Source organism: Burkholderia sp. AU18528, from assembly GCF_002223215.2.
Taxonomy (GTDB): domain Bacteria; phylum Pseudomonadota; class Gammaproteobacteria; order Burkholderiales; family Burkholderiaceae; genus Burkholderia; species Burkholderia semiarida.
The window spans coordinates 112,278-209,884 of record NZ_NKFC02000003.1 but is presented as its reverse complement, the minus strand read 5'-3'; the positions used below and the strand labels follow the sequence as shown (position 1 = coordinate 209,884).

The following is a 97,607-nucleotide window of genomic DNA, read 5'->3' as shown; positions in this document are numbered from 1 at the left end:
GAGACCCCTCGGCAGCGCTGCGTTTTCAGCAGCAGAGAAGCGAGATTATGAACCGTGTTTCGCAGCTCGTCAACAACTTTCTGAACGACTTCGTTGCGACTGCGGGGCTCAACTTCCTGCGCCGCCGCGGCTCGTTACCACCGAACCCCAACAGCACCGCTTCCCTCCTCCCGCGCCGCGTTTCCGGTAGCGCGAAAGAGGCGTGATTCTAAGCACCCGCCCCCATCCACGCAAGCTCTTTGTGAAGAAACTTTGAAAAGGCCTCCGTGCGCTGTCGCGCACGGAGGCCTTTTTTGATGAACCGGACAAGGCGATCCCGCCCGCAACCGATACAGGCCAGCCATCGGACACCCGCCCCGACGCAGTCCGATCAGCGGTGCTTGAAAACAGGCTTCCGCTTCTCGACGAATGCCGCCATCCCTTCCTTCTGGTCTTCCGTTGCGAACAACGAGTGGAACAACCGGCGCTCGAAGTGGACGCCTTCAGCCAGCGTCGTCTCGTACGCGCGGTTCACCGACTCCTTGACCATCATGACCGCCGGCAGCGAGAACTCGGCGATCGTCGTCGCGGCGGCAATCGCCTCGTCGAGCAACTTGTCGGCCGGCAGCACGCGCGAGACGAGCCCGGCACGTTCGGCCTCGACGGCGTCCATGAACCGCGCGGTCAGGCACATGTCCATTGCCTTCGCCTTCGACACCGCGCGCGGCAGGCGCTGCGTGCCACCCGCCCCCGGCATGACGCCCAGCTTGATTTCCGGCTGGCCGAACTTGGCCGTGTCCGCCGCGAAGATGATGTCGCACATCATCGCGAGTTCGCAGCCGCCGCCCAGCGCAAAGCCCGAAACCGCAGCAATGATCGGTTTGCGGATCTCGCGGACCGCCTCCCAGTTGCGCGTGATGTAGTCACCCCGATAAACATCCATATAGGAGTAGGTTGCCATCATGCCGATGTCCGCGCCGGCCGCGAACGCCTTCTCGCTGCCCGTCACGACGATCGCGCCGATGTCGTCGTCCGCATCGAACGCCTTCAGCGCGGCACCCAACTCGTCCATCAATGCATCGTTCAGCGCATTCAGCGCCTTCGGGCGGTTGAGCGTCACCAGACCAACGCGCCCCCGGGTCTCCACCAGGATGTTTTCGTAAGCCATCTATTTCTCCTCGATCAATGAAATGAGAAACGCCTCGCACATGCGAATAGTTTGATGCTACCATTCTCCGACCAACCGGTCGGTTAATTAATCGATCCGATCCCTCTCAACGTTCATCAGGCCGCCGCCATGACCCATGCCCTGCTCACGAAGCACGAAGACACGCTGAAACACGCACTCGCCGCCATCGAGAGCCGCGGGTACTGGAGCCCGTTCGCCGAAATGCCGAGCCCCAAAGTGTACGGGGAAAGCGCAAGCGCAGACGGCGAGGCGGCGTTCAAGTCGCACCTCCACAAGACCTTCGTGCTTGACCAGCCCGCGTCCGGTGAAACGGTCGGCGCCGAGCGCTCGCCATACGGCATCGCGCTGGGCATCCGGTATCCGAAATCCACGCCGGACGCACTGATCGCTGCCGCAGCCGCCGCTCAACGTACGTGGCGCGAAGCCGGCCCGAGCGCGTGGATCGGCGTTAGCCTCGAAATCCTTGCGCGCCTGAACCGCGCCAGCTTCGAAATTGCCTACAGCGTGATGCACACCACCGGGCAGGCCTTCATGATGGCGTTTCAGGCCGGCGGCCCGCACGCACAGGACCGCGCGCTCGAAGCCGTCGCCTATGCATGGGACGAACTGCGCCGCATTCCGGCCGATGCACACTGGGAAAAGCCGCAAGGCAAGAACCCTCCCCTTGCGATGCACAAGCGCTATACGATCGTGCCGCGCGGCACCGGCCTCGTGCTCGGCTGCTGCACGTTCCCGACATGGAACGGCTACCCGGGCCTGTTCGCCGATCTGGCAACCGGTAATACCGTGATCGTCAAACCGCACCCTGGCGCGATCCTGCCGCTTGCCATCACGGTCCGAATCGCCCGCGACGTGCTGCGCGAAGCCGGATTCGATCCGAACGTCGTCACGCTCCTCGCGACCGAGCCCAACGACGGCGCCCTCGTCCAGGATCTCGCGCTGCGCCCCGAGATCAAGCTGATCGACTTCACCGGCAGCACGCAAAACGGCACGTGGCTCGAACACCATGCCCACCAAGCCCAGGTCTATACCGAGAAAGCGGGCGTCAACCAGATCGTGATCGACTCGACCGACGACCTCAAAGCCGCCGCGAAGAACATCGCGTTCTCGCTGGCGCTGTACTCGGGCCAGATGTGCACGGCGCCGCAGAATATCTACGTACCGCGCGACGGCATCCGGACCGCCGACGGCCATGCGAGCTTCGACGAAGTCGCGCAAGCAATCGCGGTTGCCGTGCAAAAACTCACTGGCGACCCGGCACGCTCGGTCGAACTGATCGGCGCAATCCAGAACGAAGGCGTGACCGCGCGCATCGACGACGCGCGCAAGCTCGGCCGCGTGCTTGCGGATAGCGTGGCTCTCCAGCATCCCGCCTTCCCCGATGCGCGTGTGCGCACGCCGCTCGTGCTGCAGCTCGACGTGGCCGACCGCGAAAAATTCACGCAGGAATGGTTCGGCCCGATCTCGTTCGTGATCGCGACCGACTCGACCGCGCAATCGCTCGATCTGGCCGGTGAAATCGCCGCCGAACACGGCGCGCTGACCCTTTCCGTCTACAGCACCGATGACGCAATCCTCGACGCCGCACACGACGCGGCGGTGCGTGGCGGCGTCGCGCTGTCGATCAACCTGACGGGCGGCGTATTCGTGAACCAGTCGGCCGCGTTCTCCGACTTCCACGGAACGGGCGCGAACCCGGCGGCCAACGCGGCGCTGGCCGACCCCGCGTTCGTCGCCAACCGGTTCCGCGTGGTGCAAAGCCGGGTCCATGTTGCCCCGAAGGCGGTACCTGCGGAAGCTGGCCAGACGGCATAGCCCTAATGGCCGACGTGCAAACGCCGCCATGTTCTCTACCATGAACGAATCCGCCACCCGGCGGGTTCGTCACTCATCGATACGCCCATGACAGACGCCTACATCTGCGACGCGATTCGCACCCCCATCGGCCGCTACGGCGGCGCACTGAAAGATGTTCGTGCCGACGACCTCGGCGCGGTGCCGCTCAAGGCGCTGATCGAGCGCAATCGCGACGTCGACTGGGCGGCGATCGACGATGTGATCTACGGTTGCGCGAATCAGGCCGGCGAGGACAACCGCAACGTCGCACGCATGTCGGCGCTGCTGGCGGGCCTGCCCACCGCCGTGCCCGGCGCGACGCTGAACCGGCTCTGCGGCTCCGGGATGGACGCGGTCGGCACGGCCGCGCGCGCGATCAAGGCGGGTGAAGCGCGCCTCATGATCGCAGGTGGCGTCGAGAGCATGACCCGCGCACCGTTCGTGATGGGCAAGGCCGCGAGCGCGTTCGCGCGCCAGGCCGACATCTTCGATACGACGATCGGCTGGCGCTTCGTCAATCCGCTGATGAAGCAGCTGTATGGCGTCGATTCGATGCCGGAGACGGCCGAGAACGTCGCGGTCGACTACCACATCAGCCGCGCCGATCAGGACCTCTTCGCGCTGCGCAGCCAGCAGAAGGCCGCACGGGCCCAGCAGGACGGCACGCTCGCTGAGGAAATCGTCGCGGTCACGATTCCACAGAAGAAAGGCGAGCCCGTCGTCGTGTCGCGCGACGAGCATCCGCGCGAAACGTCCCTCGAAGCGCTCGCGAAGCTGAAGGGCGTGGTACGCCCCGACGGCTCCGTGACGGCCGGCAACGCATCGGGCGTCAACGACGGCGCCTGCGCGCTGCTGCTCGCCAATGCGCAGGCAGCCGACCAGTATGGCCTGCGTCGCCGCGCGCGCGTCGTCGGCATGGCGACCGCCGGCGTCGAGCCGCGCGTGATGGGCATCGGTCCCGCGCCGGCCACGCAGAAACTGCTGCACCAGCTCGGCATGCGTATCGACCAGTTCGACGTGATCGAACTGAACGAGGCGTTCGCGTCGCAAGGTCTCGCCGTGCTGCGCATGCTCGGCGTCGCCGACGACGATCCACGCGTGAACCCGAACGGCGGTGCGATCGCGCTCGGCCACCCGCTCGGCGCATCGGGCGCCCGGCTCGTCACCACGGCGCTCCATCAACTCGAGCGCACCGGCGGCCGCTTCGCGCTCTGTACGATGTGCATCGGCGTCGGCCAGGGCATCGCGCTCGCGATCGAACGCGTGTAACCGACGCGCCGCGCGCCTATAACGAAGTCATGACGGAGATACTGCATGTCCTATCAGGCGATCCAGCTGGATATCGATCAGGCCGCGTGCGTGGCCACGATCACGCTCAACCGCCCCGACAAGCTGAACAGCTTCACGCGGGCGATGCATCGCGAACTGCAGTCGGCGCTCGATGAAGTCGACGCGGCCGGTGCACGCGCGCTGATTCTGACGGGTGCGGGGCGCGGCTTTTGCGCGGGCCAGGACCTGGCCGACCTCGACTTCACACCGGGCGCGTCCAGCGATCTGGGCACACTGATCGACGAGCATTTCAATCCGCTGATCCGCCGCCTGCAGCGTCTGCCGATTCCGGTGATCGCCGCCGTCAACGGTACGGCCGCCGGCGCCGGCGCGAATCTCGCACTTGCGTGCGATCTCGTGTTCGCCGCGCGCTCGAGCAGTTTCATTCAAGCCTTCGTCAAGATCGGGCTCGTACCCGATTCGGGCGGCACATGGTTCCTGCCGCAACGCATCGGCATGGCTCGCGCGCTCGGGCTCGCGCTGACCGGCGACAAGCTCGGCGCGGAACAGGCCGAACAATGGGGCCTGATCTGGCGCGCGGTCGACGACGATGCGCTCGTCGCGACGGCCCGCCAGCTCGCCACCCAGCTCGCGCAGCAGCCGACGCTCGCCATCGCATCGATCAAGCAGTCGATGCGAGACGGCATTACGAACACGCTCGATCAGCAGCTCGATCTGGAACGCGACCTGCAGCGCAAGCTCGGCCAGTCGCATGACTACGCGGAAGGTGTGAAGGCCTTCATCGAGAAGCGTGCACCGCGCTTCGAGGGGCGCTGACATGACGAACGCGACCGCCACCCTCGACCCCGACTCGCTCGCCCGCGCCACCGCGCGGGCCATGTACGACGCCGATGCGTGCAGTCGCGCGTTCGGCATGGAAATCGCCGAAGTACGCGCCGGCTACGCCCGTCTGCAGATGCGCGTGCGGCCCGAATTCCTGAACGGTCACCAGACCTGCCACGGCGGGATCATCTTCACGCTCGCCGATTCGACGTTCGCGTTTGCATGCAACTCGTACAACGTGAATGCGGTCGCGGCCGGCTGCTCGATCGAATTCCTGCGCCCCGTGCACGGCGGCGACGTGCTGACGGCTGAGGCGGTCGAACAGGCGCGCGCCGGCCGCCACGGCATCTACGACATCCGCGTCACGAACCAGACAGGCGACACGGTTGCGATGTTTCGCGGCAAATCTGCCCAGATCAAGGGTACGGTCATCCCGGAAGACCGCTGACGTCGACGGCTCGCCCATAACAAACACTGGAGACATGCATGACTACCCCGCTACCGCTCGAGCCGATCGAGACCGCCTCGCGCGACGAGCTGACCGCGCTGCAGCTGGAACGCCTCAAGTGGTCGCTCCGGCATGCGTATGACAACTCGCCCGTCTATCGCCGCAAGTTCGACGAAGCGGGCGTGCATCCGGACGACCTGAAGACGCTCGCCGACCTGTCGCGCTTTCCGTTTACGACCAAGGGCGACCTGCGCGACAGCTATCCGTTCGGGATGTTCGCGGTGCCGCAAGACCAGATCTCGCGCATCCACGCGTCGTCCGGCACGACCGGCAAGCCGACGGTCGTCGGCTATACGGCCGCCGATATCGACACGTGGGCAAACCTCGTCGCCCGGTCGATCCGTGCCGCCGGTGCGCGCCGCGGCGACAAGGTGCACGTCAGCTACGGCTATGGGCTCTTCACGGGCGGGCTCGGCGCGCACTACGGCGCCGAGCGCGCAGGCCTCACCGTGATCCCGTTCGGCGGCGGCCAGACCGAAAAGCAGGTACAGCTGATCCAGGATTTCCGGCCCGACATCATCATGGTCACGCCGAGCTACATGCTGTCGATCGCCGACGAGATCGAGCGCCAGGGCCTCGATCCCGTCAAGAGTTCGCTGCGCATCGGCATCTTCGGCGCGGAGCCGTGGACCAACGACATGCGCGTCGCAATCGAACAGCGGATGGGCATCGACGCGGTCGACATCTACGGGCTGTCCGAAGTGATGGGCCCCGGCGTGGCGTCCGAATGCGTCGAGACCAAGGATGGTCCGACCATCTGGGAAGACCACTTCTATCCGGAAGTCATCGACCCGGAAACCGGCGAAGTGCTGCCCGACGGGGAGCTCGGCGAGCTCGTGTTCACGTCGTTGACGAAGGAAGCGCTGCCGATCATCCGCTACCGCACGCGCGATCTCACGCGCCTGTTGCCGGGCACCGCCCGGACGATGCGCCGGATGGAGAAGATCACCGGCCGGTCGGACGACATGATGATCGTGCGCGGCGTCAACGTGTTCCCGACGCAAATCGAGGAACAGTTGCTCAAGCAGCGCGCGCTCGCGCCGCACTATCAGATCGTGCTGACGAAGGAAGGCCCGCTCGACGTGCTGACGCTCAACGTCGAGCCGTGCCCGGAAACCGCGCCCGATACCGCGGCGATCCAGGCGGCCAAACAGGCGCTCGCGTACGACATCAAGTCGCTGATCGGCGTGACGGCCGTGATCAACGTGGTGCCGGTGAACGGCATCGAGCGCTCGGTCGGCAAGGCGCGCCGCGTCGTCGACAAACGCAAGGGCTGAAGTCGCGCGACGCACGTGCGGCGCGCGGCGGCGAGCGCGCGCCTGCAAACGAAACAGCCCGGTCGGCCAACGCCGATCGGGCTGCTTTACTCCAAGCGTCGTTCGACGTGACACTCACCGGATCACGCGAACTGAAATCACGTGGGCACACCGGCGATCAGGCCGGCACGCGCCACGCGCAGGAGACGCACCGCGAATGCCGAGTCTCATGCGCGGGCCACCATCCGGGCAGCCCGCCCTGCCCCAAATCACGAATTCGGGAACAGCAGCCACATCCGGCCGACCTGCTTCATCCGGCCGGCCTGGTCGCCCGCGTCGTCGCCGAGCCCCCAGAAATAGTCTGCCCGCACGCCGCCCTTGATCGCCGAGCCCGTATCCTGCGCGAACACGAGCCGGTTCATCGGCGTATTCGTCAGCGGACGCGTGGTCTGCAGGAACACCGGCGTGCCGAGCGGAATCGACGACGGATCGACCGCGATCGAGCGCTCCGGCGTCAGCGGCACGCCGAGCGCGCCGATCGGGCCGTCCGCGCCGCCGTGCGGCGCATCCTCCTTGGTCGGCATGTCGCGGAAGAACACGAAGCGCGGATTCGTGTCGAGCAGCGCGTCGACGCGCGTGGGGTTCGCCTTCGCCCAGGCCTTGATGCCCTGCATCGTCGCCTGTGCGGGCGTCAGCTCGCCCCGATCGAGCAGCCACTTGCCGATCGAACGGTACGGCTGGTTGTTGGTACCGGCAAAGCCGACCCGCATCACCGAACCGTCGTCGAGCAGCACGCGCCCCGAGCCCTGCACCTGCAGGAAGAACGCCTCGATCGGATCGTCGACCCATACGAGTTCGTTGCCGTTCAGGATGCCGGCGCGCTCGAGCTGCGCGCGTGCGGGCAGCGCGGCGCCCGCGCGATAGCCGGCCGGCCAGCGATAGAGCGCGTACTGATACGGGCCGCGGCGCACGCGCGAACCGTGCAGCAGCGGCTCGTAATAGCCGGTCACGAGCCCGTCGAGCGTACCGTCGGTATTCGCGAACTGGAACGGCGTGAAATACGTTTCGAAGAAGGCGCGTGCGCTGCTGACGTCGAGTTCGTCGAGCCGGTCGGCGGCCGCGCAAGCGCGCGTCCAGGCCGGCTGGCGTGCGAGCCGCGCGCAGTTCTGCCGCAACGCGGCCGTCGCGCCGATCAGCGAATCGTCCTGCCAGCCCGGCACCTGCTGCCACGCGACCGGCGTGAGCCGCTTCGCGGCGACCTGCCCCGGCACGATCGCCCCGCCGGTCGGCGGCTTCAGCGCGGAGGTCCGCGTCGGCGCGCCGCCGCACGCGGCGAGCAGCGCCGCCGCCGCGGCTGCGGCCATCCACCCGGCCAGCCGGGGCCCAAACCACATACAATGTCCGTTCTTGATGGAAACCGCCATGTCAGATTTTCTCGACCAATATCCGATGCTCATCTTCGCGCTCGAAGCCTTCGTAGCGCTTGCCCTGCTGATCTTCATCGTCGTCTGGACGTCGTCGGGCAGAAAGAAGCCGGCCCGCCACAACGACCGCCAGCCGCGCTGACGCGCGCCGCACGCTCAATGCAGCGTGCGCGGCATGTGCAGGGCGAACTCGTCGACCGGCGCCTCGAAACGCTCGCCGTCCTCGGCCACGCAGAAGTACGCACCGCGCATCGTTCCGACCGGCGTCGCGATCACGGCCCAGCTCGTGTATTCGAAATGCTCGCCCGGCTGCAGCAGCGGCTGGTGCCCGACGACGCCGAGCCCCTTCACTTCCTGCACGTGGTTCTCGCTGTCCGTGATGATCCAGTGACGAGCGATCAGCTGCGCCGCGACCTGTCCGGTGTTGCGGATCGTCAGCGTGTACGCGAATGCGTATTGACGGTGATCGGGGTCGGATTGTTCCGGCAAGTAGCTGGTTTTCACCGAAACGGTGAACTGATACTGACTCATGGTGTGTCCGCTGTAGGTAACCGCGCGCGCCGATTCGAGCGGCCGGGCCGCAGGCGCGCCGCATTGGTTCGGCATTCTATGCGCAATCGGGCGGCAACCGCACGGCCTGCCGCCGCGCACCGGGTCGCCGGACGGTAGAATGACGGTTTTGCGCCGCAACGTCCCCGCTCCCCTGCCATGACTCAATTCCGCATCGCTCCCAGCATCCTGTCGGCCGACTTTGCCCGGCTCGGCGAAGAAGTCCGCAACGTGGTCGCCGCCGGCGCCGACTGGATTCACTTCGACGTGATGGACAACCATTATGTGCCGAACCTCACGATCGGCCCGCTCGTCTGCGAGGCGATCCGCCCGCACGTGCAGGTGCCGATCGACGTGCACCTGATGGTGCGCCCGGTCGACCGGATCGTGCCCGATTTCGCGAAGGCCGGCGCGAACCTGATCAGTTTCCACCCGGAAGGCTCCGACCACATCGACCGCACGCTGTCGCTGATCCGCGACCACGGCTGCAAGGCCGGCCTCGTGTTCAATCCGGCCACGCCGCTGAACTACCTCGACCACGTGATGGACCGCCTCGACTTCGTGCTGCTGATGTCGGTGAACCCCGGCTTCGGCGGTCAGTCGTTCATTCCGGAAACGCTGAACAAGCTGCGCGAAGCGCGCGCGCGCCTCGACGCGTACACGGAGCGCACCGGCCGCGAGATTCTGCTCGAGGTCGACGGTGGCGTGAAGGCCGACAACATCGCGGAAATCGCGGCGGCCGGCGCCGACACGTTCGTCGCCGGTTCGGCGATCTTCGGCAAGCCCGACTACCGCAAGGTGATCGACGAGATGCGCGCGGCGCTCGCCACCGTCGAGCGGAGCTGACACCGTGGCCGACTCGTCGTTCGCCGGCCACGCGCCGGCCGGGGCAGCCACGGGCGCGGCATCGATCCGGTTCGTCGCGCCGCGCATCGATGCCGCGCTGATCGACCTCGACGGCACGATGGTCGACACGGCCGACGATTTCACCGCCGGCCTGAACGGGATGCTCGCGCAGCTCGGCGCGCCGGCCACGTCGCGCGACGAAGTCATCGGCTACGTCGGCAAGGGCTCCGAACACCTGATCCAGAGCGTGCTGAAGCCGCGCTTGCCGGCCGACGAAGCGCACGCGCGCTTCGACGACGCACTGGCGATCTACCAGACCGAATACGCGAAGATCAACGGTCGCCACACGCGTCTCTATCCGGACGTGGCAGCCGGCCTCGACGCATTGCGCGCGGCCGGCATCCGGCTCGCGTGCGTGACGAACAAGCCGCACCGCTTCGCGGTCGAGCTGCTCGAACAATACGGGCTGGCCGGCTGCTTCGGCATCGTGCTGGGCGGCGACAGCGTCGCGCGCAAGAAGCCCGATCCGCTGCCGATGCTGACGGCCTGCGACGCGCTCGGCGTCGCGCCGGGCGCCGCGGTCGCGATCGGCGACTCGGAAAACGACGCGCTGGCAGGCCGCGCGGCCGGGATGGCGACGCTGACGGTGCCGTACGGCTACAACCACGGCAAAGCTATACAAACGATAAATTCGGATGGTATAGTCGATTCGTTGCTGGTCGCGGCTCGCGCAATTTCCGCGCACAATGCCGGCCGGCCAACCGTCTGATTATTTCTTCCATCCGCATGTTTCTGAATAAAAAACGGAGTCTGAGCAGCATCGACCGGGGAGCCTGGCCCTGGCGTCGCTGGTCGCGCTAACCTCTTCGATGAGGTACGCTGAAGCACGTCTTCAGCGCCGTTTTTTATCTCGCTGCGCATCCGCGCGCCGACCGTCGCACCACCTCGAGTTCCACCGCGCCCGAACGCTCGCGTTCAGGATCCGCCGCAGGCTCGCGACGTTCACGCCCGGAGTGCCGGCCGGCAACAGGCACTTCTCGATCGACCGCCCTTTCGCCGACGGCCACCCGCGCAGCGTCAAATGATCCCTGGCGCACGCGCCGCTCGTCCCGAACAGGACCGGAACATGACCGAACTCGAATTCCAATCGCTCGCGAACGAAGGCTACAACCGCATCCCGCTGATCGCGGAAGCCCTTGCCGATCTCGAAACGCCGCTGTCCCTCTACCTGAAGCTGGCCCAGCCCGAACGCGCGGGCGCCAACTCGTTCCTGCTCGAATCGGTGGTCGGCGGCGAACGCTTCGGCCGCTACTCGTTCATCGGCCTGCCCGCCCGCACGCTCGTACGCACCCGCAACGGCGTGTCGGAAGTCGTGCGCGACGGCCAGGTCGTCGAGACGCACGAAGGCGACCCGTTCCAGTTCATCGAATCGTTCCAGGCCCGCTTCAAGGTCGCGCAGCGCCCGGGCCTGCCGCGTTTCTGCGGCGGCCTCGCCGGCTACTTCGGCTACGACGCGGTGCGCTACATCGAGAAGAAGCTCGCGAACACCGCGCCGCGCGACGATCTCGGCCTGCCCGACATCCAGTTGCTGCTGACCGAGGAAGTCGCGGTGATCGACAACCTCGCCGGCAAGCTCTACCTGATCATCTACGCGGATCCGGGCCAGCCCGAAGCGTACGCGAAGGCGAAACAGCGCCTGCGCGAACTGAAGCAGCGCCTGCGCACGACCGTGCAGCCGCCCGTCACGTCGGCGAGCGTGCGCACCGAGACGTTCCGCGAATTCAAGAAGGAGGATTACCTGGCCGCCGTGCGCCAGGCGAAGGAATACATCGCGGCCGGCGAGCTGATGCAGATCCAGGTCGGCCAGCGGCTCACGAAGCCGTATCGCGACAATCCGCTGTCGCTGTACCGCGCGCTGCGCTCGCTGAACCCGTCGCCGTACATGTATTACTACAACTTCGGCGATTCCCACGTGGTCGGCGCGTCGCCGGAAATCCTGGTGCGCCAGGAAAAGCGCGGCGACGACCAGATCGTCACGATCCGGCCGCTGGCCGGCACGCGCCCGCGCGGCAACACGCCCGAGCGTGATGCGGAACTCGCGACCGAGCTGCTGAACGATCCGAAGGAGATCGCCGAGCACGTGATGCTGATCGACCTCGCGCGCAACGACGTGGGCCGCATCGCGGAAATCGGCTCGGTGCAGGTGACCGACAAGATGGTGATCGAGAAGTACTCGCACGTGCAGCACATCGTCAGCTCGGTCGAAGGCAAGCTGAAGCCCGGCATGACGAACTACGACGTGCTGCGCGCGACGTTCCCGGCCGGCACGCTGTCCGGCGCGCCGAAGGTGCGCGCGATGGAACTGATCGACGAGCTCGAGCCGGTCAAGCGCGGGCTGTACGGCGGTGCGGTCGGCTACCTGTCGTTCTCGGGCGAGATGGATCTCGCGATCGCGATCCGCACGGGCCTGATCCACAACGGCAACCTGTACGTGCAAGCGGCGGCCGGCGTCGTCGCCGATTCGGTGCCCGAATCCGAATGGCAAGAGACCGAGAACAAGGCGCGCGCGGTGCTGCGTGCGGCCGAACAGGTCCAGGACGGCCTCGATAGCGACTTCTGACCGGAGACTGACCATGCTGCTCATGATCGACAACTACGACTCGTTTACCTACAACCTGGTCCAGTACTTCGGCGAACTCGGCGAGGACGTGCGTACCTGCCGCAACGACGAAATCACGCTCGACGACATCGCGCGCCTGAACCCCGACACCATCTGCCTGTCGCCCGGCCCGAGCAATCCGCAGCACGCGGGCATCACGCTCGACGTGCTGCGCGAATTCGCGGGCAGGAAGCCGATCCTCGGCGTCTGCCTCGGCCACCAGGCGATCGGCGAAGCATTCGGCGGCCGCGTCGTGCGCGCGAAGACCATCATGCACGGCAAGGTGAGCCGGATCGAAACCGATTGCCGCGGCGTATTCGCCGATCTGCCGAAGCATTTCGACGTCACGCGCTATCACTCCCTCGCGATCGAGCGCGAATCGCTGCCCGACTGCCTCGAGGTGTCCGCGTGGACCGACGACGGCGAGATCATGGGCGTGCGCCACAAGACGCTGCCGGTCGAAGGCGTGCAGTTCCACCCGGAATCGATTCTCTCGGAGCATGGCCACGCGCTGCTCGAGAATTTCCTGAAGCAGCATCGCGCAGCGGCCCATGCCGCCGCACCGGCCGCGTGACGGGAGACGCACGATGACGATTACCCCGCAGGAAGCGCTGCAGCGCACGATCGAGCACCGCGAAATCTTCCACGACGAAATGCTCCACCTGATGCGGCTGATCATGCGCGGCGACATGTCGCCCGTGATGGCGGCCGCGATCATCACCGGGCTGCGCGTGAAGAAGGAGACGATCGGCGAGATCGCCGCCGCCGCGACCGTGATGCGCGAATTCGCGAACCACGTCGAGGTGCAGGACAACTCGAATTTCGTCGACATCGTCGGCACCGGCGGCGACGGCTCGCACACGTTCAACATCTCGACCGCGTCGATGTTCGTCACGGCGGCTGCGGGCGCGAAGGTCGCGAAGCACGGCAACCGCGGCGTGTCGAGCAAATCCGGCAGCGCCGACGTGCTCGAAGCGCTCGGCGTGAACATCGATCTGCAATCGGACCAGGTCGCCGCGTCGATCGCCGAAACCGGCATGGGCTTCATGTTCGCGCCGAACCATCATCCGGCGATGAAGAACATCGCGGCCGTGCGCCGCGAGCTCGGCGTGCGCACGATCTTCAACATCCTCGGCCCGCTGACCAATCCGGCCGGCGCGCCGAACCAGCTGATGGGCGTGTTTCACCCCGACCTCGTCGGCATCCAGGTGCGCGTGATGCAGCGCCTCGGCGCGCAGCACGTGCTCGTCGTGTACGGCAAGGACGGGATGGACGAGGTGTCGCTCGGCGCCGCGACGCTCGTCGGCGAGTTGCGCGACGGCAAGGTGCACGAGTACGAGATCCATCCGGAGGATTTCGGCCTGCAGATGGTGTCGAACCGCACGCTGAAGGTGGAAAATGCGGACGAATCGCGCACGATGCTGCTCGGCGCGCTGGACAACCAGCCTGGCGTCGCGCGCGAGATCGTCACGCTGAACGCGGGCACCGCGCTCTATGCGGCCAATATCGCCGAGTCGATCGCGGACGGCATCCAGCTCGCCCGCGAAGCGATCGCAAGCGGCAAGGCCCGCGCGAAAGTCGACGAACTCGTGCGCTTCACGCAGCAGTTCAAGCGCTGACCCTCTTACGAATCCAGCAGGAACCCACATGAGCGACATTCTCGACCGAATCATCGCCGTCAAGCGCGAAGAAATCGCGGCGGCCCTGCGCAGCACGCCGCTCGAGGCACTGAAACTCGAAGCATCCGCGCGCGACCTGCGCGACTTCGTCGGCGCGCTGCGCGCGAAGCACGCGGCCGGCAACGCCGCCGTGATCGCCGAAATCAAGAAGGCAAGCCCGTCGAAAGGCGTGCTGCGCGAGCATTTCGTGCCGGCCGACATCGCGCGCTCGTATGCGGCGCACGGCGCCGCGTGCCTGTCGGTGCTGACCGACGAGCAGTTCTTCCAGGGCGGCGTCCGCTACCTCGAGGAAGCGCGCGCGGCCTGCACGCTGCCGGTGCTGCGCAAGGACTTCATCGTCGACGCGTACCAGATCGTCGAAGCCCGCGCGATGGGCGCCGACGCGATCCTGCTGATCGCCGCCGCGCTCGACACGCCGCTGATGCAGGATCTCGAGGCCTATGCGCATTCGCTCGGCCTCGCGGTGCTCGTCGAAGTGCACGACCGCCACGAGATGGAACAGGCGCTGACGCTCAAGACGCCGCTGCTCGGCATCAACAACCGCAACCTGCGCACGTTCGAGACGTCGATCCAGACCACGCTCGACATGCTGGACATGATTCCGGCGGACCGCATCGTCGTGACCGAATCGGGCATCCTGTCGCGTACCGACGTCGACACGATGCGCGCGGCGAACGTGAACACGTTCCTCGTCGGCGAGGCGTTCATGCGCGCCGATCAGCCGGGCGAGGAACTCGCACGGATGTTCTTCTGATGGCGATCGAAAAGGAAATCAAGCTCGCGCTGCCGGCCGGCCAGGCCGATGCCGCGCGCCGCTTCTTCGAGACGCTGACCGGCGAACCCGGTCACGCGATCACGCTCGCGAACGTCTATTACGACACGCCCGACCTCGCGCTGGCGCGCTCGAAGAGCGCGGTGCGCGTGCGCCGCACGCCGGACGGCTGGCTGCAGACGTTCAAGACGGTCGGCAGCGCGGAAGGCGGCCTGCATAGCCGCCACGAATGGGAACTGCCGGTCGCGGGCGACGCGCTCGAAATCGATGCGCTCGTCGCGGCCTGCGACGTGCCGGAAGCCGCCGCCGCGCTGAATGACGCGGCCGGCGCGCTGCATGCGCTGTTCCGCACGGATTTTTCGCGTACGCTGTGGCGCATCGCCATCGGCGGCGCGACGGTCGAGGCCGCGGTGGACCTCGGCGAGATCGTCGTCCAGGCGGAACACGAAACGCGCCGCGAACCGATCAGCGAAATCGAACTCGAACTGATCGACGGCCCGGAAACGGCGCTCGCGACGCTCGCCGCCGAATTGCAGCAGGCGCTGCCGGGCCTCGCCCCCGAAAACATCAGCAAGGCGCAGCGCGGCTACCGGCTGCGCGCGCAATAAACCCGCATCACGCATGGCAACCCGCAAGACTTCCCGCGCGCCGCAACAGGCGTCGCTGTTCGACGATCCCGTGCCGGAAACGGCACCGGACGATATTCCGTCCCCGGCTTCCGAGCCGCCTGCCGCTCGGCGCAAAGCAGCGAAGAAAACCGCAGCACCCGCACCCGCGCCCATGCCCGAGCCGGCCTCGGCCGCCGCGGCGCCGCGACCCGCCGCCGCCGACGTACCGCATCTCGCCGCGCAATTCGACGCGCTGCCGGCTGTCTGGCGCGACGTGCTGAAACCGTTCACCGACAGCGACGCGTACGCGCCGCTGTGCCGCTTCGTCGATGAGGAGCGTGCGGCCGGCAAGACGGTCTACCCGACCGACGTGTTCCGCGCGCTGCGCCTGACGAGCCCGGACGACGTGAAGGTCGTGATCCTCGGCCAGGATCCGTACCACGGCGACGATCGCGGCACGCCGCAGGCGCACGGCCTCGCGTTCTCGGTGCCGCCGGCCGTCCGCACGCCGCCGTCGCTGCGCAACATCTTCAAGGAAATCGCCGCGAACTTCGGTCACGACACGCCGCGGCACGGCTGCCTCGACACGTGGGCACGCCAGGGCGTGCTGCTGCTCAACACCGTGCTGACAGTCGAGCGCGGCGCGGCCGCGAGCCATGCTAAGCGCGGCTGGGAGCAATGCACGGACACGCTGATCCGCGAGCTCGCCGGCCGTCATCGCGGGCTCGTGTTCATGCTGTGGGGCGCGCACGCGCAGGCCAAGCGCGCACTGTTCGACGCGAACGCGCATTGCGTGCTCGAGGCGCCGCATCCGTCGCCGCTGTCCGCGCATCGCGGCTTCCTCGGCTGCCGCCATTTCGCGCTCGCGAACGACTATCTGGTCGAAGCAGGCCGCGAGCCGATCGACTGGCGTCTGCCGGACGTGGCCGAAACGCTCGCGTAACGGCCCAGGCGGCGGGTTCGCCGGCCCGAATGCAACAACGCCGCGCCCCTTTCGGGGCGCGGCGTTTTTTATCGGGTGACGCAGCCGGTGCGTCGCACCCGCGTCGACCTCACGCGTTACGCGGCGGCGATCGCCTCGCGCGCGCTGGCGAGCGCGGCGCTTTGCGCATCCGGGCCGAGGTTCAGGCCTTCCGCGAAGATGAAGCTCACGTCGGTCAGGCCGATGAAGCCGAGGAACGTGCGCAGGTACGGCGTCTGGCTGTCGTTCGGCGTGCCGGCGTACTTGCCGCCGCGGGCCGTCACCACGTGAACCTTCTTGCCCTTGATCAGGCCTTCCGGACCGTTCTCGGTGTAGCGGAACGTGACGCCTGCGCGGGCGATCCAGTCGAAATACGTCTTCAGTTGCGACGAGATGCCGAAGTTGTACATCGGTGCGCCGATCACGATGATGTCGGCAGCCTGCAACTCGGCGATCAGCGCATCGCTCTTCGCGACGATCGCATTCTGTTCCGCGGTGCGCTTGTCGGCCGGCGTGAAGAATGCGCCGAGCACCGATTCGTCGAGGTGCGGCAGCGCATCGGCCAGCAGATCGCGAACCACGACGTTCGCGCCGGGGTTCGATTGTTGCAGCTTTGCCGTCAGTTCGTTGGCCAGCAGCGTGGATTGCGCACCTTGCGAACGCGCAGCGGAATTGATTTGCAGAATGGTCGTCATGTCAGGCTCCGGTGGGGTTGCGCTTCGGTAGCGCGAGTGACGCCATTGTGCGTGGCCGCATGACCGCGAAAAAGCGGGCCCAGGGCGACGGATTGTTGCAGCAGCAGAACAATCCTTGATCGCGCCCCGATACCCGCTTTCGGACGATTATCCCTTCAGCCAGGCTTCGCGGGCCTTCGTGGCCGCAGCCGGCTTCGCGGCCGCCGTCAGCCGGTAGCGCGTGACGTCCGGGCCGTCGAGCTTCAGTTTCGCGGTGCGCAGCTCGTCGCGGCGAAACGCGTGAACCTCGATCTTGTCGCCCGGCCGGTAGCGCGCGAGCAGCGCATCGAGGTTCGTGCCCGTCACGCGCAGCCCGTCGACCGCGATCAGCGTGTCGCCGGCCGACAACCCCGCGCGATGCGCGGCGCCGCCTTCGTAGACCGCCGCGAGCGTGCAGTCCGCGCCGCCGCGCAAACGCGCGCCGATCGTCGGCTTCGCGGCCGCGCCGGTCGCGACGTCGGGCGCCAGCGTCACGCCGAACGGCGCGAGCAGTTCGGCAAGCGGCAGATCGCGCGTGCCGTGCACGGCGTCGGCGAACAGGCGGCCGAGCGCGACGCCCGTCGCCTCCTCGATCAGCGTCTCGACTTCGTTTTCTTCCACGCCCGTCTGCTTGCCGCGATAGAAGTCGCGGCCGTAGCGTTGCCACAGCAGGCGCATCACGTCGTCGAGCGACCTCCGGTTGCGCGTCCGCGCACGGATCGCGAGATCGAATGCCAGCGCGACGAGCGAGCCCTTCGTGTAATAGCTGACGATCGCGTTGGTCGCGTTCTCGTCCTGGCGGTAGTACTTGATCCACGCGTCGAACGAGCTTTCCGCGACGCTCTGCTTGAGCCGGCCCGTGCCGCGCAGCACGCCGCCGATGGTGCGGCCCAGCGCCGCGAAATATTCGTCCTGCGACATCAGCCCGCTGCGGACCAGCATCAGGTCGTCGTAATACGACGTGAAGCCCTCGAACAGCCACAACAGCGACGTGTAGTTCTCGCGCGTGAGGTCGTACGGCACGAACGCCGCCGGCTTGATGCGCTTCACGTTCCACGTGTGGAAATACTCGTGGCTGCAAAGCCCGAGATACGTGCGATAGCCTTCCGTCGTTTCGGGGCGCCCTTTCACCGGCAGGTCGGTCCGGTTGCAGATCAGCGCGGTCGACGCGCGATGCTCGAGGCCGCCGTAGCCGTCGCTGACTGCAAGCGTCATGAACACGTAGCGGTCCATCGGCGCCTTCTTCGATTTCGGCTCGAACAGCGCGATCTGCGCTTCGCACACGCGCTTCAGATCGGTACGCAGCCGCTCCAGGTCGAGCTGGGTCACGCGTCCGGCGATCACGATGTCATGCGGCACGCCGTGCGCGTCGAACGTCGCGAGCGCGAATTCGCCGATCGTCACCGGATGGTCGGACAGTTCGTCGTAGTTCGCTGCACGATACGCGCCGAAACCGTAGCGCTTCGTGCCGCGCGCCTCGGGCAGCGCGGTGCCGACACGCCACGTGCGGAACGCCGCGCCGGCCGGTTTCGCGATGTCGACTTCGCAGGGCGCCTCCTCGCGGCCCGCGACGCTCAGGAACACGGCCGTCGCGTTGAAGAAGCCGCCCGATTCGTCGAGATAAGCGGAGCGCACCGACAGGTCCCACGCATACACGTCGTAGCGCAGCGTCAGCGCGCCGGTGACGGGCGCGGCCTGCCACGTATGCTTGTCGGTCTTCGCGATGCGCACCTTGCGGCCCGCGTCGTTGAACGCGCCGAGCGTCACGATGTTGCGCGCGAACTCGCGCACGAGATAGCTGCCCGGAATCCATACCGGCAGCGAGAAACGCTGGCCCTCGGGATCGGGATCGGCAACCGTCACCGTCACTTCGAACAGGTGCGCGGCAAGATCTTTCGGGACAATCGAATAGCGGATCGGCTGGGTCATCGTGGCAATCGGTCGGTCGAATACGGCGGCGAAAACGAAGAGAGGCGCCGGCAGATCGTGCGGGCGCCCCTCGCTGGCCGGGCCATGCGCCCGGCGTGCAGTCGGTTACTTGCTCGAGGCGAGCGCCTGGTTGAGCTGGTCGGCCGATACCGCGCCCGGCAGGCGGCGGCCGTCCGGCAGGAAGATCGTCGGCGTGCCCGTGACGTTCATCCCGCGGCCCAGCGCGAGGTTCTTGTCGAGCGCGCTGGTATCGCAGGTACCGGGGCCGGACGGCGCGCGGTGGTCGAGCATCCAGCTCGCCCACGTCTTCGCACGGTCGGTCGCGCACCAGATCGCCTTCGACTTCGCGGTCGAATCCGGCGACAGCACCGGGTACAGGAACGTGTAGACGGTCACGTTGTCGACCGACTGCAGCGTCGTCTCGAGCTTCTTGCAGTACGGGCAGTTCGGATCGGAGAACACCGCGATCTTGCGGGCGCCGTTGCCCTTGACGACCTTGATCGCATTCGCGAACGGCAGGCTCGCGAAATCGATCTTGTTGATTTCGGACAGGCGGGCGTCGGTCAGGTTCTTGTGCGTCTTGGCGTCGACGAGATCGCCGAGCAGCACGTAGTCACCCGCCGCGTCGCTATAGATGATCTGCGAGCCGAGGTTCACTTCGTAAAGCCCTGCAACCGGCGATTTCGACACACTCTTGATCGGCGCGTCGTTGCCGAGACGGGCTTGCAGCGTGGCCTTCAGCTTGTCGGTGGTCTGGTCGGCCTGCGCGGTGCAGCCCAGCGTCGCCATCGCGACGGCCAGCGCCAGCGATGCGATGCGGATCTTTTTGTTCATCGAAATCTTCCTTCAGCTCAATCGGAGTGCTCGGCACAGTGTACGCCGTTATGGAACCGTCTCCGACCCGTGCAGCGGCAGAAGGTTCGATCAGCCGAGCGCGGCCGACACGAGCCAGCGCTTCACGAGCGGCTGCGCGCCGACGAACGCCATGCCCGCATTGCGCACCGCCTTCGCGAGCGAGCCGGGCACCGCGAACAGCCGCTGCAGGCCGTCGGTGGCGACCATCAGCGCGCGGATGTCCTCGCGGCGCGAACGCTCGTAGCGGCGCAGCAGCACCGTATCGCCGAGATTCCGGAAGCTTTCCTTGCCCGCGATCGCGTCGGCGAGCGCGGCGACGTCGCGCAGGCCGAGGTTCATCCCCTGCCCCGCGAGCGGGTGGATCAGGTGCGCGGCATCGCCGACCAGCGCGACGCGCGGCGCGATCAGCTTGTCGACCGTCTGCAGCGCCAGCGGGAAGCCGGCGGCCGGCGTCACGCATTCGAGCGTGCCGAGCTGGCCGTGCGACACGCGCTCGACCTCGGCCGCGAGTTGCGCCGGATCGAGCGCCAGCAATTCATCCGCATGCGCGGTGTGCGCGGACCACACGAGCGACACGTGGCCGTCCGGCAGCGGCAGCAGCGCGACGATCTCACCTTCGTGGAACCACTGCCAGGCCGTCTCGCGGTGCGGCCGCGACGCCTTGAAGTTCGCGACGACGCCCGTCTGCCGGTAGTCGCGCCGCTCCACCCTGGCCCCCATTTGGGAGCGCACCCACGAATGCGCGCCGTCGGCGCCGACGACGAGATCGGCCTCGAGCACCTGCCCCGACGACAGCGTGAGCACGGCCGCGTCGTCGCGCACGTCGAAACCCTGCGCGCGCGCCTCGAACCACGTGAGGTTCGGCTGGAACCGCAGCGCGGCGTCGAGCGACGCCTCGACCAGCGACGACTCGGCGATCCATGCGAGCTGCGGCACGGACGCCTGGTAGGCGGAGAAATGCAGCTCGGCATGCGCGTCGCCATACACGCGCATGTCGTAGACCGGCGCGAGCCGGCCGGGGTCGAGCGCCTGCCACACCCGCAGCCGCTCGAGCAACGCCTGTGAACTGGACGACAGCGCGTAGACGCGCGTGTCGAACGCGAGATCGGCGGGGCGCGGCGTGGCCGGCTGGGCGAGCAAGGCTGTCTTGTAGCCGGACTGGGTCAGCGCGAGCGCGGCCGTCTTGCCGACGAGCCCGCCGCCGACCACGGCGACGTCGAAGGTGTGGTGGGCAGTCATGGCGGGCATTATAGCCGCGGGGCCAAACCCTTACGCGGCCGGACTTTGCGGGAAATCAGCAGAATCGCAGGCGCGGTGCGCGGGCGCGGCGGCGCGCCGCATCGGCCGTTCGGCGCCAGCCCGGAATCCGGGGCGCCGGCACGGTACAATAGCGTCTTTGACCGTCGGCCTGCCGCGCGCCACGCGCCGGCCGCCCTTTTTTCCCGCGCCGCCGTGCCCTGTCCGGCCGCGCCGCCTCACCCGTCCGAAGGATTCCATGAGTCTCAAATGCGGCATCGTCGGCTTGCCCAACGTCGGCAAGTCCACCCTGTTCAATGCGCTGACCAAGGCCGGCATCGCCGCCGAGAACTACCCGTTCTGCACGATCGAGCCGAACGTCGGCATCGTCGAAGTGCCGGATACGCGCCTGAAGGCGCTCTCCGAAATCGTCAAGCCGGAGCGTGTCGTACCGGCCGTCGTCGAGTTCGTCGACATCGCGGGCCTCGTCGCGGGCGCGAGCAAGGGTGAAGGCCTCGGCAACCAGTTCCTCGCGAACATCCGCGAAACCGACGCGATCACGCACGTCGTGCGCTGCTTCGAGGACGAGAACGTCATTCACGTCGCCGGCAAGGTCAGCCCGATCGACGACATCGAAGTGATCAACACCGAACTCGCGCTCGCCGACCTCGGCACCATCGAGAAGGCGCTCACGCGCTATTCGAAGGCGGCGAAGTCGGGCAACGACAAGGAAGCGGCGAAGCTCGTCGCGGTGCTCGAGAAGGTGCGTGCGCAACTCGACCAGGGCAAGGCCGTGCGCGGCCTCGCGCTGTCGGACGACGAACAGGCGCTGATCAAGCCGTTCTGCCTGATCACCGCGAAGCCGGCGATGTATGTCGCGAACGTGAAGGACGACGGCTTCGAGAACAATCCGCACCTCGAGGCGGTGCGCAAGTACGCGGAAAGCGAAAATGCGCCGGTGGTCGCCGTGTGCGCGGCGATCGAGGCGGAAATCGCCGATCTCGACGACGCGGACAAGGAGGCATTCCTCGCCGACATGGGCATGGAAGAGCCGGGCCTCGACCGTGTGATCCGCGCGGGCTTCAAGCTGCTGGGCCTGCAGACCTACTTCACGGCGGGCGTGAAGGAAGTGCGCGCGTGGACGATCCACATCGGCGACACCGCTCCGCAGGCGGCCGGCGTGATCCACACCGACTTCGAGCGCGGCTTCATCCGCGCGCAGACGATCGCGTTCGACGACTTCGTCACGTACAAGGGCGAGCAAGGCGCGAAGGAAGCCGGCAAGATGCGCGCGGAAGGGAAGGAATATGTCGTGCACGACGGGGATGTGATGAACTTCCTGTTCAACGTTTGAGCGAATCTCCCAGGCGTACGGCAATTCACGGAAAACCCCTTGCGGCCATGGTGCCGCAAGGGGTTTTCCGCTTTATGCTCCCAGCATCATTCCGCTAGCAGGCCACGATGACGAAGCACTGCCTATGGGTGCTCATGGTGGTTTCGGCTGCCGCACTCGCCGACCCGACACCGGCCGACGAGATATCCGCGCGCAGCGGTTTGCCGGCCAGTGAAGTCACCGCGCTGTTGAACCACTGCGCTTCGAGCCAAACCGGCATGAATTTCTGCGCCTGGCGCGATCAGATCGTTGCGGAACGCGAACTGCAACACGTTATCGACAAAAAGGTCCGCGCGCACCCGGAGCGCAAAACGTCGCTCGAGGCGCGGATCTCAAAATGGAAGAAGGCGCGAGACGCCTCATGCGAAAGGTCCGCACGCAAGGAATGGGGTGGAGGATCCATGCTTCCTGCGGCGGTAGCGATCTGTGCGACGGCATCGACGAAGAAGATTACGAAGACACTGTCCTCGACGCGAGATCCGGCCCCATCCTGATGCAAAGATGCGAACACACGCGAACGTGCTCGCTACTGCGCACCGGCACAGCAGCCGCGCTTCGATACCGGCCGACGCAGAGCATAGCCCGTCGGCCGCTTCGATTACCGCGACGGGCGCGACGAATCGGATTTGATCCGGCGCGCTTCAGTATCGCTGCCCGATCGTTGATCCCGCGACGACATCCTGCCAATCGCGGAATAAAAACGGCCCGACCGGCAAACACCGATCGGGCCATGTTTCACGGCGCGGGCTTTCCGCCCGCCATCACGTCACGCCATCACGTCGCCGACACGCGCCGCCCTTCACCCGCCCGCGCATCGCGCCCCCGCTTGTTCAACCACGACGCAAGCAGCACGAGCAACGCCAGCACGGCCGTCGCGCCCACTTCCATCCGATGATCCTCGCTGACGAACATCACGGTCAGCGTGCCGCAGATGAACAGGATCACGGCCCACGTGAGCCACGGGAACAGCCACATCCGCAGCGTCAGATCGGCGCCGCCCGATTCGAGCGTCTTGCGCATCCGCAGTTGCGAGACCGCGATCACGAGATACACGAGTAGCGCGATCGCGCCCGACGTCGCGAGCAGGAACCCGAACACCTGCTCCGGCATCAGGTAGTTCGCGATCACGGTCAGGAAACCGAACGCGGTCGACGCGAGCACGGCCGCACGCGGCGTGCCGGTCGAATCGGTGCGATGCAGGAACGCGGGCGCGTCCTTGCGCCGGGACAGCGAGAACAGCATCCGCGACGCCGTGTACAGCGCCGAATTCAGGCAGCTCGCGACCGATACGAGCACGATCACGTCGATGATCGCCTTCGCGTTCGGGACGCCGATCAGTTCCATCGCGCGCTGATACGAGCCGTGCTTCGGCAGCAGCGGGTCGTTCCACGGCACGATGGCCGCGACGACGAGGATCGAGCCGAGATAGAACAGCGTGATACGCCAGATGACCGAATTCGTCGCACGCACGATCTGGCGTTGCGGGTTGTCCGATTCGGCGGCCGCGATCGTCACGATCTCGGTGCCGAGGAACGAGAACATCGTCGTCAGCATCGCCGCCAGCACCGCGCTCGCGCCGTGCGGCATGAAGCCGTCATGCACGAACAGGTTCGACACGCCCGACACGGCCGGTGCCGGAATGATGCCGACGATCGCCGCGCCGCCGATGCACAGGAACACGATGATCGCGACGACCTTGATCAGCGCGAACCAGAATTCGAATTCGCCGTAGTTCTTGACGGAAAAGAGATTGGTGACGGTGAGCAGCAGCGTGATGCCGAGCGCGAAAATCCACGTCGCGATGTCCGGGAACCACGCATTGAGGATGGTCGCGGCGGCGGTCGCCTCGATCGGGATCACCAGCACCCAGAACCACCAGTACAGCCAGCCGATCGTGAAGCCGGCCCAGTGGCCGATCGCGCGATCGGCATAGGTCGAGAACGACCCGCTGTCCGGATGCGCGACGGCCATCTCGCCGAGCATGCGCATCACCAGCACGACCAGCACGCCCGCGATCGCATACGCGAGTATCGATGCCGGCCCGGCTTCCGCGATCGCGTGCCCGGAGCCGACGAACAAGCCCGCGCCGATCACGCCGGCAATCGACATCATCGTTACGTGACGCTGCTTCAGGCCCGTGCCGAGGCCCGTGTTGCTTCCACTCATCTGTCTCTCTCCAAAAAACGGTTCCGGTACGACCGGTGTCGCGTGAAGGCGGCGCGGGGAGTTGTCGTTCTTGGGTCCGGCCGCGGCCGCGCGTGCGTCGCACGCGGGCATGGGCCGGATGGGGCCGCTCCGGTGGGGTCGTCCGCGCAGTCTGCGAAGCTGCGGGTGCGATGCGGCGCGCCAAGCGCCGGCGCATCGCGTACGCCCGTTCCGTCGGCTGTCGTCAGCCGCCTTCGAAGCGAAGGAGTGTAAGCACCAAACGGTTCTTCACTAAGAACCAATTGAGGAATTTCGATGGAACCACTCATTGCATCGATACGCACCGATGCAAGGTTTGATTGGTTCCGGCGCCGGCTCGAGCGCGGGGCGCGCCATTCAGTTCGCGTCGCGGGCAGCTTCGTCCCGCCACTTCGCCGGCACGATCGCGAGCCATTCTCGCAGAAGCAGTTTTTTCACGGCGTCGGGGCGCGCGGCCGACAGGCGCACCAGCACGATCGGCCAGCCGACATAGTGATCGGTCACGTAGTACACGTCGGGCGCCGACTCGATCAGCCATGCACGCTCGTCGGGGCCCACGCCCTTCACGACGAGCGTGTCGCCGTCCTCGCGCAGCCGCGCGAGCAGCTTGCCCTTCACCTTGAGCGCGGGCGTGCCGTACGACGTGCCTTCCTCGACGCCGCGCCATGCCAGTGCGATCTGCCGGACTTCGTCGAATGTCACGATGCCTCCCCGACCGTACGCCGATGGTTGACGGTCCGGCTACCCTACCGGAAACCGCGCGACACGCCCAGCCGCGCGGCGCTATGCGCCGGTCGCACGCGCGGCGGCCGGCGCACGCCCGGTGGTCGCGACGATCGCGAACGCAATCGCATTCGCGGCGGCGCTCGCGAGGATCGGCACGAGATAGCCGCCGCCCGCGTCGTAGATGAAGCCGGCGGCGGCCGGCCCGATCAGCGTGCCGAACGCGACGCTCGTGTACAGAATGCCGATGATCGCGCTCACGTTGCGCCCGCCGAAATAGTCCATCACGACGGCCGGCAGCACGGCGACCCAGCCGCCGTAGAACACGCCGAACACGAGTGCGAACGCGGCCAGCGTCGCGACGGTGCCGGCGCCCGCCCATGCGACGAGCGCGACGGCCATGCCGGCGAACATCGCGAGCAGCGATGCGCGGCGGCCGAAGCGATCGGCGAGGCCGCCGAGGAAGAAGCGGCCGGCCGTGCTGCCCACGCCAATCGCGCCGAGCAGCAGCACGGCCGTCGACGGCGCGACGCCATGATCGAGCGCGTACGGCACGAGGTGAACGAACGGGACGAACACGCCGAACGAGCAGACGAGGCAGGCCGCATACAGGCTCGCGAACGGCCGCGACGTGACGGCTTCGCGGACCGTCGCGCCGGCATGCACGTTCGCACCGGTCGACGCAGCAGCGGCATCCCGACTGCCGCCGCCGGGTGCGTCGCCGTCCGGCAGCAATCCCCGCCTGCGCGGATCGTTCTCGATCAGCAGCGACATGCCGGCTCCCAGGACGATCACGAGCGCGGCCAGCGTGAAGTACGCGCCGCGCCAGCCGACCTGCGCGATCAGCGCGGACGCGAGCGGCGGCATCACCAGCGTGCCGACGCCGATCCCGGCGACCGCGAGCCCCGACGCGAACCCGCGCCGGCGCACGAACCAGCGCTGCACCGCACCGACGGCCGGCACGTACGCGCTGCCCACGCCGAACCCGACACCGAGCCCGTACGCGACATAGACTTGCAGCAGCGTATGCGCCGCGCCGGCGGCCGCGAGCCCCGCGCCGGTCAGCAGCATCCCGGCGACGGCGAGCCGCCGCGAGCCGAAACGATCGGCCAGCGGCCCGCTGACGATGCCGAAGCCGAAGTACAGGAAGCCGGCGAGCGAGAACACGAGCGAGATCTGGCCGCGCGACGCGGCGAAATCCCGCTGCAACGACTCGACGAATGCGCTGAACGTATACGCGCTGCCGAATCCGACGAACGTGATGGCGAACGCGGCCGCCACCACGTACCAGCCATAGAAAAGGCGCGACGCGCCCGGGCGGTTCATGACGATGCTCCTCTCAGGTTCGACCGGCCGCCGCGCGGCAGCCGTGTTGCCCCATGGATATAGTTGAACTATGTTGACCGCATCGGCTGCCGGCAGGCAGCCGCAAAACAAGCGATCAGACGCATCAACGGTACTCGCGCGTACGCGCCGCCTCAAACGATATTTCGTCGACCTTTCGATTTAGAAAAACTGAATGAATCGTTCCCGCCTGCCGCCGCTCAACGCACTGCGCGCCTTCGAAGCCGCGGCCCGCCACCTGTCGGTGAAGTCGGCGGCCGAGGAGCTGTCGGTCACGCCGGGCGCGGTGAGCCAGATGATCCGCGTGCTCGAGACGCATCTCGGCGTGCAACTGTTCGAGCGCGTGAACCGCGGGATCCTGCTGACGGCCGCCGGCCGCGACTACCTGCCGCCCGTGCGCAACGCGTTCCGGCAGATCGCCGATGCGTCGCAGCGCGTGTCGGGCGCCGCCGACAGCGGCGTGCTGACGGTGAGCGTCACGCCGTTCTTCGCGTCCGCATGGCTCGTCCCGCGCCTCGCGCAGTTCCGGCAGGCGTGCCCGGACGTCGACCTGCAGGTCGTCACGAGCCACGCCCTCGCGGATTTCGCGCGCGACGGCGTCGACGTCGCGATCCGTCACGGCCTCGGGCGTTACATCGGGCTGTGCAGCGAACGGCTGCTGACGGTGGAAATCGTCGCGCTCGCGTCGCCCGAACTCGTCGCGCGGCTCGGCATGCCGGCGACGCCGGCCGCGCTCGTCGGCTGGCCGCAGTTGCACGACGCCGAACGCAAGGGCTGGCACATCTGGTTCGGCGCGCAGCGGATCGACGATTTCGGGCCGCCACGCGGCCCCGCGTTCGACGATTCGGGCCTGCTGCTGCAGGCGATCGTCGCGGGCCAGGGCGCCGGGCTGCTGCCGGCCGCGATGGTGCGCGGCGAGCTCGCGAGCGGCCGGCTCGTGCAGCTTGCCGATACCGCATGGCTCGACGATTTCGCGTACTACCTCGTCTATCCGCCGCATCATGCGGAACGGCCGAAGGTTGCGGCGTTCCGCCGGTGGATTCTCGATGCCGCGCAGGCCGACGGCGCGGCGTCGATGTCCGGCGCGGCGTAGCGTCGCGCGGATACACGGCGCCGATCCGCTAACATGCGGCGCGGGCGGTCGGCCCGACATCGCCCGACATCGATAACAACGAACCGAACGAGAGAGACCATGCGTGCCCTGCTCCGCCGCGCGACACACGTCGCGACCCTGTCCGCCGCGCTGTTCATCGCGGGCGCCGCGTTACCGCTTCCCGCGCATGCCTATCGCGCGTCGCCCGGCTACGGCAACGAAGCCGATCTCGACCGTCACGACACGTATCGCAACCGCGACGGCGAAACCGTGCATGCGCCCGCGCATTCGAAATCGGGCCGCGTGCCGGACGGCGCGAGCGCGCGCTGCCGCGACGGCACGTACAGCTTCAGCCGCCACCGGCGCGGCACGTGCTCGGGGCACGGCGGCGTCGCCGCGTGGCTGTGAGCGCGGGTCGGCCGAATGGCCTGCGCCGTGCCAGCGGCAGCCGGCGGCGAAGTACAATACGCGCTCGCACCGCCGCGCCCCGCGCGGCACGCTCCGTACCGAATCACCCGACGCCGCCACGCCCGCGCGCGCTGCGCGGCCGTCTCAACCACTTCTGACTTTCACACCGAAATGGCCCAATACGTTTTCACGATGAACCGGGTCGGCAAGATCGTGCCGCCCAAGCGCCAGATCCTGAAGGACATCTCGCTGTCGTTCTTTCCCGGCGCGAAGATCGGCGTGCTCGGCCTGAACGGCTCGGGCAAGTCGACGCTGATCCGCATCATGGCGGGCGTCGACAAGGACATCGAGGGCGAAGCCACGCCGATGCCGAACCTGAACATCGGCTACCTGCCGCAGGAACCGCAGCTCGATCCGACGAAGACCGTGCGCGAAGCCGTCGAGGAAGGCCTCGGCGACCTGTTCCAGGCCAACAAGAAGCTGGAAGAAATCTACGCGGCCTACGCCGAACCGGACGCCGACTTCGACGCGCTCGCGGCCGAGCAGGCGAAGTACGAGGCGATCCTCGCGTCGAGCGACGGCGGCAGCCCCGAGCAGCAGCTCGAAGTGGCGGCCGACGCGCTGCGCCTGCCGCCGTGGGACGCGAAGATCGAGCACCTGTCCGGCGGTGAAAAGCGCCGCGTCGCGCTGTGCAAGCTGCTGCTCGAAAAGCCCGACATGCTGCTGCTCGACGAACCGACCAACCACCTCGACGCCGAATCGGTCGACTGGCTCGAGCAGTTCCTGGTGCGCTTCCCGGGCACCGTCGTCGCGGTCACGCACGATCGCTACTTCCTCGACAACGCGGCCGAATGGATTCTCGAACTCGACCGCGGCCACGGCATTCCGTGGAAGGGCAACTACAGCAGCTGGCTCGACCAGAAGGAAGAGCGCCTGAAGCAGGAAGAAGCGTCGGAATCGGCACGCCAGAAGGCGATCAAGAAGGAACTGGAGTGGGTGCGCCAGAACCCGAAGGGCCGTCAGGCGAAGTCGAAGGCGCGTATCGCCCGCTTCGAGGAACTGAGCAGCCAGGAATACCAGAAGCGCAACGAAACGCAGGAAATCTTCATTCCGGCCGGCGAACGCCTCGGCAATGAAGTGATCGAGTTCAAGAACGTCAGCAAGTCGTTCGGCGACCGCCTGCTGATCGACAACCTGAGCTTCAAGATTCCGGCCGGCGCGATCGTCGGCATCATCGGGCCGAACGGCGCCGGCAAGTCGACGCTGTTCAAGATGCTGACCGGCAAGGAACAGCCGGATTCGGGCGAAGTCGTGATGGGCCCGACGGTGAAGCTCGCGTACGTCGACCAGAGCCGCGACGCGCTCGACGGGTCGAAGACGGTGTTCGAGGAAATCTCGGGCGGCGCCGACGTGCTGACGGTCGGCAAGTACGAAACGCCGTCGCGTGCGTACATCGGCCGCTTCAACTTCAAGGGCGGCGACCAGCAGAAGATCGTCGGCAACCTGTCCGGCGGCGAGCGCGGCCGCCTGCATCTCGCGAAGACGCTGATCTCGGGCGGCAACGTGCTGCTGCTGGACGAACCGTCGAACGACCTCGACGTCGAAACGCTGCGCGCGCTGGAAGACGCGCTGCTCGAATTCGCGGGTTCGGTGATGGTGATCTCGCACGATCGCTGGTTCCTCGACCGGATCGCGACGCACATCCTCGCGTTCGAAGGCGATTCGCAGGTCACGTTCTTCGACGGCAACTACCAGGAGTACGAAGCCGACAAGCGTGCGCGCCTCGGCGAGGAAGCCGCGAAGCCGAAGCGTCTGCGCTACAAGCCGATCAGCCGCTGAGCGGCGCGGCCCAGGCAACCGGCGCCGCGCTCACGCGGGGCCGGCGCCGAAGCGGGCCGCAACCGGCACGGCACAACGAAGAAGCGGGCTCATGGCCCGCTTTCTTTATCCGCCCGGCGCTCGCCCCGACGCTTACGCGAGCGCGCCCAGTTCGCGCAGCCGCGCCTCGGTCGCCGCCGCGCTCGTGTGATGAATGGCATGCCAGCCGAGCGCCGTCGCGGCCGCCGCGTTGTGCGCGTTGTCGTCGATGAACACGAGCTCGTGCGGCGCGATGCCGGGCAGGTGCGGCTCGATCCGTGCCTGCATCTCGCGGTAGATCGCCGGATCGGGTTTCACGAGCTTCACGCGGCCCGACACGACGATGTCCTTGAACCGGCGCAGCACCGGGAAGTTGTCCCAGGCATACGGAAACGTCTGCGCGGACCAGTTGGTCAGCCCGAACAGCGGCATCCGCTGCGCGTCCAGCCGGTCGACGAGCGCCGCGCCCTCCTCCAGCACGCCGCCGATCATCTCGTGCCAGCGCGCGTAGAACGCGCGGATCAGCGCCTCGTGCTCCGGAAACTTCGCGACGAGTTCGGCCGTGCCTTCCTCGATCGTCTGCCCGCCGTCCTGGCGGACCACCCAGTCCATCGCGCACACGTGCGTGAGGAACCAGCGGCGCTCGGCATCGTCGGGAATCAGCTCACGGTAAAGGTACTCGGGGCTCCAGTCGATCAGCACGCCGCCGAAATCGAACACCACTGCCTTGATCGTCATGCGAACTCCGTGGCGAGCACGTCCGCGAGCGGTCGCGGCGTCACCGCGTTGCCCGACAGCGAATTGTTGTTCCAGATGAAGTGGTGGTGCGCGACGATCTGCGCCGCCGACAGATGGGCGCGCTCGTTCGTCGTGTGCAGGTCGGACACGACGGTCGTCCGGTAGCCGAGCAGCGCGGCACGGCGCGCGGCGGAATCGACGCAGAACTCGGTCGCATAGCCGCAGATCAGCACCGAACGGATGCCGTGGCGATCGAGCTGCGCCGCGAGCGGCGTATCGTGAAACGCATCGCTCGCCTGCTTGCGCACGCGCCAGTCGGCTCGACCGACGACCAGCCCCGCATGCAGTTCCCAGCCCGGCGTGCCGGGCACGATGTCGTCGTCCGCGTCGCCGTCGTGCTGCACGAAGCACACCGGCGCGTTCGCCGCACGCGCCGCCGCCGTCAACCGGTTGATGCCCGACACCACGTCGTCGAGCCGGTACGCGGGCTGCGCCCGCTCCACCAGCCCGCGCTGCATGTCGATTACGATCACCGCGGTGTCCGCCATTGCCTGCCCTCGCTGTTATCGTCCGGCCGTCGCTCGATCGTTGCCGAATCGCGATCCGGCCGTTGCCTCACGTTGCGTCAGATCGGCTGCGTGCGCGCGTCGAGCCACGCCTTCGCGTCGCCGCTCAGGTGCCGGCCGACGCGCTCGCGCACCGTCGCGTGATACGTGTTCAGCCACGCGCGCTCTTCGTCGTGCAGCATCTCGATCAGCACGCAGCGCGTGTCGATCGGGCACAGTGTCAGCGTCTCGAACGCGAGGAAATCGCCGAATTCCGTCTGCCCGGCCGCCCGGTTCACGACCAGGTTTTCGATTCGGATGCCCCACTGGCCCGGACGGTACACGCCCGGCTCGATCGACGTGATCATCCCCTCTTCCATCGCCGTGTACGGCTCGGCCGGCGCATAGTGCGAGATGACCTGCGGGCCTTCGTGCACGTTCAGGAAGTAACCGACGCCATGCCCGGTGCCGTGGCCGTAGTCGAGGCCGGCCGCCCACATCGGCGCGCGCGCGATCGCGTCGAGCATCGGCGAGCGGATGCCGCGCGGGAAGCGGGCGCGCGACAGCGCCATCATCGACTTCAGCACGATCGTGAAATCGCGCCGCTGCAGGTCGCTGACGGTACCGACCGGCACGACGCGCGTGATGTCGGTCGTGCCCGTCACGTACTGGCCGCCCGAATCGATCAGCAGCAGGCCGTCGCCGGCGATCGTCGCGTGCGACTCGCGCGTCGCGTGGTAGTGCGGCATCGCGCCGTTCGCGTTGAAGCCGGCGATCGTCGCGAAGCTCGCCGATACATAGCCGGGGCGCCGGGCGCGCGCGGCCGTGAGCTTCTCCTCGATCGTCAGCTCGGTGATCGTCTCGCGATTGACGGCCTGTTCGAACCACGCGAAGAATTCGGCAAGCGCGGCGCCGTCGTGCTCCATCGTCACGCGTACGTGCTCGATCTCGGCGGACGTCTTGCGCGACTTCGCGAACGTCGACGGATTCACGGCCTCGACGAGCTTCACGCCGGCCGGCACGGCCTGGAGCGTGCCGAACGTCACGCGGCGCGGATCGATCAGCAGCGTCGCGCCGTCGGGCAGCGCCGCGAGCGCCGCGCGCGCGGCGTCGTAGGCGCGGACGTCGACGCCATCCTGCGCGAGCGACGCGGCCAGCGCCGGCGACACCTTGCCGTCGGCGACGAACAGCGTCGCGCGATCGGCGCCGATCATTGCGTGCGCAACGAACACCGGATTGAAGTTGACGTCGGCGCCGCGCAGGTTGAACAGCCACGCGAGATCGTCGAGCGTCGACACGAAGTGCCATTGCGCGCCCTGCGCGTGCATCGCGCGGCGCACTTCGGCGAGCTTGCTCGCGCGCGTCGTGTCCGCCTGCGGCGCCACGTGCTCGAAAACCGCATCGCCGGGCAGCCCGGGCCGCTCGGGCCAGATCGCGTCGAGCAGGTCGACGTCGGTACGCAGCGCGATGCCGCGCGCGCTCAGCGCGGCCGTCAGCGCGCGCGCGGCCGCGACGCCGAGCACGGCGCCGTCGACGCCGACCGTCGCGCCCGCCGCCACGTTCTGCGCGAGCCAGTCGACGTGCGGCGCGCTCTGCTGCCCGCCCGTCATCTTCATCAGCTGCACGCCGGTGCCCGCCAGCTCGGCGTCGGCCTGCACCCAGTAGCGGCTGTCGACCCACAACCCCGCGAAATCCGCGGTCACGACCAGCGTGCCGACCGAACCCGTGAAGCCGGACAGCCAGCGGCGCGCCTGCCAGCGTTCGGGCAGGTATTCGGACAGATGGGGATCGGCGGACGGCACGAGATAGGCGGCCAGATTCTCGCGGGCCATGGCGCCGCGCAGCAGCGCGAGGCGGGCCGGCACCGGCGAGACTTCGGGGAGACGGGCATTCATGATTTCACCTGAGAGCATTCAGCGACGGGCCGACAACGCGACCGTCACGGCTACGGCGACGAACGCGACGCCGGTGCAGACCGGCCATTCGAGCGTCTCGCCATCGTAAAACAGTCCCGAGAGATTGCCGACCATGCGGGCGGCGGCCGCGCCCACGATGCCGACGAGCACCGCGATCCACCACGCCGGCCGGCCCGTGCGCCGCATCGGGTGCAGCCAGCGGCCGAACAGCCCGACGGCCGCTCCCAGGACAAGGATTCCAAACCAGTTCATTCGACGCCTTCTATAAATTCAGATTCGTCCCATAGGCGTGAACGTTGCCAGCGGCTAGCATCGATTCATTCATCGAACCCGAGACCAACCGGGCGCCGCGAACGTTCGAGTGTAGGGGCCGACTCGACGTTATGGCAAGCGCGCGCCTGCTGCCGTATTGAAGAAATTCTCATGCGAATCGCTCTGATCGATCCCGAGTCGCGCCATGCCGCACTCCTGAACCGCCTGCTCTTCGCGGGCGGTCACGTGTGTCACGCATTTGCGTCCAGCGCCGCATTCTTCGCGTGGCTCGCCGCCGACAACACCTGCGACATGCTGGTCACGGGCCACTGGGCCGGCGACCAGCCGGCGCAGGAAGTCATTCCGCGCGCGCAAGCGGTCCTGCCCGGGTTGCCGGCCATCGCCGTGATGCCGTCGGCGCGCGAGAGCGAAATCGTCTCGTGCCTGCACGCGGGCGCCGACGATTGTCTCGTGCGCCCCGTGAGCGGGCCCGAGTTGCTCGCGCGCGTCAACGCGCTGAGCCGGCGCGCCGGCGTACGCCGCGCACCCGCCCGCTCGCGCGAAATGTATGGCGAATACGCATTCGACGCCACGCATTGCCTCGTGCGTTTCGGCGACGCAATCGTTTCACTGACGCCGAAGGAGTTCCGTTTCGCGCAGTTGCTGCTCACGAACGTGTCGCGGCCCGTGTCGCGCGCCCATATCCTCGAAACGGTGTGGGGGCGCCGCCGCGACATGAAGTCGCGCACGCTCGACACGCACGCGTCCCGGCTGCGCAGCAAATTGCAACTGCTTCCGGAGCGCGGCTACCGGCTGTTGCCGCTCTACGGCTTCGGCTATCAGCTCGACCGCGTGCCGATCGAACCCCCAAATTCGCGGCCCCGCCACGCCGATGGCCGGTACGCAGCGAGTGAGGAAATCACCGAAACGCTATAATATGGGGCTAAACGATAGCCCTCGATATGCAACTCCTCACGATCGGAATCAACCACCACACTGCGCCTGTCGCTCTGCGCGAACGCGTGGCGTTTCCGCTCGAGCAGATCAAGCCGGCTCTCGCCACGTTCAAGAACGTGTTTCTCGGCCCGCAGGCGCCCAATACGCCCGAAGCGGCGATCCTCTCCACCTGCAACCGCACCGAACTGTATTGCGCGACCGACGATCGCGCGGCCCGCGAAGGCGCGGTCCGCTGGCTGTCGGAGTATCACCGGATCCCGGTCGACGAGCTCGCGCCGCACGTCTATGCGCTGCCGCAGTCGGAAGCGGTCCGGCACGCGTTCCGCGTCGCGTCCGGCCTCGACTCGATGGTGCTGGGCGAAACCCAGATTCTGGGCCAGATGAAGGACGCCGTTCGCACCGCGACGGAAGCCGGCGCGCTCGGCACCTATCTGAACCAGTTGTTCCAGCGCACGTTCGCGGTGGCCAAGGAAGTGCGCGGCACGACCGAAATCGGCACGCAGTCGGTGTCGATGGCCGCCGCCGCGGTTCGCCTCGCGCAACGGATCTTCGAAAAGGTGTCGGATCAGCGCGTGCTGTTCATCGGCGCCGGCGAGATGATCGAGCTGTGCGCGACGCACTTCGCCGCGCAGGGTCCGCGCGAGCTCGTCGTCGCGAACCGCACGGCCGAACGCGGCCAGCGGCTCGCCGAACGCTTCAACGGCCGCGCGATGCCGCTGGCGGATCTGCCTACCCGCATGCACGAATTCGACATCATCGTGTCGTGCACCGCATCGACGCTGCCGATCATCGGCCTCGGCGCGGTCGAGCGCGCGGTGAAGGCGCGCCGCCACCGGCCGATCTTCATGGTCGACCTCGCGGTGCCGCGCGACATCGAGCCCGAAGTCGGCAAGCTGAAGGACGTGTTCCTTTACACCGTCGACGATCTCGGCGCGATCGTGCGCGAAGGCAACGCGTCGCGCCAGGCCGCGGTCGCTCAAGCCGAGGCGATCATCGAGACGCGCGTGCAGAATTTCATGCAATGGCTCGACACGCGCAGCGTCGTGCCGGTGATCCGTCACATGCATACGCAGGCCGACGCGCTGCGCCGGGCCGAAGTCGAGAAGGCACAGAAGCTGCTCGCGCGCGGGGACGATCCGGCCGCCGTGCTCGAAGCACTGTCGCAGGCGCTGACCAACAAGCTGATCCACGGTCCGACGAGCGCGCTCAACCGCGTCAACGGCGCCGATCGCGATTCGCTGATCGACCTGATGCGCGGCTTCTACCAGCACGCGCCGCGCTCGAACGACCAGTCCGGCCACTAGCGCTGCCCGGTCGCCCTGCCGCCGTCGGCCGTTGTCCCGCCGCCGGCCTATCCTTTCCGAATACCCCTTGCCCGGGAGCGCCGCTCCACACCATGAAGACGAGCATGCAACGCAAGCTCGACCAGCTTTCCACCCGGCTGGCCGAACTCAACGACCTGCTGAGCCGCGAGAACGTCACGGCCGACCTCGACCAGTACCGCAAGCTGACGCGCGAACATGCGGAACTCGGCCCGGTCGTCGAGCAATACGCGTTATGGCGCCAGTCGCGCAGCGACGAGACGGCCGCGCAGGAACTGCTCGCCGATCCGTCGATGCGCGATTTCGCGGAAGACGAAATCCGCAGCGCGCGCGAGGGCATGGCGCGCCTCGAGACCGAGCTGCAGAAGATGCTGCTGCCGAAGGATCCGAACGACGACCGCAACATCTTCCTCGAAATCCGCGCGGGCACGGGCGGCGACGAATCGGCGCTGTTCGCGGGCGACCTGCTGCGCATGTACCTGCGCTTCGCGGAACGCCAGCGCTGGCAGGTCGAGATGATGTCGGAAAGCCCGTCGGATCTCGGCGGCTACAAGGAAGTGATCGTGCGGATCGCGGGCCAGGGCGCGTATTCGCGTCTGAAGTTCGAATCGGGCGGCCATCGCGTGCAGCGCGTGCCGGCCACCGAGACGCAGGGGCGCATCCATACGTCCGCGTGCACGGTCGCCGTGATGCCGGAAGCCGACGAGATCGGCGAGGTCGAGATCAATCCGGCCGACCTGCGCATCGATACGTTCCGCGCGTCCGGCGCGGGCGGCCAGCACATCAACAAGACCGATTCGGCGGTGCGCGTCACGCACATCCCGACCGGGATGGTCGTCGAGTGCCAGGACGACCGGTCGCAGCACAAGAACAAGGATCGCGCGCTGAAGGTGCTCGCCGCGCGCATCAAGGACAAGCAGTATCACGAGCAGCACGCGAAAGAAGCCGCGACGCGCAAGAGCCTGATCGGCTCCGGCGACCGCTCGGAGCGAATCCGCACGTACAACTTCCCGCAGGGCCGGATGACCGACCACCGGATCAACCTGACGCTGTACCGGCTCGAGGCGATCATGGACGGCGATCTCGACGAATTGATCGGCGCGCTCGTCACCGAGCATCAGGCCGAGCTGCTCGCGTCGCTCGGCGACGCCGACTGAGGCCGCGATGTCCGACGCCACCGCCGACGCCCTGCTGCGCGCCTCGCCGCTCGACCCGGTCGATGCACGCGTGCTGCTCGCGCACGCGCTCGGCTGGACCCGCACGCAACTGATCACGCGCGGCGACGCGCCGCTCGACGCGGCCGCGGTCGAACGCTACCGCGCGCTCGAAGCGCGCCGCGTCGCCGGCGAGCCCGTCGCGCAACTGGTCGGGATGCGCGAGTTCTTCGGCCGCCCGTTCGACGTGACGCCCGACGTGCTGATCCCGCGCCCCGAGACCGAGCTGCTCGTCGAAGCGGCGCTCGATGCGATCGACGGCCTGCCGCATGCGGCCGTGCTCGATCTCGGTACCGGCAGCGGCGCGATCGCCGTGTCGATCGCGGCCGAGCGCCCCGACGCGCGCGTGTGGGCGCTCGACCGTTCGCCGGCCGCGCTCGCGGTCGCGCGACGCAACGCCGACAAGCTGCTCGGCGCGCACCGCCCCGGCGGCCCGCTGCACTGGCTGCAGAGCGACTGGTACGCGGCGCTCGATCCGGCGCTCGCGTTCGATACGATCGTCAGCAACCCGCCGTACATCGCGCAGCACGATCCGCACCTCGCGCAGGGCGACCTGCGTTTCGAGCCGCGCGGCGCGCTCACCGACGATGCCGACGGCCTCAGCGCGATCCGCACGATCGTCGCGGGCGCCGGCGCCTGTCTGAACCCGGGCGGCACGCTGTGGATCGAGCACGGCTACGACCAGGCCGAAGCCGTCCGCGCGATCCTGGCGTCGCACGGCTTCGTCGCGGTGGAATCGCGCGCCGATCTCGCCGCCATCGAACGCACGACCGGCGGCCGCCGGCCGGGCTGATGGCCGGCCCGCCCGGTTGAAATCCGCTATCATTTCGATCTAACGCCCCGCAAACGCAAGGTCAGTCATGGACACCCAACAACGTATCAAGCAAATCGTCGACGAAAACCAGGTCGTGCTCTTCATGAAGGGCAACGCGCAATTCCCGATGTGCGGCTTCTCGGGCCGCGCCGTGCAGGTGCTGAAGGCCTGCGGCGTCGACCAGTTCAAGACGGTCAACGTGCTCGAGGACGACGAAATCCGCCAGGGCATCAAGGCATTCTCGAACTGGCCGACCATCCCGCAGCTCTACGTGAAGGGCGAATTCATCGGCGGCTCGGACATCATGATGGAGATGTACCAGTCGGGCGAACTGCAGCAACTGTTCGCCGCCGCCTGACGCGCGGCACCCGCCCCCTTTTCGATGGCATCTCCCAGCGCGCCGCCACGCCGGCTGATCATCGCGATCACCGGCGCCACCGGCGCGATCTACGGTGTGCGGCTGCTCGACCTGCTGCGCGCCGCCGGCGGCGTCGAAACGCACCTGCTGATTTCGAACGCCGGCTGGCTCAACATCCAGCATGAACTGAAGCTGCCGAAGGCCGACGTCGAAGGCCGTGCGGACGTCGTGCATTCGGTGCGCGACGTCGGCGCGACCATCGCGTCGGGCTCGTTCGCGACCGACGGCATGGTAATCGCGCCCTGTTCGATGAAGACGCTCGCGAGCGTCGCGCACGGGCTGTCCGACAACCTGATCACGCGCGCGGCGGACGTCACGCTGAAGGAGCGCCGCCGTCTCGTGCTGATGGTGCGCGAAACGCCGTTCAACCTCGCCCATCTGCGCAACATGACCGCCGTCACCGAAATGGGCGGCATCGTGTTTCCCCCGCTGCCCGCGTTCTACGCGATGCCGAAGACGATCGAGGAACTCGTCGACCAGACCGTCACGCGTGTCCTCGACCTGTTCGCGCTCAGCGCTCCGCAAACGACGCCGTGGGCCGGTATCCGGCACGCGCAGTAAGTTACGGCTCTTCAGCGCGCATTTCCGCCGATCTGCACCGCAACGCCTTCTATTTCACGCGATCCGATGCGAACTGGCACCCGAAAGCCGGGACCTCGACGCAATTATCAACGTTCAGGCGTCAATCAAATTCCGGAACACCAATTTATCAATGCACGGTACGCGCCTATAGTCAGCGGCAAACCCTTTTGCAGGTCACCATCATGAACCGCTTGCCTTCGCTGTACCTGTCTCACGGCGCCCCGACGCTGCCGATCGACCCGACGCTGCCGTCCGGCGCGTTCACGCACCTCGGCGCCGAATTGCCGCGCCCGCGTGCGGTGCTGATGCTGTCCGCGCACTGGGGCACGCAACAGCCGGTCGCGAGCGTCGCCGCGCGTCCCGACACGATTCACGACTTCTACGGATTCCCGCAGGCGCTGTACGACATCCGCTATCCGGCGCCGGGCGCCCCCGACGTCGCCGAGCGCGCGGCCGCCCTGCTGAACGCGGCCGGCATCGCGACCGCGACGACCGAGCACGGCCTCGATCACGGCGCGTGGGTGCCGATGCTGTTGATGTTTCCGGAAGCCGACGTGCCGGTCGCGCAGTTGTCGATCCAGCCGCGCGCGAACGCCGCGCATCACTTCGCGCTCGGCCGCGCGCTGCGGCCGCTGCGCGACGAAGGCGTGATGGTGATCGGCTCGGGCCAGATCACGCACAACCTGCGCGCCGCCGACTTCGGCGCGGCGCCCGAGGACGCGGACCCGCGCGTCGCGGAATTCACCGACTGGTTCGAGGCGAAACTTGCGTCGCGCGACGTCGACGCGCTGCTCGACTACCGCCGGCAGGCACCGCACGCGGCGCTGATGCATCCGACCGACGAGCACCTGCTGCCGGTCTTCACGGCACTCGGTGCGGCGGACGACGACTACCGGCTCGGCATCCAGTCGCTCGGCACCTACCAGCGCGTGCTCGCGATGACGAACTACGTGTTCGCGAACGCCGGCGCCTGAACCTGGACGGCGGCGCGACCGCCGGCCAGCAAAAAGCCCGTCCGAGCATCGCTCGGACGGGCTTTTTTCACTGCGTCCTGCCGCCGCCGAATCCGGCGGCAGGCCGGGTCAGACACCGACGCCTTCGAGAATCTCGTCGTGCGACTCGCGCTCGTCGAGATACTGGGTCCGGTAACCGGTATTCACGCCCCAGAAGTAGAACACCAGCGAGATCGCCGCGACGATCAGCATGTCCCAGCCGTACGGCAGGTAGCCGTAGCCGCCGAATTCCTTGCTGCCGATCAGCGACAGCACGGCCATCGTCGGCAGGTACGCGACCAGCCACCACGCGGCCTTCAGGTCGGCACCCCAGCCGGTCCAGCCCGACTTCGCCTGGAAGTAGAAGTACACCGGCAGCGCGACGATCATCAACAGGATGATTTCGCCCGTCAGCGGCCACTTCGCCCAGTACAGGATCAGCGACGCGCACACGAACGCGAACGGGGCGATCAGCTTCATCAGCGGAATCGACAGCGGACGCTCGATGTCGGTCGCCGCGCGGCGCAGCGCCATCAGGCTGATCGGGCCCGTCAGGTACGAGATCACCGTCGCGACCGAGATCACCGCCGCGAGCGAACTCCAGCCGCGGAAGAAGAACAGGAAGATGAACGACACGAGCAGGTTGAACCACATCGCCTGACGCGGCACGCCGTAGATCGGGTGCACGTTGCCGAACATCTTCGGCATCGTGTTGTTGCGCTCCATCGCGTAGATCATGCGGGTCGTCGTCGCCATGTAGGTCGTACCGGTGCCGCTCGGGCTGATGAACGCGTCGACGTACAGCAGGATCGCGAGCCAGTTCAGGTTCAGCGCGATCGCGAGTTCCGCGAACGGCGACGAGAAGTCGAAGTGCGCCCAGCCCTTCGCGACGTCCGCCGGGTTCACCGAGCCGATGTAGGCCATCTGCAGCAGCACGTAGATCACGAGCGCGAGCAGGATCGACGTGATCACCGCGAACGGCACGCTGCGCGACGGATTGCGCGCTTCACCTGCCAGGTTCACCGGGCTCTGGAAGCCGTTGAACGCGAACACGATGCCGCTCGTCGCGACCGCGGTCAGCACGGCCGACCAGCCGTACGGCGCGAAGCTCGCGTTGGAGGCGGTACCGAGGTTCTCCGAATGGAAGCTCGTCAGCATCAGGCCGAGGATCGTGAGGCCGGGGATCAGGAACTTGAAGATCGTGATCGCGGTGTTCGCCCGCGCGAACGCCTTGACGCCCCAGTAGTTCAGCATGAAGTAGATGACGACCAGCACGGCCGACAGCAGCAGGCCTGGGGTCGTCAACTCGCCGTTCACGAACAGCGCGTGCGCCCATGGATACGGCCACGTGCTCATGTACTGGATCGACGCTTCGGCCTCGATCGGGATCACGGATACGATCGCGATCCAGTTGGCCCATGCACTGATGAAACCCACCAGCGAACCGTGCGAGTAGCGCGCGTAACGCACCATGCCGCCCGACTCGGGGAACATCGCGCCCAGTTCCGCATACGTCAGCGCAATCGCGAGAATGACGACAGCGCCGATGATCCAGGCGCAGATCGCCGCCGGACCGGCGATCTTCGCGGCTTTCCAGGCACCGAACAGCCAGCCCGAGCCGATAATCGAACCCAGCCCCGTCAGCATCAATGCAAACGGGCCGATGTTCCGTTGAATAGAACTCTTCACATCCTCTCCTGTGTCTCAAAAAGCATGGTCGGCCTGCTGTCCGGGATCGGCTCGGACTGCACCGCGCACGCATTCTTGGGGGGACGGTTGCCCGATCGGGGCAACCCGTCCACGCGGCGCGTAGTTTAACGGTTGCACCTTAAACGTGGCGCCAAAATCGATCGGCCCCTACAAAAAATTCGCATCGCTTGCAAGCTTTGTAAACCTGATCTCCGCAATAACCCTGATAGCATGGGAATACGGTTGACCGTCAGACGGATTAGCCGTATAAAGGACTTCGCAGGATTTCAAGTGGCGAGTGAATTGGTTCTTTCGTAGTTCGCCCATCAACGGTACTCCGGTTGGTCCTATTACCCCTTCCTTGATTTTCCGCACCCCATGGGCTTCGGCCCCGTTTTATCTTTTTAGGAACAAGTAACATGGCAACCGGTACCGTCAAGTGGTTCAATGACGCAAAGGGCTTCGGCTTCATCACCCCGGAAGGCGGCGGCGACGATCTGTTCGCGCACTTCTCGGAAATCCGCGTCGAAGGCTTCAAGACGCTGCAAGAAAACCAGAAGGTTGAATTCGAAGTGAAGACGGGCCCGAAGGGTCTGCAAGCTGCGAACATCCGTCCGGTCTAAGCTTGGCGCGATCATTCGTGTAAAAAAGCCCCGCTTCGGCGGGGCTTTTTGTTTTTGGGCGCCGATCGTCCGGCCGGCGTGGCGACCTTTTGGCCGCCCGCCCTTCAGCCGAACAATCGCTGCGCGTGAATCCCGAGGCCCGTCGCGACACTCGCGAGGCGATCGCCGAACACCGGCTGCGCATCCGGGAACGCGCCGGCGAGCGCCCCCGACAGGAACGCGAGCCCCGTCGAACCGCCGGTGAAATACAGCGCACCGACATCGCGCGGCGCCACGCCCGCGAGCCGCACCGTCTCGCGCGCGGCGTCGACGATGCGCGCGGTGTCGTCGCGGCTCGCCTCGACGAGGCGATCGGCGTCGAACGCGATCTGCAGATCCTCTTCCACGTCGTTCAGGTCGATCATCGTCTCCCCGCCCGCCGCGACGCCGATCTTTGCTTCTTCCGCCCGCGCCATCAGCGCGTGCCCGAGCCGCTGCTCGACCACGCTCGTGAGCCGGTCGTACTGCCGCACGTCCTGATACAGGTGCTTCATCAGCTTCAGCTCGCCGATTCGCTTCGGCGTGTAGACGGTGTTGATCAGGTGCCAGGTCGCGAGATCGAAGTAGATCTTGTTCGGCAGCTCGCGCCCTTCCGGGTCGAGCGCACGATAGCCGAATGCGGGCAGGATCGCCGCGAGCTCGACGCGCCGGTCGTAGTCGGTGCCCGCGACGTGCACGCCGTGGTGCGCCAGCACGTCGTCCTTGCGCTCCAGCCGCGCCATCCGCTCCGGACCGACACGCACGAGCGAGAAGTCGGACGTGCCGCCGCCGATGTCGGCCACGAGCACGAGGCGCTCCGCCGACTGGCGCGACTCGTAGTCGAACGCGGCGGCGATCGGTTCGTACTGGAAGTGAACGTGCGCGAAGCCGACCGATCGCGCGGCCGCCTCGAGCTGATCCTGGGCGAGGCGGTCGGCGCGCGGATCGTCGTCGACGAAGAACACGGGCCGGCCGAGCACCGCGCGGCCGACCGGCGCGCCCGCACACGCTTCGGCCTTGCGCTTCAGGTGCATCAGGAAGCGCGCGATGATTTCGGTGTACGCGATCGCGCTGCCGTCGCCGAGATCGGTCGTCGTTTCCGCGAGCGGGGAGCCGAGGATGCTCTTCATCGAGCGCATCAGCCGGCCGTCGAAACCGTCGATATAGGAGGCCAGCGCCGCCCGGCCGTATTCGACCGTCTCTTCGTCGTTGTTGAAGAAGATCGCGGTGGGCAGCGTCAGGTGGTCGCCCTCGACGGGCGCGAGGCGCATGCCATCGCCGTCGGGCAGCGCCACGGCGGAATTGGACGTGCCGAAATCGATCGCGCAGTAAGTCATGGGAAATTGCCGCAGCAGGGCCGGCGCGAAAACGGAAAGGACGGGCTTTTTAACATGAAGCCCGCGGGATCACAACCGGGGCCGGCCGCCGGCGCCGCGCAACGGTCGCCGGCGGCGACGGCGCGCCGCGTGGCGCGCCGGGGGAACCTGCGCGGGGCAAGATGCGCGGCGACGCACCCTGCCAGCCCGCGCGGTCAGGCTGCCGCGTCGAAGCTCTTCTTCCAAGCACCCGCGTAGACGACTTCGCCGATCGCATGGCGCGTGCGCGGCGCCTTCTCGCGATCGCGCAGCACGGGATCGAGCTTGTCGACGTTGCCGTAGTGGCCGAGCGAGATGATCGACGCGATCGCGACGTCCGCCGGAATCGCGAACGCGTCGCGGAATGCCTTCGCGTCGAAACCGCTCATCTGATGCGCGGCGAGGCCGAGCGCGTGCGCCTGCAGCACCAGCGACATCGCGGCGGCGCCGGCGTCGTACAGCGCGGTCGGCGCCGGCTCGCCCTTCGGCGTGAGCGTGTGCGCGGTCACGGCGATGAGCACTGGCGCCGGCGCATTCCAGCCCTGGTTGAACGGCACCAGCGTCGCGAACGCGCGCTTGAACGCGTCTTCGTCGTGGGTGCGATCGAATACGATGAAACGCCACGGTTGCGCGTTGTACGCGGACGGGGCCCAGCGTGCCGCTTCGAGCACCGCGTGGAGATCGCCGGCGCTGACGGGTTCATCCGAATACGCGCGCGGGCTCCAGCGGCCCGCGATCAGATCGTGAATCGAAACAGTGGTGGGAGCAGGTTTGACGGACATGCGGTTCCTCGCTGACATCGATGAAGGGGCGCGAACGCCCCGGCGAACAGCAAGCATACCTGCTTGAACGGTTGCGCGCCCGATCCTGCCGCGCTATGCAAATCTCCTTGCGTGCAATGGCCGGCCGCGGTGCAGGCGGCCGGTCGATCCACCGCGATCAGGCTGCCTGCGCGGCCGCGCGCGACGGACCGCGGTTGATCCGCAACACGATCAGCGCCCCGACGATGCACAGCCCGCCCGAGATCATCGACGCGATCGTGTAGGTGCCGAGGCTCGCGCGCAGCAGCCCGGCGCCGAGCGCCGCGAATGCCGCGCCGAGCTGGTGGCCGGCGACGATCCAGCCGAACACGACCGGTGCCGCCGCCTTGCCGAACACGTCGGTCGCGAGTCGCACGGTAGGCGGCACGGTCGCGATCCAGTCGAGTCCGTAGAACATCGCGAACAGCGGCAGCCCGAAGAAATCGATCCCGAACGCGTGCGGCAGATAGATCAGCGACAGCCCGCGCAGCCCGTAGTACCAGAACAGCAGCACGCGGTTGTCGTAACGGTCGGACAGCCAGCCCGACAGCGTCGTGCCGAACAGGTCGAATATGCCCATCGCCGCGAGCAGCGACGCGCCCTGTACTTCGGTCATCCCGTAGTCGCTGCACATCGCGATCAGGTGCGTGCCGACGTAGCCGTTGGTGCTCGCGCCGCAGATGAAGAAACTGAAGAACAGCAGCCAGAAGTCGCGCGAGCGGCTCGCCGTCAGCAGCGTGCGGAACGCGACCGCGAGCGGGTTCTCCTTCGTCGTGTCGGCCGCGGGCGGCGCATCGGCGGGCTCGCCGTACGGGCGCAGTTGCACGTCGGCAGGCCGCTCCGGGAGCAGGAACGCGACGAGCGGAATCACGATCGCGGCCGCCACCGCGACGACCAGCACGACCGGCCGCCAGCCGTGGCGCTGCGCGATCGCCGCGAGCATCGGCAGGAACACGAGCTGGCCGGTGGCCGTGCTCGCGGTCAGGATCCCCATCACGAGGCCACGCCGCGCATGGAACCAGCGCGTGACGAAGGTCGCGGACAGCGTTAGCGCGACGACGCCCGTCGAGCAGCCGACCATCAGCCCCCAGATCACGACCATCTGCCAGCTCTGCGTCATCATCGACGACAGCGCGACGCCCGCGCCCATCGTCACGAGCGCGGTGAGGATCGTCGGGCGCAGCCCGAAGCGCTGCATCGCGGCGGCTGCGAACGGGCCCGTCAGGCCATATAGCGCGATGTTCACCGAGATCGCCAGCGAAATCGCCGCGCGGCTCCAGCCGAGCTCACGTTCGAGCGGTACCATCAGCACGCTCGGCGTCGCGCGTGTGCCGGCCGCCGCCAGCAGGATCAGGAATACCACCGCCGCCGCGAGCCATCCGTAATGGAAGCGCCCGCCGATTCGTGTCACTGCCCAATTCATTTTCGCGTTCTCCAGTTGGCGGGCGCCGGCGCCATCGCACCCGCGCCGCCCGACCAGGCCACCTCCGCCACGCATTTCAACATCGGCTGACCCAGGCCGACGCTCGGCATTCGTCTGTTGATCCGGATGCGATTGTTACCGACCGGTCACAACTGTGTTGCGATCGTAGTTACCAGTCGGTAACATGTCAAGCAATCCATTATGTCGTCGAGGGTCATCATGTCGGGCATCGAGGTCGCCAAACCGCCGGCGCGGCGCACGCGCCGGCCGATCGACGGCGCCACCGCGCAGGAACACCTGCTGCGTGCCGCCGAGGAATTGTTTTACAAGGAAGGCGTGCGGACGGTCGGCGTCGAGGCGGTGGTGGAGCGCGCCGGGGTGAACAAGATGAGCCTGTACCGCCAGTTCGCGTCGAAGGACGAGCTGATCCTCGCTTATCTGGAGCGGATGGACGCGTGCTTCTTCGAGCGGCTCGATACGAGCGCCGCGAAGCATCCGGGGCAACCGAAGGCGCAGTTGATCCAGTATTTCGTCGACCTCGCCGAGCGGGCGACGCAAAAGGACTATCGCGGCTGCCCGTTCGTCAACGTGGCCGCCGAATTCCCGGATGCATCGCACCCGGCGCGCGAACGCGTCGCGCAGAACAAGGAGCAGCTGATGAAACGGCTCGTCGCGCTGTGCGAAGGCGCCGGCGCGCGGCAACCGAGGGCGCTGGCCGATGCGCTCGCGCTGGTGGTCGAAGGCATCTACGCGGCGAGCCAGACCTACCGGCACGGCGAAACGCCGATCGGCACCGCGCCCGCGCTCGTCACGCAGTTGATCGAAGCGGCCTGCGCGTGACGGATCGCATGCATTCGTCGCCGGCGCGCCCGCTACAATGCGGCCCTCTTCGCCCTTGCGCCCGACCGGTATCACGATGACCGACACCCGCCCCGACTCGCACGACGACATCCTCGCCGCCACGCGGCACTGGCTCGCACGCGCGGTGATCGGGCTCAACCTGTGCCCGTTCGCGAAAAGCGTCTATGTGAAGGAACAGGTGCGCTACGCGATCAGCGAAGCGACGACGCTGGAAGACGCGCTCGCCGAACTCGAAACCGAGCTGCGCGCGCTGGAAGCGGCGGATCCGCGGCAGGTCGACACGACGCTCGTGATCTACCCGCACGCGTTCGCCGATTTCGTCGACTACAACGATGCGTTGTTCTTCGCCGAGCGGCTCGTGCAGCAGTTGCGACTCGACGGCGTGCTGCAGATCGCGAGCTTCCATCCGCAATACCGGTTCGACGGCACCGAACCCGACGACATCGAGAACTACACGAACCGCGCGCCCTACCCGATCCTGCACCTGCTGCGCGAGGACAGCATCGCGCGCGCGGTCGATGCGTTCCCGGACGCGTCCGCGATCTACGAAAAGAATCAGGAAACGCTGCGCCGCCTCGGCCACGAAGGCTGGCGCGAATGGATGCGCCGCCCGGGCGACGACGTGTGACGCGGCGTGCAACGTGCGCGGCGCGGGCGCCATGCCCGGGCGGCCGCGCGTTCGCCTGTCAGCCTTCGGCCGGCTCGGCCGCGGCGTCGCCCGCCGCCGCGGCCTGCGCGACGAAGAAGCGCTCGTTCAGTTCGGCGAGCCCGAACATCCCGAGGATCTCGTTCAGCCGCTCGCCGGGCCTGCGGCGCGGCAGGTTCTTGTACTGCGCGATGATCAGCTCGTTCTTCATCGAATGCTCCCAGCCGACCAGCTCGGTCACGCTGACCTGGTAGCCGTGCGCTTCGAGCTGCAGGCAGCGCAGCACGTTAGTGATCTGGCTGCCGAATTCGCGCGTATGGAGCGGATGGCGCCACACCTCGGTCAGCGCATTCGCGAGCGACTTGCCCTTGTTCTTGCGCAGCACGCCCGCGACTTCCGCCTGGCAGCACGGCACCAGCACGATGTGCTGCGCGCGCTTCGCAAGCGCGAAGCGGATCGCGTCGTCGGTCGCGGTGTCGCACGCGTGCAGCGCGGTGACGACGTCGACCGTGTCGGGCAGTTGCGGCGACGTGATGGAATCGGCAACCGACAGGTTCAGGAACGACATGCCGCCGAACCCGAGCCGCGCGGCGAGCTCGGTCGAACGCGTGACGAGTTCCTCGCGCGTCTCGATGCCGTACACGTGCGACGCGAACGCCCGCGTGCCGTGCCCCGGCTGCTGCTTGAAGAACAGGTCGTACAGGATGAAGCCGAGATACGACTTGCCGGCGCCGTGATCGACGAGCGTCACGTGGTCCTTGTCGGCCTGCACGCCGGCGAGCAGCGGCTCGATGAACTGGAACAGGTGATAGACCTGCTTCAGCTTGCGGCGGCTGTCCTGGTTCAGCTTCCCGTCGCGGGTGAGGATGTGCAGTTCCTTCAGCAGCTCGACGGACTGCTCCGGACGGATTTCGTGGGTCTTGTTCGACATCGTGAAGCGGCGCCGGGCCACGGTCGGTCGACCACGGCCCGGCGGCGAAAATTCGTGAGGAATGGCGACAGTTTACCGAAAATACGCGGTCAGGCCCGCGCGCCGAGGCGCCAGAGCGACGTGACCTCGGCGCGGCGCGCCGCGTGCAGCGGATCGTCGGCGTCCGTCGACTTCGGGTGCGCGGGGCGGATGTCGTCGCGGCCGAGCACGACGAGGCCGGCCTCGTCGATCCATTGCAGCAAGGTTTCGCGCGGCCGCAGGCCGAGATGCTCGGCGAAATCGGACAGGATCAGCCAGCCCTCGCCGCCCGGCTCCAGATGCGCGGCCAGCCCCGCGAGAAAACCGCGCAGCATGCGGCTGTCAGGATCGTAGACCGCATATTCGATCGGCGCGCTCGGCCGGGCCGGCACCCACGGCGGATTGCAGACCACGAGCGGCGCCCGGCCGGCCGGAAACAGGTCGGCCTCGACGATCTCGACGTGGCCCGCATGACCGAGCCGCGCGACGTTCTCGCGCGCGCAGGCGAGCGCGCGCGGATCCTGGTCGGTCGCGACGACGCGCTCGACGCCGCGTGACGCAAGCACCGCCGCCAGCACGCCGGTGCCCGTGCCGATATCGAACGCGAGCGACGTCGCCGGCAGCGGCGCGCGCGCGACGAGCTCGACGTATTCGCCGCGCACCGGCGAGAACACGCCGTAGTGCGGATGGATCGGCGCGCCGCCGAGCGCCGGGATCGGCACGCCTTTCTTGCGCCACTCGTGCGCGCCGACGAGGCCGAGCAGTTCGCGCAGCGACACGACCGACGGCGCGCCGCCGGGGCCGTATGCTTCCTCGCAGGCGGCACGCACGTCGGGCGCGCGGCGCAGCGGGATCGTGTAATCGGCGTCGAGCGGGATCAGCAACATGCCGAGCGTGCGGGCACGCTGCGATTGCGCGAGGCGATGCAGATTGAAGGCGTCGACGCCGGCCGCGGCTTTCGCCTTCTTCGGCTTGCGTTCGACGCGGCGCGCCATCGCCTGCACGAGCTGGCGCGCATTCTGGAAGTCGCCCTGCCAGACGAGCGCGGTGCCCTCGCATGCGAGGCGGTAGGCCGCGTCGGCGGTGAGGCCGTCGTCGGCGGGCACCGCGCGCTTCGGCGGTTGCACGCCGGCCTCGGAGCGCCAGCGCACGGCATGATCGACGCCGTCGGCGTCGGTCCAGTGGAAAACGGGGGAATCGGTCACGCGAACTCGGTTACGGTTGGCTTCAACGGCGGCGAGAATTCACCGCGCGGACCACACCATACCGCGCTTTGCCCGACCCGGCAAAACAGGCGCCGCGACGGCCGCCCGAAGGCATTCGTCGCGGCGCAAGCGTCGATCAGGCGAGATCGTGGGTTTCCGCACCGGGCGCATCGCGCTTGACGGCCGCGATGCCGTTCTCGCGTGCCTGCACGCTGCTGTACGTTTCGCTCGTACCGATGACCTGGTGGTTCGCTGCTTTCAGATTGAACATCGGTTCGCCGTTGTGGGCGAGCTTGCGCTCGTAGCGCTCGTCCAGCGGCGCATTTTCCCGCACGGACGCGATCCCGTTTTTCGCGCCGCCTTTCTCCTCGTACCGCTCGCTCGCGAGGATGATCTCGCCGTTCGCCGACTTCAGGTGGAAGTAGTACTGGCCGTTCGTGGCCTTCTTGAGCTCGAATTTTGCCGCCATGAATTTCCCCTAAAAGAATGTCCGACCCTCGGACATCGGCAAGTGTAAGGGGTCGCGTCGACAAAAATCGAGATCTCGCGCGGATAAGCATTAAAGACTGTCAAATGGTGAATTTTTCGACACATTTAGCCGACGTTGAATGCATCCCGGCGACCTAGCCGCCCCACCCCGGCATGGCGGGCAGACGGAGCGTGCCCGCGTCGTTGAAGTGCACGGCGCCCAGCCCGCTGCCGGCGAGCCGGCCGCGCAGCGCATACGGCAACTCGCCGTTCGCGGCCGCGCCCGGCAGGTTCCACGCCTGCCGCGCGGCGGCGAAGGCCGATACCGATACGGGCACGTCGAGCACGGCCTCGCCGAACCGCGGCACGGTGCCCGCCCGATCGCTGACGCCGCTCGCGAACGGCGCACCGTTCAGGTCGAGCGCGACCGAGATGCCGTCGTAGTCGATCGGCGCATCGTTCGGATTCTGCACGCGCAACTTCAGGCTGAAGCGCATCTCGAGGCCCTGCCCGACGAGCGGGTCGAGCCCGGCGACCGACACGCGCACGGGCTCGCGCGTGAACCCCGCGCAACCGCCCAGCAGGAACACGGCCGCGAACAGCAGCAGCACGGCGCGCAGCGGCGCGATACGGAACAGGGCGCGTGACATGGAAGGGCCTCCTCGCGGCGATCGGTGAACGGGTCGTCAATGCATTGTACCGACCGCGCCATCCTTCACCGGATTTCGTAGTTTCGGCAGCGCCACCAGATCGTTAATAGATTAAAACTACGAAATCGCCAGACAAACGGAAAGCGCATTAATGACTTCCAGCGTTCAATGAAGCGCCGGAAATTCAATAGACGTTCTTTCTAAATTTTTCGTTTCCTTTACCCAAAACCATCAAGTATATTTACGCATCCTTGGAGCAAGCCGACACACCTTGAAGCCGCATGACGGCGTATTTCCGGGACGGCGACACGCTGTCCTTCCGTCCTGCGGCCTGGCCCGGCCAGCCCCGTAGGTCGTCGGTTCAAAGGGATTGCGCGCCCGCGCCGGGCGTGCGGCCCCGTGTCGGGCGCGCGAAATCAATTCAGTACAACACGCGCACGGCCATTTTGAACCGGCCAGTTAACCGACATCCGGAAATTCAGAGGGGGCAGTAAACCATGATTACCTTCACGTAGTCGGCCGCCGTCTTTTCGAATAATCCGTCATTGCCATTTTTTCGCCGTTGATTAAACGGCGAGGGGATTGCTTTTGCCGGCGTTTTCGCAGCACTGAACGATTCTTTCAACGATCGAGGTTTCAGTCATGTCGATTCATATTCGCAAGATGCGTTATCTGCCGCTCGTCGCCGCACTCGCGCTCGCCGGTTGCGGCGGCGACGACGGCGGTGCGGGCTCCGCTTCCGCGCTGAGCTCCGCCGGCGCGCCGCACACGGGCTCGTCGCCCGCCGTCACCGCGCCGCCGAGCGCATCCAACGTCGACAAGAGCGTCTCGCCTGTCGAATTGCCGGACACCGTGGTGCCCGTGAACTACCGGCTGTGGTTCCGCCCGAACGACGCGCTGAACGCGTTCGACGGCCGCGCCGACGTCGAGATCAAGGTGCTCAAGCCGGTCAACAACATCGTGGTCGCCGGCCACCGGATCAAGTTCACGAACGGCCGCATCACGCTGCAGCCGGGCAACATCCAGCTGATCGCGACGCCGCAGGACAAGGGCGACTTCTACCAGTTGCGCCCCGTCGCCGGCACGATCGCACCGGGCAACTATTCGCTGCACATGGAGTGGTCGGGCATCATCAACTTCAAGTCGTATGACGATCCGGTCAACCAGACCGGCGGCAGTTGCGGCGACGATCCGTATCCGGGCTGCTCGGCCGCGGAAGGCGTGTTCCGCGTCGACCTGAAGGGCACCGACGGCAAGACGAGCGGCGCGATCCTGACGCAGGGCGAAACCAACCTGTCGCGCCAGTGGTTCCCCGGCTGGGACGAGCCGGCGTTCCGCCCGACCTATGAAGTGACGGCCGAAGTGCCGCAAAGCTGGCGCGTCGTGTCGAACGCGGCCGAGAAGCCGTCGACCAACGTCGGCGGCGGCTACAAGCTCGTGCAGTTCGAGAAGACCCCGCCGATGCCGTCGTACCTGCTGTTCTTCGGCGGCGGCATGTTCGACACCTACGAGGACGACTTCACGAGCCCGCTGCCGGGCGCCAAGGGCAGCCTGCACCTGCGCGTGTTCACGCCGCCGGGCATGAGCGAGTGGGCGAAGCCGGCGATGGACCGCACCAAGCAGGCGCTCGACTACTACTACCGCTACACGGGTATCCCGCTGCCGCTGACGAAGTTCGACACGGTCGCCGCGAACGACGCGTTCAAGGAGCAGAAGGACTTGAACTTCGGCGGGATGGAGAACTGGGGCTCGATCCTCGAGTTCGCCGACGACATCCTGCCGCAGCCGGGCCAGCCGATGTCGCGCTACGGCAATGAAGTGCTGACGCACGAAGTGGCGCACCAGTGGTTCGGCGATCTCGTGACGACCGACTGGTGGGACAACGTGTGGCTCAACGAGTCGTTCGCGACGTTCTTCGAGAACAAGACGACGATCCAGTTCTTCCCCGACGAGTTCAGCTGGCTCGACCAGGTGAAGAACAAGTACCGCGTGATCAATCGTGACATCGGCCCGAACGCGTTCCCGGTCGCGCCGAACTTCAACGACTGGGCGTCGAACGACTTCGTGCTGAGCGCCAGCGCGTTCACGTACGACAAGGGCGGCCACGTGCTGAAGACGCTCGAGAACTATCTCGGCGAGCAGACGCTTCGCAAGGGGCTGCAGCAGTACCTGGTCGACTACTCGTTCGGCAACGGGACGCCGAAGCGTCTGTGGGATGCGCTGTCGAAGGAAAGCGGCCAGGCGGTCGGCCCGATCGGCGACAGCTACGTGCGTCAGACCGGCGTGCCGCTGATCTCGCTCGACACGCAGTGCGACCTGACGAAGAACCAGACCGTCGTCACGCTGAAACAGCAGCCGTTCCCGAACAAGAACGCGTATCCGGGCCTGCAGTGGACGGTGCCGATCACGCTCGCGTACGGCCAGGGTCTCGCGAAACGCACGACGCTCGCGCTGAAGGATACGCAGGCGCAGACGCGGATCGACGGCTGCACGGGCGTGGTGGCCGACCCGAGCGGTCTCGACTACTACGTCGTGAACTACAGCGACGCGGCCTGGAGCGGCGTGCTCACGCAGGTCAACGGCTCGACCGATCCGGTGCTGCTGGCGAACCTGAAGAGCGAAGCGGCGCTGCTCGTCGCGAACAACCTGGCGCCGGCCTCGCGCTCGACGTCGATCGGCTCGGTCGCTTCGCCGGCCGCGATGAAGCTGCGCCAGACGCCGAGCTTCGGCGGCATCGAAGCGGTGACGAAGGAACGCCCGGCGCTGCATTACCAGGGCATCTTCAAGCCGCGCAAGGTAGTAACGCAGTAACGGTGCGCACCCGGCCGGTGCCGCGCGACCCGCGGCGCCGGCCGGCGTACCGGTTTCTCCGACCTGTTGACGGGCCTCGCATGCGAGGCCCTTTTTTTCATGCCGCGCGGCGCCCGTTCGCGGTCACGCCCACGCGGCATCCCACGCCGGCGGCGCGAACCATGAGGCGAGGAACGCCACGAGCCGCGACGTGCGCGCACTGCCGCGCGCCTGCTGGCGCAACACGTGGATCGTCGCCGGCTCGGGCGCCGCCGCGTACTGCGGCAGCACCGCGCGCAACCGTCCGTCGCGCAGCGCGTCCGCCACGAGCCAGGTCGGCAGATGCGCGAGACCGAGCCCGTCGATGGCCGCCTCGCGCAACGCTTCCGAATGATTGCTGCGAAACCGCGGCTGCGCGGGCGCGTGACGGCGCTCGCCGAAACGCCATGCGCCCGGCGGCGGCGCGCCATGCCACGCGAGACAGTCGTGGCCGGCCAGCGCGTCGGGCGATTCGGGCTCGCCGCGCCGTGCGAGGTAGGCCGCGCTCGCGCACAGCACGCGCCGTTGCGGCGCCAGCACGGTCGCGACGAAACGCGTGTCCTCCAGCGGCCCGATGCGCACCGCGAGATCGACGTCGGAACCGAGTCGCGCACCCTGCAGATCGACCATGCTGTCGGTCAGCACGAGATCGACCTGCAACGCCGGATGATGCTGCATGAACGCGGCCAGCGCGCCCATCAGATGCCGCCGGCCGAACGGCGCCGGACAGTCGATGCGCAGCAGCCCGCCCGGTTCGTCGTGCTGGCTGTGCAGGTCTTCCTGCAGTCCGCGCAACTCGGCCAGCATCCGTGTCGCGCGACCGTACAGCAACTGCCCGGCCTCGGTCGGCCGGAGCGCGTGCGTGGTGCGATGCAGGAGGCGGATACCGAGCTGCGTCTCGAGCCGGTCGATGCGCCGCGTGACCGACGACGCGGCGACGCCGAGCCGGCGCGCGGCTGCCGAGAAGCTCTGCTGATCGACCACGTCGACGAACAGCGCGAGGTGCGGGGAAAGGAAGTCGTCCATTCAGGGGCCTGGGGTCTGGCTGTGCGAAAAACGCAAAGCAATCATCCGCCTTTGCACGTTTCCGCGTCAAATCGGGCCCACTAGACTGCCTTCATCGCTTTCATCCGCCGCACGCGCCGGCCCGCCGGGCCGCGGCGGCCCTCGTTCATGGAGAATCTCATGCGCAGCATCCGCTTCGAGACCCCCGCCGCCGACATCGAGTCGCTCGACGCGCGGGTCCGGGACATTCCGCCGCCCGTGCCGGCCGACGGCCAGATGCTGATCGAGGTGCGCGCGGCCGGCGTGAACCCGAGCGACGTGAAGGCCGCGCTCGGCCGCATGCCGCATGCGGTGTGGCCGCGCACGCCGGGGCGCGACTGGGCCGGCATCGTACGCGGCGGCCCGGACGACTGGATCGGTGCGCCGGTGTGGGGATCGGGCGGCGATCTCGGCGTCGGCCGCGACGGCTCGCATGCGCAATGGCTCGTGCTGGATGCCGCGCACGTGCGCCGCAAGCCGGCCGTGCTGACGCTCGACGAGGCGGCCGGCGTGGGCGTGCCGTTCGTCACCGCGTACGAAGGCTTGCGCCGCGCCGGCATGCCGACGGCCGACGACGTCGTGCTCGTGTTCGGCGCGAACGGCAAGGTCGGCCAGGCCGCGATCCAGCTCGCCACCGCGCGCGGCGCGACCGTGATCGGCGTCGAGCGCGGCCCGGGCGGCTATCGCGGCCACGCATCGGGCGAGGTCCGCATGATCGACGCATCGAGCCGGACGGTGGCCGACGCGGTGCGCGAGATGACCGGCGGCCACGGCGCGGACCTCGTCTACAACACGGTCGGCAGCCCGTATTTCGAAGCCGCGAACGCATCGATGGCGATCGGCGCACGGCAGATCTTCATCTCGACGATCGAGCGCAGCGTGCCGTTCGACATCTTCGCGTTCTATCGCGGCCAGCACACGTTCGTGGGCATCGATTCGCTGCAGCTCGGCGCGGCCGCGGTCGCGCGGATCCTCGACACGCTCGCGCCCGGCTTCGGCAACGGCACGCTGCGCCCGTTTCCGATCGGCGACGGCTACGTGTACCCGCTCGAGCGTGCGCACGATGCGTATCGCGCGGTGCTGGCCGGTGCGCGCGAACGCGTGATCCTCAAACCCTGATACCGGACCACACGGGAGACCGCCATGATGGATTACCTGATTTCGCTCGCGGTAGGCGTCGGTGTCGGCGTGTTGTACGCGCTGCTGCACGTGCGCTCGCCGGCCCCGCCGCTCGTTGCGCTCGTCGGCCTGCTCGGGATGGTGATCGGCGAACGCGCGATCGCGCTGCTGCGGTGACGCGTCGATGCGACGCCCGGTGCCGCGCTAGCGATCGTCGCGGCGCCGGAACGCCCACCACGCGGCCAGCGCGGTGAAGCCCGCGACGAGCAGCACCATCAGCCAGAAGCCGTGCTTGTTCTCCGCGAACGGCACGCCGCCGACGTTCATCCCGAAGAAGCCGGCGACGATGTTGATCGGCAGCGCGATCACGGTGACGAGCGTCAGCGTGAACAGCGTCCGGTTGTTCTGCTCGTCGAGGCGCGAGCCGATCTCTTCCTGCAACAGCTTGATGCGCTCGTTGAGCCCCGCCAGATCGGCGAGCACCAGCGAGAATTCCTCGGTCGACTCGCGCAATTCCTGCACGTCTTCCGTATGCAGCCACGCGGGCGGCTTCGCGAGCAGCCGGAAGATCGAGCCGGGCTCCGGCGCGAGCATGCGCTGCAGGCGCGTCAGCGTACGGCGCATCGCGCCGAGCTCGATGCGGCTCGACGTGAGCCGCTGCGACAGGAAGCGATCCTCGATGCGGTCGACGTCGACGCTCGTGCGCCGCATGATCTGGATCAACAGGTCGGCCTGGTCGCGCAGCAGATGCACGAGCAGCTCCGCGGGCGACCGGAACGCCTCGCCGTCGCGCACGCACGCGCGCAGCGTGTCGACCGAGCGCAGCGGCTTGAGCCGCGCGGTCACCATGATGCGCCGCTCGACGTGGACGAACAGCGTCGCGATCTCCGACGGCGTCAGTTCAAGGTTGAACATCACGTCGTTGACGATCGCGCGCAACGCGCCGTCCTCCTGCTCGATGCGCGTCGAGCGCGAGCCTTCGTGCAGGAATTCGAAGAAGCTGTCGGGCAACCCGAGATGCGTGCGCATCCAGCGCTCGCTCGCGCCGTGCGCGAGATTGAAGTGCAGCCAGACGAAATCGCCCGGTGCGGCCGCGCCCTGTTCGCGGCACGTGCGCAGCCATGCGGCGGCCGCGTCGGCATCGAGCGTCGCGCCGGCGCCGCCCGGAACGAAGCGGAATCCGCACACCATGCCGGACGTATCGGCGCCGTAAGTCTGTACGATCAGGTCCATCGTGTCGAAGGTCGTGCGGCGCGCGGCGCGCCGCACATCGCGGGTCGCGGGCCCGCGCCGGGAAAAGAAAGGAGACGTATGCCCGACGGCCATGACACGCGCGTGACAGTGTCACGCGGCATCATGCCGGCAGCTTTCCGTTCCCCGAAAACAAACGCGCCGCCCATCGGGGCGGCGCGGACACGCAACACGTCGCGGCGGGCGCGGCGCGCGCTACTGGCGCGTCTCCGACTGCGCGGCGCTCGGGCACGCCGGGTCCTTGCCCCAGTGGCCGTCGCACACGCGCCAGCGGCACAGCTGATCCTCGAAGAAACCGCGCTCCGAACACGCCTTCACGCGCGACGCCAGCGAGCCGCCGGTCGCCGCCGCCGTCTTGGTCGACACGGCCTGCGCCTTCTGCGCGGCGAGCGTCTTGTCGGCCGGCTTCGTACGCGCGACGAGCGCGGCGAGCAGATCGGCATCCGGATCGTCCTTCGCGCCGGCCTTCGCGGTACGGGCCGCCGTCGCGTCGCGGCGCTTCTTCGCCTGCGCGAGTTCGGCCTGCTGTTCCTTGCGATGCTTGCGGGCGTCGGCCTTCGTGTCCGCCTTCGTGTCAGCCTTGCCGTGGGCCGCGACCTTCGCGCTCTTCGACGCGTCGGCCTTCGCGGACTTGGCCGTCGCCGCCGTGGCGGCCGCGGCGGTTGCGGCTGCGCCGGCCGTGGCCGCGCCCGATGCGTCGTCGGCGCCGTTGGCAAGCGCGCGCGACAGGCGGCTGTTGTCCGCGGCGGAAGCGGCGGACGCCGATGCAACGGTCTGGGACGCCGAATCGTCGTTGACGATCGTGGCCGGTTGCGCGGCCGGCGCGGCGGACGCGCCGTTCTGCGCGACTTGCGCGGCGGCGCCGCTGGCCGGTGCGGCCTTGCCAGGCGCCGTGGCGGCTACCACCGCCGCGGGCTGTTCGCCCGACGACTGCTGCATGCGCCACGCGCCCCAGCCGCCGACGGCCACAACCAGCGCCACGACGGCGGCGATCGGCCCCTTCAGCGAACGGCGCGGCGGCTCGGCGGGCGGCGTGACACGCCCTTCCAGATCCGCGAGAATGCGCGACTGCCGAGGTCCTCCCTCGCCTGCCGGTTTGGTATCGGACAGCAGGCTGGGCGGAGTTTTCGAATTTGAATTTTCCGGCGCACTCATTCAGCGTCTCATTGAATCCTGGTTTAATTCACCGCGATAATATAGCCCGGCCTCTCGAAGCAGCCTGATTCTAAGAGCAAGCATTGCAAAACACAATCAATTCCAATTTCCGGGGATTTCTTTGATTGCCGTCGCACTCGTCGCCTATTTCGCCCTTGCCGTCGCCGTTGCGGCACTGTTGCTTTTACCGGGTATCCGGGCGGCCGTTTTCGAATCCGTTGCCCAGTTTCACGGCCGTCTCACGCGCCGGGCCAACGATCGCGCCGCGCGCGCGCGCAGTCAGATTGTTAAATCGGCAAGCGTGACGCGCGGCGCATTAAGCGATGTGCAAAATTTACTGGTTCGACGGCGCTTGATGATTATGGTATCGGCAGGTATTCTTGCGACGCCGCCATTGGTCGCCATCGCGTTACGCGGCCGGCAATTGTTCCAGTACGACGACACGGCGCGCGTGCCCGACGAGAAAATCGCCGCGCTGCTGCAGGGCGAGCAGCTCGTGCCGCCGCCGCCGCTGCCGCCGGAAGTCTTCGCCACGAAGGAAGTCGAGCAGGTCCGCCCGGCGCTGAAGGATGCGAGCCGCGACTGGAACCTGCTGGACCCGGATTTCCGCACGCGTTTGCTGCTGGTCTACAAGATCATGCACGAACAGCACGGATATGAAATGGCGCTGCTGGAAGGTTACCGGAGCCCGGAACGGCAGAACCGGCTGGCGCAGATGGGCAGCAACGTGACCAACGCGGCAGCCTTCCAGAGTTATCACCAGTTCGGGCTGGCGGCGGACAACGCATTCCTGCGCGACGGCAAGCTGGTCATTTCCGAGAAAGACCCGTGGGCGATGCGCGGCTACCAGTTGTACGGCCAGGTCGCCGAACAAGTCGGCCTGACCTGGGGCGGCCGATGGAAAATGATGGATCTCGGGCACGTGGAATACCATAAACCCGGTTTTAAACTGGGACGCGGCAGCTAGTCAGGGCTGCCGGACAAGAAATAATGAGGGCGGCATGGGGCTTTTTAATCACCCGGCAGGAAACGATTTGGGCGGCGCAAACAATCGGGCATTCCGGTGCGCGATTTTTTCCGGCCGCCGCTTCCGTTTTAAATCTCACAGCGTCCTTTCGTTAATGCGCGCGCCTTCTCCGATGCCGCGAGCGTATTGATGCCAGCCTCCTTCATCCCGTTTGACAGCATGGCGACACATCGCGGCGCCACCCTTGCCGCTCGACGCGCCTGCGTCGCCTCACCGAATCGCACCGGAACCTGAACGTCCTATGCAACGCATCCTCAACGTGCTGACTCATCCGCGTACGCTCTCGATCGTCGGGATCGTCGCGCTAGCGGCCATTCTGTTCATCGTCGCCGACATGCTGCAGTTGCCGCTCCTGTGGGCGGCAATCGCGTTCGCGGCGGTTCTCGCGCTGTGGCTCGCCGTCGCGCTGTGGCGCCGCTGGCGCGTGAAGCGCGCGAACCGGCAGCTGGGCCAGGTGCTGGAAGAGCAGGCGGAAACCGGCAAGATCGCCGCGCCGGCCGCCGCCGCGCTCGCGCCCGACGCGAAGACGGCCGACCTCGACGTGCTGCGCACGCGCCTGTCGGATGCGGTGAAGACGATCAAGACGTCGAAGATCGGCCAGGTCTCGGGCGGCTCCGCGCTGTACGAGCTGCCGTGGTACATCGTGATCGGCAACCCGGCCGCGGGCAAGAGCAGCGCCGTGCTCAATTCCGGCCTGCAATTCCCGTTCGCGGACAAGAACAGCGCCGTGATCCACGGCATCGGCGGCACGCGCAACTGCGACTGGTTCTTCACGACCGAAGGGATCCTGCTCGACACGGCCGGCCGCTATTCGGTGCACGAGGAAGACCGCAGCGAGTGGCTCGGCTTCCTCGGACTGCTCAAGCGCTACCGCCCGAAGGCGCCGATCAACGGCATCATCGTCACGGCCAGCATCGCCGAGCTCACCGGCAACCGCCCCGAATTCGCGATCAACCTCGCGAAGAATCTCCGCCAGCGCGTTCAGGAGCTGACGGAAAAGCTGGAAGTGTTCGCGCCGGTCTACGTGATGTTCACGAAGGCCGACCTGATCACCGGCTTCACCGAATTCTTCAGCAGCAGCGACAAGCACGAGTACGACCGCGTGTGGGGCGCCACCCTGCCCTACGAACCCGACGACAAGCGCGACGTCGTCGCGCAGTTCGACACGCACTTCGAGGAACTCTACGAAGGGCTGAAGGAAATCAGCGTCGCGCAACTGTCGCTGTCGCGCGGCAACCAGCTGTCGCCGGGCCAGTTGAGCTTCCCGCTCGAATTCTCGACGATCAAGCCGTCGCTGCGCGCGTTCCTCGCGACGCTGTTCGAGAACAACCCGTTCCAGTACAAGCCGATCTTCCGCGGCTTCTACTTCACCAGCGCGCTGCAGGAAGGCGAAACCAACAGTGCGGCCGCGCAGCGCATCGCGCACCGCTTCGGCCTCGACGCGAGCGCGCTGCCGAAACCGCACAGCGCGTTCTCGAAGAACGGCTTCTTCCTGCGCGACCTGTTCTCGAAGGTGATCTTCGCGGACCGCCAGACGGTGCGCCAGTTCGCGAGCCCGACCAAGACGCGGCTGCGCTACGCGACCTTCTTCGGCTTCGTCGCGGCGCTCGCGCTCGCGCTGGGCGGCTGGACCTGGTCGACGATCGGCAACCAGCAGCTCGTCGCGAACGTGCAGGCCGACCTCGACAACGTCACGCGCCTGCAGCAGGGCCGCAACGACCTGCAGTCGCGCCTGCAGGCGATGGACATCCTCGAGGACCGGATCGAGCAGCTCGAACAGTTCCGCCGCGACAAGCCGCTGTCGGTGTCGCTCGGCCTGTACCAGGGCGACCGTCTCGAGCAGCACCTGCTGACCGAGTACTACGGCGGCGTGCGCCAGATCCTGCTGGCCCCCGTGTCGCAGAACCTCGCGTCGTTCATGAAGGACGTGAACGCGCACCCCGAGCAGCTCGTGCCGATGACGCGCCCGCCCGAATCGGGCGCCGTGCAGGGCGGTACGATGCCGGTCTCGACAAACGCGGCAGGCGCCGCGCCGCAGGCGGGCGCCGCGCTGGCCGCGTCCGGCACCGCGCCGGCCGCCGCCCCGCAACAGGCAGCCGCGCCGCAGGGCGGCCTCTACAGCGACGCGTCGCCGACCAACGTGCAGGATGCGTACAACGCGCTCAAGACGTACCTGATGCTGTCCGACAAGCGCCACGTCGAACAGGCGCACCTGACCGACCAGCTCGCCCGCTTCTGGCGCGGCTGGCTCGAGACGAATCGCGGCAACATGCCGCGCGACGAGATGATCCGGAGCGCCGAGCGCATGATCTCGTTCTACCTGTCGCGCGTGAACGACAACGACTGGCCGATGATCGACGCGAACCTCGCGCTCGTCGACCAGACCCGCGAGAACCTGCGCCGCGTGGTGCGCGGCATGCCGGCCCGCCAGCGCGTGTACGAGGAAATCAAGGCGCGCGCGTCGACCCGCTTCGCGCCGATGACGATCGCGCGCATCGTCGGCGACGGCAACCAGGGTCTCGTGGCAGGCAGCTACGCGATTCCGGGCACGTTCACGCGCGAAGCGTGGTTCGACTACGTGCAGCCGGCGATCCGCGATGCGGCGACCAAGGAACTGCAGGCGAAGGATTGGGTGCTCAACACGTCGACGCAGGACGACCTGACGCTCGAGGGCAGCCCCGAACAGATCCAGAAGACGCTCGTCGGCATGTACAAGACCGAGTACGCGCAGCACTGGCAGAAGTTCATGCAGGGCATCGCGGTCCAGGGCTTCACCAGCTTCGGCCAGGCCGTCGACGGCATGAACCGCCTGGGCGACCCGCAGGATTCGCCGATCCGCAAGATCCTCGAGACCGCGTACGACCAGACGTCGTGGGACAACCCGTCGCTCGCAAACGTCGCGATCAAGAAGGCGCAGACGGGCGTCGTGAACTGGGTCAAGCAACTGTTCACGCGCTCGCAGGCCGGCCAGATGGCGGCGGCCAACATCGACATCAACGGCAATCCGGCCGAGGTGCCGATGGGCCCGATCGGCCAGGAGTTCGTCGGGCTCGCGCGGATCGTCGCGACGCATGACGGCACGTCGATGCTGAAGGGCTACATGGAGTCGCTGTCGAAGGTCCGCACGCGCTTCAACGTGATCAAGAACCAGGGTGACCCGGGGCCGGGCGCGCGTCAGCTGATGCAGCAAACGCTCGACGGCAGCGGTTCGGAACTCGCCGATTCGCTGAAGCTCGTCGACGAGCAGATGCTGACGGGCCTGACCGATTCGCAACGCAAGTCGCTGCGCCCGCTGCTGGTGCGGCCGCTGATGCAGGCGTTCGCGGTCGTGATCCAGCCGGCCAGCGCCGAAGTCAACAAGGTGTGGAACGCGCAGGTCTACCAGCCGTTCCAGAACTCGCTTGCAACGAAGTACCCGTTCGCGGCGAACGCGAAGGTCGAGGCCGGCGCCGGCGAGATCGCGCAGGTGTTCGGCCCGGACGGCTCGATCGCGAAGTTCGTCGGCACGACGCTCGGGCCGCTCGCGGTGCGCCGCGGCGACACGCTCGCCGCCCGCACGTGGGGCGACATGGGCATCGGGCTCACGCCGGACTTCACGAACGGCTTCGCACGCTGGGTCGCGCCGCTCGCGGGCGGCGCCGCCGGCAGCGCGGCCGCGTCGTCCGAGCCGCAGACCGTGTTCCAGATCCTGCCGCAACCGAGCACGGGCACGACGGAATACACGATCGCGATCGACGGCCAGCAACTGCGCTACCGCAACACGCCGCCGCAGTGGACCAACTTCGTGTGGCCGAACCCGCAGGGCTCGCCGGGCGCGACGCTGTCCGCGACGACCTTCGACGGCCGCACGGTGCAGCTCGTCAACGAGCCGGGCCGCTACGGTCTCGAGAAGCTGATCAACTCGGCACAGCGCAAGCGCCGTCCGGACGGCACGTTCGACCTGACGTGGGCGCAGGGCAGCGTGAACGTGTCGGTGACGATGCGCATCATCAGCACGTCGCAACCGTCGACCGGCAGCGGTGACCAGCCGCAGCAGCAGAGCCTGCGCGGCCTGCAGCTGCCGTCGTCGGTCGCCGACGCGAGCGCGGGCGCCGCGCAGAACGCGACGCAAGCCGGCACCGGCACGCCGGGCGCCGCGCCGGCCGTCGCGGCCGCCAACGCAACGAATGCACAGAGGGCGCAATGACGCAAACCGTACAGGCGCAAATCGCCTACTTCGGCAAGATTCCGTCGCGCGGCGACTTCGTGAAGAGCGCGCACAATCCGCAGTTGCTGCAGACGCTCGATCGCTGGATCGCGCAGGCGCTGGAGCTGCTCGCGGAAGATCCGCGCTGGAAGATCGTCTACGAGGACGCGAAGCCGATGCATTTCGCGTTCCTCGGCTCGCGCAGCAAGCTCGCGATCGCGGGCCACATGGTCGCGAGCCACGACGTGTCGATGCGCCGCTTCCCGTTCCTCGGCGCCACCGCGCTGGAGGTCGACCGGCCGCTCGCGTTCCTCGCGCGCAGCCCGCTCGCGTTCGCGCGGCTGTGGTCGCGCGTCGCCGCGCAGATCCCGCCGCTGCTCGGCAAGGACGAGCCGCCCGGCGCGCTGCAGGCGCTCGGCGACACGCAGGTGCCGATCGACATCGGCGGGCCCGGCACGTCGCATGACGGCACCTTCAACGATTTCGTCGAACACCAGTCGCTGTACGGCCTGCAGCAGATGCTGCTCGAAAGCGGTCACCCGGTGCGGCTGCGCGGCGCGATGCTCGCGCTCGGCTCGCTGCTGCGGCCGGTGATGCAGAGCGGCTCGTCGCACATCGAACGCGGCCTCACGCTGCCGCTGCCGGTCGATCCGTTCTACCGCAGCCTCGTCGCCGCGTTCTGGCTCGAGCTGATCGCGCCGTTCGTCGCGCAGGCCGACTTCGAGCTCGCGATCTTCATCGGCACGATCGCCGAACGCGAACGGCTGATCATCGGCTTCAACGGCGCGTCGGCGAAGACGCTGCTGAGCGTCGTCGACCCGCAGACCTACGCCGCCCACAACATCGACATCGACGATCCCGAATGGATCGACGCCCATGCGCAAAACGATCACCAGATCAGCAAGCTCGTCAGCTACCTCGACCAACCGCAACTCTCGCTGCGCGTCGCCATCGACGCGTTCCGCGAAGCGTTCATCGGAGGCTGACGGCATGCATCGCACGATTCAGGCCCGGCGCGCGCGTCTTTCGGCCGCCGTCTCGCCCGCCCTCGCCGCACTGTTCGCCGCCGGCCTCGTCGCGAGCGGCGCGGCCTTCGCGCAGAACACCGGCGCGACCGTCACGCCGGTCGGCAACGGCACGGTCGCGACGACCGCGCTGCCGCAGGCCAGTCCGAACGCCGGCGGCGCGTCCGGCACGGTGGTGCACGGCACCGCCGCCACGATCGCGCCGCCGCCCGCGAACGCGACGCCCGGCCAGGTGGTGGTGGGCGGCAAGGTGCCCGACGAGGCGACCAAGGCGGCCGTGCTGCAGAAGCTGCGCGACACGTACGGCGCGACGAACGTCGTCGACCAGATCGAGGTGGGCGACGTCGCGACGCCGCCGAACTGGAGCGCGAACGTGCAGAAGCTGCTCGGCGCGCAGCTCAAGCAGATCAGCAAGGGCCAGTTGAAGATCAACGGCACGCAGATCGAGATGAAGGGCGAGGTGCACAACGAGGCGCAGCGCCAGCAACTCGCGAGCGACATGGCGAACACGCTGAACCCGACGTACACGATCAAGAACGGGCTGCGCGTGTCGGCGTCCGAACAGGGCGTGCTCGACCAGACGCTCGCGAACCGGACGATCGAGTTCGAGACCGGCAGCGCGACGCTGACGCCGCAGGGCAAGCTGATCCTCGACCAGATGGCGGCCGCGCTCGCGAAGATGCAGAACCGCACGGTCGACATCATCGGCCACACCGACAACTCGGGGAACCGGACGTCGAACATCGCGCTGAGCCAGGCACGCGCGGATGCGGTGAAGGGGTATCTGATCACGAAGAGCATTCCGCCGCAGCAGATGACGACGACGGGGGTCGGGCCGGATCAGCCGATCGCGCCGAACGATACGGCGGATGGCCGGGCAAGGAATCGGCGGATCGAGTTCCGGGTGGGGCAGTGAGTTGGCGGGGGGCGGCTTCGGATGATCCGCCCCCGGTGCCACCGAGTGTCAGCGGTAGGCGGTTGCGTGCCACAGAAGGACGTCAATGTGTCGGTGGCGTGCCCTGGTAACCTCTCGTCCATTGCTGGCTCTGCTTGCTCGCCTGGTCGACCCGTTTCGCAGTGAGATCGTCGCTCTTGCGCTGCTTGTCTTCCTTCGCATAGTCCGTCTTTCCGAACACGTCCTTGTCCCGCGTCCTGAAGTACAGCGAAGGCGCGAGCACGTGATCCTGCCAACTCGTCAGCAACGTATCGTGGACGAGCATGTCGAACATCGCCATCACCTCGGGCGGAAGCGGGTTCTTCCCCGCATACCCCTGCTCCCAGGCCTTGACCAGCGCAACCTCGTCCTCGTTCAGCTCAACACGGCGTGCAAACGCGGGCGCAAGGAACAGCGGCGTATAAGTCGGCTTGTTGTTGAACGACTGCGTGAAGCGGCGCCGTTGCTCGGCCTCGTATTCCGGCCGCATCTTCTCCCACTTGCCAGTCATCTCCCTCGCTTCCTTGTCGAGACGCTGCCAGACCGTCGTGTAATTGCTCGGCGGGACATCCTTCCATAAATCGTTGTAACGCTTGTCCGCCGCCTGCTTCGCGAGCTTCAGCTTCTGGATCTCGGGCGAGTCCATCCGCTGGCTGCCCATCATCGCCCAGTCGAGCTTCGCCTTTGCGTCGCGCCGGTCGTAGTCGGCTTTTTCGACGTCCTTGCGCCACTCGGTTGCCGGGTCGGTCACGGAATGACGGAATTCCGGATCCTGGTATCGCACGGCGATCCAGCGCAGGAATACCTCCGCATGCGGCAGAAAGTTCACGCCCTGCGTGTCCGGAACAACCTTGCGGTACGCATCGACAAGCGCCCTGATCCTGTATTGCTTGCCTTCGTAGGTGATCGGCGTCGCAATCGAGAAGCGACTGAATACGTCAGGCCGCCGCTTGGCTAGCGTTTCCATGTCGAGAAGCGCACTACCAGCCTTGAGCGCTTCGAACAGCATGTCCCGTAGCGGGATACGCATCAGCTCTGCATTGAAGCCCAGCGAACCATGCAACGAACCGCCGGCGATGTCGCTGCTCGTTCCCGGATAGAGCCGTTGCTCGGCACGAGTCTTTTCCAGGCTGTCGAGTCGCTGGTACATGCGCATCTCGTGAGCGGCAGCGAAATGCACGCACCGCTGCACGCTTGCGGGCACGGCAAGCGACCGGTCCTTGTAATTCGGCTTGATGGTCCCGAGAAACGGCAGGATGCCGATAATCTCGCCGGCCTCTTCCGACATAATCGACGACACCGCATCCAGCAGACCGACGAACTTTATTTCGAGCGAAATGCCGTTGAGTGCAAGGTCCTGATCGTCGCGACGCTTGTACTTGGTCGCCAGATCGTTGACGAACGCGCGTGCCAGCACGCAACCGCGATCGGCGCCAAACACCGATACTTCGATCTTTCGAATCTTCGACACCTGTCCCTTGACCGCCTCAACCGCTTTTTCCAGCTGGTCCTTCGCGGCAACGAGCCGTGAATCGACGCCGGTGCCGAAGTACGCGCTCATCACCTGCGCATCGCGCACGATCGGTACGTTTTCGATCGCGATTCCCGTAATGACCTGACGGACTGTCGATTGCACGATCTTGAGCGGATTGCGCTTCGCGTCGTTTTTTGCGTTCCGGAATACCGCGATGCCGCCTGCTTTCGTGCGCTCCCAGATCCGCTCCGGCGACGCGTCCAATACGTTCGCGATGCGGCGTGCGGTTCGGGGGATGTTCTGGATATCCTTCTTAAAGTCGTTGAAAGCATTCAGCATCGGCCGAAACGAGAACTCCGAGGCGGACTGCTTGGCTGCCGTCGTCACGCGACCTTTTACGTCCAGTTGCTTGATCGGCTGGTTCACACGTGCGACTGACTCCACAACGCCCTTCGTTGCGGCGAGCACCTTCTTGCCGACCATTTTCCCCGCGGCCAGGCCAGCATTGAGCCAGTCGTTCGACTTGGCATCCGCGTTGAGATCCGTCCCGAGGCCCGAATAGTAAAGGCGGAACCAGAACTGATTCACCGGACGATCGACGTCTAGGTTGGTGCGGTGCGCATCGAAAAGACGCGAGATGTTCGAGTACAGTCCGCTGTCCGGATCGTCTTCGTCCCTGCTTCGACCGAACGCATCGAAGAATACGCCGATACGGATCGTTGCTCCGCACGGCAGACAATCTCCCTTTGGATAGTTGGCTGTCGCCATCTTGTCGACTGCCATTCGCACGCTCTGTGGCGTAGCGTCGTCCGGATCGAGTCGAATGGCGTTTCGATCGTTAGCTGCGGCCATGGCTATTCTCCTCACGTGGCGGTGGCACCAGGCCCGCGGGAATGGACGGTACCGCAACCGCCTGAAATCGGTTCTGCCCAAGCTCCTTCACAACGGTCGGTGACAGGGCGGCCGCCGCCTTCGCGAATGCTCCCGGTTTCCCCTTGCTCGACTGGATGATCTTCTGCACCGCCGGGTGCGCGTCGAACCGGGGATTCACCAGAAGCGCGTAATAGGCGTATTGCTCAAGGTCGCTGCGATCTGTGAAGCGGTACTTGATCCAAGCCTCCGCAACGGTTCTCGAAATCCTGCGGTGCGACTGGGCGTCATTGTCCTCGTACTTCTTGTCGAGGCGCTTGCCGTACCGTTTCGTCAAGTCACGCGACACGTCCACGATCGGCAACCTGGTACTGCCCAGCATCTCTCCAGGAAATACCAGTTCGACATGATGATCGGGGTAGAAGTGGACCTCGAGAATGCGCGAGCCAATCGAATCCGGCTCCTTGGTTGGCGGCAACGAAACGTTCGTCTCCGCCTGCTGTTTCTTCACCTGCTCACCCGGCCGCCAGTTGTCCGCATCGTAATACGTCCACTGAACCTTGAAATCGTTGCCCTTCAGCAAGTAACAGCAGGAGATGCTGCCCTCCCCGGCCCCGGGTTCCAGGTCGCCGCCGCCGCGTGCCTTGTTGCCGAACTGGTCGGTGATCGTGAACCGAACGAGGTTGTATGGCAGGTAGTTCAGCGCCTCCGTTGAAATGCTAGTGTAGGTCGGATCGGACTTGCTGCACGCCGCCATCGACACGAATAGCAAGCCTGCGGCGGCGAGTCGCAACGCGGCGAGGAACCGTCCGCGAGTTGCGCGTGCGCCGTGACGGTCTGGAACGATCGTGCGGACTTTCGGCGCAGCGTATTGCATGAAATCAGGCATAAGCACTCTCTTCATATGGCCGCCGCAGCATGACGTCGGGAACGGGCCTGCACGGCGACCAGCTTGATATTTTCGTTCGTCGGTTCGAACAGCGGTTTCTGCAGCATTCACTCCGAGAGTGTGTCGACCTTGCCGTCGCAAACGGCAATCGCAGACTTACGCCGCACCGCTGAGTTCCTCCAGAAGAATCCGGTCGTCTGTGTCGCAAATCGCGTCCAATACGTACCCGGTACGATCCCCCATGCGGCGCATCCTTTGCACGCGGCGGTGGCGGCAAACCATCGAATATCACCGGCACCGCCGCTGCTTCGAACGCGTTGTTCGACAGCGAGAACAACACACGCTTCGGCAGCGATCGCATCGATTTCGCGAACATCCCCGGCTTGCCGGCGGCCGTTTCCACGATGCGCTGCACCTCAGGAGGTACATCGAACCGGCTGTTCACGAGCACCGCGTAATACGCATACTGCTCGATATCATCCCGATCGGTCAGACGGTATTTCAACCACGCCGACGCGACAACACGAGCGATACGACGAAACCGCTGATCCTCGCGCTCGGCATATCGCTTGTCCAGTTGCGTCTGATACCGTTTCGCCCACCTGACGACATCGACAATAGGCAGTCGCGCGTCGTCAAGCATCGCCACGAGCCCGAACCTACGCCACGTCACTACGCGCCTCCAGCAATTCCCGCTCGTGCGCATCGCGAATCGCGTCCCACGTCGCATCGTCGATCGAGGCCAGTGCCGCATCCACGCTCGTTTCTCCGCGCGAAGCGGCCTCGAGACACGACTTCACGACCGGATGCTCGTCGAACCGCGGCGCAACCAGCACTCCCGACATCACGTAGCACTGCAACCCCGCTTCTTCGGCAATCCCGTGCGCGGCAGCGCGATCGAGTTGCTCGGCTACTCGATCATGCAGTTCCGCATCGGACATGTGATCAACCATCGCCCCCATCGTCTCGCGGAACTTCAGCACGAGCTTGTCCGGATACCCGAGCTCGATCAGTCGCGCATGCTGCTGCTCGTCGAGACCCGGCGCATCACCGACCGGTACCGCACCTTCATTCGCGTGCATGTCATTGCGCCACACGACTTCGCTCAGCCGCCTGTCGCGATACCGGATCTCGCCGAACGGCGCGACGAACCGCTGCGCCTGCGTATCGCGCCACACCTGTCGAAGTCGCCCCAGTACATGGTTGTCGAAAAAGAAGAGGTAGTACGCGCGGCCGTTGGGCAGCCTGTACTGCACGTACTGGCGCAAATGCTGATCGAGCGCATCGAACGACCACGTCGACCACAGCCACGTCACCGCATGCAGGTCGACCGCCTCCAACCACAGCTGGCGCAGCAGCCGATACTGCTCGGCGTTCTCGTCGTTGATCGCGTCGCGATCGAACGCGATCAGGTACGGCGCGATATCCGTATAAGCATCGAGCCCGGTATCCGTCCAAAGCGACGCATAGCGCAGGCGGGGCACTGCCGCGAGCTGCACATCCAACTCCTGATAACCGCGCGTATCGACGAGTACGTAAAGCCGCATCGAATTCCCAGCGTCGTCCGTACGCGCGACCGAAGCCTTCAGCGTCTCGAGAAACGCCGGCCACTCCAGCTCGCGTGGATTCGGTTCCGCGTCAGCCGCTTCGCTCGCGCCGACCGGGTCGTTCCGGTCGCCCGTATCGTTGACTTCGTCCATCAATCCGCCTCGACCATCGACTCACGACCGCTGTGCGCGTTCAGCACGCATTGCTTACATGTGCCGCCCGGCATCGCGGGCAACGGATACTGCATGCTCGTCGGTCCGCTGAACTGGTGCTGCGCCCCCTTGAAATCGACTTTCCCTGGCGCGTGAAGCTCGATTTTGCCGCCCTTGATCCGGATGTAAGCGCCACCCGACGTCAGCAATATCTCCCGCTTCGCAGCCACGTCGACAGCCTCTGTCGCCGCCATCACCTTCACGGTCTTCTGCGCCGTGAGTTCGACGTTGTCCACGTGCGCCTGGACCTCGACCTTGCCCTTCCCGGCGAACAGCTTCATCCCGGCATTCTGCGCGAACAGGCTGATGCGATCCCGGATGCCGGCGATCAGCGATTTCCCGCTGGTGATGAACGTGCTCTGCCCACTGACGATATTGGTCTGCCGGTCGCTGGCCACATGCACCGACTGCTGCGACGCCACCCCGATCCCCGCCGGGCTCGCGAACAGCATCACCGGCTCCTTGAACGCATTCGCGTTGCCCGTCCCGCCGCCTGCGGTCCTGCCGCCGCCGGTCGTCGCGCCCGCCACGCTGTTCTGTGTCGCGTCAGTAAATTGCTTCAGCGCGTCGTGCCCCGCGCCGAGACTCTCCGCCTGATGCATTTCGCTGACCTGCGACATCGACTCGATCAATCCTTCCGCATTGGCAAGCTGCTGCTTCGCTTCACTCACGTCCAGCGGCTGACTGTTCGCCCGCTTCGGATGCGTCGTCACGTACAGGCCTTGCCCGGCACGCATCGCACCGTACGCATCCGTGCGCAGATCGAAACCGGAGCCAAGATACGCACCGCGCGTATTCCCGTTTTGCTCGATCAGATAGCCGAGATGAAGCAGCGAATTCCCGCTGCTGCTGAACAGGCGCGCGCGGTTCTGCCCGGTCGCGTCGTCGAGCACCATCTCGTTGTGCCCCGATCCCGCATATTCCTTCGACCGGAAGCCCGACAGGATCCCGTCGCTATGCCATTGCGGCTTGGCAACACCGTTGTAGACACGATGCATGACGATCGGCCGGTCGCAGTCGCCACCGATATAGCCGATCAGCACTTCCTCGCCGACGCGTGGAATATGCACACCGCCGTAACCGCCACCGGTATCCGACTGCACGACGCGCATCCAGCACGATGCCGTCTCTCGGCCTTCGCTCTGCCGGTCCCACACGAACATGACCTTGATCCGGTTCAGTTCATCCGTATAGACCTCTTCGCCCTTCGGGCCCACGACGATCGCCGTCTCGAGTTGCATCTCGGGCTTCCGATGCTCGAACGGGCTCCGATACGGCACGCTCGCGCGCTGCGCCTCGACCTCGACGAGATAGAAACCGGCCGAGCCGTCGTCATGCCCGACCTCGAACGCCGCCACTTCCCCGCGACCAGCCTTCACCTGCGCCAGCTCGGCCTGCAAGCTATGAGGGAAGCTCGCTTCGTGATCCGAGACCGGCAGATTGTTCTCGATGTAACGCGTGACGCCGATGGCCGCGAACTCGCGGTCGCTCGCCGCATCGCGATCGTGCTCCGGATGGTCGACGAGGGTGAAACGCCGGCCGGCGTCAATCGAACGCACGCCGCCCACGCCGAAGAAACGCTTCGCACGTGATTCCCATTCCTCGAGGCGAATCTTCGACAAGTGTTCGCCGCGGTCCTGGCCCGAATACGTGTACGCGCCGGTGTATTCGTAGATTTCCGCCTGACCCGGCAGGTCGCCCTGATCAGCCTTCGTCGGCAGCGACGTGCCGTTCGGATTGCCCGCCGCCGACGGCGATTTGTAGTCGAACGTGCGCGTCGTGTGCAACGTGCTTTGCAACGTCCGCGACGCGGTCCATTGCGTGAAACCGGCAGTCTCGGTGCCGCTGCCAGAACGATCGAACCTGACGGTATTCGGCGACAGCGCGTCGACCGTATGCAGATCGTCGGTGATGACGAACGTATGCGCCTTCCCGTCTTCACTGTGCCGCCAGAAGCCAAACAGCCCTTCGTCCTCCATCAGCCGATGCACGAAGTTCCAGTCGGTTTCGCTCTGGCGGCAGTACGAACGGGACGGCAACGGTTTCGACAACGCGAACTGGTATCGCCCCCTGGCCTGCGGATGCATGTCGAACACGTCGGCGAGAATCGCGTCGACCGGCTGGTCCTGCCAGTACCGCATGTCGCTGCGGAACTTGAGGAAGTGCATCCACGACGCGAAGCTCAGCTGGTAACTCGACAGGCTGCCGTCGGCGCCGAGCCGCCGCGCCGTGTGGATATAACCGTTGATCGGCAGATACGACTTGTCCGCCCGCTGGATCCACAGCGTGATCGGCTGCGCGATCAGCGTCTTGAGCTCGACGTCGCTCGCGGTGGACACCAAATCGAGCGTTACGCTGAAATCACGGCCGAGTTTCGAACGGGTTACGGCCCGGCGCGGCACGAGCGCATTGTTCGGCAGCGACGGGATGTCCGTCTTCAGCAGCCGATCCTGCTGGATCAGGCCACCACGAATCGCCTGTGCCAGTTCGGTCACGTTCATGCGTCACCCTTCTTCTCGTTCATCACGAGCCCGCCGGGCCCGCGCTCTCAGGTCAAACAACGGTCCTTCACGACTGCTCGTCGGGCCTCACCCCCAGCAGCTCGCGAATATGCGACAGCGATCCATCGTCCTTCACGACGCTCTCGAGCCACTTGTGCAGCGGCATGTCGGCCCATTCGGCCGCCTTGTCGGCGAGATACGCGACCGGGCTGTGCGGCTCGGTCTGACGGAAATAGCGCGCCACCGCACGCAACTGGTCGACGGCCTGCGCACGGTTCTGGATGCCGGCGATCATCTGCGTCACCGGAGGACGCGAAGCGGTCTGCTGCTGCACGTGAGTCTCCTCGGTCTGGATCGGCTGGCCGAACACCGGCTCGATGCGTTCTGACTGGGCCTGCGGCGCTGCCTGCGTGTGCGGCGCGCTGCCCGTATAGCCCTGTTCGCGCGCGAAGCGCTCGGCGAGCCGGTACACGGTCTCGAACGCATCGCGCGCCTGCCGGAAACTCGGCGCCGAATCGCCCGCGTGCTCGACGAGCCGCTCCTCGAATGCATCGAGCGCGAATTCGAACGCGTTCAGGTTCGCCAGCAGCGCCGTGTAGAACGCGATCGACGTCACGCGCCGCGACGCATCGATCTGCTCGATCGACGGTTTGCCGCGCGCGATGTCGTCCGCGTGTTCGGGGTCGCGCCTGATCGCCTGCGCGACGTGCTGCGCGACTTCCCAGTCGAGCGTGCTGAACGCGTTCGACGCGCCGTCCGTCAGCGGCACCGCGCGCAGCAGCTCGGCCGTGCGGCCGGACAGCCACGCGACGTTGCCGAGCCGGTGCTCGATGTCGTCGTCCTCGGGCAGCGGGTGGAAGGTGTCCCAGAAGTCGCGGCACAGGCCCTCGAGCAGCGCATAGCCTTCGGTGAGGCCCGTGATGCCGTCCTCGAGCGCGAGCGCCTCGGTCAGCCACACGGCGAGCCGCAGGTCCTTCGTGCGCGTGCGCAGCAGTTCGCCCGCATGGTCGACGACGAAGCCCCAGTCGGCCTCCTTGATCTCGGTCACCCATTCGCCCTGGTCGAGCGTCGGGTCGTCATAGCGCCGCGCGTCCTGGATCGCGTCGAATTCGTTCGAAAACAGCAGGTCGTCGCCGCTGGGCGACGCATCGCTGATCGGCGTCAGCAGCTCGGGGAGATTGATCGGCATGGTTCGGTCAGTTCATCAATGCTTGACTGGGCGCGGCCGCGCTCATTCGACGGTGTACGCGAATTCGCCGGCCTCGTCCGCGCGCACCGCGATGCGCGCGATGGCCGCGCCGTCGGCGATCCGGCCGAGCACGTGGCCCGCGATCTCCGGCAGCAGCGTGCCGTTCAGGATGTGGTCGACGTTGCGGGCGCCCGAATCGACCTCGGTGCAGCGCGCGAGCACCGCGTCGACGAGCGACTCGTCCCATTCGAACGCGGCCTTGTGGTTCGCGTCGATCCGGCGCCGGATGCGTTCGAGCTTCAGCTCGATGATCTCGGCCAGCACGTCGTCGGAGATCGGATAGTACGGCACGACCTTCATCCGGCCGAGGAACGCCGGCTTGAACGTCTTGTACAGCTGCGGACGCAGCGTCTCGGCGAGCGCGTCCGGATCGGGCAGCTCCTCGGCCGGCTTGTTCAGGCACGCCTGCATCACCGCGGCCGAGCCGACGTTCGACGTCAGGATGATCAGCGTGTTGCGGAAGTCGATCTCGCGCCCTTCCGCGTCGTCCATCGTGCCCTTGTCGAACACCTGGAAGAACATCTCGAGCACGTCGGGGTGCGCCTTCTCGACCTCGTCGAGCAGCACGACGGAATACGGGTTGCGGCGCACGGCCTCGGTCAGCACGCCGCCCTCGCCGTAACCGACGTAGCCCGGCGGCGAGCCCTTCAGGCCCGACACGCTGTGCGCTTCCTGGTACTCGCTCATGTTGATCGTGACCATCTTGCGCTCGCCGCCGTACAGGATGTCTGCCAGCGCCAGCGCCGTCTCGGTCTTGCCGACGCCCGACGGCCCGACGAACATGAACACGCCGCGCGGCTTGTTCGGATCCTCGAGGTTCGCGGTCGCGGTGCGCACGCGCTGCGCGATCGCCTCCAATGCATGGTCCTGCCCGATCACGCGCGCGGCGAGCAGCGGCTGCAGGTTCAGCACGGTGTCGATCTCGTCCTTCACCATCCGGCCGAGCGGGATGCCCGTCCACGCGGCGACGATCTCGGCGACGACATGGCCGTCCACTTGCAGCGGCACCATCGGCTCGCCGCCCTGCAGCGCGTGCAGCGCGGCGACGCGTTCGGCCAGCTTCTCGCGCGTGGCGTGCACATCGACGGGTTCGCCGTCTTCCGACGGGCCGCGCGCCTTGTCGAGCGTGTCGCGCAGCTCGGTGATCTCGGCGACGATCACGCGCTCGGCTTCGTAGCGTTCTTCATCCTTCGCCAGTTGTTCGAGCGCCGTGTCGCGCGCGGCGCGCAGCTCGCCGAGCCGCTCGTCGTGCGCCGCGCCGCCCGCCGCCTCGCGCGCCAGCGACGCGATTTCCGCATCGATGCGCTCGATGCGCTTCTTCGTGTCGTCGATCGCGGCCGGCGTCGCGCTGTGCGCGAGCGCGACCTTCGCGCATGCGGTGTCGAGCACGCTGATCGCCTTGTCCGGCAACTGGCGGCCGCTGATGTAGCGGTGCGACAGGCGCACGGCCTCGGTGATCGCATCGTCGAGGATCCGCACGTTGAAATGCTTCTCCATCAGGCCCGACATCCCGCGCAGCATCGCGGCTGCGAGCGGCTCGCTCGGCTCCTCGACCTTCACCACCTGGAAGCGCCGCGCGAGCGCCGCATCCTTCTCGAAGTACTTCTTGTATTCGCTCCACGTCGTCGCGGCGATCGTGCGCAGCTCGCCGCGCGCGAGCGCCGGCTTCAGCAGGTTCGCCGCATCGTTCTGGCCGGCCTGGCCGCCCGCGCCGATGATCGTGTGCGCCTCGTCGATGAACAGGATGATCGGGTGCGCGCTCTTCTTCACCTCGTCGATCACGCTCTTCAGCCGGTTCTCGAACTCGCCCTTCACGCTCGCGCCGGCCTGCAGCAGCCCCATGTCGAGCACGTGCAGCGCGACGCCGCGCAACGGCGGCGGCACGTCGTCGGCCGCGATGCGCAGCGCGAGCCCTTCGACGACCGCCGTTTTGCCGACGCCGGCCTCGCCGGTCATGATCGGGTTGTTCTGGCGGCGGCGCATGAGGATGTCGATCGCCTGGCGAATCTCCGCTTCGCGGCCGATCACCGGATCGATCTTGCCGTCGCGCGCGCGCTGCGTGAGGTTGGTCGTGTACGTGTCGAGCGCGGGCGTCTTCGACGGGCCGGCCGCGGGCGCCATGCCGTCGGCGGCCGGCGCGACGTCGCTGTCGTCGTCGTCCGCCTGGCGCGGCTCGGCTTCGCTCGAGCCGGCCATGATTTCGTCGAACTTGTGCTTCAGGTCCGTCACGTTCATTTCCGCGAACCGCGACGACATCCGTTGCGCGAACTGCGCGAGATCCGGCGCGGTCAGCAGCGCGAGCAGCAGGTGCCCCGAGCGGATGCGGCCGAGCTGCGAATCGAGCGACGCGATCAGCCATGCCTGCTCGAACAGCGCGATCAGATGGACGGAGAACACCGGCGTGCGCGTGTTGCCCGTTTTCAGGCGCGTGAGTTCGCGTTCGAGATCGGCGTGCAGTGCGTGCGGATCGACGCGGCTCGCGCGCAGCGCGAGCGGCAGGTCGCCCGTCGCCTCGTCGAGCAGCGCGAGGAACAGGTGCTCCAGATCGACCTCGTAGTGGCCGCGCGCCAGGCACGCGCTCGCCGCGCGCTCGGTCGCGTGCCGGCACAGCGGGTTCAGTTTCGTGATCAGGGTCTTCAGAGGCGTGCTCATGGCGTCGGTCTCAGGTTCGTTTGCGTGTTTGTTGTCGTTCGGGATCAGTGAATCACGTGCAGTTCGTAGCGGGCATCGGACCGGTCCTCGGCCGCGTCGCGCGTGCAGAGGAACGCGTCCCAGCCCAGCCGCGAGCCCGCGCCGAGCACGCTCGCGCCGACTTCCGTGCGTTTCAGCACGAGCTTCACCTCGTACTCGAGCGTGACGCCGGCGAGCAGCGTCAGCATTCGCTCGAGCGCGACGGCGTGCGCGCCGCCGGGCAGGAACGCCTCGTAGTCGCGCTTGGACAGCGGGCCGACGACGATCCGCGCGCGCATGTCGCGCTGCCACACGCGCTCGCCGACGAGCGCCGTCGCGCCGAGCACCGCGTTGACTTCGCCGAGCACGCTCAGCTGATCGGGCGGCACGTCGTACCACTTGCCGACGAACTGGTCGATCTTCACCGGCACGCGGAAGTAGTCGGACAGCGTGCGCTGCAGGTAGGCGGCCGACATCGGCCGGTGCCGCGCGGCGAGCGCGTAGCCGGCCACGGCCTCGTCGAGCACGCCGCCCGGGCCGGCCGCGAGGCTGTCGCGCACCTCGTCGCTCGGCACGCCCGCGATCGCGAGCAACAGCGGCAGGTAGCGCTCGTCGCGGTCGAGTTCGTAATGGAACGGCAGCCGGTATTTCTTCCACGCCGCGTAGAACAGCGCGGTCGCGCGGTTCGAAAACACGTCGAAGAACGCGCGCGCCGCGTGGTCGCGCCGCAGATGCTCGCGCGCGACGATCTGCTCGGTGTAGTGCAGCGGCAGCGCGCCCTGCCCGCCGAGCAGCCCGAAGAACGCGGGCGTCAGCTCGACGCGGCCAAGCTCGCCGGCGGCCAGCGCGGCGCCGCGCTGCTCGCCCGAGTTCAGCGGCGCGCCGCCGTCGTCGAACGAGCGCGCGCCTTCGATCTCGCTCGGCGGGAAGCCGAGCGACAGCGTGTTGCGGAATTCGATGCGCTGCGCGACCACGTCGCCCTGCCGCCACGCGCCGGGGGCATCCGACGCCTGCCGCGCGAACAGCCCTTCGAGCACGCGCACCGCCTGGAAGAACTCGAAGCGGTGCGGCTCGTCGAGCAGCGCGTCGACTACGCCAGGATCGATTCGCCGGTTCGGGGCTTGCATCGGATGATCTCCTCGCCGGTGCGCTTCGACACGACGACCAATTGAACGAAACTGTTGAGGTGGACGTACAGCCCGAAGAAGCTGTCGAGCACCCGCACGAACGACGCGAGGCTCGCGCCGACGAAGTGCTCCTCGTCGATCGTCAGCCGGATCTCGATGCCGCGCACGAAGGTCGCGAACGGCTTGCCGGGCAGCCACTGCACCGCGCCGCGCTGTTCGACGCCGGCCAGGCCGTCGATCTGGCGCATCGACACGGCCGTGCGCCGCAGGTCGTACAGCGTCAGCATTTCCTTCAGCGGCGCGAGGCCGTGCGCGACGAGCGACACGTGGTTGAGCGCGAGATGCGACACGAGCCGCCAGTGCGCGGCGCGGCCGCGCTCGAAGCGCACGCTTTGTGTCGGCCGGCGCAGCAGCGAGATGCCGCTCGTCTGCGCGCCGCCCTCCTGGAACAGGTCGCCGCCTTCGAGGCCGAACGCGAGCATCGAAGGCAGGTCGCGGTTCGTGCAGGTGAGGTCGAGGCTCAGCGTGTCGGTCTGCGGCGACGTCGGCTCGAAGTCGATGTCGACGATCGAGATCTCGGTTTCGTAGCCGGGGCTCTTCTGCGCGACCCAGTCATTGCGGCGCGCGAACCAGTAGTGGCCGATGCGCGCCGCTTCGCCGTGATGCAGCGAATAGAACGGCCGGAACTCGATCACCGATTCCTCGTGCGCCTGTTGCCGGACGAGCTTCACCGAGTCGATCGAATACACCTCGTATGCGAACGCGCGCCGCGCCTCGGCGATCACCGGATACGACACCGCGCGGTGCGTGATGCGAATCGGCTCGCCGTGCTGGCGGAACAGGTTGACGATCGGCGTGCAGAACAGCCGGAAATGGCTCGCCGTCAGCAGCTCGAGCAGGCGCGCGACGTGCGAATCGCCGCGCACGTCCTGCAGCACGAGATGCAGCGTCGCGCGCTGGCAGCGACCCGACGCGCGTGCGATCGCCGCGAGGTCGAAATCGACGAAATCGAACTTGTCGGGGAACGCGAAGTACTCGGTGAGCAGACGGTACGCGGGATGCGACTTCGCCGGATAGTCGATCAGCGCGTCGTCCTCGGCGAAGCCGGCCTGCGCGATCGGCAGCTTGCGCAGCGCAGTCCAGCGGCCGTTGCGTTCGGGCTCGACATACGCACCGAGCACGTTGATGAACAGGCAGTCGGTCAGCGCGGCGACGAACGACTGCTCGCCGTGCAGGTGCGCGCGCAGCGTGGGCAGCTTCAGCGCGCCGAGATCGAGCTGCGCGGCGAGCGATTCGAACGTGATCGAGATCACGCCCGTCGCATTCGACGGCAGCACCGTCGCGCTCGGCGCGAGCGCGACCGGCGTGTAGCGCGCCTCCGAGATGCGGATCGGCGCGAGCGTCACGTCGTAGGCGGTGCGGAACCGGCATTGCACGCCGCGGATCGGGCGGCTCTTCAGCTCGGTGCCGCGATCGATCACGACCGGTTCGGTCTGCTGGCCGGGCGAAGCCGGCGTGAACTGCGCGATCGAGCACGACGGAAACGGCCGCAGGTAGTGCGGATACAGCACTTCCAGCAGCGCTTCGGTGAATTCCGGGTAGTCGTCGTCGAGCTTCTTGTTGATGCGCGCGCCGAGCAGCGCGAACGACTCGATCATCCGCTCGACGTGCGGATCCTCGCAATGCTCGCCGGACAGCGCGAGGCGCGCGGCGATCTTCGGATAGCGTTCGGCGAAATCTCGCGAATAGCGCCGCAAAAACGATAATTCGCGTTCGTAATACGGCAGCAATTCTTCCATCGACGACCCCGAACCTCAATATTTCCTGCCGGACCTGATTCACCACCGGGCGGTCCGGCCCGCTCGGCGGCTTGATTTACTGCATGCGTGCCGCGCGTGCGCGCGTGACCGAATACTGCAGCGTCGACGGTTGCAGCATCGCGTCGAAATTCACCGGCTCCTCGGCCGGGTGCACCACGAGCAACGCCTGGATCGCGAAATAGAGCGCGTTGGTGGCCTGCTCGTTCAGCTCGAACGTCACCTGCACCTGCTGCAGGCGCGGCTCGTGGCGCGCGATCGCCTGCTGGATCGACTTGCAGATGAACGCGCGATCGTAGTGGCTCGCGAGGCTCAGCCCCGCGAAATCGTTCAGCCCGTAGGTCAGCACCGATTTCTGGCATTCCGGCAGCGCGGCCAGCTCGTTCTCGGTGTGCGCGATACGGGTGTTGAGGATCGCCTCGACGTCGCGGGCGACCGTGGTCTTGAGCTCGTCCAGCGACAATTGCCGCATCGCGGCCGAGGCCGGCAGATGCGGTTCGTCGTCGAACAGCTTGTCGAGAAAACTGGGTTCGAATCGTTTCATCGGCCGGTGTTGACAGCGAAAACGGCAACGGGACGCGAGCGCCCCGTTGCCGCAACCGACCTTAGACCGCGTAGGTCTTGTCGTTCTTCGTCAGGCTCCAGGCGCCCTGCGTGTTGCCGCCCTGGTTGCCGCCGATCTTCTGCTGGGTTTGCTTCCACTGCACGGCTGCGTACTTCAGCGAGAACGTCTCGATCGGCAGACCTTCCTCGCGAACGCTCGGGGCGATGCTCGAGATGATCACGTACTTGAGCTTGACTTCCAGATACTGCACGCGCTTGCCTTCACCGTCCGCGCGCGAGAAATGGACCGTCACTTCGTCGAACGTGGTACCGCCCGAAGCGTGCTGGTACAGCAGCGGGCTCGACGAATCGATTTCCTTCGTGAAGATCATGTCGCCGTGCTCGCAACGCGTCATCGTGTGACCGCCAGCGGTCGATGCGGTTGCCGAACGCGGCTGAACGATCGAGTGATCCCACGATTTCAGTTCGATCCAGCCCTGGTGGTCCTTGTCCGCGGACTCGCCCTTCACCGCGGGACTACCAAACTGCAAGTGCATATGTAACATGGCCCTTCGACTCCCCAAAGAGGTGGTTTTAACGTCCTACCCAGGCGGCCCGCCCGGGCGATTTACTCGCTTATGAATTTGCCGGTTTGGGCAGATCAGCGACAAGTCGCAGAGAAATCGAGAGTTCGTCGAGCTGAAAGTGCGGGCGCAGGAACGCGACCGAACGATACGAGCCCGGCTTGCCCGGAATCTCCGACACTTGTATGGATGCCTCGCGCAGCGGAAATTGCGCTTTCTGTTCCTGCGAGGCGTTGTCGTCGAGCAGGACGTACTGCGAAATCCACCGGTTGAGGAAAGTCTCCACGTTCTGCGCCGATGCGAAGCTGCCGATCTTGTCCCGCATCATCGCCTTCAGGTAATGCGCGACGCGCGATACCGAGAAGATGTACTGAAGCTGGGCGGACAGGACGGCGTTCGCATTCGCGCTGTCGGTGCTGTACTTTTTCGGCTTTTGCACCGACTGCGCGGCGAAGAACGCGGCGTAATCTGAGTTCTTGCAATGGACGAGCGGGATGAAGCCGAGGTCGCTCAGCTCCTTCTCGCGGCGATCGGTGATCGCGATTTCTGTCGGGCACTTCAGCGCGACTTCACCGTCGTCGGTCTTGAACGTGTGGGTCGGCAGATCCTCGACGAGGCCGCCGCCTTCGACGCCGCGGATCGCCGCGCACCAGCCGAAGTCGTCGAACGCGGCCGTCAGGCGGGCCGCGAAGGCCCATGCCGCGTTGCACCACAGGTACTTGTCGTGATCGGTGCCGTCGACGTCCTCGACGAAGTTGAAATTCTCCGCGGTCTGGCCGTCCTTCGGATTGAACGGCAGCCGGCCGAGAAAGCGCGGCAGCGTCAGGCCGACGTAGCGCGAATCCTCGGCGTCGCGGAACGACTTCCACTTCGCGTACTCGACCGTGTCGAACACCTTGCCGAGGTCGCGCGGCTTGCCGAGATCGGAGAACGACTCCAGGCCGAGCAGCTCCGGCGACGCCGACGCGATGAACGGCGCATGCGCGGCCGCCGCGACGTGCGACATCTGCTCGATGAAGTACATGTCTTCCGGCTGGCGCGAGATCTCGTAATCGCCGATCAGCGCACCGAACGGCGAGCCGCCGAACGTGCCGAATTCCTCTTCGTAGACCTTCTTGAACAGCGCGCTCTGGTCGAACTCGCTCGCGCCCTTGAAGTCGCGCACGAGGTCGCGCTTCGGCGCGTGCAGCGCCTTGATCTTGATCGTCTGGCCCGTGTTGCTTTCCTTGACCAGATAGTCCAGCCCGCGCCACGTGCTTTCGAGGCGCTGGAATTCCGGCGCGTGCATCACGGCGGAAAGCTGCGTGGAAATCAGGCGGTCGAGTTCCGCGACGCGCGCGTCGATCGTGGCCGACAGGTTGTCCGACACGATCACCGTGCCATCGAGCACCTGGTGCACGAGTTCGCCGATCAGGTCCTTCGCACGCGCATGCTCGGAATCGGATTTCGCGACCTTGCTCTTCTCGACGATGTCGTCGAGCAGCGAAGTCCCGGCGGCGTATTCCGCGCCGCTCGCTTGGGCCGCAGCCGTTTGCTGGTTCATCTCAACACTCCGTCGTCATTCGCCGTCTTTGTCGCTGCCGGTGCCCTTCGCGAGCTCCTGCAGCTGCTGCGTGTTCTTCAGCACCTCGGACAGCAGATCCTCGAGCTTGTCGTTGCCGGCGAGCTTGTTGCGCAGGTCGGCGAGCTTCGAGCGCGCCTCGAGCAGGCGGCGCAGCGGCTCGACCTGTTCGACGACTTCGTCCGGGCTGAAATCCGACAGCGAGCGGAACTTCAGGTCGACCGCGAACTTGCCGCCTTCCGGGCTCAGGCGGTTTTCCACCTGGAACGCGGCGCGCGGCTCGATCGCCTTCATCACGTCGTCGAAATTGTCGCGGTCGATATTGACGAACTTGCGGTCGCGCAGCTTCGGCTGCTCGATTTCGGACTGGCCCGCCAGATCGCCGACGACCCCGACGACGAACGGCAGTTCCTTCACCTCGATCGCATCGCCCTTCTCGACCTCGTAGGTCAGCTGGACGCGCGGCGGCCGTATTTTCTGCAAGCTTTTCTGAATGCTTTCTTTCTTGGCCATCTCGACGGCTCCCAGGTTAGTTGTGGTTATCGCGTCAGTTGCGGTTTCAGTTGCGCAGTGCGCCGAACGGATCCGCGCTGCCCTTTTGCGCCGCGGGGGGCGTCGGAGTCGGGGCGGCGCTCGCGGCCGTGTCCGCGGCCGGTGCGGCTCCGGCCTTCGCACGATGCACCGTACGGCGGCCGCTGTACTTCCTCGTCTGCGCCCGCTGCTCCGGCGGGAACAGCGCCGACTCGCCGAGCGTGTCGCGCAGCTGCTTCGCGAGCGCCTGCGCGTCGGACTTCGCGTCGCCCGCGAGCGACGCATCCTGACGCAGCTCGCCGAGCGACTGCGTGGCGATCCGCAGGCCGGCGACGGCCAGCACGCTCTTCGCCTGGCGATCGGTCGCGTCGCGCTGCAGCGCTTCCTGCGCGGCGACGATCGCCTGGCCGTAATGGTTTTGCGCGAACTGGATTTGGGCGATGCGCGACCACGGCTCCTCGCGCGTCGGATCCGACTTCGCGAGCTGCTGGTACAGGCCGAGCGCCTTGTCCTGGTCCCCCGCCTTCGCGACGGCGTCCGCATCGGCCAGCGACTTGTTGAACACTTCCGCAGTCGGCGGCGCGGGAGGCTGGCTCGCACAGCCGGCGATCACGCCGCAAGCCACCACTACCCCAGACAGTTTTGCGAACAGACGGTCTTTCATCGTTATATCCACCGGCGCGTGAGTTTTAAATCGTTGAGAATCTGGTTCTTTTGCTTTGCAAGAAGCGCGCGGGTATAGTACCGATCAATTTTTCATAATTCAATCGTCGTGTGAAGAGTAATTCCTTTTAAAACCGGGCGCTACCCCCTCGAATGACCGCTCGTGGCGGGCTCGCGGCGGTTTTTCGTCGGGCCGGGAAGCGCAAGTTTTACTGGTCGCACGGCGCGCCGCCCCAGCGGCGGAAAAAATTTCCGAGCGCTCGCCTTGACGCGAGCGTGCTTAATAGTTGAACGGTGCAGTGTCGGGGACCCGCAGCGAACGTGGTAATACCCGGCAGTTTTGACAGGGATAAAGGCGGCACGCCGGAAACACGATGAGATCGTCCATGATTCGCTACGCGCTGCCGCTGGTCGCCTGCGCCCTTCTGGCCGGATGCGCGGCCGCCCCGCTGCTCGGCTCGGCCGCGAGCGCCGTGATGTCCGCGGCCGGCATCGGCAAGCCCGAGGTGCCCGATGCGCAGAAGCCGCCGCGCAACATCGGGCTGACGCTGGCCGCCGCGCCGAACCTGAACGCCGCGACCGACAACAAGCCGCTCGCGCTCGTCGTCCGGCTCTATGCGCTGAAAGACCCGACCTCGTTCCAGCAAGCGCCGTTCGACGCATTTACCGATCCGACCAAGGAAAAAGCCGCACTCGGCGCCGACCTGCTGAACGTGCGCGAAATCACGCTGATTCCGGGCCAGCGCTATACGGCGACCGAGAAGGTGTCGCGCGAAGCGCAGGCATTCGGTATCGTCGCGCTGTTCCGCGATCCCGCGCTGCAACGATGGAAACTGACGTTCGATCCGGCGAAGTCGGAGAAATCCGGCATAATCATCGGCCTGCATAACTGCGCGATGACGGTCACCGGCGGCACGGTCATCGCACCGCAACAGGGTGCGCCTTCGCAGCCGCTGAATATGCTGTCTTCGGTGTCCTGCGGTTAAACATGACGCACGAATGTCAATTAACAAGAGTTAACAATTGGCGATTTAATTCGGGCACGAACAAATCGATTACATCGCAACGCCACATTAACCGGATTTGACATGAGTTATTCGGCCAAGGTGCTGTGGGGGGAAGGGCTGTTCCTCCGGCCTCAACACTTTCAGCGGCAGGACGCGTACCACGAGGCGCGCCTGTTCGAGTCCATCCAGGCGATCCAGCCGTACAACTGGGGCGTGCGCTCGGTGCGCATCGACCGCGACGCGCTCGGCAGCAACGTGCTGCGGGTAGCCGACCTCGCGCTCGTGTTTCCGGACGGCGCGCTGTATGCCGCGCCGCAGGCCGACGACCTGCCGCCGCCGATCGCGCTGGATACGTTGCCCGACGGCATCAACGAATTCGTGTTCTATCTCGCGCTGCATCCGCTGCGCGAGAACGGCACCAACTACAGCGACGATCCGGCCGCCGGCTTCATGACGCGGTTCGTCAGCGAGCAGACGAGCGTCGCCGACAATTTCACCGACGCCGCCGAAGCCGACATCACGTTCCTGAAGACGCAGGTCAAGCTGATCGCGCACAGCGAGCCGCGCGACCAGCTGCTGTCCGTGCCGCTCGTGCGCGTGCGCCGCACCGCGACGTCCGGCTTCGAGATCGACGACAGCTTCGTGCCGCCGTGCCTCGCGATCGAGGCGTCGCCGATCCTGCACCAGCGGCTGCGCCAGCTCGTCGACGCGCTGCAGGCGAAGGTGAACGCGCTGTACGGCTTCCACCGCGAGCCGTCGAAGAACATCATCGAGTTCCGCTCGGGCGACATCGCATCGTTCTGGCTGCTGCACACCGCGAATGCCGCGTTCGCGACGCTCGCGCACCTGCACCAGCACGCGGCGCTGCATCCGGAGCGGCTGTTCCAGGAACTGCTGCGCCTCGCGGGCCAGCTGATGACATTCTCGAAGGGCTACACGCTCGCCGACCTGCCCGTGTACCGCCACGACGATCCGGGCCCGAGCTTCGCGCGTCTCGACCTGATGCTGCGCGAACTGCTCGACACCGTGATCTCGACGCGCTATTTCGCGATCACGCTCGACGAGGTGCGCCCGTCGTTCCACCTCGGCCGCCTCGATTCCGGCAAGATCGACGACAAGACCGAGTTCTATCTGGCGGTGTCCGCGGACATGCCGAGCGTCGAGCTCGTCGATGCGGTGCCGGCCCGCTTCAAGGTCGGCGCGCCCGACGACGTCGACAAGCTCGTGCTGTCGGCGATGCCCGGCGTGCGGCTGTCGTACACGCCGCAGGTGCCGCCCGCGATTCCGGTGCGCCCCGGCGCGTGCTACTTCGCGCTCGATTCGCGCAGCCCGCTGTACGAGCGCATGCTGCAGGCCCAGTCCGCGATGATCTACGCGCCGACTGGCATCAATGACCTGAAATTCGAACTGATCGCGGTCACATCATGAGCTACGCGCCCTCCCTGTTCGGCGACAACGTGCCGCCGCCCCTGCACAGCCCGGCGTCGACGGATTCCGCGTTCCAGGCCCGCTCGCTGCTCGATTTGCTGTACGACGGGTTCTTCATGCTGTTCCTGCTCAAGAACGGGCGGGAGCCGGACAGCGCCAGCGAGTTCAGCACGCGGATCCAGGAATTCCTGTCCGATTTCGAACGCGGCGCGAAGAAGCTGAATATCGCCGCCGAGGACGTGTACGGTGCGAAGTTCGCGTTCTGCGCGGCCATCGACGAAATGGTGCTGTCGTCGCAGTTCAAGATCCGCGCGGACTGGGAACGCCGGCCGCTGCAACTCGTGCTGTTCGGCGAACAGCTCGCCGGCGAGAAATTCTTCCAGTATCTCGAGGAATGTCGCGCGCAGGGCGCGGCGCGGCTGCAGTCGCTCGAGGTGTTCCATATGTGCCTGCTGCTCGGGTTCCAGGGCAAGTATCTGCTCGAAGGGCCGGAGAAGCTGGCTTATCTCACCGCGCGGCTCGGCGACGAGATCGCGCACATGAAGGGCAAACGCGCGCCGTTCGCGCCGCATTGGCCGCTGCCCGACCAGATCGCGCATCGACTCAAGCGCGAGGTGCCGGTCTGGGCGATCGGGGCCGTGTTTGCGCTGGTGGCGCTGCTCGGGTATCTCGGGCTCAATACTTATCTCAAGGACAAGACGCTGCAGGCGTTGGCGCCTTATTCGCAAGTCATCAAGGTTGGGCCGGAGTCGGCTAATTTGACGATTTCGTTGCCGTAACAGGCGCGCGTTTTTCGGACGCCGCTTCATGGAAAAAGGACCGCTTGCGGTCCTTTTTCGCTTCTGCCCGCTTTGTCCAAACAACTGAAAAAGATCGGTGGCGTGTCGGTGCCTCACTCCATCCACACGTCTTCATAGCCGGCATCGTCGATGATGAAGCGTGCGCCGGCCGGCAACCATAGATATGGTAGAACCGATGGCAGATAGGTCGACAGGTGCGCCGCATGCAACGGCTGATAGAAGTCGGCGGCGTCGGAATATTCGCCGCAATGAAAGAACCATCCGACGTTGTCGCCTTCGGACAGTGCGACGCGCGTGCCGTAGACGGGCATGCGCCCGAGCGTCGACATCGCGACGGCAACCATGTCTTCAGGTTCGACGGCATGCAGGCCGTAGCGTGCGCAAACGGCGTCCTGTTGTGCGCGCAGCGCTGCCAAATCGTCCGCCATGTTCATGTCCTTCCCCTCGCGCGGAGGGTCAGCCGGCTTGCCAGCATAACCGCGGATCGGCGCCGCCAGTCGATACAAAATAGGCTGCCGCCTGCGTCGCAGTCGCGAGGTCGACGCACTGTCGCGCCGGATAGCGGCCTCGCTGGCCGCCCGCCACGAGTTCGACCGTTTCGTCCGCCGGCACTCCGGGCGTCGTCAGGTTCAGTAATGCGGCATCGATCGCCGATGCGATGAAGACGACGTATCGGCCGTCGTGGCCGCCGCCAATCGTCATCACCGTTGCATCGCTCGCGTCGAAGGCGACGGTCGAGCGATCGCGGCCGTTCAGTCGTTCGACGGCCGCGATCGCTTGCGCAGGGTCGTCGCACGGCGCTTCCGTCACGTGTGAACGGTTGCCGATGGTTGTTTCCTCGATCGCTGTCGTCGTTCGCATTCGCTATGCGTGGCGTCAAAACAGGATAAATGCGTCGTTCTCGACGTAGAAGACAAACGCGTCGAGCAATTGCGCGACGCTCGGCTCGTCGACCTGATCGTGTGCGTTGATCACGATGTCCTCGATCGTCGCGCTGTCCAGCGTGACTTTCCAGCCGGGCGGGGCCGCCATGGCAGGCGCAACGTCGGCTGCCGCGTCATCGACGTCTTCGAAAAACGCCCCCTCGGTATCGAGCGCCCACGGCATCGGCGGCAGGTAAAGCCACCCGGAGAAATCGCCGGGGCGTTCGAGAATATGTTGCAGCGACACTTCGGTCGGGGAGTCGATCGACATGGGTATTGCGGTGGTATCCGGATGATTGCGTTGCATCGGCCGCGAGAACCTCACGGCAGGCCGTGATTATGCCAATTTCAAGCGAGCGCGATCGGCAGGCTTCCGTTGCAGGCGGGTGGGGGTGTGTGCTGCATGTGGATCGAAAATACGGTCGGGTCAACCGTCTGACGAGCCCATGCCAGCTATATCTGGCTGCCGGAGATTCACAATATCGCAATGCCTATTTCCCAAACCGGTCAGGCAATTCTGCTCTGATACTCGCCAAAACACTTGGCGCAAACAGCGGCAAGCTTGCCGAAGACAGCCGCATGCCGCTCCTCGAAATCCGGCCCAAATGACGCATCACCAGGCTCTGGCAGACTGAACTGTTTCGCCACCTCCGTCGAGACGAAGTACGAAATGTCGGGGCGTCCGTCTCCCAGCCAGTCGATGTCATAACGGAGCATTTCCAGGCGCCCCGCATCCGTTTTCATGTCGGCCGCGATATCGCTTGAAACGTGTATCAGATCGGTCGCGCCATGCGATTTACACAGTATCGTGCCCATGTTTCGTCTCATTGCCCCTGAAACCGAACACATTCTTCGGCACAAGCCCGGCCGCCTTCGACGCCTGCGAAATCACCGTTCGCGCTTCACCCAAACTTTGTACGACGTATCCCACACCACATCATCGCAATTGTTCGTCAGTCATCGCGGTGTATCGATCTGGTCGAAAATCGGCACACCCGCTCAAGTGTCACACTCGCATGCCATCAGATGTCCTCCCACTCGGCCAAAATATTCAATAAAATATTTTGCCAACTCCGGCTCAACTATTTTCAAAAAGAACAAATAGACATAGAGCGGTGTCTCATCCCGGATATCATCTTGCAGCCATTGCCCCTCACTTCCAAAGCAGAAAATTACACATCGAACCAGAGCAGAAAATGCGGCATTTGATTCCCGCGCCACCTTTTCCAGATGCCATAGCCTCGCAGGCACCTGCCTTCTTGTTAACCGCGGCGACTTTATATCATCAATGATTGGAACCATTTTTAAATACGCCGCAACAATCCGCTTCTCTCGATCACGAATTAAATTTCCCAGCACCTCTCCTTGAACAAGATCAAGCAGAAATTTTGCATAATGATTCGTGACTTCGCTGAATGAAGCATTCTTTTCGAGCAGCTTTACCTCAAGCGATTCGACTTCGCTCACTTCCCGATGATCAATCATTCCTTCACTCCGTCACACACTCCCATTTCCGCATCACTTGAGCACAAGAGGGACAGAACTTCAAATGCTTTCCGTCATTCCGAATAGTTGTTGATGTTGCACCTTGGGTAATGCCTCTCAACTCATCAACTGATTTGACATTATTGCTTGCAGCAATTTTACTAAGTGCATCGGGTTCCCCACAATAGCCATGAGTAAATGGAGAACGCTGGTCCTCAGGAACGGCGTCGTAAAGATCTTGGACAACCGGATGCTGTATTCCGCCTCCGCCAGCATTCCCGTTATAGCCAACAACCGGCTGCTGAAGGCTCCTCCACCCCAATCTTGCCAGTATTGTCTCCGGTCAATACAAAAGGCATCGCGATAAACGGTAATCGGCATTCTCTTGATTACCGTACGGACGTAACGCCTCGCGACCCGCACCACTTGCAACTCTATATGTATTGGTTTTTACTTCAAACAGCGGGGCAGCAGATTACTGACGAGAGCGGTGCAATTGAATCTGCCGTGGCATACCATCTTTCAGCACAAAAGACGCACCATCTTTACTAAGCAAGTATGTCAACAAGCATTGATGGCTGCATAAACCGACTTACTTCACATCGCATGCTTGCAAGCCTACTTCCTCAGAACAAAGAAGGTATCCATCACCTTCCCAGTCGATTTCAGGTTACTTAATTGCACGAATTCAGGAGTCGAAAATCCCCCTCTCGACCTCAATTCTTCCAATTTATGCCCGGCGTATTCACACGAATCTGCCGACAAAATGATCTCCGCCCCATATTTTTTCTTTTTAAAACCATCACCCTCCCCCTCCATAAACGTATAGTGCACAACCTCGCCGGTCAACCTATCATTGGCGACGATTTCAACTTTTTTACCGCCCCCAAGGTCACCGATAGCACTGAGAAACACTTCACCCTCTTTCAAATCGAAGATGAATGAGATCCCACCAAATTCTCGCAACACCTCCAGCATCATTGACACCCCTTATTCCCAATATCAAGCGGAACGTGCACGTTCTTTGTAACAACATGATTTCCATTACCCGTCGGCCGCAGGAACTCAAAGTGGACATGGGGAGTATCCGGCACGGTGGGACTACCCATTCCATGACCGCCGCTATAGTCTGAGGGCGTCACTCGCATCTGACGCTTTCCATCCAAACTCCGCCATTTTCCCGGTCCAACTTTCACAAAATCATCGCCCAAAAACTTCGTACGCTCTTCCTTTAGTCCTCCCCTGCAAATAGTGCGCCGCCACTCGGACAAATTTTGCGTCGACTTATTCGACTTATCCTTTCCGAGTAGATCGACGGCCCGGCTACCAGATACGTATTTGAGTCCGAGTGGATCAATCCAATCGATCGGATTGGGGGCATAAATCTGTAAATTCTCTCCGCCTGCCAACCCTATCGGATCTTGAGATATGAACCGCCCGATTCTCTGGTCGTAGTATCTATTCCGGGTATAGTACAACCCCGTTTCCGCATCAACTTGCTGCCCCTGAAACCGCAGCGGATTCTTCGCCACAATCCCCGCCGCCTTCGACGCCCGCGCAATCACCTCCCGCGCTTCGCCCCACGCCTTGTACGACGCTTCCCACACAACGTCGCCGTCGTCGTCCGTCAGCAACTGCGGCGTACCGATCTGATCGCAGTGGTAATAGAACACCGCCGCGTCACTCCGCCGCTGCGGCACCTTCTGCAGCGGATCCTCCTCCGGCACATAGCGGTCGGTGCTCTTCCACTCCGGTGTCACGATCCCATCGACGGGCTCAGCCACATACTGCGCCAGCGGCACGAACGTCCCCGGCTCGTAGAGATAGTGCGTGCCGCGCTCGCCGTCACTCTCATACGCCAGCGTGTCACCATCCCACCCGAACACCGTCCGCTCGCCGTTCACCTCCTTCGCAATACGGCGCCCGAACGCATCATAGAAATACCGCGCCTGACTCTGCCGCGACGTCTCGGCAACCCGCGCAGACAGCAAGCGATTGAACTCATCCCACTCGTATTCCTGCTCACCCGCCGGCGTACGCTTGCGCACCAGATTCCCGCGCGCGTCGTACTCGAAGTGCATCCCCGCATACGCCTTCAGCAGGTTCCCGAGCACCTTCGGCACCTCGACAGGCAACGTGCTTTCCGGCCGCACTGGGCTCGGACGCGATGCCGGCGTCTCCGCAGTCCGCACCGGATCGATGATGTTGCTTGCCGGATCGAACGCAAACCGTTCCTTCGCGACCGGACTGATCGCCTCGATCAGCCGTCCGACCGGATCGTACCGATAGTCGGTCCCGCCCTTGCGGCTGTCCTCGATTCGCGACAACTGCCCCGCCGCGTCATAGCGATACCGCCGCTCGGCAAGCGGCGCAGGTGACGTCGACCGCTGGATCGTCTGCTGCAACACACGTCCGGCCGGATCATAGTGCGTGCGCTGCCCAACCTTGCTCGACAACACGCGCACCGTCTCGCGATGAAGATCGTCACGCTCGAACTGCACGCGCTCCTCGCCATCGAGCAGCATCCCGTGCACGTGCCCGGAGCCATACATCAACCAGTCGACCACATGCCCGTCCGGCCGAACGGTACGCCGCCGGTTGCCGAGCTCGTCGTATTCGTGATGCCAAACGTAGCTGCGCCGGTCGCCGAACAGATCGTAGGCGTGATGTTCACGCACCAGATTGCCAACCGGATCGAAGAAGAATTGCACGCGGCTGTACCGATTCACCGCGTCGATCAACCTGCCGCTCCGATCGTAGGCAAACCGCTCTTCGCTTTCCCCCGCGGCGCGCTTCAGCAGCCGGCCGTTTGCATCGACTTCGACCGAAGTCACGCAACCCGCTTCATCGATCGAAACGAGACTGCCGCTCACGCTGTCGTACTGATAGCGCGTCGACTTGCCGTCGAAGCCCACTTCCTCGATCAGCCGTCCCGCAGGATCGTAGTGAAACTGGTACGTCGCAAAGTTCGCATCGGTCAGCGCGGACAAGCGGCCGAGACGGTCATAGCGATACGCAACCGTCTGCCCGAGCGCATCGGCGCGACTCGCAATGCGGCCGGCCGCATCGTAGCCATATCGCGTCGAACGATCGAGTTGATCGGTATGCCGCAGCAAACGGCCTTCCGCGTCGTATTGGACTTGCTCGACACCGGCAGGCGAACGCACTTCCGTCGGTTGTCCGTTCGGGCCGTAACGATAGGCAACCACGCCTCCGGCCGCATCTTTCGTCTCGATCACACGCCCGATATCGTCGTACCGCCACTCCGTCGTCTTTCCGGAGCAGTCCGTATACCTCGTCATCTGCCCGGCATCGTTGTACTCGAGCGTCTTCGAGCCGCCCTTCGCATCGGTGATCTGCGTCGGCAAACCCTTGTCGTTGTATTCGTACTTCGTGGAATGTTCGAGCGGATCGATTTCCTCGACGACGTTGCCCGCGTCGTCGTACTTGCGCTGCCATACATGACCATTCGGATCGACGAGCCGGATCATCTGATCCTTGTCGTCATACGCCATCTCGACAACGCTGCCGTCCGCCCGCTCGTGCCGAATCAGGTTGCCGCGCGTGTCGTATTCGCGACGCTCGATGCTGCCGTCCTGCCGGATATGCAGCACCAGATTGTGATGGGCGTCGCGCCGGAACCACTCCTGGTTACCATCCGGATACACGATCCGATACACGTAGCCGTGGATGTTGAAGTAGTACCGCGTCATCTGACCGAGCGCGTCGGTCACGTAGGTCAGACGGATGTTCGGATTCCACGCGAGCCGGAGATCCAGACTGCCGTCGTCGGCGTATTCGCGAATGCATTTCGCGTCGGCATTGTCTTCAGCATCCGCGCCGTCCCATTCGAGCGTCATTCCGCGGCCGGTTCGGTCCGTGTAACGCGTCACGAGGTGGCGGTGATATTGATACGTCCGCGCATTGCCATGACGATCGACCGCGCGCACGAGGTCCCCGTCCGCATCGTATTCGTAGCTCGCCAGTGTGCGACGCGCACCGTCCTTGAGCACGTGCTCGATCTGCACGATACGGCCGTGCCTGTCGTGTTCGAACGCGAGCACATTGCCACTCGCATCGATCAGGCGCGCAACGCGATCGAGCGCATCGTAGTCGAGCGTGATCGTGTTGCCGGCGCGGTCCTTCTGCATCGCAAGCCGGAACGCGTCGCCGCGGCGCTCGTACACATGCAGCACGTCATGGCCGTATGCGATCGTCACCCAGGTATCGTCGAGCCGCGACAGCGTCAGGTTCTCGGACAGATCGTCGTGCACCGCACCGGCCGCAAGCGCCGGGTACTCGATGCTGCGCCCTTCCGCATCGCGATAGATCCACTGACCGTTCTTGACGTCGATTCGCGTCGTATACGGCGTGATCCATCGTGCACCGAGTTCACCGTTGTCATAGGCTGACAGCCGGGAACGATAGGTACGCTCCCATACGACGGGCATGGCGCCCGGCAGGTCGAAATCCACGTGCGAAAACGTTTCGTCGCCGAACGCGAAATCGATGGATGCCGGTGATGCCCCGAGCCCGCATGCCTTGCACGCGCTCTTCCCCGGTCCTTCGGCCGGCGCTTGCCCGTCGGTTTTCTCGAGCCCCTCCTGCCCGCGCGTCTTCTTCGCCTGGCTCTTCCCGCTTGCCTTGACGTCCGCAGTCTGCTCATGAAGCTTTGCGCGTGCCTTGACGCGCCCGACTGCCTCGATCAGTTGCAAGACCAGCCACATCATCTTGCCTTCTTCACTGCCTGCAAGCGAGCGAATCGATGACGCAATCTTCGGCGCTTCGGTCCGAAGGAAAGTCACCGTGCTTCGAAACGGCTCGAGCCATGCATCCGGCGCGAGCGTCGCCACGGTGCCCGCAGTCTTGTTGATGACCTTCTTTCCGAGCGCCTTGGTTCCTTCGTACGCGAATTGAATGCCGTCACCGACGCGGCTCGGGCTGTACCACGGCCGGTCGTCGGCCATCTTCTCTGCGAGCTGCTGCTGTCGCTTCAGATTCGCGTTGGCGTCGAAGAGCTGACCGTGCAGCGCCTTGTCCATGCCCGTCGCCAGCGCGAGCATGATTTCCTGGCATGTCGATGCACATCCGTCGAGCAGCTCGACGAGGCCAGCCTTCAGCTTGTTCAGAAAATCCTCGATCTCGGTCGCACACGTCGCGTTGATATGCGTGACCAGCACGGAGATGATCGCCGCGCCGAGATTGTTGCGGGTCGCCAGCAATTCGTGCCGGACGAGCGCGAGCAGCGGGCGCGCCGACATCCGGAACGGCGCGAGTGTCGGCGGAATCGGAATGATGCCGAGCAGGTTGATCGCGAGGCTCATGTAATCGAGCACCTGACCGCCGCGCTTCTCGATGATTTCGGCGATATCGCCCAGCGCGTCGACCATCGCCATGATGTTGCCGATGATCGGCACCGCACCGGCAAACGTCTTCACGTCCTCGAACGTGATGTGGTTGCCGCTGATCCGTCGCAACCACGCATCGAAGCGGTTGCCGACCGCGGCGACATCCTTGGCGGAAACATCGCTGAGCCAGGTAACAGCCTGTTCCTTCTCAGCGCCTGGTGGAAGTTGTTGTGCCATGTCGTTCTTCGTTCAATTCGTTTTTTTCAAGACGGCTGACAAGCCGCGCTCTCTCAGGATTTCAACGGCCCGCCAAACCCGCTCGTCGGCAGCTTCATGCCCGTCGCGCCCGTGGCCGACGCCACGGTCGTGGCGCCCTTGCCCGCGATACCGGCGACGCCGGGCAATGCGCTCTGCAACGCGCCGGACGCCGCATTCGCCGCCGGCGCGGCCAATGCCGCAAGCCCGCCCTGACGTGCGGCCTGAACCATCCCGGCCACCTGCTTCGCCGCACCGCTCAAGCTGGAGGCTGTCTGCAACGCCGACGCAACGCCGGCACCACCGAACGCGGTCGCAGCGGCCGGCAATGCGGCGCTCGCGAGCCCGCCGAGGGCCGCGCCCGCGTTGCCGCCACTCACCAGCCCCATCGCCGCCGTCGTCGCGGCCGGCGCCATCCCCTGCAGCTGGCTCGCGAGCTGTCCGCTCGCCGCGGCCTGCGCGGCTTCCGGCGATGGTTGCACGGGCTCCGCCGGCCACTTCGCCTGCTTGAAATAGTTCGCTGGCTGATCCGACTCGCGCGGATCCTTCCCGAACTCGACGCGCACTGCGCCCGGCGGCAACCCGCTCACAACCGTATGACCGCTGTCGTCGAGCGCGCCTTTCTTCAGCACGGCGCCGTTCACGTCCTTCACAGTGAACAGTCCGCCTTTCACCGCCTCGCCGTTCACGTACTTGTGAAACAGTTCGAGCTGCCCCGGCTGATCCGGCCGGGGGCTCGGCAACGGATACCCCATGCTCGCCGGCCCGGCGAACGTGTGCGACGCCCCCTTCACATCGATGGCCCCCGGCGCATGAATCTCGATGTTTCCGTCCTTGATGCGGATATACCCGCCGCCGCTCGTCAGCAGAATCCCCTGATCGGCCGCGATCTCGATCCGGTCGGTGGCGGACACAACCTTCACCGCCTTCTGCGCGGTCACCTCGACGTTGTCCGACTGCGCCTGGATCTCCACCTTGCCCTTGCCCGCGAACAGCTTCATCCCCGCGTTCTGCACGAACAGGCTCAGCTTCTGCCCGATGCTCCCGATCAGCGACTTGCCCGCGGCCACGTGCACGCTCTGTCCGCTCGCCACGTTCACGTGATCGTTCGCGACCATGTGCAGCGACTGCTGCGTCGACATCCCGATGCCCGACGGGCTGCCGAACAGCATCACCGGCTCCTTGAACGCATTCGCACTGCCCGTGCCGCCGCCCGCCGTACGTCCACCGGACGCGTTGCCCGACTTGCTGTCCTGCGTCGCGTCGGTGAACGCGCGCATCGTTTCGTGCGCCTCCTTCAGGCTTTCCGCCTGATGCTGCTCGCTCACGCCCGACATCGCTTCGATCAGGCTCTCGCCCGTCACGAGCTGCTGCTGCGCTTCCTTCACGTCGAGCGGCTGGCTGTTCGCCGCCTTCGGATGGGTCGTCACGTACAAGCCCTGGCTCGCCCGCACCGCGCCGTACGCATCCGAGCGCAGATCGAAGCCGCTACCGAGATACGACCCGCGCGCATTGCCGTTCTGGTCGATGATGTAGCCGAGATGCAGCAGGCTGTTCGCGCTGCTGCTCATCAGTTGCACGCGGTTCTGCCCGGTCGCGTCGTCCATCACGAGCTGGTTGTAGCCGCCGCCCGAATACTCCTTCGACCGATACCCGGACAGGATCCCGTCGCTATGCCACTGCGGCTGGTTCGCGCCGTTGTACACGCGCCCGACGGCGAGCGGCCGGTCGCAGTCGCCGCCCACATGGTCGATCAGCACTTCCTCGCCGATGCGCGGCACGTGCACGCCGCCGTAGCCGCCGCCGGTATCCGATTGCACGACGCGCACCCAGCACGACGCGTTCTCGTTACCCGGGTTCAGGCGGTCCCACACGAACTGCACGCGGATCCGGTTCAGCTCGTCGGTATAGACTTCCTCGCCCTGCGGCCCGACGACGATCGCCGTCTCGAGATGCATCTTCGGCTTCTCGTGTTCGAACGGGCTGCGATACGGCACGCTCACGCGCTGTGCTTCGACCTCGACGAGATAGAAGCCGACCGAGCCGTCGTCGTGCGGCACGCGAAACGCGGGGTCGGCGCCATAGCCGTCCTGCGCCTGCGTCAATGCTTCGCGCAGGCTGTACGGGAAATCGGCGCTGCTGCTGGCAACGGGCAGGTTGTTCTCGATCCACCATTCGACGCCGATCGCCGCGAATTCGCGCTGGTCGGCCGGATCGCGATCGTGTTCGGGATGGTCCGCCAGCGTGAAGCGCCGGCCAGCATCCATTGCACGCACGCCGCCCGCGCCGTGGAAGCGCTTCGCCTCCGACTCCCACTGCTCCATCCGGATCTTCGTCAGATGATCGCCGCGCGTCTGATCCAGATACGTGTACGCACCGGTGTACTCGTACACTTCGAGCTGGTCGGGCAATTCGCCCTGGCCGGCCATCGTCGGCAGCGACGTGCCTTTCGGATTCGACGGTTGAGACGGATTCTTGTAGTCGAACGTGCGTGTCGTTCGGGTCACGCTCTGCAGCGTGCGCGTGCCGGACCATTGCGTGAGCGCGTCAGTTTCGCTCGCCGCGCCGCCGTGATAGAAGCGCACGGCCTGCGGCGACAGCGGCGCGAACGCCTGCAGGTTGTCGGTGATCACGAGCGTATGCGACTTGCCGTCGTCGGCCTGCTGCCACGTGGTGTAAAGGCCTTCGCTCTCCATCAGCCGGTGCACGAAATGCCAGTCGGTATCGTGCTGACGCGTGTACGAACGGCTCGGCAGCGGCTTCGACAGCGCAAAGCGGAAATGGCCCTTCGCCTGCGGATGCTGGTCCAGCACGTCGCTGATGATCTGATCGACGGTCGTATCGTTCCAGATCCGCTGGTCGCGACGGAACTTCAGGAAATGGGTGAAATCGGCAAACGTCAGCTGATAGGTCGTGAGCCCGCCGTCGGCGCCCAGGCGACGCGCGGTGTGCACGTAGCCATTCACCGGCCGGTAGCTGCGGTCGCCTTGCTGGATCCACAA

86 protein-coding genes and 2 pseudogenes (1 of these 88 only partly in view) are annotated in these 97,607 nt (G+C 66.0%); 41 read left to right on the top strand and 47 right to left on the bottom strand.

Annotation, left to right across the window (positions count from 1 at the left end; all coding sequences use genetic code 11):
* Nucleotides 1-206 (top strand): hypothetical protein (locus CFB52_RS34925; protein WP_218964203.1); only part of this gene is annotated, 206 nt, incomplete at its 5' end.
* Between the two features lie 164 nt (nt 207-370).
* Here CFB52_RS34925 and CFB52_RS02510 read toward each other — a convergent pair.
* Nucleotides 371-1,147 (bottom strand): enoyl-CoA hydratase, encoded by a 777-nt coding sequence (locus CFB52_RS02510; protein ID WP_059576928.1) that lies wholly within the window; start codon nt 1,145-1,147, stop codon nt 371-373.
* A gap of 129 nt (nt 1,148-1,276) precedes the next feature.
* On the opposite strand from CFB52_RS02510, the gene paaN reads away from it, so the two are divergent.
* From paaN to paaK, 5 genes are all read left to right on the top strand, one after another.
* Nucleotides 1,277-2,983: a phenylacetic acid degradation protein PaaN gene (gene paaN, locus CFB52_RS02505; RefSeq protein ID WP_099316038.1), complete on the top strand. Its 1,707-nt coding sequence runs from the start codon at nt 1,277-1,279 to the stop codon at nt 2,981-2,983.
* Nucleotides 2,984-3,070: 87 nt separating this feature from the next.
* Nucleotides 3,071-4,273, top strand: a complete 1,203-nt coding sequence (gene pcaF / locus CFB52_RS02500; protein WP_059576932.1) for a 3-oxoadipyl-CoA thiolase — start codon at nt 3,071-3,073, stop codon at nt 4,271-4,273.
* Nucleotides 4,274-4,318: 45 nt separating this feature from the next.
* Nucleotides 4,319-5,110 carry a 2-(1,2-epoxy-1,2-dihydrophenyl)acetyl-CoA isomerase PaaG gene (gene paaG, locus CFB52_RS02495; RefSeq protein ID WP_099316037.1) on the top strand — a complete coding sequence of 264 codons (792 nt, stop codon included), beginning with the start codon at nt 4,319-4,321 and terminating at the stop codon, nt 5,108-5,110.
* Nucleotide 5,111: 1 nt separating this feature from the next.
* Entirely contained in the window at nt 5,112-5,564 is a 453-nt protein-coding gene (paaI, locus tag CFB52_RS02490; protein ID WP_059576938.1) for a hydroxyphenylacetyl-CoA thioesterase PaaI, read from the top strand.
* A 38-nt stretch (nt 5,565-5,602) separates the two neighbouring features.
* Complete coding sequence (gene paaK / locus CFB52_RS02485) at nt 5,603-6,901, top strand: phenylacetate--CoA ligase PaaK (RefSeq protein ID WP_099316036.1); 1,299 nt, start codon at nt 5,603-5,605, stop codon at nt 6,899-6,901.
* A gap of 248 nt (nt 6,902-7,149) precedes the next feature.
* Here paaK and CFB52_RS02480 read toward each other — a convergent pair whose 3' ends face one another.
* The gene (locus CFB52_RS02480; protein WP_257219860.1) at nt 7,150-8,274 is read right to left on the bottom strand and encodes a murein transglycosylase A; all 1,125 of its coding nucleotides are present in this window, start codon (nt 8,272-8,274) and stop codon (nt 7,150-7,152) included.
* 28 nt (nt 8,275-8,302) lie between these two features.
* On the opposite strand from CFB52_RS02480, the gene CFB52_RS34965 reads away from it, so the two are divergent.
* A complete protein-coding gene (locus CFB52_RS34965; protein WP_226094281.1) occupies nt 8,303-8,446 on the top strand; it encodes a hypothetical protein in 144 nt (47 codons plus the stop codon).
* A 14-nt stretch (nt 8,447-8,460) separates the two neighbouring features.
* Here CFB52_RS34965 and apaG read toward each other — a convergent pair whose 3' ends face one another.
* Nucleotides 8,461-8,835, bottom strand: a complete 375-nt coding sequence (gene apaG, locus CFB52_RS02475) for a Co2+/Mg2+ efflux protein ApaG (RefSeq protein WP_034187476.1) — start codon at nt 8,833-8,835, stop codon at nt 8,461-8,463.
* 177 nt (nt 8,836-9,012) lie between these two features.
* Between apaG and rpe the strand changes: the two genes are divergently transcribed.
* From rpe to CFB52_RS02435, 8 genes are all read left to right on the top strand, one after another.
* Nucleotides 9,013-9,699 (top strand): ribulose-phosphate 3-epimerase, encoded by a 687-nt coding sequence (gene rpe, locus CFB52_RS02470; protein WP_059576943.1) that lies wholly within the window; start codon nt 9,013-9,015, stop codon nt 9,697-9,699.
* A 4-nt stretch (nt 9,700-9,703) separates the two neighbouring features.
* Nucleotides 9,704-10,468: a phosphoglycolate phosphatase gene (locus CFB52_RS02465; protein WP_099316035.1), complete on the top strand. Its 765-nt coding sequence runs from the start codon at nt 9,704-9,706 to the stop codon at nt 10,466-10,468.
* A 357-nt stretch (nt 10,469-10,825) separates the two neighbouring features.
* Nucleotides 10,826-12,319 carry an anthranilate synthase component I gene (trpE, locus tag CFB52_RS02460; protein ID WP_059576950.1) on the top strand — a complete coding sequence of 498 codons (1,494 nt, stop codon included), beginning with the start codon at nt 10,826-10,828 and terminating at the stop codon, nt 12,317-12,319.
* Nucleotides 12,320-12,332: 13 nt separating this feature from the next.
* Nucleotides 12,333-12,932, top strand: a complete 600-nt coding sequence (locus tag CFB52_RS02455; protein ID WP_059577040.1) for an aminodeoxychorismate/anthranilate synthase component II — start codon at nt 12,333-12,335, stop codon at nt 12,930-12,932.
* 13 nt (nt 12,933-12,945) lie between these two features.
* Nucleotides 12,946-13,977, top strand: a complete 1,032-nt coding sequence (trpD, locus tag CFB52_RS02450; protein ID WP_059577389.1) for an anthranilate phosphoribosyltransferase — start codon at nt 12,946-12,948, stop codon at nt 13,975-13,977.
* A 28-nt stretch (nt 13,978-14,005) separates the two neighbouring features.
* Nucleotides 14,006-14,791 (top strand): indole-3-glycerol phosphate synthase TrpC, encoded by a 786-nt coding sequence (trpC, locus tag CFB52_RS02445; protein WP_054928329.1) that lies wholly within the window; start codon nt 14,006-14,008, stop codon nt 14,789-14,791.
* The gene (locus CFB52_RS02440; protein ID WP_089464514.1) at nt 14,791-15,417 is read left to right on the top strand and encodes a CYTH domain-containing protein; all 627 of its coding nucleotides are present in this window, start codon (nt 14,791-14,793) and stop codon (nt 15,415-15,417) included. The genes trpC and CFB52_RS02440 overlap by 1 nt, the downstream gene beginning before the upstream one ends.
* A gap of 13 nt (nt 15,418-15,430) precedes the next feature.
* Complete coding sequence (locus CFB52_RS02435) at nt 15,431-16,360, top strand: uracil-DNA glycosylase (protein WP_089464513.1); 930 nt, start codon at nt 15,431-15,433, stop codon at nt 16,358-16,360.
* A 116-nt stretch (nt 16,361-16,476) separates the two neighbouring features.
* On the opposite strand, the gene CFB52_RS02430 is transcribed toward CFB52_RS02435, so the two are convergent.
* The 4 genes from CFB52_RS02430 to CFB52_RS02415 form a co-directional block, all read right to left on the bottom strand.
* On the bottom strand, nt 16,477-17,073 hold the full coding sequence (locus CFB52_RS02430; protein ID WP_059577049.1) for an FMN-dependent NADH-azoreductase: 597 nt from the start codon (nt 17,071-17,073) through the stop codon (nt 16,477-16,479).
* A 147-nt stretch (nt 17,074-17,220) separates the two neighbouring features.
* Nucleotides 17,221-19,020 (bottom strand): M61 family metallopeptidase, encoded by a 1,800-nt coding sequence (locus CFB52_RS02425; RefSeq protein ID WP_099316034.1) that lies wholly within the window; start codon nt 19,018-19,020, stop codon nt 17,221-17,223.
* A gap of 105 nt (nt 19,021-19,125) precedes the next feature.
* Entirely contained in the window at nt 19,126-19,854 is a 729-nt protein-coding gene (locus tag CFB52_RS02420) for a DsbC family protein (RefSeq protein WP_060315379.1), read from the bottom strand.
* 90 nt (nt 19,855-19,944) lie between these two features.
* A complete protein-coding gene (locus CFB52_RS02415) occupies nt 19,945-21,123 on the bottom strand; it encodes a UbiH/UbiF family hydroxylase (RefSeq protein ID WP_099316033.1) in 1,179 nt (392 codons plus the stop codon).
* Between the two features lie 247 nt (nt 21,124-21,370).
* Here CFB52_RS02415 and ychF point away from each other — a divergent pair, with 247 nt between their 5' ends.
* Together ychF and CFB52_RS02405 are read left to right on the top strand one after the other, a co-directional pair.
* The gene (ychF, locus tag CFB52_RS02410) at nt 21,371-22,465 is read left to right on the top strand and encodes a redox-regulated ATPase YchF (RefSeq protein WP_006482062.1); all 1,095 of its coding nucleotides are present in this window, start codon (nt 21,371-21,373) and stop codon (nt 22,463-22,465) included.
* A gap of 107 nt (nt 22,466-22,572) precedes the next feature.
* On the top strand, nt 22,573-22,998 hold the full coding sequence (locus tag CFB52_RS02405; RefSeq protein ID WP_099316032.1) for a lysozyme inhibitor LprI family protein: 426 nt from the start codon (nt 22,573-22,575) through the stop codon (nt 22,996-22,998).
* 280 nt (nt 22,999-23,278) lie between these two features.
* On the opposite strand, the gene gabP is transcribed toward CFB52_RS02405, so the two are convergent.
* The 3 genes from gabP to CFB52_RS02385 all read right to left on the bottom strand — a co-directional run bounded on the left by gabP (nt 23,279) and on the right by CFB52_RS02385 (nt 26,737).
* Nucleotides 23,279-24,670: a GABA permease gene (gene gabP, locus CFB52_RS02400; protein ID WP_059577062.1), complete on the bottom strand. Its 1,392-nt coding sequence runs from the start codon at nt 24,668-24,670 to the stop codon at nt 23,279-23,281.
* Between the two features lie 375 nt (nt 24,671-25,045).
* Nucleotides 25,046-25,390 (bottom strand): MmcQ/YjbR family DNA-binding protein, encoded by a 345-nt coding sequence (locus CFB52_RS02390; RefSeq protein WP_059577066.1) that lies wholly within the window; start codon nt 25,388-25,390, stop codon nt 25,046-25,048.
* Between the two features lie 81 nt (nt 25,391-25,471).
* The gene (locus tag CFB52_RS02385) at nt 25,472-26,737 is read right to left on the bottom strand and encodes an MFS transporter (protein ID WP_099316031.1); all 1,266 of its coding nucleotides are present in this window, start codon (nt 26,735-26,737) and stop codon (nt 25,472-25,474) included.
* 193 nt (nt 26,738-26,930) lie between these two features.
* On the opposite strand from CFB52_RS02385, the gene gcvA reads away from it, so the two are divergent.
* From gcvA to ettA, 3 genes are all read left to right on the top strand, one after another.
* Nucleotides 26,931-27,848 carry a transcriptional regulator GcvA gene (gene gcvA / locus CFB52_RS02380; protein WP_060315393.1) on the top strand — a complete coding sequence of 306 codons (918 nt, stop codon included), beginning with the start codon at nt 26,931-26,933 and terminating at the stop codon, nt 27,846-27,848.
* A 99-nt stretch (nt 27,849-27,947) separates the two neighbouring features.
* Entirely contained in the window at nt 27,948-28,256 is a 309-nt protein-coding gene (locus CFB52_RS02375; protein ID WP_099316030.1) for a DUF3761 domain-containing protein, read from the top strand.
* Between the two features lie 171 nt (nt 28,257-28,427).
* Complete coding sequence (gene ettA / locus CFB52_RS02370) at nt 28,428-30,095, top strand: energy-dependent translational throttle protein EttA (protein ID WP_006494122.1); 1,668 nt, start codon at nt 28,428-28,430, stop codon at nt 30,093-30,095.
* A 132-nt stretch (nt 30,096-30,227) separates the two neighbouring features.
* Here the strand turns inward: ettA and CFB52_RS02365 are convergent, their stop codons facing one another.
* From CFB52_RS02365 to CFB52_RS02350, 4 genes are all read right to left on the bottom strand, one after another.
* Nucleotides 30,228-30,851, bottom strand: a complete 624-nt coding sequence (locus tag CFB52_RS02365) for an HAD family hydrolase (RefSeq protein ID WP_099316029.1) — start codon at nt 30,849-30,851, stop codon at nt 30,228-30,230.
* On the bottom strand, nt 30,848-31,399 hold the full coding sequence (locus tag CFB52_RS02360; RefSeq protein ID WP_059640129.1) for a cysteine hydrolase family protein: 552 nt from the start codon (nt 31,397-31,399) through the stop codon (nt 30,848-30,850). The genes CFB52_RS02365 and CFB52_RS02360 overlap by 4 nt, the downstream gene beginning before the upstream one ends.
* A 77-nt stretch (nt 31,400-31,476) precedes the next feature.
* Nucleotides 31,477-33,291 carry an aminopeptidase P family protein gene (locus CFB52_RS02355; protein ID WP_059577083.1) on the bottom strand — a complete coding sequence of 605 codons (1,815 nt, stop codon included), beginning with the start codon at nt 33,289-33,291 and terminating at the stop codon, nt 31,477-31,479.
* Nucleotides 33,292-33,309: 18 nt separating this feature from the next.
* Nucleotides 33,310-33,564 carry a hypothetical protein gene (locus CFB52_RS02350; RefSeq protein WP_059640126.1) on the bottom strand — a complete coding sequence of 85 codons (255 nt, stop codon included), beginning with the start codon at nt 33,562-33,564 and terminating at the stop codon, nt 33,310-33,312.
* Between the two features lie 171 nt (nt 33,565-33,735).
* On the opposite strand from CFB52_RS02350, the gene CFB52_RS02345 reads away from it, so the two are divergent.
* From CFB52_RS02345 to CFB52_RS02315, 7 genes are all read left to right on the top strand, one after another.
* The gene (locus tag CFB52_RS02345; RefSeq protein WP_099316028.1) at nt 33,736-34,500 is read left to right on the top strand and encodes a response regulator transcription factor; all 765 of its coding nucleotides are present in this window, start codon (nt 33,736-33,738) and stop codon (nt 34,498-34,500) included.
* A gap of 26 nt (nt 34,501-34,526) precedes the next feature.
* Nucleotides 34,527-35,825: a glutamyl-tRNA reductase gene (gene hemA / locus CFB52_RS02340; RefSeq protein WP_059577092.1), complete on the top strand. Its 1,299-nt coding sequence runs from the start codon at nt 34,527-34,529 to the stop codon at nt 35,823-35,825.
* A gap of 92 nt (nt 35,826-35,917) precedes the next feature.
* Nucleotides 35,918-37,000 carry a peptide chain release factor 1 gene (prfA, locus tag CFB52_RS02335; protein WP_099316027.1) on the top strand — a complete coding sequence of 361 codons (1,083 nt, stop codon included), beginning with the start codon at nt 35,918-35,920 and terminating at the stop codon, nt 36,998-37,000.
* 7 nt (nt 37,001-37,007) lie between these two features.
* A complete protein-coding gene (gene prmC / locus CFB52_RS02330) occupies nt 37,008-37,850 on the top strand; it encodes a peptide chain release factor N(5)-glutamine methyltransferase (protein ID WP_099316026.1) in 843 nt (280 codons plus the stop codon).
* Between the two features lie 67 nt (nt 37,851-37,917).
* Entirely contained in the window at nt 37,918-38,229 is a 312-nt protein-coding gene (gene grxD / locus CFB52_RS02325; protein ID WP_006477066.1) for a Grx4 family monothiol glutaredoxin, read from the top strand.
* 24 nt (nt 38,230-38,253) lie between these two features.
* The gene (locus CFB52_RS02320) at nt 38,254-38,850 is read left to right on the top strand and encodes a UbiX family flavin prenyltransferase (RefSeq protein WP_059577100.1); all 597 of its coding nucleotides are present in this window, start codon (nt 38,254-38,256) and stop codon (nt 38,848-38,850) included.
* Nucleotides 38,851-39,053: 203 nt separating this feature from the next.
* Nucleotides 39,054-39,845: a class III extradiol ring-cleavage dioxygenase gene (locus CFB52_RS02315; protein WP_099316025.1), complete on the top strand. Its 792-nt coding sequence runs from the start codon at nt 39,054-39,056 to the stop codon at nt 39,843-39,845.
* Nucleotides 39,846-39,953: 108 nt separating this feature from the next.
* Here CFB52_RS02315 and CFB52_RS02310 read toward each other — a convergent pair whose 3' ends face one another.
* A complete protein-coding gene (locus tag CFB52_RS02310) occupies nt 39,954-41,552 on the bottom strand; it encodes an APC family permease (protein WP_059577105.1) in 1,599 nt (532 codons plus the stop codon).
* A 419-nt stretch (nt 41,553-41,971) separates the two neighbouring features.
* On the opposite strand from CFB52_RS02310, the gene CFB52_RS02305 reads away from it, so the two are divergent.
* Entirely contained in the window at nt 41,972-42,175 is a 204-nt protein-coding gene (locus CFB52_RS02305; RefSeq protein WP_006477070.1) for a cold-shock protein, read from the top strand.
* 104 nt (nt 42,176-42,279) lie between these two features.
* Here CFB52_RS02305 and CFB52_RS02300 read toward each other — a convergent pair whose 3' ends face one another.
* From CFB52_RS02300 to CFB52_RS02290, 3 genes are all read right to left on the bottom strand, one after another.
* A complete protein-coding gene (locus CFB52_RS02300; RefSeq protein ID WP_099316024.1) occupies nt 42,280-43,530 on the bottom strand; it encodes an Hsp70 family protein in 1,251 nt (416 codons plus the stop codon).
* A gap of 194 nt (nt 43,531-43,724) precedes the next feature.
* Nucleotides 43,725-44,330 carry a nitroreductase family protein gene (locus CFB52_RS02295; RefSeq protein WP_099316023.1) on the bottom strand — a complete coding sequence of 202 codons (606 nt, stop codon included), beginning with the start codon at nt 44,328-44,330 and terminating at the stop codon, nt 43,725-43,727.
* 157 nt (nt 44,331-44,487) lie between these two features.
* Complete coding sequence (locus CFB52_RS02290; RefSeq protein WP_059577114.1) at nt 44,488-45,771, bottom strand: MFS transporter; 1,284 nt, start codon at nt 45,769-45,771, stop codon at nt 44,488-44,490.
* A gap of 219 nt (nt 45,772-45,990) precedes the next feature.
* On the opposite strand from CFB52_RS02290, the gene CFB52_RS02285 reads away from it, so the two are divergent.
* Together CFB52_RS02285 and CFB52_RS02280 are read left to right on the top strand one after the other, a co-directional pair.
* Nucleotides 45,991-46,611, top strand: a complete 621-nt coding sequence (locus CFB52_RS02285; protein WP_099316022.1) for a TetR/AcrR family transcriptional regulator — start codon at nt 45,991-45,993, stop codon at nt 46,609-46,611.
* Between the two features lie 76 nt (nt 46,612-46,687).
* Nucleotides 46,688-47,260, top strand: coding sequence for a DUF1415 domain-containing protein (locus CFB52_RS02280; RefSeq protein ID WP_059577119.1), 573 nt, complete (start codon nt 46,688-46,690; stop codon nt 47,258-47,260).
* A 58-nt stretch (nt 47,261-47,318) separates the two neighbouring features.
* On the opposite strand, the gene CFB52_RS02275 is transcribed toward CFB52_RS02280, so the two are convergent.
* The 4 genes from CFB52_RS02275 to CFB52_RS02260 form a co-directional block, all read right to left on the bottom strand.
* Nucleotides 47,319-48,209, bottom strand: a complete 891-nt coding sequence (locus CFB52_RS02275; RefSeq protein ID WP_099316041.1) for an SAM-dependent methyltransferase — start codon at nt 48,207-48,209, stop codon at nt 47,319-47,321.
* An 89-nt stretch (nt 48,210-48,298) separates the two neighbouring features.
* Nucleotides 48,299-49,432 (bottom strand): class I SAM-dependent methyltransferase, encoded by a 1,134-nt coding sequence (locus tag CFB52_RS02270; protein ID WP_099316021.1) that lies wholly within the window; start codon nt 49,430-49,432, stop codon nt 48,299-48,301.
* A gap of 136 nt (nt 49,433-49,568) precedes the next feature.
* Nucleotides 49,569-49,901, bottom strand: a complete 333-nt coding sequence (locus CFB52_RS02265; protein WP_059577125.1) for a YegP family protein — start codon at nt 49,899-49,901, stop codon at nt 49,569-49,571.
* Between the two features lie 154 nt (nt 49,902-50,055).
* On the bottom strand, nt 50,056-50,550 hold the full coding sequence (locus CFB52_RS02260; RefSeq protein ID WP_059577128.1) for an LEA type 2 family protein: 495 nt from the start codon (nt 50,548-50,550) through the stop codon (nt 50,056-50,058).
* A 642-nt stretch (nt 50,551-51,192) separates the two neighbouring features.
* Between CFB52_RS02260 and CFB52_RS02250 the strand changes: the two genes are divergently transcribed.
* Nucleotides 51,193-53,361, top strand: a complete 2,169-nt coding sequence (locus tag CFB52_RS02250; protein WP_059577131.1) for a M1 family metallopeptidase — start codon at nt 51,193-51,195, stop codon at nt 53,359-53,361.
* Nucleotides 53,362-53,484: 123 nt separating this feature from the next.
* Here CFB52_RS02250 and CFB52_RS02245 read toward each other — a convergent pair whose 3' ends face one another.
* Nucleotides 53,485-54,405, bottom strand: a complete 921-nt coding sequence (locus CFB52_RS02245) for a LysR family transcriptional regulator (protein WP_099316020.1) — start codon at nt 54,403-54,405, stop codon at nt 53,485-53,487.
* 159 nt (nt 54,406-54,564) lie between these two features.
* Here CFB52_RS02245 and CFB52_RS02240 point away from each other — a divergent pair, with 159 nt between their 5' ends.
* Both CFB52_RS02240 and CFB52_RS02235 read left to right on the top strand, forming a co-directional pair.
* On the top strand, nt 54,565-55,542 hold the full coding sequence (locus tag CFB52_RS02240) for a zinc-binding alcohol dehydrogenase family protein (protein ID WP_099316019.1): 978 nt from the start codon (nt 54,565-54,567) through the stop codon (nt 55,540-55,542).
* A 24-nt stretch (nt 55,543-55,566) separates the two neighbouring features.
* Nucleotides 55,567-55,716: pseudogene (locus CFB52_RS02235) on the top strand (DUF1427 family protein); the annotation flags it as partial.
* 30 nt (nt 55,717-55,746) lie between these two features.
* Here the strand turns inward: CFB52_RS02235 and CFB52_RS02230 are convergent.
* Entirely contained in the window at nt 55,747-56,775 is a 1,029-nt protein-coding gene (locus CFB52_RS02230) for a transporter (RefSeq protein ID WP_060315573.1), read from the bottom strand.
* Nucleotides 56,776-56,988: 213 nt separating this feature from the next.
* Nucleotides 56,989-57,948 carry a phage tail protein gene (locus tag CFB52_RS02225; protein ID WP_099316018.1) on the bottom strand — a complete coding sequence of 320 codons (960 nt, stop codon included), beginning with the start codon at nt 57,946-57,948 and terminating at the stop codon, nt 56,989-56,991.
* A 121-nt stretch (nt 57,949-58,069) separates the two neighbouring features.
* On the opposite strand from CFB52_RS02225, the gene CFB52_RS02220 reads away from it, so the two are divergent.
* From CFB52_RS02220 to CFB52_RS02205, 4 genes are all read left to right on the top strand, one after another.
* The gene (locus CFB52_RS02220; protein ID WP_059640096.1) at nt 58,070-58,915 is read left to right on the top strand and encodes a M15 family metallopeptidase; all 846 of its coding nucleotides are present in this window, start codon (nt 58,070-58,072) and stop codon (nt 58,913-58,915) included.
* Nucleotides 58,916-59,216: 301 nt separating this feature from the next.
* Nucleotides 59,217-63,161 (top strand): type VI secretion system membrane subunit TssM, encoded by a 3,945-nt coding sequence (gene tssM / locus CFB52_RS02215; RefSeq protein ID WP_099316017.1) that lies wholly within the window; start codon nt 59,217-59,219, stop codon nt 63,159-63,161.
* On the top strand, nt 63,158-64,147 hold the full coding sequence (gene tagF / locus CFB52_RS02210) for a type VI secretion system-associated protein TagF (protein WP_059577148.1): 990 nt from the start codon (nt 63,158-63,160) through the stop codon (nt 64,145-64,147). The genes tssM and tagF overlap by 4 nt, the downstream gene beginning before the upstream one ends.
* Nucleotides 64,148-64,151: 4 nt before the next feature.
* Nucleotides 64,152-65,102 (top strand): OmpA family protein, encoded by a 951-nt coding sequence (locus tag CFB52_RS02205; protein WP_059577151.1) that lies wholly within the window; start codon nt 64,152-64,154, stop codon nt 65,100-65,102.
* Nucleotides 65,103-65,184: 82 nt separating this feature from the next.
* On the opposite strand, the gene CFB52_RS02200 is transcribed toward CFB52_RS02205, so the two are convergent.
* From CFB52_RS02200 to CFB52_RS02135, 14 genes and pseudogenes are all read right to left on the bottom strand, one after another.
* Nucleotides 65,185-67,446 carry a DUF2235 domain-containing protein gene (locus CFB52_RS02200; protein ID WP_099316016.1) on the bottom strand — a complete coding sequence of 754 codons (2,262 nt, stop codon included), beginning with the start codon at nt 67,444-67,446 and terminating at the stop codon, nt 65,185-65,187.
* Nucleotides 67,433-68,353, bottom strand: coding sequence for a DUF3304 domain-containing protein (locus tag CFB52_RS02195; RefSeq protein ID WP_180278184.1), 921 nt, complete (start codon nt 68,351-68,353; stop codon nt 67,433-67,435). The genes CFB52_RS02200 and CFB52_RS02195 overlap by 14 nt, the downstream gene beginning before the upstream one ends.
* Before the next feature lie 253 nt (nt 68,354-68,606).
* A pseudogene (locus CFB52_RS02190) lies at nt 68,607-68,996 on the bottom strand (hypothetical protein); the annotation flags it as partial.
* A gap of 16 nt (nt 68,997-69,012) precedes the next feature.
* Nucleotides 69,013-70,053 carry a DUF4123 domain-containing protein gene (locus CFB52_RS02185; RefSeq protein WP_099316015.1) on the bottom strand — a complete coding sequence of 347 codons (1,041 nt, stop codon included), beginning with the start codon at nt 70,051-70,053 and terminating at the stop codon, nt 69,013-69,015.
* Nucleotides 70,053-72,614: a type VI secretion system Vgr family protein gene (locus CFB52_RS02180; RefSeq protein ID WP_099316014.1), complete on the bottom strand. Its 2,562-nt coding sequence runs from the start codon at nt 72,612-72,614 to the stop codon at nt 70,053-70,055. The genes CFB52_RS02185 and CFB52_RS02180 overlap by 1 nt, the downstream gene beginning before the upstream one ends.
* 67 nt (nt 72,615-72,681) lie before the next feature.
* Entirely contained in the window at nt 72,682-73,803 is a 1,122-nt protein-coding gene (gene tssA / locus CFB52_RS02175; RefSeq protein ID WP_099316013.1) for a type VI secretion system protein TssA, read from the bottom strand.
* Nucleotides 73,804-73,845: 42 nt separating this feature from the next.
* Entirely contained in the window at nt 73,846-76,515 is a 2,670-nt protein-coding gene (gene tssH, locus CFB52_RS02170) for a type VI secretion system ATPase TssH (RefSeq protein WP_059577174.1), read from the bottom strand.
* 44 nt (nt 76,516-76,559) lie between these two features.
* A complete protein-coding gene (gene tssG, locus CFB52_RS02165) occupies nt 76,560-77,660 on the bottom strand; it encodes a type VI secretion system baseplate subunit TssG (RefSeq protein WP_059577176.1) in 1,101 nt (366 codons plus the stop codon).
* Entirely contained in the window at nt 77,624-79,459 is a 1,836-nt protein-coding gene (gene tssF / locus CFB52_RS02160; RefSeq protein WP_059577179.1) for a type VI secretion system baseplate subunit TssF, read from the bottom strand. Before tssF ends, tssG begins: the two co-directional genes overlap by 37 nt.
* A 76-nt stretch (nt 79,460-79,535) precedes the next feature.
* Nucleotides 79,536-80,021, bottom strand: a complete 486-nt coding sequence (gene tssE / locus CFB52_RS02155; RefSeq protein ID WP_034183677.1) for a type VI secretion system baseplate subunit TssE — start codon at nt 80,019-80,021, stop codon at nt 79,536-79,538.
* A 61-nt stretch (nt 80,022-80,082) separates the two neighbouring features.
* Nucleotides 80,083-80,586, bottom strand: coding sequence for a type VI secretion system tube protein Hcp (locus CFB52_RS02150; RefSeq protein WP_059449787.1), 504 nt, complete (start codon nt 80,584-80,586; stop codon nt 80,083-80,085).
* Nucleotides 80,587-80,656: 70 nt separating this feature from the next.
* The gene (gene tssC / locus CFB52_RS02145) at nt 80,657-82,147 is read right to left on the bottom strand and encodes a type VI secretion system contractile sheath large subunit (RefSeq protein WP_006484397.1); all 1,491 of its coding nucleotides are present in this window, start codon (nt 82,145-82,147) and stop codon (nt 80,657-80,659) included.
* 15 nt (nt 82,148-82,162) lie between these two features.
* Nucleotides 82,163-82,678 carry a type VI secretion system contractile sheath small subunit gene (gene tssB, locus CFB52_RS02140; RefSeq protein WP_027783377.1) on the bottom strand — a complete coding sequence of 172 codons (516 nt, stop codon included), beginning with the start codon at nt 82,676-82,678 and terminating at the stop codon, nt 82,163-82,165.
* 46 nt (nt 82,679-82,724) lie between these two features.
* On the bottom strand, nt 82,725-83,360 hold the full coding sequence (locus CFB52_RS02135; protein WP_059577181.1) for a M48 family metallopeptidase: 636 nt from the start codon (nt 83,358-83,360) through the stop codon (nt 82,725-82,727).
* A 373-nt stretch (nt 83,361-83,733) separates the two neighbouring features.
* Between CFB52_RS02135 and tssJ the strand changes: the two genes are divergently transcribed.
* The 3 genes from tssJ to icmH all read left to right on the top strand — a co-directional run bounded on the left by tssJ (nt 83,734) and on the right by icmH (nt 86,573).
* Nucleotides 83,734-84,345 carry a type VI secretion system lipoprotein TssJ gene (gene tssJ / locus CFB52_RS02130; protein ID WP_059577183.1) on the top strand — a complete coding sequence of 204 codons (612 nt, stop codon included), beginning with the start codon at nt 83,734-83,736 and terminating at the stop codon, nt 84,343-84,345.
* Between the two features lie 102 nt (nt 84,346-84,447).
* The gene (gene tssK, locus CFB52_RS02125; RefSeq protein ID WP_059577185.1) at nt 84,448-85,794 is read left to right on the top strand and encodes a type VI secretion system baseplate subunit TssK; all 1,347 of its coding nucleotides are present in this window, start codon (nt 84,448-84,450) and stop codon (nt 85,792-85,794) included.
* A complete protein-coding gene (gene icmH / locus CFB52_RS02120) occupies nt 85,791-86,573 on the top strand; it encodes a type IVB secretion system protein IcmH/DotU (RefSeq protein WP_059577187.1) in 783 nt (260 codons plus the stop codon). Before tssK ends, icmH begins: the two co-directional genes overlap by 4 nt.
* Nucleotides 86,574-86,686: 113 nt before the next feature.
* Here icmH and CFB52_RS02115 read toward each other — a convergent pair whose 3' ends face one another.
* The 5 genes from CFB52_RS02115 to CFB52_RS34100 all read right to left on the bottom strand — a co-directional run bounded on the left by CFB52_RS02115 (nt 86,687) and on the right by CFB52_RS34100 (nt 89,002).
* Entirely contained in the window at nt 86,687-87,022 is a 336-nt protein-coding gene (locus CFB52_RS02115) for a hypothetical protein (RefSeq protein ID WP_059577399.1), read from the bottom strand.
* Between the two features lie 28 nt (nt 87,023-87,050).
* Nucleotides 87,051-87,455 (bottom strand): Imm1 family immunity protein, encoded by a 405-nt coding sequence (locus CFB52_RS02110; protein ID WP_099316012.1) that lies wholly within the window; start codon nt 87,453-87,455, stop codon nt 87,051-87,053.
* A 15-nt stretch (nt 87,456-87,470) separates the two neighbouring features.
* Nucleotides 87,471-87,788, bottom strand: coding sequence for a hypothetical protein (locus CFB52_RS02105; RefSeq protein WP_099316011.1), 318 nt, complete (start codon nt 87,786-87,788; stop codon nt 87,471-87,473).
* 236 nt (nt 87,789-88,024) lie between these two features.
* Nucleotides 88,025-88,333, bottom strand: a complete 309-nt coding sequence (locus tag CFB52_RS02100; RefSeq protein ID WP_089464499.1) for a hypothetical protein — start codon at nt 88,331-88,333, stop codon at nt 88,025-88,027.
* Nucleotides 88,334-88,516: 183 nt separating this feature from the next.
* Nucleotides 88,517-89,002 (bottom strand): hypothetical protein, encoded by a 486-nt coding sequence (locus CFB52_RS34100; RefSeq protein WP_144029714.1) that lies wholly within the window; start codon nt 89,000-89,002, stop codon nt 88,517-88,519.
* Nucleotides 89,003-89,200: 198 nt separating this feature from the next.
* Here CFB52_RS34100 and CFB52_RS34095 point away from each other — a divergent pair, with 198 nt between their 5' ends.
* Nucleotides 89,201-89,554 (top strand): hypothetical protein, encoded by a 354-nt coding sequence (locus CFB52_RS34095; protein WP_143328685.1) that lies wholly within the window; start codon nt 89,201-89,203, stop codon nt 89,552-89,554.
* Between the two features lie 66 nt (nt 89,555-89,620).
* On the opposite strand, the gene CFB52_RS02095 is transcribed toward CFB52_RS34095, so the two are convergent.
* The 3 genes in view from CFB52_RS02095 to CFB52_RS02085 are tightly spaced (at most 53 nt apart) and all read right to left on the bottom strand, a layout consistent with a single transcriptional unit that may run on beyond the window.
* Nucleotides 89,621-89,989 (bottom strand): hypothetical protein, encoded by a 369-nt coding sequence (locus tag CFB52_RS02095; RefSeq protein ID WP_143328684.1) that lies wholly within the window; start codon nt 89,987-89,989, stop codon nt 89,621-89,623.
* Nucleotides 89,980-94,587 (bottom strand): RHS repeat-associated core domain-containing protein, encoded by a 4,608-nt coding sequence (locus tag CFB52_RS02090; protein WP_257219850.1) that lies wholly within the window; start codon nt 94,585-94,587, stop codon nt 89,980-89,982. Before CFB52_RS02090 ends, CFB52_RS02095 begins: the two co-directional genes overlap by 10 nt.
* Nucleotides 94,588-94,640: 53 nt before the next feature.
* On the bottom strand, nt 94,641-97,607 hold the 3' portion of the coding sequence (locus CFB52_RS02085; protein WP_059577202.1) for a type VI secretion system Vgr family protein. 213 nt of this gene lie beyond the right edge of the window; 2,967 of the gene's 3,180 nt are visible here — the last part of the coding sequence; its start codon lies beyond the right edge, outside the window; it ends in the stop codon at nt 94,641-94,643.

Bases quoted from the DNA above. Each gene is read 5' to 3' on its own strand.
- CFB52_RS02510 (WP_059576928.1), bottom strand. From the start codon at position 1,147: ATGGCTTACGAAAACATCCTGGTGGAGACCCGGGGGCGCGTTGGTCTG.
- paaN (WP_099316038.1), top strand. From the start codon at position 1,277: ATGACCCATGCCCTGCTCACGAAGCACGAAGACACGCTGAAACACGCA.
- pcaF (WP_059576932.1), top strand. From the start codon at position 3,071: ATGACAGACGCCTACATCTGCGACGCGATTCGCACCCCCATCGGCCGC.
- paaG (WP_099316037.1), top strand. From the start codon at position 4,319: ATGTCCTATCAGGCGATCCAGCTGGATATCGATCAGGCCGCGTGCGTG.
- paaI (WP_059576938.1), top strand. From the start codon at position 5,112: ATGACGAACGCGACCGCCACCCTCGACCCCGACTCGCTCGCCCGCGCC.
- paaK (WP_099316036.1), top strand. From the start codon at position 5,603: ATGACTACCCCGCTACCGCTCGAGCCGATCGAGACCGCCTCGCGCGAC.
- CFB52_RS02480 (WP_257219860.1), bottom strand. From the start codon at position 8,274: ATGTGGTTTGGGCCCCGGCTGGCCGGGTGGATGGCCGCAGCCGCGGCG.
- CFB52_RS34965 (WP_226094281.1), top strand. From the start codon at position 8,303: ATGTCAGATTTTCTCGACCAATATCCGATGCTCATCTTCGCGCTCGAA.
- apaG (WP_034187476.1), bottom strand. From the start codon at position 8,835: ATGAGTCAGTATCAGTTCACCGTTTCGGTGAAAACCAGCTACTTGCCG.
- rpe (WP_059576943.1), top strand. From the start codon at position 9,013: ATGACTCAATTCCGCATCGCTCCCAGCATCCTGTCGGCCGACTTTGCC.
- trpE (WP_059576950.1), top strand. From the start codon at position 10,826: ATGACCGAACTCGAATTCCAATCGCTCGCGAACGAAGGCTACAACCGC.
- CFB52_RS02455 (WP_059577040.1), top strand. From the start codon at position 12,333: ATGCTGCTCATGATCGACAACTACGACTCGTTTACCTACAACCTGGTC.
- trpD (WP_059577389.1), top strand. From the start codon at position 12,946: ATGACGATTACCCCGCAGGAAGCGCTGCAGCGCACGATCGAGCACCGC.
- trpC (WP_054928329.1), top strand. From the start codon at position 14,006: ATGAGCGACATTCTCGACCGAATCATCGCCGTCAAGCGCGAAGAAATC.
- CFB52_RS02440 (WP_089464514.1), top strand. From the start codon at position 14,791: ATGGCGATCGAAAAGGAAATCAAGCTCGCGCTGCCGGCCGGCCAGGCC.
- CFB52_RS02435 (WP_089464513.1), top strand. From the start codon at position 15,431: ATGGCAACCCGCAAGACTTCCCGCGCGCCGCAACAGGCGTCGCTGTTC.
- CFB52_RS02430 (WP_059577049.1), bottom strand. From the start codon at position 17,073: ATGACGACCATTCTGCAAATCAATTCCGCTGCGCGTTCGCAAGGTGCG.
- CFB52_RS02425 (WP_099316034.1), bottom strand. From the start codon at position 19,020: ATGACCCAGCCGATCCGCTATTCGATTGTCCCGAAAGATCTTGCCGCG.
- CFB52_RS02420 (WP_060315379.1), bottom strand. From the start codon at position 19,854: ATGAACAAAAAGATCCGCATCGCATCGCTGGCGCTGGCCGTCGCGATG.
- CFB52_RS02415 (WP_099316033.1), bottom strand. From the start codon at position 21,123: ATGCCCGCCATGACTGCCCACCACACCTTCGACGTCGCCGTGGTCGGC.
- ychF (WP_006482062.1), top strand. From the start codon at position 21,371: ATGAGTCTCAAATGCGGCATCGTCGGCTTGCCCAACGTCGGCAAGTCC.
- CFB52_RS02405 (WP_099316032.1), top strand. From the start codon at position 22,573: ATGACGAAGCACTGCCTATGGGTGCTCATGGTGGTTTCGGCTGCCGCA.
- gabP (WP_059577062.1), bottom strand. From the start codon at position 24,670: ATGAGTGGAAGCAACACGGGCCTCGGCACGGGCCTGAAGCAGCGTCAC.
- CFB52_RS02385 (WP_099316031.1), bottom strand. From the start codon at position 26,737: ATGAACCGCCCGGGCGCGTCGCGCCTTTTCTATGGCTGGTACGTGGTG.
- gcvA (WP_060315393.1), top strand. From the start codon at position 26,931: ATGAATCGTTCCCGCCTGCCGCCGCTCAACGCACTGCGCGCCTTCGAA.
- CFB52_RS02375 (WP_099316030.1), top strand. From the start codon at position 27,948: ATGCGTGCCCTGCTCCGCCGCGCGACACACGTCGCGACCCTGTCCGCC.
- ettA (WP_006494122.1), top strand. From the start codon at position 28,428: ATGGCCCAATACGTTTTCACGATGAACCGGGTCGGCAAGATCGTGCCG.
- CFB52_RS02365 (WP_099316029.1), bottom strand. From the start codon at position 30,851: ATGACGATCAAGGCAGTGGTGTTCGATTTCGGCGGCGTGCTGATCGAC.
- CFB52_RS02360 (WP_059640129.1), bottom strand. From the start codon at position 31,399: ATGGCGGACACCGCGGTGATCGTAATCGACATGCAGCGCGGGCTGGTG.
- CFB52_RS02355 (WP_059577083.1), bottom strand. From the start codon at position 33,291: ATGAATGCCCGTCTCCCCGAAGTCTCGCCGGTGCCGGCCCGCCTCGCG.
- CFB52_RS02350 (WP_059640126.1), bottom strand. From the start codon at position 33,564: ATGAACTGGTTTGGAATCCTTGTCCTGGGAGCGGCCGTCGGGCTGTTC.
- CFB52_RS02345 (WP_099316028.1), top strand. From the start codon at position 33,736: ATGCGAATCGCTCTGATCGATCCCGAGTCGCGCCATGCCGCACTCCTG.
- hemA (WP_059577092.1), top strand. From the start codon at position 34,527: ATGCAACTCCTCACGATCGGAATCAACCACCACACTGCGCCTGTCGCT.
- prfA (WP_099316027.1), top strand. From the start codon at position 35,918: ATGAAGACGAGCATGCAACGCAAGCTCGACCAGCTTTCCACCCGGCTG.
- prmC (WP_099316026.1), top strand. From the start codon at position 37,008: ATGTCCGACGCCACCGCCGACGCCCTGCTGCGCGCCTCGCCGCTCGAC.
- grxD (WP_006477066.1), top strand. From the start codon at position 37,918: ATGGACACCCAACAACGTATCAAGCAAATCGTCGACGAAAACCAGGTC.
- CFB52_RS02320 (WP_059577100.1), top strand. From the start codon at position 38,254: ATGGCATCTCCCAGCGCGCCGCCACGCCGGCTGATCATCGCGATCACC.
- CFB52_RS02315 (WP_099316025.1), top strand. From the start codon at position 39,054: ATGAACCGCTTGCCTTCGCTGTACCTGTCTCACGGCGCCCCGACGCTG.
- CFB52_RS02305 (WP_006477070.1), top strand. From the start codon at position 41,972: ATGGCAACCGGTACCGTCAAGTGGTTCAATGACGCAAAGGGCTTCGGC.
- CFB52_RS02300 (WP_099316024.1), bottom strand. From the start codon at position 43,530: ATGACTTACTGCGCGATCGATTTCGGCACGTCCAATTCCGCCGTGGCG.
- CFB52_RS02295 (WP_099316023.1), bottom strand. From the start codon at position 44,330: ATGTCCGTCAAACCTGCTCCCACCACTGTTTCGATTCACGATCTGATC.
- CFB52_RS02290 (WP_059577114.1), bottom strand. From the start codon at position 45,771: ATGAATTGGGCAGTGACACGAATCGGCGGGCGCTTCCATTACGGATGG.
- CFB52_RS02285 (WP_099316022.1), top strand. From the start codon at position 45,991: ATGTCGGGCATCGAGGTCGCCAAACCGCCGGCGCGGCGCACGCGCCGG.
- CFB52_RS02280 (WP_059577119.1), top strand. From the start codon at position 46,688: ATGACCGACACCCGCCCCGACTCGCACGACGACATCCTCGCCGCCACG.
- CFB52_RS02275 (WP_099316041.1), bottom strand. From the start codon at position 48,209: ATGTCGAACAAGACCCACGAAATCCGTCCGGAGCAGTCCGTCGAGCTG.
- CFB52_RS02265 (WP_059577125.1), bottom strand. From the start codon at position 49,901: ATGGCGGCAAAATTCGAGCTCAAGAAGGCCACGAACGGCCAGTACTAC.
- CFB52_RS02260 (WP_059577128.1), bottom strand. From the start codon at position 50,550: ATGTCACGCGCCCTGTTCCGTATCGCGCCGCTGCGCGCCGTGCTGCTG.
- CFB52_RS02250 (WP_059577131.1), top strand. From the start codon at position 51,193: ATGTCGATTCATATTCGCAAGATGCGTTATCTGCCGCTCGTCGCCGCA.
- CFB52_RS02245 (WP_099316020.1), bottom strand. From the start codon at position 54,405: ATGGACGACTTCCTTTCCCCGCACCTCGCGCTGTTCGTCGACGTGGTC.
- CFB52_RS02240 (WP_099316019.1), top strand. From the start codon at position 54,565: ATGCGCAGCATCCGCTTCGAGACCCCCGCCGCCGACATCGAGTCGCTC.
- CFB52_RS02230 (WP_060315573.1), bottom strand. From the start codon at position 56,775: ATGGACCTGATCGTACAGACTTACGGCGCCGATACGTCCGGCATGGTG.
- CFB52_RS02225 (WP_099316018.1), bottom strand. From the start codon at position 57,948: ATGAGTGCGCCGGAAAATTCAAATTCGAAAACTCCGCCCAGCCTGCTG.
- tssM (WP_099316017.1), top strand. From the start codon at position 59,217: ATGCAACGCATCCTCAACGTGCTGACTCATCCGCGTACGCTCTCGATC.
- tagF (WP_059577148.1), top strand. From the start codon at position 63,158: ATGACGCAAACCGTACAGGCGCAAATCGCCTACTTCGGCAAGATTCCG.
- CFB52_RS02205 (WP_059577151.1), top strand. From the start codon at position 64,152: ATGCATCGCACGATTCAGGCCCGGCGCGCGCGTCTTTCGGCCGCCGTC.
- CFB52_RS02200 (WP_099316016.1), bottom strand. From the start codon at position 67,446: ATGGCCGCAGCTAACGATCGAAACGCCATTCGACTCGATCCGGACGAC.
- CFB52_RS02195 (WP_180278184.1), bottom strand. From the start codon at position 68,353: ATGCCTGATTTCATGCAATACGCTGCGCCGAAAGTCCGCACGATCGTT.
- CFB52_RS02185 (WP_099316015.1), bottom strand. From the start codon at position 70,053: ATGGACGAAGTCAACGATACGGGCGACCGGAACGACCCGGTCGGCGCG.
- CFB52_RS02180 (WP_099316014.1), bottom strand. From the start codon at position 72,614: ATGAACGTGACCGAACTGGCACAGGCGATTCGTGGTGGCCTGATCCAG.
- tssA (WP_099316013.1), bottom strand. From the start codon at position 73,803: ATGCCGATCAATCTCCCCGAGCTGCTGACGCCGATCAGCGATGCGTCG.
- tssH (WP_059577174.1), bottom strand. From the start codon at position 76,515: ATGAGCACGCCTCTGAAGACCCTGATCACGAAACTGAACCCGCTGTGC.
- tssG (WP_059577176.1), bottom strand. From the start codon at position 77,660: ATGCAAGCCCCGAACCGGCGAATCGATCCTGGCGTAGTCGACGCGCTG.
- tssF (WP_059577179.1), bottom strand. From the start codon at position 79,459: ATGGAAGAATTGCTGCCGTATTACGAACGCGAATTATCGTTTTTGCGG.
- tssE (WP_034183677.1), bottom strand. From the start codon at position 80,021: ATGAAACGATTCGAACCCAGTTTTCTCGACAAGCTGTTCGACGACGAA.
- CFB52_RS02150 (WP_059449787.1), bottom strand. From the start codon at position 80,586: ATGTTACATATGCACTTGCAGTTTGGTAGTCCCGCGGTGAAGGGCGAG.
- tssC (WP_006484397.1), bottom strand. From the start codon at position 82,147: ATGAACCAGCAAACGGCTGCGGCCCAAGCGAGCGGCGCGGAATACGCC.
- tssB (WP_027783377.1), bottom strand. From the start codon at position 82,678: ATGGCCAAGAAAGAAAGCATTCAGAAAAGCTTGCAGAAAATACGGCCG.
- CFB52_RS02135 (WP_059577181.1), bottom strand. From the start codon at position 83,360: ATGAAAGACCGTCTGTTCGCAAAACTGTCTGGGGTAGTGGTGGCTTGC.
- tssJ (WP_059577183.1), top strand. From the start codon at position 83,734: ATGAGATCGTCCATGATTCGCTACGCGCTGCCGCTGGTCGCCTGCGCC.
- tssK (WP_059577185.1), top strand. From the start codon at position 84,448: ATGAGTTATTCGGCCAAGGTGCTGTGGGGGGAAGGGCTGTTCCTCCGG.
- icmH (WP_059577187.1), top strand. From the start codon at position 85,791: ATGAGCTACGCGCCCTCCCTGTTCGGCGACAACGTGCCGCCGCCCCTG.
- CFB52_RS02115 (WP_059577399.1), bottom strand. From the start codon at position 87,022: ATGGCGGACGATTTGGCAGCGCTGCGCGCACAACAGGACGCCGTTTGC.
- CFB52_RS02110 (WP_099316012.1), bottom strand. From the start codon at position 87,455: ATGCGAACGACGACAGCGATCGAGGAAACAACCATCGGCAACCGTTCA.
- CFB52_RS02105 (WP_099316011.1), bottom strand. From the start codon at position 87,788: ATGTCGATCGACTCCCCGACCGAAGTGTCGCTGCAACATATTCTCGAA.
- CFB52_RS02100 (WP_089464499.1), bottom strand. From the start codon at position 88,333: ATGGGCACGATACTGTGTAAATCGCATGGCGCGACCGATCTGATACAC.
- CFB52_RS34100 (WP_144029714.1), bottom strand. From the start codon at position 89,002: ATGATTGATCATCGGGAAGTGAGCGAAGTCGAATCGCTTGAGGTAAAG.
- CFB52_RS34095 (WP_143328685.1), top strand. From the start codon at position 89,201: ATGGAGAACGCTGGTCCTCAGGAACGGCGTCGTAAAGATCTTGGACAA.
- CFB52_RS02090 (WP_257219850.1), bottom strand. From the start codon at position 94,587: ATGGCACAACAACTTCCACCAGGCGCTGAGAAGGAACAGGCTGTTACC.